Genomic DNA, 115,343 nt, shown 5'->3' on the forward strand with positions numbered 1-115,343 from the left:
AGATTGATTCCTCAACCTTCCTAATTTTAGAACGGAATTATTTGTGGCTTCGCAAAACTACTTTGTGCAACAGCCACTTACAAGGCATCCTTTTTCATCTCTTTATCAATCCAGGGAATATTTTTTTTATCTTGCAGAAAGTAATTCCACCACTCCAGAATTCTCAAATGCAGGTCTATGCTCTCAGCGCTATTTTTTGCCAGATCATGATCCTGATCTTTATAGTAAAGTGCTACCGCCCTTTTTTTATTTCGTAGTAAACCTGTATACAATTCTTCGGTATGAGTATAAGGAACATTTCCGTCTTTTAAACCTGTCCAGAGAAGGATTGGCTTATTAACTTTCTCTACATTAGTAATAGGACTGTTATTGTAGTAAAGCATTTTATTCTCAGAAAATGGAACCTTCATATCAAACTGTCCGTTTTCAAAACGGGGGTAATTGGGAAGTTTCCTTTCCTGACTGAAAGAAAAATAAAACTTCACAAGGTCGGTAACCGGTGCTCCAGATATATAGGCCGCAAAACGACTGGAACGAGATGCTATAAAACTGGTACCAAAACCTCCAAATGAATGCCCCATCAGCCCTATTCTACTGCCGTCAATATTTGTATACTTTTTCAGGGCATCAAGTCCCGAATGTACACAATCCAACGCTGAGAACCCAGGACCACGGCTGTCTAAAACCACATCGGGAAGAAAAACAAAATAGCCGTTATCAATGAGTGACCGAATGTTAACCCCTATACCCGAAAAAAATGGATAGGGATACAACGACGCACTTTTATTCTGAACTTCATAGATTGATAAAACCAGCGGATATTTCTTTCGGGCATCAAAATTAAGGGGATAATACAATACACCCTTGATGGAAACTCCCAAACTATTCTTGTATGAAAGGACTTCCTGTCTAGCCGTAATAATCTGATGATCAAACCTATTGCTTTGATACACTTTTTTCTTATGACCGTTATGATATAGATAAATTGCCTGAGGACTGTTGAAACTCTCTTCTAGACTAAAAACCGTTAGGCTCTGGGGATTTATTTTGAAATCGCTCACTCTGTTTTTCGTGGCCGGAAGCAACACCTTTATTTTATCCTGGAACCATTGAGCATATGATGTTTCGTTGTTGTTTTGATCATATAGCTCAAGGATAACAGGCTTCTTAGCATTAATGCTTCGGATTCTAAAATCTGCGCCTAACGTTCCATAGATCATCTCTTCTTTAACATTGAGAAGAGCTACCTTTTTATTTTCCGTTAAGGCTATTTGTTCCAGATTTTGTGTATGCAGATCAAGCTGATAAAGACCGCTGCTACCTTCAAAAAAAACATATCTGTTATCATCGCTGAATACTGGCCTTTGGATTCCTGCGTTTTCAATAATCATTTCTTTCGATGAAAGAGTATAATGCAGAATCCATCGCTTTTTTTCTTCATTGAATCCTATGATAAACTCACCTCCCCGACTGACTACAAGATTTGAAGTCTGAGTGAGTATCTTTTTTGAAGCTTTAACAAATCGATCATATATATAAATGTCAAACCACGAAACCGAACTGATATAGGCATTCCTCTCCTTTCTATCGAAGCTTAGAAAATATCTGTCATGGTCCATAGCGGCCATAAACCTAAGATCAGGATCTACCTTTTGAGACTCCCCTGATTTTACATCGTACACCCAGTATTCGTGATGCTGCTCTCCCATTCTATACAACCAGAGATCGGTATCGGTGCCATATTTTATTTCCGGCTGAAAAGCAGTATCAGGTTTTGGCCTGCTATTAAAATCCAGAAAAAAGGTACGTCCGTTATTGATCTCACGAACTTCAATATAATCGGATTTAATAAAACCATTGCCAACTCTTGAAACTTTGAGTGAGTTGGTATCAAGTAATACAAGTTGGAACCCATTAGAAGACTTTTCCTGTTCTGTAACCGCCAGATATTTGTGTGAGGGTACGATCATGATTTTTTTGATACCCTGTTCAGAGGTATATATCTTTTTAAATTCTTTGGATTGAAGGGACCAGACAGATAAGACATTATTTTGCTTCACCACAATATACAACTGATTATTTCTATTGCTCACTAACTGGGTCACACCATTAACAGCAGTAATCAATTTGTTTTTGCAGTCAAACATTTGCAGAAGACCGTTTTTGTACAAAATACCATAGTATCCGAGGGAAGGTACAATTTCTATTGTTCTAGCTTCCTTATAATCTCTCTTTTGCCCGGATCGAAGGTTAACAAGCTGTGCACCGCTTTTTCCAAGCCATAGGAAACGGTTATTCTCTAAAAAAAAGCTATTGGAAACTCCAACAAAAGCAGCCGTATGATGATGTTGTCCATCAGTTTTAGTGATGACTGTAGTATCCGTATTTTTTTTGTAAATCTTAGTAAAGGAAATCCACCTGTTTTCATCATCAACTTTCAGATTGGCAATAGTGTAGAATTTACCATACCTCTGCTTGATGGAATCTATATTATACTGTCCCAACAGACTGTTACTAAACATAAATATAATCCCAGCACTTAGAAACAGTTTAAGATTAATAGCCTTCATTTTGGGGTTTTAAATTTGAGTTTAATAAAATGTCCTGTTGGGGTATAGGCCAAAGCTTATGATAAGGTTTCCAATTGGGCTTCCCTTGTAAAGCGGTATCAAGCTTCCCAATTCTTTTCAGATCGAAGAAACGATGTCCCATCTCTGTAAAAAACTCTCTTCGGTTTTCTAGTATAATTTCATTAAGTACCCCTTCTTTTGTCAAAGGAGTAGTTAAAGGTAGTATCCCCGCCCTCTGTCTGGTTCTATTAAGATAAGGCACTGCTTCATCTATTTTATTTTGCTGTACCAAAGCCTCGGCTAAAAGAAGATATACTTCTTCCAACCGTGCAATAATTGAATACTCCGTTGTATTCGCTGTTCTGTTTTTGTATTTCTCAGCCCTGTACCACGTTGTTCCGTTGAATGTTACCGAGGCCATCCAGTACTGCTTTCTGAGATCTGCAGGAGAAAACGTATTGACAAGTCCTTTACTCAGAGCAGTCATCGAAGGTGCTGAATTGTTAAAGTAATAGGTTCCGGATTCTTTGGTCCCATCACCTGAATTTTTAGGTTTCAGCTGCCAGAGAATATGGGAGCCGGATTTAATAAAGACTTTGGTAATATCATTCTGGAACTGGTACAAAGGACTTTGAATGATATCTTTGCATAAAACTTCTGCCTCTGACCACTTTCCCCCCAGCAGATGGACTTTAGCTAATAGTAGTTCCGCCATTTTTCGGTTAGGGAAGATCCTCTCTGTATTTCTGTAATTATCCTGAAGAAGAGCAATTGCTTCTTTGAGATCTTCACTGAGCTGCGAAAGCACCTGGGCGTGATCCGTTTTTGAAATTGACCGATTAACCTGATAATCTGTCGATCTCGGATATGGAATATCTCCATATAACTGCTGGAGATATAACAGCAGCATGGATCTTACCATTAAAGCCTCTCCTTTTATACGTTTGCGGTCTGCCTGGGAAATAGACTTTGAGTTGTCAATCCCTTCCAGTATAGCATTGGCAACATAGATCTGCTTATACGATGTTGACCAGTCCGTATAGATACTGACATTGGAATCGTTCTGAAGGTTGTGGGCGATTTCGGGCAGTCCATTGGTTGCCGTAGTGGAATAAAAATCAAGGTCATCAGTGTAAAGCCCTAATAATCTGCCAGACTGATCCCCTGCAAACGGAGAACTGTCACGTAATCCAGAATATAATCCTGCCAGAACAGCATCTGCTGTCTGGACATCTACAAATACCTGATCGGAAGATATCTGATTGGAAGGCAGTTCTACTTCGATCAGTTTTTCACAGGAACTCATATTGTGTAATAATATAAAACCTGTTATGATATAGAATTGTTTATAAAGTTTCATTGTATCGGTTTTAAAAGTTAATCTGCATGCCAAAAGAATAGGTCTTTAGAGGTGGAAGAAATCCTAAAGATGAAAACTCAGGGTCCAACCCGAAATACCTGGTCCAGGTATAGAGATTCTGCCCTTGAAAATAGATCTTTGCCTCTCTAATGAGCTTCCCTGACACTGGAATCCGGTAGCTAAGCTGAATATTTTTCAAACGGATGAACGATCCATCGGACACGGTTGCATCACTCATCTGAAATAAACTGTGTAGTGGTGACGAAGTAGCATGATACGGCATATATAGTCCACTTGGATTGTCGGGTGACCAGACATTAAGGGCCTCTACAGGAAGATTCTTCATCAGTCCAGGAGAAGACATCTGATAATTAAAATTCCGGCTCTGCTGTTTGACAAACTGAACAAGCAGTGACAACGACCAGTTTTTATAGCTGAAATTATTGCTCCAGCCTCCGAAAAATTCTACTCCTATATTTTTAATAACCTGCCTGTCATCGGGGGAACTGATCTTACCATCATCATTAAAATCGGTAAAGATATACTGACCGTTCTGAGGATTGATACCTTCTAGATGGTACAATTTTATAATATTGACCGACTGTCCAATAGCATAAGAGTTGGCATAGGTTGATCCTTCCAGTCCCGGGAAAGACAGAAGTTTATTCTTTGGAATGCTTAAATTGACTGATGTTTCCCATTTAAAAGCACTGGTAAACGGACGTCCCACGATCTCAAATTCCCATCCCGTATTTTGAATGGTAGCATCCAGATTGGCCAGCACTGAAGTAAACCCTGTTACCGAAGGAAGCTGATAGCCTACCAGCTGATTGGAAGAACGGTTACGATAATGAGATGCCGTAACATTAAGCCTGTCCTTGAAAAATCCCATTTCCAGCGCTGCTTCTAATTTGACAGTTTTTTCCCAGCTGAAATTAGGATTGAACAGTTTGGAAGGAACCAGCCCTGTTACATTATTGTACCCTAAAGTAGAAGTGATAAAAGTATCGTTATATTGGTAGTTCCCAATATTATCAGTTCCTGATGAGCCATAACTTCCCCTCAGCTTTCCAAAGGAGAGCCAGGATAAGTCTTTCAGAAAGCTTTCATTGGAAAATAACCAGGCGGCTCCCACCGCACCGAAATTCGCAAATTTGCGGTTGGTTCCAAAACGGCTGCTTCCGTCTCTTCTACCCGTAATATTAATGATATAGCGATGGTCAAACTGGTAATTAAGTCTTCCGAAAACGGCCATGTATTTATATTCCGTTTTAACCTGGTCTGAAATCAGTTTGGTCGTAGCAGCCGCAATATTTTCAATAAATGCATTGCTGGTAAAACCATATCCCTGTATGGCATCCTGAGTATTAAGATCACTCTGATAGGTCCCTCCAACTAACACATCCATGTGATGAGAACCTTTTTTAAAGCTCCAGTTCAATTGCGGTTCCAACGTGTAGGACAGCCTGCTTTTATTGCTTTGGAGCGCTCTGGAATTGGCAGGACCTATCCCTAATGATGGATTATAGATCGTACTGGGCTGTAATGACAATTCATCAAAGGTTTGGTAACTGCTTCCTCCATTGAGTCTGATCTGTACATTTTTCAGCAATTCATAACCAGCCGTGAAATTATTCATAAACTGTATATTGTTGTTGGAATAGGTACTGTTATAAGCGGCCAAAGGATTATCAAAGGTATTGCTCTGCCAGTTGATATTCCCCTGCGAATCATACAGGGTAGGCGCATTGGGAGGCAGAAATAAAGCGTTACCGGTATTATCCAGACTGATCACATTATGTTCCAGCTTTGAAAACAGGGTTGACATGGTAAAGTTAAGACGGTTGTCTGCTGAACGGTGTGACAGATTACCCAGTAATGTATTGGTTTTATATCGGAAATCTTTGGCAAAGACCGTGGTCTGCTCATTATGTCCGTAACTTACCAGAAAAGAGGTCCTCTCCCCGCCGCCCGATAAAGACAGCTGAACATTGGAAGTTACAGAGGTATTTCCGAGAAGCGTTTTGAACCAATCCGTATAACGGTTCTGGTCCCAAGTTCCATTGACATCATAAGCAGTGGCCGGATATACGGAAATTCCGTCATTCGCATAAGCCTGCCTGCGCATTCCCAGGTATTGCTCCGTATTCATCATGGTAAGATTGGAAAGACTGTTGCTTAGGGCATACGAAGTATTGACGGAAAGACCCAAAGATCCTTTCTTCGCCCGTTTGGTCGTCACCAGTACTACTCCATTGGCTCCTCTGGAACCATAGATAGCGGTGGCATCTGCATCTTTTAAAACCTCAATGCTTTCGATATCATTGGGACTGATATTACTCAATGGATTCAGGTTGGCATCTGATAAAATATTAGCACCGTAAGAAGCAGTCATTCCGCTTCCCACAGGCACACCATCCACTATATATAAGGGTTGGCTGCCATCTATTTCACTGTTGGCATAAGTTCTCAAGCTGTTACGTCCCCGGATCTGGATGCTGTAGCCACCTCCCGGAACTCCTGAATTCTGGGTAATATTAACTCCTGCCATTCTCCCCTGTACGGTTGATAAAACATTGGTGACAGGCTGGTTTTCTATATCTTTTGCTGAAACTTTGGCGATACTACCGGTTCTTTCTTTGTCTTTTACCTTGTAGTAGCCAGCGTTGAGAATAACTTCTTCGATTCCCTTTACTTTTTGTTCTAAGCGGATATTAACGACGGTCTGATTAGTAAGTGTGCATTTCTCTTCTGAATAATCAGGATGTCTGAACAATAGGACGGTATTTTCTGCTGAAACCTGTAATGTATAGGTTCCGTTATTGCCGGTCCTGGTTACCTGATCACTACCCTCCTGGGAGATTATAACTCCCTGTAAAGGCTTACCTGATGAGGTTACGGTACCTGAAATAGTGCGTGTTTGGGCTTTTGTACCAATGCTTACAGCAGCAAACATGAGCCCAAAGAAAATGCCTCCTATATTGTAATAGGAATTTTTCATAGATTTGTAAAGGTTTTTAATTTTTAAAGATTAATTACTGAACTACGCTCTTTCCCGTTGGTCTGCAAACTCTATGGGAAGGGGCTTTTTCCTTCTTCTGATTTTAAGTTGAGTAGTTTTTTGATTCATTTATTAAATAAAGACTTTCCTGATGCCCTTTGGTATGAAAAAGGACTGGTGAGGTTCTGTAAGCAGTGACTGCAAGGCACCGGAAAGAATTTAATATGAATGAAATCTGTGTTCCCGTGTAAGCTTTTTAAAGCCGCAATAGGTTGTACATTCCTATTGTATCGTGTAGTCTGATACTATTTTTGAAAGCGGGCTTAGATTGTAATGTAGAGATAAAGTGAACTGCATTGAAAAAAAACGGCATGGGACTCTACAATATCCGATCTGAGGTACTGGTATACCGTGCAACAGATAAGAGAGCCCACGCCTAGGTCGTGAGCTTTCTGCTTATCGTCTCGTTGCTTTAAATTACCAGTTTTCAGATCGAGATTCTAAGCAATAGCTTCTATTATTCTTTGAAGTATCGCAAAGTTACATTTTCTGTAACCTATTTTACAAATATAATAAAAAAACAATAGACGACATATATATCTTCATGAAAAGAAATTAAAAGATTAAAATTTACTACATGTATAAATGGCAAGTAGAGAATTTAAAGTTTCAAATTGGTAAATTAATTCAAGTCTATAGGTTAAGGAGAGAATTATCACAATTCCAATTAGGATTGGAATTAAATATCTCTAAAGATCATGTGGGTAGAATTGAACGAGGATTAACTAATCCAACAATTGAAAATATTGTGAAACTTTGTAACTTTTTAGACATCAATATTCTATTTCTTTTTACAAAAATGGATATCAAAGAGTTGAAAAAAATAGAAGAGGAAATAGATTATCTACAAAAAGAGTTTAAGAATAAAAATAAGAAAAAATCGTAACGAAAGTCGGCATTTTTTTTAAGGTTTTAGAATCTTACAGAAATTCCGTGAAAATTCTGATTCAAAATCTAAAAATGCTTGTTATTTTTAATGTTTATGGAAAACCGTAATTGCAGTCAAAAATATAGGTGTATTTTGGTAATTGAAAATGATATCATATACTTTTATCAAAAATTTGAGCTTTTGAAATATGAAATTAGTCTAAAGCTAACAATAAGTAAATCTCTCAAATTCAATTAAAAATAAAATCTAGTTTTTTCAAAATTATTTGGCATAAATACTGGTCAAAATTTATTCAAATTTTATGTCAATCAATATTAGATGAACTAAAATTAAGATGAAATTTTAATTATTAGTTACAACAAAACTATACAACCATAAATGATAAAAAAAATTAAAATAATCAATATTAAAGGTATTGGTGAAAACACTGAGAATTCCGAAATAAAATTTGATTTATTACCTAATAAAACTACAATTTTAGTAGCCCCAAATGGATACGGTAAAAGCTCTTTAGCAATAGCATTTAAATCTCTTAATCCAACAAAAATTATTCTTGATGATGGGCATTCTTTTAAAGCAAATAATTCAAACTTACCTAAGATTGAAATCACATATTTAAATGAAGATAATGATGAAATAATATTAAATGCAACTAATTCGTCCAATACTATAAACAGTTCTTTTGATTGTTTTGTCATTAATAATCAAATTTTTGCCAAAGCTAAAAAGAATAAAATTGGGAGCGCCGTGATAGCTTCTGCCTCATTAGAAACGGCTCCTATTATCTTGATCAATAAAATTCCTGAAAACTACTATTTGCTCGGTGTAATTTATAATGGTGGTTTACACTGGAAAGATATTAATGAATTTTCGCTTGGAAATAAGTTGGAAAACCTTGTCATAAAACGGATGATAAGAGAATTATAATAAAATTTTGCACGTTATTATTCAAACAAAAAAAGCTTGGTTTGAATGCAATGCAAATGGAAAGAAAAAAAATAATGTAAACTACATTACCAAGCACTATTAGAATTTAGAGCAAATACTGAATGTTTAGAACTAGGAATTAAATATCATATCTTAAAATACCTTACAAATCAGTTGCCCTAAAATCTAGATTAAAGATGGTAATAATATTTTATAAAGTAATAATAAAACTAATATTAGGCATGACAGCAAACTTAGACGCATTAATATCTAGAGAAGATTTTGAAATAAAAGATTTTAATCAAATTCCCGCTCAGAATTTACCTGCATTACAGGTGAGAGATTTAGAATCCGGATCTTTTCTTTTTCAAACCCTAAGAAAACCTGACTTTCAGAGGGAGACTTCAGAATGGACACCTGACAAAATCTGTGATTTAATACAGAGCTTTTTAGAAGGAGATCTAATTCCAGCAGTTATTTTCTGGAATTCTGCAGGATATAATTTTGTAATTGACGGAGCACATAGATTAAGTGCAATAATTGCCTGGGTGACTGATGATTATGGTGACGGTGTTATTTCACAATCATTTTTCGAGTATAATATCCCACCTGAGCAGTTAGCTATAGCCGAGAAAACAAGAAAGCTAATTAAGAAGAAATTTGGGGCATACAGTGATCACAAGTATGCAATAACAAATACCGACAAAGTCTCCCCAGAAATGCTTGAACGTGCAAAAAAACTTGCGACACTTACTATACAGTTACAGTGGGTCAGGGGCGATTCAAGCAAGGCTGAAGCATCATTCTTTAAAATAAACGAACAAGCTTCACCAATTAATGATACCGAAAAAAAATTATTAAAATCAAGAAAAAAGCCAAATTCGATTGCTGCTCGAGCAATAATACGCTCAGGAACAGGACATAAATATTGGTCTAAGTTCGATAATGAAAATCAATTAGAAATAGAGACACTTGCAAAAGATATAAATAATTTACTTTTCACACCAAAACTTGAAACGCCCATTAAAACGTTAGATGTACCATTAGCTGGTAAAGGATACTCTCCTCAAACATTATCTTTAGTTTTAGATCTTATCAATATAACTAACGAAATTAAAAATGAAACTGATCTCGATGACGATTTAACAGGTTTAGATACCATCAATATATTAAAGAGAACCAAAAAACGATTAAGCCGAATTACCGGTGTTCATCCGTCTTCACTAGGATTACATCCTGCAATTTACTTTTATAGCTCTACAGGAAGGTATCAAGTAACAGCATTTTACACGATACTTAATTTAATGCAACATTTAGAGAAAAAAACTGATGGATTTATAAAGTTCACCAATATTAGAAGTGATTTTGAAAATTTTTTAGTTTCCTATAAAAGTATTGTAAATCAAACAAGTCAAAAATTTGGTAGTGGACTAAAAAGTTATAGAAAACTAACTACACTATTTTCAATTATAATAGAGTCGTTAGAGCAGAAAAAAACTGAAAAAGAGATATTAAAAATTATTAATGATAATACAGAGTTTAATTATATAATTCCGGAAAAATTAGATTATGACAGTTCTCTTCGAAAGGAGTTTACAACTGAAGTCAAATCAGGTGTATTCATTATAAATGCGTTAAAAAACCCAGTAAGATGTAAACTCTGTAATTCGTTAATTCATAAAAATTCCATCTCAATTGACCATATAAACCGAAAAGAGGATGGAGGACTAGGCATAATTGATAACGGACAGTTATCCCATCCTTTTTGCAATACAACCTATAAAAATTAAATTTGATTTTTTTATTTCTAAATGAATATCGAACATTTTGAAGCAATTGGTCACTTCTTAGCTTATTATAGAAGTGACTTATTTTATATTAATGAGTTTAAGAAATACCAAACTGGATATATTTCTGATAAAGATTACATTAGTAGAAACCAAGGGAGTTTTTACACTTTTTTGGTAGAATTCCGTGTTGTAAGGAATTTTGCAGCTGGCCAAGTGCAAAGTCTCTTGGAGGAAACTACACGTTTTATTGAATTAAATAGCCTCCCTAACGTTGATGAATTTGCACTAAAATTGTCGCAAACAGATTTAACAAGAAAAAAAATTGTGACATCCATGGCTTCAAAGATTCTTTTTTTAAACAATCCTTGTTCAATAATACCAATGGACTCACGGGGAAGAAGAACACTTGGTCAAAAGGTAAACATATACAATATTTATAATCAAAATGTTTATGAATACATAACTAAAAATGAAAATAATATCAGAGAAATACTTGATTATGTGAAGCCAATAACCAATATCATTCATCAGGAATTTCCTTTACTAAAAAATATAGATCTGATCGCAAAAAACAGAATAATTGATAAACTTTTATGGACATCCGGCAAATAATTACATGTAAATCTTTTACATAAGATAAATGATAATTTTAAACAAAGCGAGGTCTGATCTCGTTCCATTTTAGTTATCATATAATTTCTTCCAAACCACCTACAACATAAAAAAACAAGAAAATAATATGAATTCCAATTTTTACTGATCTATATATCAGTACATTAAAAAAAAAAAAAAAAAATTCTTGAAATATCAAATTCAATTTATTTTATGACGATCAGTTTCAAATATATTCCATAAAAACTAGGGAATTATTTATTAGAATTGTGGTTGATAAAAGAAAGGAAATATAAGGAAGGTAATTGGTAAAATCCTTATCTTGAAATAAAAATATAAAAACCAGATGAACCGGTTAAACACAAGAACAATGCTTGATTACTTATCAGCAAGTATAAGTAGTATCAATCAAAATAAAATCAATGGTATGCTTGCTGAAATCGATCTTAGAAATACTTTAAATAATCTGGGATTTGGTGGCAGAATATCACAGGGTGGATGGATCATTAGAAATGTTGGCAATGGTGTTTTCGGTCATCAGTCATCAGTCTTATTCCCCATGACAATTGAACCAGATAATGATTACGCACCGAACAGAAATTTAGAAGAACCTCCTATTGCCCTTCATACCATATGCTCGACCATGCATCAAATTGGAGTACATAGTTTTTATTGTGTACCGACCATAATGCGTCAGAATGATCCGTCGTCAATTGTCTGGCATACAAAACAGCTGGGAATACCCAATCCCCAGCCTTATACTCTTCTATTGAATACAATACAGCAGTTTAGTCAACGTAACAGGAATTACAATTTTTTAAGATATCATTCGGATACCAGTATTATTCCAGCTGGTTCTGTACCGGAAGAATTTACAAAGGAGCATTTGCGGGTTTCGTTTCAGAATGCATTTATGTCAGAGATGTCTGATATTGATGGAATAATTTGGGGACAGCAATTTACATATCCCATTGAAATTAAGGAAAAAACGGCTGCTTTTGACAAAAAAGTCGGAGATTATTTTGGTATTGATGTAGGGCCTTTTGTAAAACTGGCATTCTATGCCGCCAAGAAAGGAAATTTACATTCCCTATTCTTTGTAAGGGAAATCAACAATACAACTGACCGCCAATTGATTAATTGGTGGTTTATAACCTTTGACAAGCTGGCGCAGTATGCATCATGGGTAGCACAAGGAGGTGGAAGAAATATGCAGGGAGGAAGCAGTACTGTTGTAAAAATACCAAAATGTGAATTCACTCCTTTAACTGAAGCAGCAATGGCAGCTTTATAACTGAATCAGTAAGATAGAAATGGATTTGTCCGAATTATTAACAGAAAAGCTTATTAAAGTCTATTTAGAAATTGTAAATCTATTAAAGGAGCGTCAGGTGATAAGATCAAAAAAACTTATTGGTAACTTGGAAGAATATCTTGTAATAAGCTATTACAATACAACTCCTGGCTTACCAAATCTTCAGGCAGTACCTACCGGAACACAAAATGTAGATGCACTTAGCCGGCAGGGAGACCGGTACAGTATAAAAGCAACAACAGTAAATCTCACTGGTGTATTTTATGGTCTTCAGCCTCCTGCTTCAGAAAGTCCCTATATTCAAAAATTTGAATTTGCCAATATTGTTTGCATTGACAATACCTACCGTTTGAAAAGAATTATTGAATTAACATGGGAACAGTTTTACAGCATAAAAAATGGTACAAAACCATGAATGCATGGAATATTGCCATTAATAAAAGATTGCTTATTGAAGGAAAATCTGTTTATGATGTAAACATATAAATTGAAAGTATGACCAAAACAGAGCTTATCACCAATATTCACAAACTGGTTTCCAATAATGTAATCGGAGATAAACAGGCAATGAGCCGTTACAAGGGCTTTCGTGGAGAACTTTTTCTTGAAATTTACATGAAAGGTAAATATCCTTTGCGAAAATATTTCGAAGGGGGAATGATTATATCCAGAAACAGCAAAGAAACAAGCCTCGACAACGCAATGTATATTTCAGTTATTAATAAAAATGAATATACTACAGACTACATTGAAATCTTTACCTGTCTTTCTGCTATGGGTTTTGAGAAAATGATTCTAGTCCTATGTGATGAAGAAAATTGGGAAATGAAACCTGTAATGCTCTTTGATTCTGATTCCGTAACCCTTCCGGTTCCTGACATGGAGATCTATGAGTTTTTAGCAGGGGATAATAAATTTATTAATACAACCAGTAATATTGATACCGTTTTAAACTTCTTTGAATCGTATCCTGTCCGGTCACGCAATAGTTTCGAAATTGCAGAGCAAACCTTTCACTGGCTCCGTGAAAATCTTTCTCAGTTTTCAGAATCACAGCTTCTAAAAATTTACATTAACAGACTTTTTCTCGACGGATTTATAGGATTTGGCAAGAAAAAGGGTAAACCATCTGATATTGATATGATCATAAAAAATCAGGCTGGTAAACTCTCACTGATTGAAATTAAGGAAAAAGACTTACCAAAAAAGAATAAAAAAGGTTTCGGGCTTGATGTTCCAAGGCTGAAGGATATGCTCAGTATTTCTGAAGAGACCGGTCTTGATTATTTTCTCTTTATACGCGAAATCAACAATCAGACTGACCGTAAACTGCTTGGATACAAATTTATCTCTATTAAAGATTTTGCTTCCGATGTCTCTGATTCAGAAACAGTTATTGGTGGGACAGGAATGCGGAGTGAATCAACTGTAAATGATACGCTAATTTGCAGCTATCATCTATTCCGCAACCTTTAGCCTTTTATTTTTTTTAATTTTTTTGGCTTCCTCCATGCTTTTTAGCATTTCAGATGCCACAGCCTCCATTAAATTTACAGGAACACTGTTCCCGAACTGCTTATATGCCTGATTATCCGAGGCTACTATTTTAAATGTATCCGGAAATCCTTGTAGGCGTGCAGCTTCACGTGGAGTAAGTTTACGGGGATTTTTATTCTTCTGGCTAATTAAAATCTCACTTCCATCCTTATAGTACCTAGCAGAAATTGTATTTGTATATTCTGAATTTTCATCCACAATTCCAAATCCAAACCCCTTTCCTTTTAATTTATTTTCCTTTTTTCTGCGCTGGTGTCCCTCCCAAAGCCTGTCAGAAATGGTATACTTTTCATCTGGATTCTTTTCAAGAATATCTCCTACCCTTGTTGGTACTCCTAAAGGCTTTGGAAATTCGAACTTTACATTATCATCAAGAAAGCCAACAATCAGAATTCTTTCCCTGTTTTGAGGCAAACCAAAATCTCGTGCACGAAGAACTTCGTACTGTAAGTTGTTGTACCCCGCAGACTTTAGCTGTCTAATAATAATCTCAAGAGTACGGCCGCCATCGTGCGTTCTTAATCTCTTAACATTTTCAAGAAGAAAAGCCTTTGGCCTTTTAGCAAGCAAAATTCTTTCAATATCGAAAAATAAAGTACCACGCGTATCATCAAACCCCTTTTTCAAGCCAGCCTGTGAAAACGGCTGGCAAGGAAATCCGGCAAGCAGTACATCATGGTCCGGAACATCTTCCTCATCAATAAGTGTAATATCACCATGTACTTCCTCTCCGGGGTAATTTGCCTTATAGGTTTCAGCTGCATACTTATCCCATTCACTTGTAAATACACATTTAACACTGTTATTTGAAGCTTGCTCAAATCCTCTTCTAATACCTCCTATTCCAGCAAATAAATCTATAATCTTAATCATTTTTTTTCCAATATTCAATAATTCCAGGTATTTCCTCAAAAAAATATTCCTCAAAGCTTACAATGTTTTTTGCATGTTTAAGCTTATCACTGTCTGCAATCCAAGAATATGCCACAATAACAATATTATGGTTTCCCATCTCCGCAGCTTTACTTACTGAAATATCCTCATCCACAGTCAGTAAATGTATTTCAGGTATTTTTGTTCTCTCAATTTCTTCCGCCACCTCTTGCCATCTTTCTCTGAGGGAAGTTTTCATTGTCCCTATAATTGTTTTATTTCTCCTTTTATTAAACTCATTAATTCCTGGTAATACTGAATCCACTTTTTTCCCAAGTCCTACATCACTGAAAATTTTTCGACCCACTCTGTTTTGTGAATCAAATTTATATCCAAGCAAATCATATATCTTATAGATAATTGCTTCAAATGTTTTTCCTGCTCTCGCTCTTCGTGAGTTAGTATTGCTAAGTGACAGTGCATAAAGATACGGAAACACCCGACCAGCATATTCCCCACAAAGTTCCTTTACTGACTCCCTAAGTTCTTCTCCTGATTTATTTACTATATTTTTTTCAAGCAATACATCTAGCATTAATTTAGGAGTATCAAGGACTTTATATAAATCCTTCATTACAGCAGCATTAAAATTCACCTCATCTTTTAGAAATTCTTCCCAAACTTCTGTTCTCAAAGACTCAATCATATTACTGACTGACTGATTTTCGATAATATATTTTTGCAAATCGGGACGGTTATTAAAAATTTCGTTCACAATCTCCTGTGAAGATCTTATATGCTTAGATCTCTGAGCCTTAATAAACTTTTCAAAAATCCGTTTTTCTTCCTCTGAAATTTGAATGATAATAGGGATGTCTACCAATGCCAATAGTTTTTAATTTGAGAAATTATGAGACAAAAATAATAATAATAAATTTATACTTTTAATTGTTTTCTTCAATAATTTCATTATATAATTTTTCCAAAGTACCGAATTTATTTTCACCCCGAAGTGTACATTCCCAAACAATTATTGTTCTAATTTTTAATGATAATAGTTTTACTTCATTTTGAAAATCCCTCTCTTTTGTTCTTTCTATTTTCGTTTTCCACCATTCAGTTCTTGTTTTTGGCAATACAAAATATTTACAATTTTGATGACCATGCCAAAAACAGCCATGCACTTCAACTACTGTTTTATATTTTGGTAAAAAAATATCAGGCTTACCTGGTAACTCTTTCACATGCAAACGATATCGTAGACCTCTGGAATACAAAAACTGTCGTACTATAATTTCAGGCTTAGTATTCCCTGAATTAATACGGCTCATATTATAGCTCCGAGTTTCCTCATTATGAACATCAGTCATAAATCAAAATTTAATAATTAACAACCATCTAAAAACAAACTTTCTTTTGTCACTTTGAAACTTTGTTTAATTGCTGGTGTTTTTATTTAATATAATTAATATATATTCAAAAGTATTAATAGCATTTTTCACATGCGTTTTTACTAAGTAATTTACAAATTTTCTTTTTATGATATTTTTTTTTGTTTCATAATTAGAAAACAAAGCATTTTAATTATATTATTTAATATTTAAAACAACAAATATTAAATATTTACATTAAAAACACTATACGAGCACAAAATTAACAATGTAATATTTGTACAATTTAGGTCAATATTTACAAGAAAATTTGCCGGATTACTATTGAATGATTGTTGGAAGATAAGAACACTGAAAAATGATTAGAATTAAATAAAAAGTAAAGCAACTTAATGAGCTGCTTTTTTGTTTATGGGAATTCAAATGATGTACTAAAATCTTCATTTAAAACTATATAGGTATCAAACTTCTTCCCGTTTTTGCTTTTCATATTTTTGATTAATGATGTTTTGTTTTGAGTTAATAATAACGTAAGATCTTTAATACTGAGTTGTACTCCGCATATAATTCTGAAGAGAATCCAACCGCATTGTTCATCTGGGCATTTGACAATTTTATCATTGATAATAACATTATGTTGTTGGCATTTGGGGCATTTTAATTGTGGGATATTTTCTTGGGGAATATGGAGTGATAAAAGTTCGCTGGTGATTTCAGTTGTGTAGATTTGGATGTCGTTCATGAATTGGGTTTTATTGAGCTCACCTTTTTCAATTCTATCGAGTGCTATTTCCCATTCTGCAGTCATTTGGACATTGGCTATTTTTTTGTCTTTGATAAGGTTGTAAACCTGTAAGCCTTTCTCTGTGGGATGTAGGGTTTTACTTTTTCTGATGATATAGTTTCTGTTGAGTAGTGTTTCAATAATGGATGCTCTGGTGGCTGGGGTTCCGATGCCAATATTGGATAAAGCTTTCTGCTCTTCTTTATTTTCAACAGATCTGCCTGCATTTTCCATGGCTGATAAAAGATCAGCTTCTGTATAAAGTTTGGGAGGTTGTGTAACTTTTTCCAATAATTCTGTTTTTGAGATCTTCAGCTCATCTCCGATTTTGAGTTCCGGGAGCTCAGTAAGCACTTCATTTTTATTATTGGAATTTTCATTGTCAGATAGAATTCCTTTGATGGCTCGCCAGCCTTTGTTGAGTATTTTTGATCCCTTGATCTGGAATTCATAATGATGTACTTTTGCTATAATGTGACTGACTTGTTTTGTACAAGCATGGGATAGAGATTCCAATAAACGGTAAGCAATCGTATCATAAATGGCTTTTTCCGTGGCAGTAAGTGCGGATGGAACTTTCGTAGTGATGAGTAAACCGTGATGATCCGTTACTTTTACATCATTAACAATTCGCTTATTGAAGTTTCCGAATTTTAAAGTAGATATGGCTGATTTAAATTGATTATTTGTATTGAGGATTCTGACCAGTTCAGGAATCTCTGCCCATAAATCTTCAGGAATATACTTGCTGCCGGTTCTGGGATAGGTAATGAATTTCTTTTCATATAAGCTCTGGGCAATCTGTAAAACCTCATCGGCAGAAAGGCCAAGCTTTCTGTTGGCTTCTTTCTGTAATTCTGTGAGATCGAAAAGTAAAGGAGATTGTTCCTGTACTATTGTAATGGATACATCTTCTACAACAGCCCTTCCCTCCCGTTCTATGAATTTTTGGATGTGTTCAGCTTGTTTTTTTTCTTCCCACTGCAATAGTGAAAGGCTGGTGAAATCTGTATATTCTTTTCTATGACTCAACTGAATCTGAAAGTACTTTTGTTTAGTGAAGTTTTGATGGTGAAAAAAGCGTTGACAGATTAAAGCAAGAGTTGGTGTTTGTACTCTGCCTAATGAATAAACATCTTGATTTACTGTGATGGTTAATGCTTGAGTAGCATTGATTCCTACCAGCCAGTCTGCTTCGCTTCTGGCTTTAGCGGCTTGATACAAACCGTCAAAAGCATCACCTGGCTGAAGGTTTTTAAAACCGTCCTGTATTGCTTTTTCGGTAAGTGAACTGATCCAGAGCCTTTCAAAAGGTTTGTTGCATTGTAGGTAGTGATAGATATAACGGAAGATGAGCTCTCCTTCCCTTCCTGCATCTGTGGCAACAATAATACTGCTGCATTGATTGATGACTTTCTTTATGATGTTGAGCTGTTTTAAAGCGGAAGGATCTGGCTCATAACCATTGGGTTTCTTTAGTTTTTTTGGAGTCAGAATAAATGGTTTAGGAAAGATAGGCAAAGAGGCTTTGTCAAAGCCTCTTATACCATACTCTTCCGGCACTCCTAATGCGATCAGATGTCCTAATGCCCAGGTGACACAATAACCGTTACCGGATAAATACCCCTCTTTTTTTTCATAAGCGCCTAACAACTGTGCAATTTCCCTTGCAACGCTCGGTTTTTCTGCAATGATTGCTTTCATATGACGGATTTAGATGTTGATTATAGTTTTTGTCTTCTTGGTTTTCTAACCTTTTTTTGCTGATCTTCTTGTTGCTTATTGACAGGCTGCTGCTGTTTTGATTCTAAAGGTTCTTTCACATTTTTAGTAGCTTCATTGGTTTTACCTTGAGAATTAACCGCAGTTTGAGTTTTATGATCTTCTGTAGGTTTTGCCCCTTCTTTGAGCTTATTAGGATGAGTGAATGAAAAGTCTGTTTTGGAAGTTTCTTTGTTGAAGGTAATATAACCTTGATAAGCTTTACCTTTAGCATCGGTAAGACCGTCAACGTACACGGTTTGCCCGGCTTTAAATTTTTCATACTGTGAATCGTCCAGTTCTTTTCCTCTGAATACTTTGGGTGCTTCTTGAGCCGGAAGTTGTGATGGCTGTTGGCTTTGTTGTGGCGCTTGGTTATTGCCAAACAGAAATTCTACATACCGCTTATCTGCATTGAATTGTACAGTGGCATCGAAAGACTCTCCTTTTTTGGAAATCATCCCTTCAAGATACAATGGTCCTCCTTCCAGTAAAGTTTGTTTCTGATGTTCATCAAGTTTTATTCCTTTGATTTCATCAGGAATTTTCATATACTCCGCTCGATACGCAACAAGCTCATTGGTAAGCCTGTCTCGGCTGATGACTGATGGAATGATTTCATCGGTTTTTGGATTGACCAGATTTACTACCCTTCCCATATTACCGGTCTCCTTCAGGTTCTTTTTGTCCTGATCACTGAACTCATGCCCGAGAAATTTCATATTGAGATTAGGCTCTTTGCGGATGCCATGCAAATGGACGGCAAGCTGTCCTGTATCTCCTGTTTGAAGGGATAACCGGACATCCATTTTGCTAACTGCCGTTCCCAGATTAATGGTAATAGGAATCAATGTATTGGTTTTAAAACCTCTGAGTAGTGAATCCATAGCATCCATCTTTTCAAGCTTCTCCTGATTAAGTCCGAACTTTTCCATCGTTTTCCAGTCGATCTGTTCCGGCTGAAAACGATATTCCTGATTTTCTGTGTTGTTGTTCATTGTATTTTGATTTTTGGGATTATTGTTGTGTTTAGGTAAAACTTCGTAGTCTTTCAGCCTTTCTTTTTCTTCGGGGGATGCCTGATCAACATATTTTTGAAGATCCTTGGCGGTATTGACAGCATCATATTCTGAAACCTTGAAAAAACTGAAGCGTGTTGGATTTTTGAGTTGTCGGTAAAAGTTGGAAAAGAAATTAGAGAAAATATCTCCATGCTTATCAACTTTGATCAATTGGTCATTTTCATTTTTTTCTAGTGGAGAAACCTTTTGAAGATTGCCTTCCTGATCAACTCCTTTTACCATTTCTACCTGATTGGTATGAGTGTTCAAAACAAGTAATGTATCTTTTGCCGGTTTGATTTCACCGGTTTCCTGAGAGTTTATTATTTCATCTTCCATTATATCTTATTTAATGGAATGAAGGTATTTACTCGATCACAAATTGATAAAATTTGGAATTATAATAACGGATTTGGCTGCTAAAGTCTTGATCATAATGAAGAGCTTAAACTCTCTCTGATCAGTTGATGAACATCTGAAAGCTTATAATACAGCTTTCCGCTGATGGTATAGTAAGGCAGCTTTTTATCCGTTCGGTATCGCTGTAATGATCTGGAGCTTATTTTTAAAAGCTGTAAAACATCCTGGTTGTCCAAAAGCTGCTCCCCGTCTATTTCTATAAATCTGGACTGGTTCTTAATCATCTGTTCTTTTAATAGATCAAATCTTTCCATGATTCTATCCATCCAGGCTATAAATTCTGTTCTCTCAATATTCATAACTGTGATTTTTATGATTTGTTGGTGATGTAAAATTGAACAACAGGAATGATATAAAATCACTACTTTTTCATAGTAACGAAAAAGAAATTTTCATGTATCAATAAAAAATTAAGAGTTTTTGATTATCAGTGGTATGATAAATTACAAGCAGGCAGAAAGAATATTGGCAATCAGCAGAACTTTTTTAGATACTTTTTTGGGAAAAGGAAAAAATAAAACCTCTCATAAATGAGAGGTAGCATGATTAAGTAGGGGGCAATTTTCGCTGACTTTTGATTAAATGTAATAGAAATATCAACAGCAGGATATTCAAAACATTTCTGATTAAAGATACTAATTTTTGAGAAATAATTGTATATTTAATTGTTTTTAGAATGTTTAACAAAGAACATTTTTTGCCTCCTGGTCATGCGGGAGGTTTTTTATTATAATTAGGATTGGTCGTCCTTAAAATGGAAGATTAATAGAACAGCTTTACAGAACCTTTGCCAATATAAAACCTATGATCAAAGCTGCTATAGCTGCAACTGCAATCTTCATATAATCCGTTTTGCTGTTCTTTATTTCAGTATTTAGTCTTGTATTTTCCTGCTGTAAAGATTCCATTCCCGCCTTTAAAGAAGCCGTTTTTTCATTAATAGCTGCCTGTAAATTTTTTTCATGCAATCCAGCAAGTTCCTTATTATAGTTTTCAATCTCCTGTTGTCTCTCTTTCTGCTGGTCGGCAAAGTTCTTCTGCATTTCCTGAACCTGTTTTGCCGAAGACTCCTGAAACTTTTGAAATTCTTCAGTTCTTTTTGAGAGTTGATCTGTTAAGGTTTTTACCTGCTCACCGTGTTTCTCTGAAAGATCTTTCTTTAATTTCTCTACCTCTTCATTACGAACCTTAAGCTGCTCCGTAAAAGCTTTTACCTGATTTTCAGATTGTTGTTTAAAGGTCTTCTGAGCTTCGGTGAATTCATCATTTTTCTTTTTAAGTTGCTTCTCCAGTGTCAGTACCTGCTCTGCAAACTGTTTACCCACATCCTTTTTAACTTCATCAATCAGTAATGCCCGTGAATTTGATTTTTCATGGGATAGTTTTTCCACAATGGAATGAAGACCAGCTCCATAATCATGCGGTAGATGAAATCTTTTATCAGCCAGCTTATCCAGCAGAGTTTCATCTACTGTATGACCTATTGCCGTTACAGTGACAGCTTCCAGAGCAATAAATAATTCTGAAAGAACTATATCATTGAAAACTTCCATGCTTTGCCGGTCGCCTCCTCCCCTTACAAGTGCAATAATGTCATACCCTGATTCAGAAACCTCCTCCAGTTTTTCAGAAATAGATGTTGATGAAGTGATACTGCAGCTATATTCCGAGACCTGGAAGTACTTCTGTGAAATGTCCAATCCCTCTGCAAAGTCTTTTTGTACGATTGCATTATTTCCATAAATATTAGCAATTCTGACTGGCTCATCTTTGAGAAGTTTATTTCTGATTATGGACTCAAGATCTTTGGATCCTTTTTCAAGCTTTTTCTGGATGAGTTCATATCTCTGTAGTTCTTCTTCTGAAATTGCCCGTTCCTCTTGCTGGATAATTTCATCTACAACGAAACGCAATTCTACAGATGAGTTTTTAATGCTTTTCTCAATATACCCTCTAAGCGTATAGATATCATTGTTTTCAATTTTACTTCTCAGTAATGCTGATATTCTCACACCAATAGAAATAGTATCTGATTCTGAAAACAGATGATCATAGTAATAATTCCCATAGGATTTTCCTCCGCCAAAGGAATATCTTCCCTTAAGATAAATTAGATTAACGGTAACATTAAGCTTTAATGCATTGCTAAACAGTCCCAATACTGATCCCGGAGAATAAATCTGATAAGTGGGTTCATTTCCCTGCATACTTCCTCAAAAATTAAATGATGCTAAAGTTATTGCTATTTTATAGAATATAGCATGCCTCATATTATGGTTATTATTACTTTTATTAACAAAGTGATGGTTGACTCTCGTTGCAGTCATTGTATTTAGCTTAATAAAAATTAAAGATTTTGAATTAACCTGAACGTTAGATTAATCCGTTCTTTCATAGGTACGTTTGATTTGGCAATCCTGTGCTCCCACTCTTCCTGAAGATTACCTTTCATGATCAATAAGCAGCCGTGAGGAAGAGGAAGACTGTATTTGCTTTGGTGGTGGTCTTTTTTTCTGAAATCAAAGTTTCTGGTTTGTCCAAGACTGATGGATGCAATGACGGGACGTTTACCATAACGGCTTTCCTTATCCAGATGCCAGGCGACGGAATCATTATGGTCACGATACAGGTTTAGCAGAACACCATTGAACTGACAGCCAAATTCCTTTTCAATTCTTTGTTTTAAAGAGAACAATTCAGGAGTCCATGGATTTGTTGGCTTTTTATTTTCTTCGGAATCGTTGTATTTTGAATCTCCATACCAAGCGGTCAACCGTGGAGTAAGTACCATCTTATCGTACATTTTCTGGGTACGCTGTTCCCAGGGCGCAGTATTTAATAATTTGTTTCTAAGAAGGTCTGCTTCTTCCCGGCTCAGGAAATTCTCTCTGTATTCCAAAAGATCTTTTGGAAATTCATAGAACTCTTCGACATCAAATAAACTCAGCTGGGTCATTTAACTTTAAATTAAAATATTTATCTTAGTAATATCCCGTTACTTCGGGATTTTTTTCATCATTTGTGTTTTTTGCTTCCCTTCGGGGAAGTTTTTTGATTATGCCATGTACTCAAAATGAATTCAATTCTTATCTCCCATTTTTTCTTTGATCTGTTTGATATCGGTTTTAATTTCTGTGATAAAGTTTTGAATATGATGTTCTGAAAATTCATCAGGCTCATATTCTTTGGTATTTATACTACAGGCAAATTCCCAGATTTCTTTAATCTCAGGCAATGGAATTTTATAGGGCTCATAAAATTGATTGTCAGCCTTCACCCATATACCATCGGCTTCATGAAACTGAAACCTTTTATAACTGATACCATCATTGGTGGTAATGAAAACATACGTTCTGTCCGTTTTCAAATCCGAAAGATTTTCTACATATTTTCCCACAATATAGGTTCCATTCTTATAGGGTGGCATGGAATCTCCGTCAGCTGGAAATGCCCTGAACTTGCCTCCTTTTAAAAAAGGTAATGATATGGTCTCCAGATTTTCTATATATTCCGGATCTCCATAGCCATTCAAATAGCCCATAGACGCTTTTTGGGGAATAATCTCTATCTGATTGTTTCCATCCTGATCAACCCTTATAGGCAGAACGATCCTGTTTTCAGGAAGCTCCATGATTTCATCGATAGAAAATTTTCGAACATCTACAGTCAACAGCAGGTCGACGCTGATGTTATAGAATTTTGAAATTCTAAGCAATATTTCAATAGGCGGTTCTGTTCTACCATATTCATAGGCAACATATCTGGATCGGGTAAGAATTAATAGATCTGCCAGCTCTTGCTGAGTCATATTTTTCTTTCCTCTCAAAAACACGATGTTATCAGAGAATTTTGACATTGTTACAATTTTAGACAACAAAAATACAAAATTTGTTTCAAAACGTAACTAATTTTGTAACATGGAAAGAGCAATTGTACATATGGATTTGGATACGTTCTTTGTTTCCTGTGAAAGGCTGAAAAACTCTGAACTGGAGAATAAGCCTGTGATCATAGGAGGTGGAGATCGTGGTGTAGTGGCATCCTGCTCTTATGAAACCCGCTTTTTCGGAGTCAGGAGTGCCATGCCCATCAAAATGGCTTTGCGGCTATGCCCCGAAGCTAAAGTCATTAAGGGAGATATGGAAATGTATTCCAATATGTCTCATATGGTAACGGAGATTATTCAGGAAAAAGTTCCTGTTCTCGAAAAAGCAAGTATTGATGAATTTTATCTGGATTTATCCGGTATGGATCAGTTTTTTGGATGTTATAAATGGACTCATGAAATAGCAGAAAGCGTACAGAAAAACACAGGATTACCCATAAGTTTTGCTTTATCCACCAATAAAACCGTATCCAAAATCGGAACCGGAGAATCCAAGCCAACCGGAAGATTAGAAGTGAAACAATCTGACATACAGCCGTTTTTAAACCCGCTTTCAGTAAAGAAAATTCCTATGGTTGGCGATGTTACTTTTCAGCTGCTCTCCAGACTGGGGATCAGAACGATACAAACGCTTTCAGAAATGCCTGTTGACGTTCTTCAGCAGCTGATTGGTAAAAATGGAAATGAACTTTGGAAAAAAGCACACGGAATTGACGAAAATCCTGTGGTTCCCTATTCGGAACGAAAATCCATTTCTACAGAAGATACTTTTGCTCAGGACAGCATCGATATTCAGGGTATTCAAAGTATACTCTCAGCAATGGTTGAAAAACTCTGTTACCAACTCCGGGCAGAGAAATGGCTGGTATCGGTAGTGGTGGTAAAACTCCGGTATTCCAATTTTGATACTGAAACCAAACAATGCAGGATTCCTTACACCTCAGCTGACCATACCCTGCTCAGGTATGTTTTAGAACTCTTTAAAAAAGTATATACCAGACGTATGAGAATAAGGCTGGTTGGCGTAAAGTTTACCGGACTGGTTCACGGGTGCCATCAAATGGATCTCTTTGAAGATACGGAAGAGTTGATATCTCTGTATCAGACAATGGATAAAATCAAGAACAGGTTTGGAACCTCAAGTGTAGGAAGAGCCTCGGGTTTACTAAAATAATTAATAGATGTTTCTGAATTGTCATTCTTATCACAGCCTAAGGTATGGAACCATTTCTATTAAAGAACTGGTTGAGCAGGCCGTACGGTTTAATATTAAAACTCTGGCTCTTACCGATATCAATACCATTACGGGGATTTATGATTTCTATAAACTTTGTCAGGATCATCATATCAAACCGATCGTAGGAGTGGAAATACGGGTTCAGGATGAACTGTATTATATCTGTCTGGCGAAAAACCAAAAAAGCATTGCAGAAGTCAACAGACTTTTAACCGCATATAACTGTGAAGGGATAGAAATTCCTAAAGCCAATCCTGATTTTACAGATACTCTTGTCATTTATCCATTAGAGAATATTCCTGAAAAATTAGCAGATCATGAATTTATAGGCATCAGGCAGGACCAATTAAACTTTTTGATTCAACCGGGATTGAAAAAGTTAATCTATAAAATGGTCATTCTTCATCCGGTTACCTTTACCACTTCTGAAGAATATGAACTTCATAAGATATTAAGAGCTATTGATCATAATACTTTGATCAGTAAGCTTACAGAAGCTGATTACTGTAAGGACAATGAAATATTTACTGATAAAAAAGAGCTTCTGGCTCAATTTTACCATGAGCCACAGATTATTGAAAATACAAAGTACATTGTCAATAGCTGCTATTTTGATTTTGATTTTTCAACACCCAAAAATAAAAAGCATTTCACAGACAGCAGGGAAAATGATTCTAAGCTTTTAAAAATGTTAGCCTATCAGGGGCTCTCTAAAAGGTATTCCCATGATAATCTGCAGGCAAAAGCAAGAGTGGATAAAGAGTTAGGAGTTATTGACCAGCTTAATTTCTGTGCTTATTTTCTGATCACCTGGGATATTATACAATACAGCAACCGGATGGGATTTATGCATGTAGGAAGAGGCAGCGGTGCCAATTCCATTGTCAGCTACTGCATTGGTATTACTGATATATGTCCTTTGGAACTGGACCTGTATTTTGAGAGGTTTTTAAACCTCAACCGTAAAACACCACCCGATTTTGACATAGATTGGAGCTGGCAGACCAGAGATATCATCTTGGAATATATTTTTGATAAATATGGTAAGGATCATGTTGCCTTCTGCGGAACCAATGTGGAATTTAAATACCGTTCTATTTTCCGCGAAATAGGAAAAGTCTTTGGACTTCCGAAAGAGGAACTGGATATACTGGCAACAAAACCGATTCAGGAACATGATACTAATTCGGTATCCAGACAGGTTCATTACTACGGAAAATTGTTGGAAAAGTTTCCTAATCAGAGAAGCATGCACTCGTGTGGAATCCTTATATCAGAAGAGCCGATAACCAATTATTCTGCACTCGAAATGCCTCCCAAAGGTTTTCCGATCGTACAGTTCGATATGTATACCGCCGAAGAAATTGGTCTTGAAAAATTTGATATTCTTTCACAAAGAGGGTTAGGTACCATTAACGATACGGTAAAGCTGGTTAAAGAAAAAAGAGGAATTGATATCGATATCCGGGATACCTCTCTCTCAAAAGATGAAGCCAGGTGCAATGAATTCTTAAGTTCCGGAAAAACCATTGGCTGTTTTTATATTGAATCTCCTGCTATGAGGGGATTACTTCGAAGACTTAAATGTGATAATTATAAAGTATTGGTCGCCGCCTCTTCCATTATCCGACCTGGAGTGGCTCAAAGCGGAATGATGCGGGAGTATATTTTCAGACATAATAATCCCACAAAATTTGAATACTTTCATGAGGTTTTTGAAAAGGAATTAGGGGAAACATATGGTATTATGGTTTACCAGGAGGATGTTATCAAAATTGCGCTGCATTTCGGAGGATTATCTGCTCCTGATGGTGACGTACTGAGAAGAGCCATGAGTGGTAAAGGCCGGTCTTTATCTGCATTACAGAAAGTAAAAGACAACTTCTTTGAATCCTGTAAAAATCTGGGACATCCTGAACAATTATCCATGGAAGTATACCGGCAGATTGAATCTTTTGCAGGATACTCATTCTGTAAAGCTCATTCTGCTTCTTATGCCGTTGAAAGCTATCAGAGTTTATACCTTAAGATCTACTATCCTATCGAATTTATGGTTTCTGCCATCAATAACGGCGGTGGGTTTTACAGAACAGAAGTTTATATTCATGAAGCAAGAATGTCAGGAGCCTCTATCCATAATCCCTGTGTTAATCTAAGTGAATATCAGACAACGGTGTATGGTTCAGAGGTTTATTTGGGATTGATGCATATTGAAAAACTGGAAACGAGGTTAGCACAGCTGATTCCTGAAGAAAGAGCTCAAAATGGAAATTATACTTCCCTGGAAAATTTTATTAAGAGAATTCCTATCGGTATCGAAACATTGCAAATTTTAATCTTTATCGGAGCATTCCGCTTTACTGGAAAACAAAAACATGAACTGCTGATTGAATCAAGGTTTATTTTGGGAAATAATAAAATTGTATTTAGACATCCCACATTACTGGAGGAGCCACAGAAAGATTATCAGCTTCCTTCTATAGAAAGAAACCGCTTTGAAGATGCATTTGATGAAATAGAAATATTAGGCTTCCCCGTTTCATTCAGTCCCTTTGATTTGTTACAGACCAGATACAGAGGTTCTGTTTTAGTAAAAGATTTATTGAAGTTTCATAAATGTCAGGTTAAGATGCTTGCTTATCTTATTTCACGAAAGCATGTACCAACAAAGAAAGGAACAATGTATTTCGGAACCTGGGTTGATGCTCAAGGAGAATATTTTGATACCGCTCATTTTCCCAACTGCCTTGAAGAATATCCTTTTCAGGGTGGTGGTTGCTATCTCTTATTGGGAACGGTAGAAGTAGATTTTCACTTTCCTACTGTTACTATTCATAAAATGGCTAAAATGCCTTTTATTCCGGATCCAAGATATTCTATGGATAAAGAAAAGTCCTTGGAAGCTCAACGTAATCTGCATGAGGATGTCAGTATGACCTGGCGAAAGCCTTATCCGCAAGAACATGAAATAGGATTACCAAGACAGAAAATTCTATAGGAGAATACATATAATCATTAGTCAATACTCTTATTGCTCTTATCTGCTATGCCGTTTTTTAACGCAATTGTGGCAAAGCCAGTCACAATTCCAATTAATACAGCCACTTTAACGCTTTTAGAAGTATATAAAGGAGATCTACCATATATTTTTTGGGGTCTTGAGAAGGCTTAAGTGTATTCTCAGATACTTCAGTCTATCTTTTGTTTTCATCATTAATCATACAAACTCTGATGCTGTATTGATTACTAATTTAGGAAAAAGCTGACATAGCGATATCAATCTATAATATCATTTCATATTCCGTTGTATAATACAAAATGAATTACCTTCAGGATCCAGAAGTACAACATAGTCTGCATCCTGTTCATAATTCCATCCCTTTACCTTTGAAGCACCAATACTAACAAGCCGTTCCACTTCTTTATTCTGGTTATCGGTTATAAGATCTATATGGTGTCTCTTTGGTTCTTTAGAACTTGTTAATTTTAATGATAACTGTATTCCATCACCATCTTTTGGTATTAAAATGGCAAAGTCTGCCTCTTGTTCATATTTCATTTTATAGTTTAAAGCTTCACTCCAAAAGGCAATTGCTCTATCCATATCTACTACTCCCCAAACGATTGATAATATTTTTAAATCCATATCTGCCATTTTTTAAATAATTGCATAAATATTTCTGTCAAAATATTTTTGACCTGCTACCTTCAATCTTCTTTAAAACAAAATAATTAAGCTTCGTCTTTTGTATTTTTGACAAGACTTATCCCCGAAAAAAAGAATATCAGCCCTAAAACTCCGATCACACCTAATGTTGTATAAGCCGAGCTTTTACTAATCAATTCATATCCTGTATAAATCAAACCTGCGATTCCTAAAACAGTCAGTATTGTTCCAAATGTGCGTTTAACGTTCATAACAATATTTTTTGATGTTAAATATTTTCTTTCGTTATCTTTTCTATTTGTTAACTACCATCATATGATTAATATCCCAGCGGTTAAAAAAATTGCAAAAATTAAGCCGTTTGGATAAAAATATTCTTTAACTGATCGGGAAAATATAAATAAAGTACAGCTCCACTCATAATAGTTTGTCTTCAATTTTTGAGTTCAAAATATTTGATCCATCTAATTTAAGGAGTTCAAAGGAATGGCCGGAAATTTAGCCGTACCATATAGGGATGTCAAGATAACAATACTATTGAGTTCTACTTTACTTTATATATGTAAAAATACCCTCTCATTTTTGGGAGGGTATTGGACAATTTAGTAGAAAATAATTTTAGTTCTGCTTGGAATTATAGTTGTAGATCAATATCACTAAACAATTAATCCCCATTTATTTTTCATATAATCATTCAGTGGAGTATTCCAAAAATAAGGTGGTGAGCAATACTCACTTATTTCTGGAAAGATCGTCTGAATCCTTTCTTCATAGATAGGATTTTCTTCAAATTTTTCTGATATCTCTGAATACTTCTCACTTATAAAACGAGTAAGCTCATTATCATTATGTATTCCCTTCTTCTTTAATTGATCTAGCTGTTTAAAAAATTCAATTACTACTTTTTTATATTGCTCTTCATCAATAGTTGAAAGGGATTCAAAATTCAAATAAATATCTATAATATGATTTACTTCTGTTATTTTACTGGTTTCCATAATGGTGCTGTAGCTTGTATTTGGGTTCTAAACTGATGTAACATGATTCTTCCGACCGGCGTTATATTTGCATGGTTGATTTTATCTACATTAATACCTAATCCGGATCTGTATACATCTGTGGCTTTTATTCTGAATAAAGTTGTCTTAGGACTAGCATACTCCACAAACGGAACAACATTTCCATATCCTGGGGTCACTGACATTCCCATTCCTGAACTGCCGTAAACATAATCTGTATCAGCTTTTATTTCACCAAAGATATTATTAGACATATCCTTATTTCTTATTCCTAGAGTGTTAAGAGAGCTTCCTAATTCGGGAAGTCCTCCAACGCTTCTCATATTCCTATACAAATATAAGTTATTTAAATCTTCAGGTTCATCTGCAGGAGTATCTACTGCTGCATCTCCATGCAGTGTCCAGATTGCTGCAGCTGAAGCAAGTATTGTTAATAAGGAAAGCCCAGCTCCTGTGCCTGCTATAGTACCTGTGCCTGTTCCAACTCCCGTGTTTCCCCAGCCTACAGTAAGTGGAATTGTTGTTCCCAAAGTTGAGCCCTGAGTAACATATTTTGCCTCTCCATTAAATCCTAAGTAAGTATGCCCTGTATTCTGTTCAGAACTGTTGGTAATGACAACATTATCTACAACACTTCCGTCAGGACGGAAATCCGTGAAACCTCGTTTCGTATATTCTTCATCGCCCTGCTGCATTCCCGGCAAAAACACCCATGCTCCATTTCTATAACCCCAGCCAGCTCCTTCTCTTCCGTCCGGGTCAATAAAGTTTACCGGATTATCAAAGGCATAATTGTAAGGATTTAGCCTTGTCATTTTTTCAGCCAATGGATCCAGCACACCCCATCTACCAATTTCAGGCATATACATTCTTGCTCCATAGTCATACATTCCGGATTCTTCCTGAAGTTCCTTTCCATTATATTTGTATTGATATGAAGAATTTCCAACGCCATCATTATAACCGCGGTGCTTTAAACCAAAAGGATAATAGTTGTTTTCTTCAATAATCTGTACTCCGCCTGTCACGTTGCTTGTATAGCTAAGCCTCACATTTCCTAAGTGATCTGAGTAATTATATACATATTTGTTATTTTCAAAATTATAGTATCCTTCAGCCGTGGGAATGAATTTTAAAACCGGAGGAAATAATTGTGCTGTATTCCCCTGCACTTCATACTGAAAACCATCCAGATAATCCGTCACCGTGGAAGACTCCGTACTATTTTTACCTACTCCGTAAGTATATTTTTTGTTTAGCTTTACTCCATCCGATCTATAAAGGTACTGAGTTGAAACATTTTTAATAAGATCTCCTAAAAACAAATCCTTTACAACATAGGTCTGATCGAAAGTAAACTTATCTGCCAGATCGAGATGGTTATAATCGATATCCAGTATTCCTCTATCTTTCTGATCTGTCATATTTCCATTGAGATCATATCCAATTGTATTTCCGGAACTATCAGGATATCCGCTGTAATTACCTGAATTATCTTTGACAGAAGCCAACCTGTTACCTGTGTAAGTGTACGTTAACTTATCTATAAGAACGGGTTGATTATTGTATGATTTCTGATATCTGCTTAAACTTCTGATATTGCCTCCAATATCATAATCTGCCCATTCATTATAAAAATTATTTTCAATGACTGTAGCCCCTGGAGTGGTGAAACGCCCAAATGCAAATCTGTTTAAAGTATCATAAGAAAAATCATATCTTCTTAAAATATTATCACTTTGTGTTTTCCAGTCGATTTCAGAAATATTTCCGTTAAAAATTGCATATGTTTCAGTATCTGCGGGATTCTGATATTTAATGGAGTAGCCAAATAATTTCCCATTTATAAGATTATCGGGGTCATTTATCTTTGTCATCCAGCCCCGGATGTTGTATTGATAATCTATTGTCTGGAGAGGATTAGAAATTCCTACCCCTCCGACTTTTTTACTTGACAGCTGGGAAATTTCGTTATATATATTTTGAGTCAGTACCTCTTCTGTATTATTATCAACCTTATGCTTATGTACAAGTAGTCTGTTTTGCGAATCGTATTCAAACGTTTCTTTAATCATCTTTTCCGTATCAGTATTCAGCCTTTTGTGCTTTACAATGGTTTGTTTTACTGCTCCCGAAAAGTCAAGTACAGACTCTGTTGATGTATAACCTCCTAAATGATTGATAGAATAGGTTCCGATTTCTCTACCTTTCATATCATAATAAGAATAATTTCTTGTCCAGTTATCATTCTCAATATTTTTTAGTAATGTTAATAAACCAAGTCCTTTGGTATTATTAACATCAGCAACATTATCCGTAACCGAGTTCGGTGGAGGTGTCGGATTAAAACTATACGGCGGATAGGAATCATAATAATTTACGCTGAGTAATTTAAAATTAACATTTGGATAGCTAGTATTGGCCGGATAATAGACTTCCATTCCTGCACTACTAAACCCTATAGAAGCCTGTCTTAATGTATTGTTGTTTGTGAAGGTGTTGAGCGTATTTTGTTCAAAAATCCTCCCCTGGCTACCATAGACCTGTGCACTTGTATAAATTCCTTTATAAACAATTCTGCTGAATTGGTCATATTTTGTAAACATCCATTGTTTAGCAACTCCAAGGTTTGCATCCTGAGCCAGTACTAATCTGTTTTGTTTATCATACACCATATACTGCCACCCTTTTCCAGGAAGCTTTTTTTCCACAAGCCTGTTTACTCCATCGTAACGATATTGATAGCAAAGATCATTTAGGATTAATTCCGGAAATTCGACATTATTTCCCGTTCCATATGCATTAAAAAAATCTAAAACTGCTTTAGGTGGAATAATATAAGCCAGCTGATTAAATTCATTATAAACGTAGTACGTATCTGCATTTTCATCATCCTGGGATATCTTACGAAGCAGAATTATGTTTCCGGATCCATTTGTAAATTGCACCGATTTATTTCCGTCCTCATCAGTTATTATGCTTTTATATAACTGATTTACCGCATACTCATTTTCCAAGACAACCTTTGAATAGGTAGTATTGTCTGTTACAGTTGTGGTTGTCACAAACCTGGCCACATGATCGTCCAGAATATTAGCCTGATATTTAAAATTAACGTGATGGTTTTGCCAGGCCAGTCCCGGTTGTACATTTGATAAAGCCCTTTCTATTGGAGAAGCTTCAACATTTTTGTGCGTAAATGGAAAATTATCTCCATAATAATTTGTAGCATTCGAATTAACGCCTGACTGAATGCCTCCATTTAGGGTATTCATTGGTGAGGGAAGCCATGAATCCACTTGTCTTCCAAATTCATCATAATTGATCGGTGTCACCAAATCTTTACCCTGCGGAGTTGCTTTTACATTAATCAGCTGCTTAGGTCTTCCTAATTTATCAAAGTACTGAACTGTTTCAGCAACCTTAGGATCACCAGAAGCAGGATAGTCAAGATAGTTCTTAGTATAAATATAATTTTCGTTGCTGCTGGGTAAAGTTTGTGTTTGTGCATATAATGTACCTACCAAAAGCAGCATACATAATAAAATCAGAGTTTTTTTCATGGTGAGTTAGTTTACTGGAAAGAATAGCTCATAATTATAGGAAGTATTATTGGGTGTGGAAACTCCCAAATGTCTTCGTATTATAACCTCCCCATTGGTTTTAATTGTATAATACACCTGCCCGTTATAAGATGAATAGTCTGATGTTGGCCTGCAGTTGCCTACGATGTCAGCTACTTTTACTCCCGTTGTAGTCCAAGGCAAATTGACCGAGTTTGATCCCGAGGAAAAACCAAAACTTACCTTATACATTCCGTTAGTAGTAACAGAAGCACTTCCTCCCCCTGAAATTCCTATAGATGTATTGAATGAAAGACTACAGTATGTTGTAGAGTTACATAAACCATTGGCATTAGCGTAATATTGACCATTAGCGGCAATATCATCAAGGGCTGTTTGATCTACCACTGCCTGGCTTATTGTGGAAGAGTATTTTCCTGCAGGTACTGTATAAACGATAGGTGCTGGAGTTGCCCCTGACTGGGTACAATTATTTTTCGAAAATGACTGGCTTTTGGAAGTGTTATAATAGTAAACTGTAGGTACATAACCATATTTATACTCTTTTACAGTTTTACCTGATCTGTCTTTTATTTTCTGAAGCCTTAATGCATTATCATAAATATAACTATCTCTCGTTCCAGAGGGCATCGTAATACTTCTAAGCCCTACCAAAGGATCATGGGTATAGGTCGTTACCTGATATGCTGCAAAAGCAGAATTACCCCTAAAATTATCTAAAGCACTTAATAATGCCGTCTCATCATTGTTTGGCAAAGCAAGAGCGTCATTATTTGAAGCACTCACAATGCTATTAATAAGAGAAGGATCAATATCTGATAATTTGGCTCCATCTATTTTAGCGATGGGTTTTGTCTGATTATATCCCCAGATAACAGTAGTCGGTATACCTTCCCTGTTTGTAAATTGTTGTAAATTCCCTTTGCTGTCAAACTTATCATACGTCATTTGAACTACTGGCGAATTAATAAGGATATTGGTAGAAAGATCGGCGTAAGGTAATGGGAGTCCTGCTGTTTTCAAATCTGCATCAGCCTGGCTTGATGGAAAATTCTTATATACTGTTGATATAATTTTTCCCTGGTCCGTTTCATTCTTTTTCTTTATTGAACTTTGAAGTTGTGAATTAGCAACAATATTTAAATTAATTAAGTATTGCATTCCCTGTGTCAAAGGATAAGCAAAAGAGTTTTCTGTAATGCTTCCATCAAAATGAGTTATCTTCTCTTTTGTTGGGAGAAAAAAAGGTTCCTGATAATTGTACGATATTGGTACACCATTATTTAAAACTGGATTAGCTCCAAAATATTCTTTTGTGACCTGCTCTTCATTAAAGTTATTGGTACTTAAATAATTATTCCGGTTAATCTTCTTGTATAAAATAAGATTTTCTGGAGTATTATCAATAATCAGATTCCAGGCTGGTTTAAAAATATATGAGTTAGAAAAGTATACATTAAAATCCGTACTAACATCCTTCCCGATTTTGTAAATATAGGTTTCTGTTTGCATTGGAAAAGTTGCTCCTTCACCGTAAATCTCTTTGTTAATCAACTTTGCTCTTAAATGGCTGCGGTTTTTGAAATAATTTTCAATCGCCATAAGACTACTTCCATAAACACCACCTGTATGATCTTCAGTGTGGGGATAAATATTAGGATAATTATTAAATCCTGTAAAAGAAAACACTTGCTTTCCTTTCCCGGTTTCTTCTTCAGTCACTTTTTCATAAATAACAAAACTTCCGTCATCAGTTTCGGGCATATTCTGTTGTGACAGATATACCGCCGGGTAAGAAGCAACACCTGAATTGCTGACACTGTCATACCATCCCCCAATTCTATTAGTAACCATAGAAGGTATACTTCCAATAGTACCCGATGATGCACCACTATCATTCAGATATTTATACTTAATTGTCCTGGCCGTATAACCATCAAGTATCTTTTGTTCTTTCACTCTGACTCCACCACCCAGCTGCTCCTGGCCATTCAAAAGAAACCTATTCATTTCATACACAAACTGGAAATATCCACCTGTTGGAGTTGTGATCCGATTCAGCATTCCTATAGAGGCTTGATTGTCCGGCGTCATGTCTATATCACCATATAAAAAAGTGGTTCCATTAAAGGGAAGGTTATCAAATTTGAACTTCTGATTTATAATTTGATAATATGTTTTAGGAAATGTTCCGGTCGACTGCTGTTTAAAATTACCGAAAAGATCTCTATAATTTTTTGTAGCCTCAGAAGTTCCTTTGGAAGGCATCGGAACAGCATTATATTCAAGCTTATAATTGTAGAGAAAGGTATCATCTTTATCATAAAATGCAACATCATCTAATCTTAATCTTAAATCCAGATCACTTGAAATTTGTGTATTTTTGAAATAACCATAGTTTAATTTTACCTTTTTAACAATCTGTCCGTTAATATCATAAACAATGATTTGAGAAAGTGCCCGTTTAGGAGCTACATTATTATTATCATCAAAAGCATCAGATCTGGTAAAATCATAGAAAAACTTTACCTTACCCTCACTCCAGTTAATTTCTTCTACATAATGATATACGGTATTTTGAGCATATTTATTGTTAGTATAATCTACCGGTGAAATACCACCTCCGGGATAACTGATAATACTGCTCCCATTTCCGTAGTTAATAATATATGAACTTAAAATTACTTTACCTTTATCAAGATCCTTAAGCTTAGTCTGGGACTGCTGGAACTCTTTATAGGTAAAAGTGACTTTTTTATTGGAAGTAACGTCAAGTATAGAATCGAGATTCCACGTATTAATATCAATATTATAGTTATTTTTTAAGATAAGCTTGCATATTGACATTTGACTTTTGGGACTTTCAGGGGATGAATCTGTAAAACCTGTGAAAGGAAACTCTGTAGTAGAACTTATGTTGACATCGTTTGTTTTAAATGAATATACATTTCCATACGCGTTGATGATCTGAAACTGATCATAATCTTTAGCATTATTTCTTAACAATGAATAATTATTCTGTGTAGCATAATTATCAAGATTACCCAATTTCATACTACATTCTGTAGGAAAAACAGTGTTCCATCCCATCCATCCTTTATTGGGAACATTACTTATGTCAAACTTATCATACTTGTTGACATAAATTCTGTTGCCAAATCCATCTAATTCGTGCCCCCTATAACCGTATGTACTAAATCTTGTATCCCAATTACCATCCTGATTTGATTTTTTATTTAAGTAAAATTTGGAATTTAATCCGGGTGCCACAGCAAAAAAAGTGTCTGCCCCCATATCAGCATATTGCTCGTAATTTGAAGATGACGCAGTAATTTTGGAGTCCGGCATAAATTCAACATCACTATCGTTAACCAGTCGTCCTTTTTTACTTACATATTGCCCCCAATCAGAAGATGCATCATACACTGTGATCCATGTTAATGAAGGTTCATCCCACTCTGCACGGGGATAATTACTTGAATTCTGGTTGACTCTATATTTATTATCATCAATATCATTAACAAACTTTGTCACATTACCGCCTGCTATTAAAACCCAATCTAATCCAACATTTGTGCTTTCCTGATTTACCTTCACTCCATTTGATGAGTATTTTAACATTACCGGTACACTAATATTTCCTTCTTTAACTTCAAAAATAGGAATAGAATATTCTGCTCTGCCGGTAGCATAATTAATCGGAATGAGCTCAGATTTAATTAATTGTGAAACTTCAGGAGTCGTAACAGTAAAAGCTTTCGCCAGATAATCATCTTTATTGGTAGAATTATTTACTGTAGTCGTTGTTTTTGCAAGAACCTTAATGGTATCTGATTCTTTCTTTGCCTTCTCTTTTTGCCCGTAAGTAAAACAGAAAGATAGAATTAAAAATATAAAAAAGTATTTTTTCATGGTTATTTCTTGATCAATTTTGCATTCGCCGTTTTATTCGTATCAGTTTTTATCGTCACCAGATAGGCTCCCTGGACCAAAGTCTGCGTATTGATTTTAGTTACTCTATTTTTGGTTTTTACAATCTGAAGCTGTCTTCCACTCATATCATATAACAGAATATCAGCCTCTTTAAAATCAAAGCCGATTTCTACATATGCATAATCAGATACTGGATTTGGGTAAATCTTGATGTCATATTTTTCAATGAGTTGATCAACCTGTTTATCTCCCAGCTTTACAATCTTCCAGTTTTCTTTACCAAGTTCCTCAGCACTGGTTCCAGCAAGAATAATGGATCCGTCTCTGTTGAGTTTCAAATCGAAAAGTCTCTCTTCCTTCTTTTTGGATTCTCCCTTAACATGTTTCCTCCACTGTTCATTTCCATTATGATCAAGGTATAACATCCAGAAAGTTTCATCATCAGTTTGTATTCTTCCTTCTGCCTGCGTGTAGCCTCCTAATAGAATTCCTTTAGAAGATGTATCATCTGCAGAGTGAAGCACGCTCATCCCCATCAGTACATCTCTATTTTTAAAATTGTAGGATTTCTGCCACTGCTCATCACCTCTTTCATTGAGAGCAATCAGCCACAGATCTGTTCCTTGTTCAATCCCTACTGTTTTGTTTCCTGATCTTTCCGATCTGGATTCTCCACCAATGATGAAACCATTTGAAGTTAAAGCCAATGTCCTGATATGATCATCTCCTTTACCTCCAAAGTTCTTTTCCCATTCTACTTTTCCGGTTTTATCTAACTTGACAACCCAATAGTCACCTTCACCGAAGTTGTCGCTTTGTTTTGATATTGCAGATACCAGACTGCGGGTTTCAGATTTGTTAGTCAGAGTATTAGTATTGGCCGTTGATTGTTGATTACTCGTTTTAAAAGATGAACTTCTTGAGTAGATTCCCAGTAAAGCTCCTCCATCTCTCGTTGGAATCATCTTCTCCACTTCGTCTAAACCTTTGCCACCTAAAATTAATTGGGAAATTTCTTTTCCATTTTTATCAAGTCTGACGATCCATAAATCTTTGGAACCGTAACCTTTAGGGGAGTTTTGAACATTCCCTGCGACAAAGAATCCTAAATCGGTAGTTTGGATAACAGCTCTTGCTTCTTCATCAGAAGAACTTCCCAGAGTTTTCTGCCATAATTCATCACCAAATTCATTGATTCTAATCAGCCAGATATCTGAACCTCCTTTGGCATCATCTTTTTTGTCTAATCCTTTTCCAGAAAAGGAAGTTCCGGTTAACAGAAATCCACCATCCTGTGTGGTAACAGTTGATGATAAATAATCATGGTTTGATCCTGAGAAGTATTTTTCCCATGCCTCTTCTCCTTGTTGGTTCAATTTTACCAGATGAAAATCATAGCCGTTGTTTTGCTTACTGCCTGAAGCTTGTTGATTGTTGATTTGAATAGAGCTTCCAGTGATTAGATACTGCTGATCAATGGTTGTGGTAACTTGACTCAGGAAATCCTGAGTAGAAGATTTGTGGTCTTTCTGCCATACCACTTCCTGAGCAGACATACAAAGACCTGTGTACAATACACATACATTCAAAAAGAGTTTCCGCATTAGTTTTTTTGCGATCGAAAGTATTACAATATCGAAATAAGTAAGGAAACAAAGTGTTATTTATTCTTTAAGTTAATATTAACATTAAAAACTAAATTAAGGTATTAAGTATCCTCCAGAAGCAGAATATGGGAGTATAAAATATCTGAATTCTAATTGAGCTTAATCGAACCCAATCATCGATAAAAGTGTTTGAAGATAAATTTTTCTTGAGATCAAAAGCCAACCAGCGCTAATTGAAAACAGTTAGCACTATTTGTTTTATTCTTTTAGAAAGTGAATAAAAATATTTCAATTTTCTAAAAAACTATTATTATTCATAGAATGTCTCACAAATCATCCCTCCATTTTTCTGCAGGTTTGAACACGAGACAGATAAAACGTATGCATATGCATTTATGATTTCTAATTTAAAAGGAGGAATTTCTGCAATTGTATTCTGCGTTCTTTATGGTTAGAATAGCCAAGAAAAGTAAAATGTTGTTCTTTTAAAAAAGATGTTTTCTGATTTATAATAATTAAATGGATCAGTGAAAAGGCTCTTTACTATAAACAACTTTTCAAAATTGCAACAGCCTTTATCTGTTCTGCAAAATTCAGACTGGCAAAACCAAGACGAAGAGAATCACATGGGTTTCCAACACTGTCATATTTAGAGCCATCGTTGATTTCCAATCCTTTAGAGTGCGCTTCCACTGAAAGCTTTCTCAAGTCAGTATTTTTAAATTTTACCCATACCGACATTCCTCCATTAGGAATTGTAAAACTTATCTTATCTCCTAATTCTCTTTTCAGCAGCTCGCAAAAATGGTCTCTCCTTTCTCTGTATGTTTTTACAGACTTCTTAATATGTCTTGCAATCGTGCCATCACGATAAAGTTCCGCAATGGCAGCTTCTAAAAAACCGTCACCCTGAAAATCAATCAGATTTCTGTAGGAAGCTGCATGTTCAACAAAATCCTCACTGGCCGCTAAAAAACCAATCCTGATCGAAGGAACCAAGGTCTTGGTTAATGTTCCGATATAGATCACTTTACTGCTTGTGTCGATGCTTGCCATAGGCATGATAGGATTTCTTGAGTAATGAAAGTCGTAATCGTAATCATCTTCAATAATCGTAAAATTATATCGATGTGACAATTCTAACAACTTGATTCTTCGGTCAAGGGAAAGAGTAACTGTAGTTGGAAAATGATGATGTGGAACAATATAAACAAACCGGATATTTTTTGTTTTGCAGATCTTTTCAATACATTCGACATCAATCCCATTATGATCAACATTTACCTTATTGATAGTAAGTTCCAGCTGTTCAAATATTTTTCGTGCTAAATGAAAACCTGGCTCACTCATAATGATATCATCTCCAGGCCTGCCAATTATTCTCGCTGTCAGATAGATTCCCATGGTTGCTCCCCGTGTAATCAACAGATTGTTTTCTTCAACCGGAAGTCCTCTGGTATCATTTAGATTTGCCGATAAAACTTTTCTCAATACATCATTTCCTTTTGTTGATCCATAGTTTAGATATTTACTATACCCTGCTCTTTTAAAGATGCTCTTCATGGAGCGTGTTAATTCTTCAATAGGTGCAAGGCGTGTATCAGGGAATCCGTCATCTAATACCAGCTGTCCCCTTTTAATGTCAGTTTCGTGATAGGACTCAACTAAGCTATTATTGAATAATAATGGGGTCTTATTCGAATTTACAGCAATTTCATGATGATCTGAAATTGATTCAGGTTGTACAACCGGCAATTCATTATGTACAAAACTTCCTTTTCTAGGGTGCTGTATAATCCAACCCTGTGCCTGCAGTTCCTCATATGCCGCTACGACAGTCATCCTATTGACAGATAATAATTCAGCTAAATTTCTGGAACTTGGCATTTTTCTTCCCTCCCTCAATCTTCCATGCTTTATTTGCTGAATTATTGCATTGGTAATCTGCAGATAAACTGGTGCATCTGATGATTTATCTATTGTAATAAAATCTTGAAAATCTTCCATCTGGATTAGGCAATTAATTAAAACTGGATTATTTTAATAATCCAACAAAGATATAAATTTACAAAAAATTTAAACCAATGGATTCAAAATCAACCATTGCATCTCTATTATTGAGATTAGGACTTGGATTTACATTCTTATCAGCTGTTGCTGCAAGGCTAGGTTTGTGGCAGGATGGTTCGGGATGGAATGAGTTTCTGGAATATACAGCCTCAGTTAATTCTTTTGCAGCAAAAGAATTAATTCCGTTTTTAGCTGTTGCAGCTACTGTAATTGAAATATTGATTGGTCTGATGCTAATATTAGGATTCAAAACCAGATTCGCTGCCTTTGGAGCTACCGGATTAACTCTCCTATTTGCTCTAACAATGAGTTATTCATTCGGATTAAGAAGTGCATTCGATTATAGTGTATTTGTAGACTGTACAGCTTCTTTTCTATTGGCTACTATTTCGGATTACAAATGGAGCCTGGATCAGGTTATCAATAAAAAAGTCGCTTAAATTAATATTATTTTACTTGTATGATCAATAAGATTTCAACAGAAAATTTCCCATCGCATTTTAATCCTTCTATTTTACATCATGAACAATTTAATGCTTATAAAATAGGAAGAAGTAACTCAGACAATCCTTTCCTTTTAAGCAATGAAATGCATGAATTGTATGCTATTACATTAATTAGCGGTAATGAAGGTATTTTATCGGTATCAGGAAATGAAATTCCTGTCAAAGGAAATGTCCTTGTATTTATGAAACCTGATGTGCAATGGGAGTGGTATTCCGTATCAGAACTTCAAATGGGATATGTGTGTGCCTTTAATCATGAGTTTATTGACCTTTCTCTAAAAACTCAGCGATTGGCATCACAGCCTTTTTTTGACAGTGGTTCAACCAAGATTTTTACGATTTCTGATGAACAGACGTTTTACTTAAAAACTCTATTTGATAATATAATACGTGAAGCCCAATCGGATTATATGAAAAAATATGATATTCTAAGAAACTATATCCATATTATAATTCATGAGGCCTTAAAAGTCAATCCACAGATCCAAAGCTCTAAAATATCTAATTCTACAGAACGTATTTGTTCATTATTCAACGACTTATTGGATCAGCAATACAAAATTGATTTACCCAACCAGACAATATCCTTGAGATGTCCTCAAGATTATGCTGACCAACTAATGATCCATGTCAACCATCTTAATAAGACATTAAAAAAGGCTTTGGGTAAAAATACAACAGCATTAATAGCTGACAGGACGGCAAGAGAAGCAAAATCACTTTTACTGTCGACACATTGGGATATCAGTCAGATAGCCTACTGTTTAGGATTTGAACATCTTTCGAATTTCAATCGCTTCTTTAAAAAGCATTATAGTATACCTCCATGCGAAATGCGTTCGAGAAATTCGTATAGTCACAATTAAAGAAGGGTACTGCTTAAACAGTACCCTTACCTTTTACCCATCAGAAGTGCCCAAGGTTTAAATTATTTACTGAAACCGAAGAATAATTACAGCCTCTCAGACACATCTTTATGAGTGTGAAAATATAAAAGGATAAATATGCGTCCAATTCTTAATAATTGCGAAACCTCTGGTTTATGTATTCTCTACATTATTTACCATCTTAGTAAATATCTCTATATCACCGGTTAGTATTTTATGCACAGGGCATGACTCCGCAATTAAATAAAGTCTCTTAATCTGTTCATCGCTCAACACCCCCTGAAAGCTAATATCTCTTTTGAAAGTCGATCTTTTTGTAAGGGGATAATTTTCAAATTCAACTTCTACATCAATAGTTCCGACATCCCAGGCTTTTCTATCTATATACATTCTCAGAGTTGCTGCGGTACAGCTTGCCAGAGACGTGGCAAGAATTTCCAAAGGATTAAACCCTTTATTTTGTCCGCCCTTATCAAGAGGTTCATCAGTAATTATTTTATTCTCTCCAGCAGTTACTTCAGTATAATATTTTGTTTTTCCTAAACTCGCCTTTATTTTTACTGACATTATATTGTTGAATTGAGTTTATAACTTAAAGCCTTTGTAGGACACCGATCAATCTGTTTTTTAAGTTCTTCGGTAGAAGCATTTTCTATCTTAACCCAAGGTCTGTCACTAGGGTTATAAACTTTGGGAAGCATTTTTACACAAATCGCAGCGTGAATACATTTTTCAGACTGCCAGATAATTGTGATATCCTCATTTGAATATTCATGTGTTTTCATATGATTTTTGATGTATTTAATGTCACTGAATTATTTTTTATCATTACAACTGAATAGAAAAATTTACCACTATAAAAGTAAATTCCTGCAAAAGCGATTCCTTGGCAATAACAAATAAGTCCAGAGTTTTTTCTACCACTCTGAACTTATTGTCTTATCAATGAATGGAATAGTTATTATTTTTGATAGTATGGGTAATCTGTATAACCTTCTTCTCCACCACCGTAGTAAGTTACGCGGTCCGGTGTATTCAATGGCCAGTTATTTTCAAACCTTTGTGTAAGATCGGGATTTGCAATGAATGGTTGCCCAAAAGCTACAAGGTCTACCGTATTTTCGCTTAAAAGATCTTTAGCAATTTGCTCGGTCATTCCTCCCGCTAGAATCAAAGTTCCTGTATATATACTTTTGAACTTGGCAAGAAAATCATGTGGCCAAGGATTTTGACCTTCATTATCTAAGTGGCTCATAAAATGAATATAGCTCACGTTACGATTTTCTATTTCTTTAGCGAGATAAAGATATGCTTCTTCAACTTCTTCGTAATGGCGCATATCATTGAGTCTGCTATAAGGACTTAGACGTACTCCTACTTTTTTTGATCCAATAGCATTTGAGATTCTCTCAATTAATGTCAAAAGAAAATGGCTTCTATTTTCTACACTTCCTCCAAACTCGTCTGTACGGATATTAACATTAGGATTCAGAAACTGCTCAATAAGGTATCCGTTTCCTGCATGAATTTCAATACCATCAAACCCAGCTTCAACTGCATTCTTAGCAGCATCTACATAAGCAGTGATGATTTCCTCAATATCTTCTAAAGTTAATGCTGTTGGCTCCGATGCTGGCATAAAAGTAGCAACTCCGTCTTCGTTGTAGGCATAAGCAAAAGTACTTTCAGCAACAACATTGGAGGAAGATATTGGTGATTTTCCATCAGGATGGTTAGTTGTATGAGCTACCCTACCTACATGCCATAACTGTGAATAAATAATAGATCCTTTATCATGAACCGCTTTTGTAACCAGCTTCCACCCCTCAACTTGCTCTCTTGTGTAAAGTCCAGGAACGTATAAAACTCCTCTGGCTGTTGGCGAAATGCTAATTCCTTCTGTTATAATTAAACCCGCTCCATTTTTACCGGCACGCTGGCTATAATATTTTGCATTAAGTTCATTGGGAATATGATTTTGATTTCTTGCTCTTGTCATAGGAGACATAACAACATGATTAAGTAAAGTGTGTTCTCCTAATTGGTATTGATCGAAAAGTGTCATTTTGTTAATGATTTTAATAATGATTGATTGAATAATTTTGGTTCTTCCCAAGGAATAGCGTGTCCACTGTTCTCAAAAGTGATGAGTTCAGCATTTGAAAAACCTTTCTCCATAGTTTGTGCTAAAACCAATGGGGAGATTATGTCGTGTCTTCCATGGAAAATTGTAACGGGAATTTGTATTTGGGTCATTTCCTTACGAAGATCACTGTCTCTTAAGGCTATCATACTTTGTTCTGTTGCCTGAAATGAAGCCTCCATTCCAAGGCTGAAAAGCCAATGACGGTGTTCATCAGGCATTGATGATAAAGGCGACCATAGTGCACCAATGACTCCTTTAACTAATTCAGGGCGGTCTTCGTTGAGAAAGGCAATATTTTCATTGACTGACTCAACAGTAGGGCCATCAAAAGTAAAATCTTCCTTTTGAGTATAAACTGGTGCAGCCCCACTGATAAGCCAAAGTTGTTTTACAAGCCCCTCACCATAATGAGCAGTATAGTACATAGCTATAGCAGCCCCCATTGAATAACCGCCTATAACAAAATCAGTCAAGCTTAATTTTTTTACAATTTGGTGGATATCCTTTGAAAAGACTTCATAGCTATGCTCCCCATCAGGTTTTGAAGAAGAACCATAACCTCTCAAAGAAGGAGCGATCACTCGGTAACCATTTTCAAAAAGAAACTGTGCTTGAGACTCGAACATCTCATTATTCAAAGGCCACCCATGTATCAGTATTACTACCGGTCCCTCCCCTATATCCATTACTTCAAGCTGCACATTGGAATCTACCTCAATGCTACTTGTAAAGTCTTCCGGATTAAATTTATTTGTATTCATATTGATGATTAATTCGAATACAAAATTCCGAAATACTAAGACTAAAAATTTATCCTATTCAATCAGTTGTTTATCCAAAAAGTTAACTGACCTGTATTCTTTAGGAGAGATATTGAAATGTTTTTTAAAAAAACGGTTGAAATTTGCCACATGCTCAAATCCTAAACAGTAGGCTATCTCACTGATATCCCAGTTTGTAGACAATAGTAAAGATCTAGCTTCAATTGCTGCCCTATTAGCAATTAAAGAAGTTGTATTTTGACCGGATGTTTCTTTTAAAATTTTATTAAGATGATTGACATGAACCATAAGTTGCTTCGCATAATCATTTGCTGTCTTTAAAGCAATTTGCTGATAAGGAAAATCAATTCGGTATTGCTGATTCATCAGTTCATTAAAGAGTAATGTCAAACGTTCTGATGAATTAGATAATTTAAAAAATGATTTTGGAGGAGCCATTTTCAGCGCTTCATGTAATATAATCTGAACATAGCTTCTTAACAGATCATATTTGTGTGAATACTCACTGTTGGTTTCATGAAGCATGTTTTCAAAAATACTTGTAAGATAACAAGTCTGTTCCTCTGTTAATTGGAAGATCTGATTAGAACCCACCTCAAAAAGAGGATTATGAACCAATGTTTTATTGGTCAACAAGCCATTTATAAATTCATCTGTAAAAAGACAGAAATATCCTGTTTGCTCCTCAGAAATGGGTTCCCAGGAATAAGGAATCATTGGATTCATAAATGTTAAGACGTTTCCTTTTATATGAATGCCTGTGCTTGCCGTGGACAGAATCCCCTCGCCCCTAATAATCAACGTTATTTTGTAAAAATCACGTCTGTTATTCTTAAGAAATGTTGTATGACAAGCAAATTCTTCTCTTCGATAAACATTGAATTGTTCTTTTTGAAAGTCTGGAATCCCATGTTGATCGAAAAAATTTTCTATTGAAACTTTATTTTTCATTGATAAAAATACGGTTTAAGTATGCTTGTATAATACACACTTAAATTACAAAATTTTGACAATTCTACCTAGGCTATTTCATTTTTTTTATATAGTCAAGAATCTTCTTTTTCTGATCTCCTGAAATCATATTTTTGCCCATATTTTCTGTATACCATAAACCCTCTACAATTAGAAAAATGACCGTTTCTCTAATATTCTCCGAGTTTTTATCTTTAGGAGAAATCTGCTGGTTGTACCATTCCATCCATTTTTCACGGTATTTATTATTAGCCATAATACCTTGAAGAACAATTTTCATATTTTTCTGGTACTTTTCATCATCACCTTTCTCCAGAACGAAATGAAGATAGCCTAAAGCTCCTTCTGTATCTCCATTTTCTTGTTTATAATTTTCCACCCATTTAGAAATTTCTGAAAGGTTCTGATTCATAACCTCATCCAGTAGTTCTTCTTTGTTTCGAAAATGATGTATTATTCCACCTTTACTTAAACCCGTTCTATCAGCAATTGCCTGAAAGGTAACATGATGCCAGTCTGTTTCTGCACCAATTTCTGTAGCTGTATCAATAATAAGCTGCTTATTTACTTCAGGATCTTTTTTTCTGCCATATGAATTTTCCATATTCCTAAAACTTCATTATTAACAAACACTTATGAATTGCAACTTAATATCGTGCTTTTTCAATAAAATAGATGTTTTGTATTTATACTTGATAATGCGGCAAGCGCCATAATAATTAATTTTTCTTTCTAATGCATCGTAGAAGAAAAATGTATTTACGTTGTAATTCAATACATTAAAAATATATTCAAATAAGAAAAATGTATTCAATTTTGATTTGCAATAATATGACTTTTATAGTATCAAAATAGATTCTTAAACAAAATTTAACAAACCGAACGTTTGGTTTGTTTGAAAAAAATAATTTAAATTTGCAAAAAAATAAGAAGTTCAAATGCTGGTAACAGATGTTCTTTTGAAAAATAGCTCGAATTGTAGATGACTAGATAATGATTCTGACAGCATTACCGTAATAATTATATAACCAATTAATTCACCTTCTCAATGCCACAATTTGCAATCATGGTTCCCTTCTGGTTTGTTCTTTTTTAAAGACAATGCATAAACATTTTACCGAAAAGAGAAAAAGCATATACAATTATTTGTATTATCCTGATCTCTTATACTCTAACATTATATAAAAGATTATGCAAAATATTTTTAAATTATCAGTATTAAATACAACAAAAAATCAATCGAAACCAAATAAAAGTGTAGCACTTTTGTTTTATCCTACTTTTTTGGCATCTGTAATTTGCCTCCAGAGCTGTAACGGTGGTAATTACAATTCACAAGGTTGGAATGCAGGCCCTGCAGAAGTTCCAATCGCTACAGCTCAGAAGGGCTATGCATCTGTTTCCAAAGAATATGCAGCCAGTATTGAAGGCGTTCAAAATGTAGAAATTCAATCACAGGTAACAGGATATTTAAGTAAGATTTTCATGGACGAAGGGGATTATGTATCGGCTGGACAACCTCTTTTTAAAATTGAAGACAAGCCTTATTTGGAACAACTTCACAGTGCACAGGCTGCACTTACCACTGCACATGCTAATTTGGCTAATGCTAAAATAGAACTTGACAGGAAAAAAGAACTTGTAAAGAATAAAGTTGTTTCTGATCTGCAGGTACAGCAAGCCGAAACAACTTATAATGCAATGAAAGGTGCTGTTTCACAAGCCGTATCACAGGTACAGGCTGCCAGGATTAATTTGGATTTCTGCATTATTAAAGCACCTGTAAGTGGTTATCTAAGCCGTTTTAATTACCGCTTGGGAAGCTATATTTCTCCTGCAAATGCAACTCCCATAGCGCTGTTATCTGATATACATCAAGTCAATGCCTATTTCAGCATGAGTGAAAATGATTTTGCAAATTTCCAGGAGCAATATGGTAATGAAGTAAAAAATGCACCGGCAGTAACACTTATTACTTCAAATAAAAAACAATATGAACTTCCCGGAAAAATTGATGCTGTTGAAGGACAATTCAATAAAGGAACAGGAGCAATAAACCTCCGTGCTAAATTTGACAATCCAAAATCGCAGCTTAGGAGTGGGAATACTGGGAAAATAACAATTGTGCAAAACTATACAGATGTTATGCTCATTCCGATCGCTTCAACAACAATGATGCAAGACAAGGTATTTGTTTTCTCGGTTGATAAAAATAACAAAGCAATCCAGCTTCCTATAGAAATTTCAGGAAAGTCTGATGATAAATTTATTGTTTCAAAAGGGTTAAAACCCGGTGACCGATATATTGTTAGTGGCTTTGACAGATTGCAGTCAGGAAGTGATGTTGTTGAACAAAAGGCGAATAAAAAACAAGCAAAACAATCACAAAATAATTGGTAAAACAGAAGAAAATTATGTTGAATTTTATTATAAAAAGGCCAATCTTAGCCACTGTTATATCGGTTATCCTGGTGATATTGGGAATTGTCGGAATATTAAATTTACCGCTAACTAAATTCCCGGACATTGCTCCACCTACAGTAACTGTTAATGCAGTATATCCAGGTGCCAATTCTGAAACAATAGCTCGTTCAGTTGCCCCGCCGCTTGAGAATGCCATCAACGGTGTAGAGAATATGGACTATATTTCTTCAGTGGCCAGTAACGACGGGACACTTGCTATAACTGTCATTTTTAAATTGGGGACTGATCCTGATCAAGCTGCAATTAATGTTCAGAACCGCGTTGCACAGGTTACCAATCAGCTTCCTGCCGAGGTTTTACAAGCAGGAATTACCACCTTAAAGAGGCAGAACAGTATGATTGCTATGATTACTCTTTCGAGCGAAGATAATTCAATGGATGATCTTTTTTTAGAAAACTATGCCAAGATAAATGTCCTGCCTGAATTGAAACGTATCAAGGGAGTTGGTGATGCTATAGCTTATGGAAATAAAGATTATTCAATGCGTGTATGGCTTGATCCTGTAAAATTAAATGCCTATAATCTAACTCCTTATGATGTCTCCAAAGCTATTCAATCACAAAACATTGAAGCTGCACCAGGTCGTTTTGGTGAGAGAACAGACGAAGCTAAGGAATATGTTATGCGCTACAGGGGCAAGTTTACAGAACCTTCGCAATATGAAAACATTGTCGTAAAAAGTGAATCTGACGGCTCTCTTCTTCGCCTGAAAGATGTTGCAAAAATAGAGTTCGGATCATACAGCTATGGTATTACCAGTAAATCCAATGGAAAACCGGCTGTAACCATGGCTATATTTCAGATGGCGGGTTCCAATGCCAATGAAGTACAAATTGCTTTACAGCAGAGAATGAAAGAACTATCAAAATCATTCCCCGCAAAAATGAAATACAATGTTCCCTATACAACAAAAGAATCTTTAGACCAATCCATCAGTCAGGTGATACAAACCCTTATAGAAGCTTTTATATTAGTATTTATTGTTGTTTTTATTTTTCTTCAGGATTTACGCTCGACACTGATACCAGCCATAGCGGTTCCAGTTTCAATAGTAGGAACATTTTTCTTCATGTATTTGTTTGGATTTTCAATCAATATACTTACTCTTTTTGCACTCATCCTAGCAATAGGTATCGTTGTTGATGATGCGATTGTTGTTGTAGAGGCAGTCCACGCTAAAATGGAACAGAAAAGAATTAATGCTCAACTTGCAACAATCTCTGCGATGAGCGAGATCTCGGGAGCGATTATAGCGATTACTCTTGTCATGTCAGCTGTATTTATTCCTGTTGCTTTTATGAAAGGTTCAACCGGACTTTTTTATAAACAATTTGCATTAACACTAGCCATTGCCATTATTATTTCTGCAATCAATGCCCTGACTTTAAGTCCGGCCTTATGTGCCATGTTTTTAAAGGAATTAAAACATAATGATGGAAGTCCAATGAAGTTTAAAGATCGTTTCTTTACTGTTTTCAACGCCTCATTCAACAGACTAACTTTTCGTTATGGAAAATCTGTTTCATTCTTAATAAGAAAAAAATGGATTGCTTTTGCTACAATAGGATTATTCGGAGGCTTATTTATTTGGTTTGCTTTTACAACTCCAAAAGGATTTATTCCCGACGAAGATCAAAGTTTTATTATTGTGAAAGTAGATTTGACTCCCGGCGCATCAAAACACAGAACTGGCGAAGTCATTAAAGATGTTGAAAAAACTTTAATGAATTATCCCGCTATAGAAAAAGTAATGTCTGTTGAAGGACTTAATTTATTCAGCGGTGCCATGTCTTCTTCTTCTGGAACCCTCTTTGTAAAACTAAAAAGAAAACGTGATCGAGGTGATGTGCAGGACATAAATGACATTATAGGACAGCTCACCTGGACATTATCTCAGGATAAACGCGCTAACTTTTTGGTTATTAATACGCCAACTGTAGAAGGCTTTGGCAATACCAGCGGTATTGAACTGGTTTTACAGGACAGAAATAATGGAGAATTACAGCAATTAGGTAATGTTTCATATGGGATGATTGGTACATTAATGAAGCGACCGGAAATTGCCGTTGCTTATAGTACTTTTGATGTTTCTTTTCCTCAATATGAAGTTTTGGTTGATGAAGCTAAATCAGCACAAATGGGCGTAAATGTCTCAGATGTAATGAGCGTAATTCAGGGATATTATGGAAGTATTGAGGTTTCAAACTTTAATCGTTTTGGGAAATATTATCGGGTATTGGTACAAGCTATTCCTGAATCCCGAAGAGAAAAAGAGTCCTTAAATGGAGTTTTTGTTAAAAACAAGAATAATGAAATGGTTCCTGTAAATTCATTGGTTGAACTAAAATCAATTACTGGGCCTGAAGTGGTTGACAGGTTTAATCTTTTCACAGCTTCTAACATTACTGTTATTCCAAAACAGGGATACAGCACGGGACAGGCAATGAATGCAATTAAAGAGGTAAGCCAGCAAGTTTTACCTCCAGGATATACCTATGATTATAAAGGAATGAGTCATGAAGAGAACTCTTCCAGCACACAATCGGTCTTAATATTTATATTGTGTATTGTTTTCGTCTATTTCCTATTGACAGCTCAATACGAAAGCTATATTCTTCCATTGTCAGTTCTACTAGCTATTCCCGCAGGACTTTCAGGAGTTTTTGTAGGGATTAGTTTTGCACATATTGCAAATAATATCTACGTTCAGATTGCTCTGGTGATGTTAATCGGACTACTTGCTAAAAACGGAATTCTTATTGTTCAGTTTGCTCTGCAGCGCAGACATTCCGGGAAAAGCTTGGTACAATCGGCCGTGGAAGGTGCTAAAGCGCGTTTACGACCGATATTGATGACCTCCTTTGCTTTTGTTACAGGGTTAATTCCTTTAGTATTTGTAGTAGGTCCATCTGCACTGGGAAATCATTCAATTGGTTATGCAGCTATTTTCGGAATGCTTTTCGGAACTGTATTGGGTATTTTAGCAACCCCTGTTCTATTTGTAGTGTTCCAACATTTACATGAAAAAATAAGCGGTTATAAAATAGCTGATGTCGAAAGATAATTTTAAAATAAAAAAATGACTTCAATCAAACATACTATAAAAAGTACATTAATATTGGTTTCAGCGGGTATTATAATTTCTTGTACAGCTGAAAAATATAGAAAGCCTGAACTTTCTCTTCCACAGAAATTCAGAAATGATGAAAGTGGAGAAATAAAAACTAGTTTAGGAGAAACGCACTATAAAGAGTTTTTTAAAGACCCTGTCTTAATCAGTCTTTTAGATAAGGCAATGAAAAAAAACTATGATGTTCAGGTTGCTTTAAAACAAATTGAATTTGCCTCGTTGGCCTATAATCAGTCAAAATGGGGAAACGTCCCAAAAATTAACGCTACTATTGCCGGCGCTACTATAACCCGTCCTTCTGATAACAGTATGAATGGAATGATGGCCGGACAATTCATGGGTAAACGGTATATGGGAGATTATATGACTTCTGCAAGTTTCTCTTGGGAAGCAGATATATGGGGGAAGATTAAAGGAGCTAAAGATCAGTCCCTTGCTGAATATCTTCAAACACAGGAGGCATCAAAAGCTGTAAAAATAAGATTGGTTTCAGATATCGCTGATGGTTACTATAATCTATTGATGTTAGATAAACAGTTAGAAATCACAAAATCTAATTTATCAGTTGCAGACAGCACTCTTGTTATATTAAAAAAACAGTATGAATTGGGATTAACAACTTCCCTTGCCATTGAACAACAGGAAATCAACAGAAACCAAATATTGAAAAGTATTTCTCCATTGGAGAGTTCTATTAATATTCAAGAAAATGCGTTAAGTATTCTCTCTGGAGAAATGCCATCTAAAATCGATCGCAGCCAAAGTATTGATCAAATACTTTATCCGGAAGTTCTGCCTGATGTTGGAGTTCCTTCCGAGCTATTATCTTACAGACCTGATGTAAAAAATAGCGAACTCGAACTTAGGAAAAGTTATACAGCAATACATTTAGCCACGGTTAACATGTATCCCTCTTTGAATATTACCGGGCAAGGTGGTCTAAATTCTTTTAAAATTAGTGATTGGTTTAATATTCCAGGTTCTTTATTTGGAATTATCGGAGGGAGCATTGCTGCCCCTCTATTAAACGGCAAAGAGCTAAAAACCAAATATGAGCAATCTAAAATTAAAATGGATCAGTCTGAGCTTAACTTTAAGCAAACTGTTTTAAAAGCTGTTGGTGAAGTGTCTGATGCTCTTGCTGAGCTAAATAAACTAGAAGAACAGCAAAAGATCGCCGAACACTTGGTTTTGCAGGCAAAATCCAATGTAAATAACTCTTTGATGCTTTACAAATATAATGAGGCAACTTATCTTGATGTCTTGCTCTCACAAACCAACAAACTACAAATAGAGTTAGATCTGGTGTTTATTAGAAACCAGAGGCTACATGCTATTACTTCATTATACCGATCGCTTGGCGGGGGATGGCAATAATATCATAACTCAAACTTAAGCCTGCCGGTTGTCACATATCTGTGACAACCGGTTTTTATAAAGCTCATATGATAATTACAACAACCTTACATAATATATCTAATATTCATTTATATAATGAATTAAAACTAATTAATGGAAAATATAGTCACTCATTCAGGTAAAACATTTCTTAGTGTCAACTATAGTGGTAAAACCTTAAGAAACAGAGAATTTATAAAATGTAACTTTAACAACTGTGATTTCAGTAATAGCGATCTTCGTGGAATCCTATTTAATCAGTGCACTTTTAATCAATGTAATTTTTCCATGGTTGAAATAGAAGCAGCTGGATTTCGGAACGTTGAATTTAAAGAAAGTAAAATACTAGGTGTAAATTTCACAAGATGCAGCAAATTTGCATTTTCTTTTACTTTTATTTCCTCAATATTAGATTACAGTAATTTCTTCGGCACTAAATTAAAAAAGACAACATTTAAAGATTGCAGCATAAAAGACGCCGTATTTACAGAGACTGATCTTACAGCTTCATCATTTTCAGGATGCGATTTATCCAATACAATCTTTTTTAATACCAACTTGGAAAAAGTTGATTTTACAACCGCATTAAATTACATCATTGATCTTGATCTTAACAGAATGAGAAAGGCTAAATTCAATGCTTTAAACTTAAGCGGATTGCTGTTAAAATATAATTTGGATATTGAATAATCAATCAACAACAATGGTTTAAATTTTTTAACCAGTTTTATAACAACTTCAATATTACATTAAATGACCATTCAAACATTATAATCACATTTATATATGGCTTTCCACACTACAAAACATATTGTTATCCTTGTACCACCTATGACATCTATTTTGGACGTAGCTGGACCTATGGAAGTGTTTTCTAAAACTTCTGATTATTTAGATGACCAAATACATAATGAATACCGATACTATACAATTCACTTAGTATCAATGAATGATTCTCTAATATTACCAACCACATCGGGCATGCCAATCATTTGCGAGGGAAATTTAACCAGCATAAACTACCCTATTGATAGTATATTGATTGCAGGTCGTGGAATTTATCAAAAAGGTGCGCCTGAAAACATATTAAATCTATTGCGAACGTACCATTCAAAGACGCCTAAAATTAGGATCGGTTCTATATGTGCTGGTGCATTTATACTTGCAGAAGCAGGTTTACTGGATGGAAAAATGGCAACAACACATTGGCAACTATGGGATAGTTTGGCACAAAAATATCCCAATGTAGAAGTCCAAAAAGATCCTATTTATGTGAAACAGGGAAATATTTATACTTCTGCCGGAATATCAACTGGTATTGATCTTTCTCTAGCATTGGTAGAAGAAGATCTTGGAAAAAAAATTTCTATTGAAATATCGAAAATTCTTGTACTTTATTTAAAGCGTCCAGGTGGTCAATCACAGATCAGCAATATTCTTCAAATACAAAAAACTGATTATAAACCTGTCGCGGAAACAATCATATGGATACAGGAAAACCTTAATAAAGATCTTTCGATCGAACGACTGGCGGACAGAACAGCTATGAGTTCTCGTAATTTTTCGCGAATGTTTTTTAGGGAAACGGGAGAAACACCTGCTAAATTTATAGAGAAAACTAGAGTTGAGGCTGCAAAAAGGCGTTTGGAGGAAACTTATTTAAGTTTAGAAGAAATTGCGAGAGAATGTGGCTTTGGTAATGTAAATGGTTTGAGGCGACTTTTTAATCGTCACCTTCAAACCACTCCAAGCGTTTATCGAAAAAATTTTAGCTAATATTATTATAGTTTTGCAAAGTACAATAATGTCCGAATCATTTGTGATACAAAAGACATCTCATTATCATACCATGCAACTGTTTTCACCAACTGCAGATCTCCAATACCAACAATTTTTGTCTGTGTGGCATCAAAGAGTGAACCATAGCTGCTACCTATAACATCACTAGACACAATTTCCTCATCAATAAATCCATACGATTCATTTGCATTCTTCTTCATCAGTTCATTGATTTCTTTTTCAGTGGTAATCTTAGACAATACAGTATATAACTCCACTACTGAACCGGAATGAACCGGCACACGTTGGGAAGAACCGTCAAGCCTTCCATTAAGTTCAGGAATTACCAAACCAATTGCTTTGGCTGCACCGGTTGTATAAGGTACAATACTATCTGGTGCAGATCTTGATCTACGAAAACCATTCTTTTTATCCGCGGTATCCATAAGTGGCTGAGAATTGGTATACGCATGAATTGTACTCATCTGACCAGATTTAATTCCTAGATTATCATGTAATACTTTAGCCATGGGGGCTAAGCAATTTGTAGTGCAGGAAGCGGCACTAATTAACAAATCCCCTTGGTCTAAAGATGTATGATTAACATTATAGACAATAGTTTTCACATCTTTGTCAGATGGCGCAGAAATCAGAACTTTCTTTGCTCCAGCCTTTAAATGAAGACCGGCCTTTTCTTTAGATTCAAAAATGCCTGTTGATTCTAATACAATATCTACATCAAGCTTTGCCCAAGGAAGATCCTCAGGGTTTTTCTCAGCGTATACACGTATTTCTGAATTATTGACCAATAAGGAGGTTTCAGTGCTGCTAATCTTTTGGTCAAAAGTTCCTTGAACAGAATCGTATTTTAATAAATACGCCAATAGCGACGGGGTACTGAGATCATTAACGGCAACTACTTCCACTCCTTCTTCCGCATATAATTTTCTAAATGCCATTCGCCCTATTCTTCCGAATCCATTAATTGCTACTCTTATCATAATTGTATATTTTGTACAATCAAAGTTAGTCTTAATAGACATCTATTATGAGACAAATTTCATTCATTTTAGGACAAAGAAGAACAGTAAAGAGCTTACAGTAAATGGAAGAATAAAATTAATTTAAATAGAAATGGCGACAATTTATGTCGCCATTTCTGTTCTAAATTCCTTGTTTATTGTAAAACAATCATATTGCCATTCTAGATAATACTTTTATTACCAAGCAACTGATTAACCATGGGAATTACCTTTGTCCCAATAAGTTCAATAGAATGGTAAACTTGTTTGTCTGTTAAACCTGGATTATCCATTTGAAAAGTGAATCTAGAGATTCCCCCTAAAGATTCACTATGTCTCACGATCTTTTCTGCAACTTCTTCAGGATCACCAATAACATACGCTCCAAATGTACCGGTTTGGGCTTCGAAATCTCTACGGTTAGGTGGTGACCATCCTCTTTCTTTTGCGAGATTACCAATCATCTTCTGGTACCCCGGAAAATACTCATCCCTTGCTCGCTGCTTGTTGTCTGCAACATATCCAAAAGAATGCAATCCAATCTTAAGCTGATCTTTTGAATAACCGGCTTTATCTCCGGCCTCGTAATACAAATCAATCATCCCTCTAAATCTGTGAGTTTCGCCGCCGATAACAGCCACCATTAAAGGTACTCCTAGTGATCCTGCTCTTATAAAAGATTGAGGGGTTCCTCCTGCTCCTATCCAAATAGGGAATTTTTCCTGCACCGGCCTTGGAAAAACCGGCTGGTTTACCAAGGCTGGTCTAAACTTTCCTTTCCAAGTAACAACTTCATTATCCCGTATTTTAAGCAATAAACCTATTTTTTCAGTAAATAGAGCATCATAATCACTGAGATCAAGTCCAAAAAGAGGATAAGCATCGATAAATGATCCACGCCCGGCTACAATTTCTGCCCTACCTTTAGAGATAATATCTAACGTTGCATATTCTTGAAATACACGTACAGGATCAGCTGCACTCAAAACAGTAACCGCACTGGTTAATTTTATCTTTTTTGTGAGTGCTGCTGCTGCAGATAAAATTACTGCAGGAGCTTCATCAAGGTATTCTTTACGATGATGTTCTCCCAAACCGAAAACATGAAGTCCATGTTGTTCGGCAAATACAATTCTGTTGATTAACGAATCCATTGCCGTCATATTTCCAGCTGTATTTAAAGGACCTTCGTATGCTCCTGTTGTTATAAAACTATCAATTCCTATTTCCATATTGTTATTTAATATACTTTTAAGTAAATTCGACTCTTTGATAAAATTTTATCATTCTAATAATCATTCAGAAAGATAAAATATTATCAATCAAGAATAGCCACAACACGGGCAGGGGCTGCAGATCCTCCTACTATCTTTAGAGGAAAAACATACACTTTAAATCCTGAGGGTGGTAATGCTGCTAAGTTAGTCAGCTGCTCCATATGCAGATATTCCTTCCTAATTCCAACCCTGTGAGCAGACCAGAAATACTCCGGATCATTTTGTTCCTTAGCCTTTTTGGCCATGTATTTTAATGGCAGATCCCAACCCCATTGGTCTATACCCATAACTTTAATTCCTTGGTCAATAAGCCATTCAGTAGCCTCACTACTCATCCCTGTCCCTATATCAGCGAATTCACGACTGCCCATTAATCCATCACGATCAGTTCTGATAAGTACGATATTTCCTTTATTCAAGATGATCTTATTCAGCTCAAGATCTTTTATCAAATCTTGCACAGTAATGGCCTCAAAATCTTTTTTATGACTACAGTTAATAACGATTCCATCACCATAGCACCATTCAAGAGGTATTTCATCAATAGTTTTAGCTGGTTTACCTTCAACAACAGGACCATAATGCCAAGGAGCATCAATATGTGTTGTGGCGTGAAGTCCCATATGCTTAATTGTATCGTCCGCCCATCCTATCCAATTCTTAGGAAATAACCGAGATGGTAGTTGTAATGCGAGACGTATAAGCCAATGAGATTTTTTATGAGATTTATGCTTTATTTTGACCCTCATAAACCATGGATCATCAATATTATACTGAATAGGTTTAGAAAGATCTATTATCTTTGACATATTAATATTTTTTTCTATAAAAAGTTATTGTGCTTTGCTGCATATTATTCTGCTCCTGGAATGCAGTGCAACACAAGAATAGAATAAGTAATTCCCAGGATAATTTGTATTAGATTTTAGTTTCAAATATTTTTGTTACAAGTATGTTCAGAGAATAGCATATGTACTTATTTTCTGATGAGAAGAAGCCTCCTTTTTCATATTTAATTACTTTGATTCTTCTCCTGAGGGAACCTATGATTTTTTTTACTTCGTTTTCAAATTTGGGTCCAATATCAGAGCTCAAAAGAAGAATATCGACAGGATATTCAAATAGGTGTTTTCTTGTAAGATCTTCATTATTATATATTACAGCCTTCCACCCATCATTACTTTTAATTAAATTAATAAGAAAATCCAGGTTTATGTTGTTTTCACCTATTATTAAAAAATTAATCATTTTCATTCTTACATGCAATTTGAATCAATACTATACTGCTTTATTATTAAATGCCGAGGCATATTTTGCCCCGGCATTCTAACTATTGGAAACAACAAAACAACATCATTACCTGCCATATTCTTGAAACCCCCATTTCAAGATACAGGCAATTTCACAGGCCAATACTGATTATGATAAATAAAATCCTTGATGAAGATTTTTTGCTACATGAATACACAAAAAAACATGTCAAAAATCTAATATTGTATATCTCAAAATTTTATTCAGATATCATGATCAATACAATCTATCGTGTAAACAATTTATTTTTTTCGTTGATTAAAAGCTAATATTAGGACAGGTGTGCTCTTAACATCCAAGCCATAGTTTCATGCTTTTCCAGTAAACCGGTAATGAAATCACTTGTACCGGCATCTTTTAGAGATTCAAAGCTATGAATGTTCTCTCTGAGCTGTATAGATATACTTTCATGGTCAGCTAAGAGAATCTTGATATAGTTTTGAGCATCATTGCCGCCTCTATGATCCTCCATTAAATGCGTCAGCGCTAGGAACTGATTTAAAGTTGCAGGAGCATAATGACCCAATTTACGAATGCGCTCAGCTACTTCATCAATAATCCCATCAAGTTGCGTATATTGCTCCTCAAAGAATTTATGTTTGCTGTAAAAATCCATTCCCTCTACATTCCAATGAGCATTTCTTGTTTTTGTATATAAAATATATTCGTCAGCCAGTAATTGACACAACGAATGGGCAACCTCAGCAAGGTGGTTCGGATTTATTCCAATTTTTGCTTCCATATTATTTTTAGCGATCTTAAATAGTTGATTTTTATTATTTACAAGCAACGATCTTAATTTCTATAAGTTGACCGGGTATAGCTAAACCATTTACGACAATCATTGTACTGGCTACAGACATTGGATCAGGATAAAATTCTGTTTTAAAGTTTTTCCTTGCTTCAAATGCACTAGCCATATCCATAACATAAACCACCTCTTCTACAACATCATCAATAGTCATTTGAAACCTGCCTAAAAGCTCTTTTATATTGGCGTAAGACTGTTTCATTTGGGCTTCCATTCCCTCAGCCAGCTCACCCTTATCATTATGGCCAAGCTGTCCGGAAATCCAAACCGTATTACCTTTTTGTACTGCTTGGGCATATCCGTAGGCTTCTTCCCAGGGCATTCCCCACCCTTCTGTTTTTTTGTTTTCTTTTGACATATCTAGATTTTAAAAATGTTAATAGCATTGCTATATTTTATTAAAGGTTCAATAAAATATTGTTTCATCAGTTTTTATCACCTTTTAATATGTACAAAATTCAGAAAGAGTTGGATATTATAAATTATCCAAATCAATCTATTACTTATCATAAAAATCTGTTGAATAAAAATTACTAGAAACATACTTTTTATCTATCTAATCATTAATGAATATCGACAATAAAAAAGATATATATTAAGGATTAAACAACCCTAATGTCGAGGAACGATAAACAAGTTCAGCATCTAGAGAAATGGTCTTACTGGAATCTGAAGGGTTTTTTATTTTCTCTACAATCAATCTTGCCGCCAACTGACCCATTTGAAATAACGGCTGCTGTACACTTGATACTTGAGGATAAACCATCGTAGCAAGTTCTGTACCGGAAAAACTTGCGATAGAAACTGTTTCAGGAATCTTAATATTATTTTCGAGAAGATAATTCATTGCACCGATTGCCAATGTATCAGTAAATGCAAAGATGCTGTCAAATTCAATTTTTTTATCCAATAATTCTTTTGCTGCTTTTCGTCCATCCCCAAATAAGAGTCCATTAGATTTTATCAGTAACTGAGAATCGGATATTCCATATTTAATCATAATTCTCTGATAGCCTAGCGCTCTTTCCTTTGAATTACGGATGTTTTCAGGTCCCATAAGGTGTACTATTCTTCTTTTACCGGTAGTAAATAGATGCTCTACCATTAAAGCCGATTTGATATTATCGTTAATGATAACTTTAGAAACATCCAGAGAATCACTTGGTATTCTATCAAAGAAAACAAGTGGAACGTTCTGATTGATAATTTTTTGAAAAATTGCATTGTTTTCGGTCTGATGGCAAAGATTTACAATAATTCCGTCAACATTAAATTCTTCAAGCAGGGACAGATTTTTTCTTTCAACAGCCGGATCCTCGTCAGACTGCATAATAATAATCCGGTAACCAAGTGGATCTAAAAAGTCTCTAGCACCTTTCAAAACATTTGTTGAAAAGGGTGTAGTCATTTCAGGAACAATAAATCCTATATTCATTGAGCGTCCGTACTTCAGATTTAATGCTGTAGGATTAGGTTTATATCCAAACTTTTCAGCAGCTTCCAGAATAATTTTCTTTGTTTCTGGATGAATGTTTTTATCATTAACGAACGCCCTCGAAATAGTAGAAGTCGACAACCTGAGGTGTTTTGCCAGGTCTTTAATAGTAATTCGCTTCATAGGGCTTATAAAACTTCAATTATAGATCAAATTTAGTAAATGGAAATCTACGTGGAATCGTTTCCTAAAATTTGGCAAGAATTTCAGAAAATTAAAACAATAATGTACTTATAAATAGTCCGAAATTATTCTCTTCCTGTTTACTAGGACCATATCGATCAAAATTAGTAGCCAGTCCCAATGTAAATTCTTTATAAATTATACCTGTTCTTAACATCAAATAACTTCTATTATGTGCCCCTGAATGTGGCACAAAACCATATAAAGCTTGTATCCTACTATAAAAATTAAATTTGTCATTAATTTTAGGTTTATATTCAACCATTACCATATTTTCACTTGCAAAATCAGAAGCAATATCAATTTTGGGATTTAATATAAACAATAAATCCGGTTTCGAGTATGTATACATTAAACTGGTAACAGGGCGAAATCCATAATTTGGATAATACTGCATACCAGCGGTAACATTTAATCTTTTAGATAAACTGTACGTAATGTGAGCCTGCGTCATAATGTCTGCAGGGCTTTCTTTTGTCCAAGCTCCGGTTCCGTTTGTGACACTGAAAAATCCAAGCTTGGGTATACTTTTGAATTTTTTATTAACGATCAACTGATACATAACCCCTCGACTTCCTATCAAAACTTCCATATTGATAGGTGGATTTGAAGGTTCTCGCAGTTCTAAATTATTTTTGGTTTGGGCATAAAGACGGCTGATCGAAAAAACTGCCATTAAAGTAATCGATTGTAAAAATTTCATTAGAATCTGTATAAATTTTTATTGAATAAATTATAGAGTGTAAAATTGAATACTTTTTATTTGCATAACCTTACCAGTAGAAGATAGGATCAACAATTATTAAATGCAGAGCTACAATAACCATTATATCTTTAATTTCAGCAGTGATAAGATAAATTATTTTTATCTTGCAAAGGTCATTATTATATTTCATGTCCAATTATCCATTCCAATCCGATGTTTATCGTTAGCAAACATTGCATTATAGTGTTGGATTTAAATTTTATTTCTCCTGATCAGAAACTGAAAACATGTAATACCTGTATTAAAAGTACTGGAAATAATATTATTGTGCGAGAAAAATTTAACTTACACTGCTTTGCAGTCCTGTTTAAATTGGTGGTAGTTTGTATTGTCCAACATACTTTGCAATTACTTAATAGAAAAATTTGTACAATAAAGCACTCATATCAACTTTTTTATTGACGGACTGAAAAATGATAGCACTCCAATCAAGAATATAATCAAGCCAAATAAGACAAAAATAATGTTAATGCCAACATGATCTGCGATGAAGCCAGTTCCAATCAGAGTTAGGATCGTCGGAAATACGTCGATACTGGAATACATGGCAAAAACTCGACCGAGCATTTTAGGATTTACTCTTGTCTGAATTGTTGCGGTAAATCCCGAGTTATAAAATGAACCTGAAACACCACTAAGTACTGTCAAAAGAACAAAAAGGTAAAAGTAATTAGCATTCAACAGACCTGAAAAGAAAAAAGACATACCTATAAGAAGATGGGCTATAGTAATAATTTTGACTTTTGGTAGCTTTGGTTTCCAAACCAGCAATAATCCACCCCCAAAAACTGATCCTGAAGCCCAGACGCTTTCTATAATTCCTAATTCAATTTTACCACCATGGAAATTGCTAATAGTCATAAGGGGTATCAATGTAGATAAAGTAACGATGCATATTCCTACTATGCTACCATATAACACTATTAAAAATAAGCCTCTGTTTTTCAGGACTTCTTGATAGGCCATTTTCATATCATTGAAAAAAACAGATACTTTTATAGTTTTGTCAGTAGTATTCTTTTCGTTTGGTATTGTTATAAAAAATAAAAATAATACCGCAATAAAAGCACCTAAAATATCCAATAGCAGAACATTACCGATCGGTAAAATAGTAATCAATAAAACTCCAACGGCTGGTCCTGCAATATTTGATGCAGATCTTATGATCTGATTGGCACCGGCTATTCTTAATAGTTCCGATTTTGGAGCAATCAATGGTATTGTTGATTGCATAGCGGGCATATGAAATGTCGAACCCAGCGATCTTAGTGCAAGTATCATGTAGATCACATTTAAGTTATTGCCTCCCCAATAAAAGTAGAAGGCTAAAAATATTGTTGCGAGTGCTACAAAGCCATCCGATAGTATCATGGTCAATTTTTTGTTCCATCGGTCTACAAAAACACCTGCAAACGGACCTAAAATCCCCTGAACTAAAAGTCCTGAGATAGCGGCATATGTTAATACTTCAGCCGATCCGGTTTTTAAGCTTAACCAGGCAATGATTGCAAAATTAACAATAGAACTGGTCAGCAAAGAAATGAATTGGCCCGACCACAATAATATGAAGTTTTTTTTCCAACAATTTTCCATTGAAAGTCTAATAATATAATATTTGGGATATTTTCAGCATTAAGCGAAACGATCATTAAGAACATGACTAACAAGATAACGTCAATTAACTGAAATTTTTAGTGCGGCTAAATTACCTCTATTTTTCTCAGAAAAAGGTTTTTGTAAGATCAATATAGAAAAAGGTTTGAAATTGATAATTTTTTGATTGATTGGGCTTCAAGGTTTTAGTCTCAGATGACATACTTTTGAAAAGTAGAAAACTGAAACAACACATTCTCACTATGAAAGGAAATCTTACTATTTTGTTTATATTATTATTCACAAATATTGCTCTTGCACAAGTAGGAATCAATACTCCTAATCCAACTCAGACATTAGATGTTGATGGCACTGCAAGAATAAGACAAACACCACTAGCGCCATCTATTGGAACGTCTAACCTGTTAATTTCTCAGACCAACGGAGATGTCTATCAGATCGATCCGTCTGTTTTAACAAAAAATCTTAAAATTCCCACCACAGTCTTAAGTACAAGACTGGTTAATCCAGTTACTACTCCATTTGCCGGAGGAAATGTAATAAATCAAGTAAGGTTTGATACAACAGATATTATTCCTAACACCGCCATCGGCAATTGGAATTCAGCTAATAATACTTTTACTGTGAATATGGCAGGTGTTTATCAGATTTCTGCCAGTATTCTTCTTGCGAATTTCACTAATGCCGATGCCAACTTTACCATTCAAACCACCCCTTATAATCAAAATTCTGGTGGACTACTGCTAGCCGGAAACAAATATACTGTGAACCAGGTTCTTGCCTTGAAATTAAACCCAGGTGATACGGTTAGATGTAATATAATTACAGGCGGAGCCAATTCTTTTAATGAACAAACAGCAATTATGTCAATAATTTATACCCCTTTATAAATATTACAGCTTCATATTTTATAACATTGGTTTTTAAGGCATCATTCCAGCCTCGAAAAGTGACCTTATAGAATTATGGAGTGTCATAAAAAATGTAGCCTGAAAATGATTTAAGAAGTAATTTCTTTATTATTTACCTATTCAGCTATTTTTACTCCTATTTTATACTTCGTTTGGTCATCAGAATTGTTTGGATTCTGATGGCTTTATTTTTAACTGTTTATTCACTAAAGCTATTTGTTGATTTAATCTTTGGAACCAATGTGTACCTTTTTAGAGCTAGTTCCAAAAATAGTTATTATTCGAATGGGATCCCAAATTTTAAAGCTGTAAAGCAATTTTCAAATCATTAAAACCTGAAATATAATGTGATTCGATAACAAACAATTATGATAAACTACGAAACTATCTTTTTCTATTGCTAATGCATTATAAAAAAATTAACTACATAAATATATATATCATTATTTTGAAAAGTTTGATTTTCATAAATACGTGTTTGAAATTCACCGATCAAGTAGCTTACCAAGGGAGTACTTTTGCTAAAGTTTATAACATCATTTCTACGGTCTAAACAATTAGCATTAACTAATTGAAATGATTCTTTCAACAAATATTTCATACATTATGACAAATTTTTTTAGAGCACTTGCAATTGGGCTAATAAGTGCGATTGCTGTTTACTTTACCATTTTATTCAATATGCCTACCTGGGTTTTATTTATTACATGGGTCAGCTTTCATGTTTTCGGACAAACCTTCAGATCAATTTTACATACCTGTATTCAAATCTTTTTAGGTATAGGAATAGCCGTCCTAATAAGTATTACCGGTCAATCCTTAAGTATGTCCTTTGGTACACTCTCCCTGCCTATTTCTGTTATGCTTGTAATAACGTTTTTTGTCTCGGGGGTTCATAAATTAAAACCGTTGACAGCCATTCCTGCCTATTTCAAAGGAATTATAATATTTTTCGGCATCAATCAGCCTGCGACAGTTAATAACCTTTTCCTTATGGCTGTAACAGTAATTAGTGGATTCTTTTTCGCCTGGCTTGCTGAATTTCTTTGCAAAATTATAACCGATAAAATGGAACCCAAAGATGTCGTCAATTTTGATAATTATTAGCCAGTCAATTACTCCGCAAATCAAATTCTAAAGTTGGATGAATAGATATTTAGTTATTTAAGTATTGACAATATTCAGATATAATCCATGGATTTCAAAATCGTCACAAACATTTATTTTTTAACTCAAAACTTCTAGTATTGATATACAGGTTTACTAAAAAATGAAAAAGATAACAAAAGATCCACAGACCATTGAGCTATTAAGAAACATACCGAACCTTATCCCTGTTTATGGAGATTATAAAGACGACTGGCTGATTAAAATTTTTGACCGTAAGATTTATACATGTATAAATAAGTTATCCCCTAACAGACGTGAATTTTACAAAGTTTTATTTATCTCCGGTAAAGGTACCTCTATCTATACAATTGGTACAAATTCATACTATATTGACCAACCAAGTTTATTATTTGTTCATCCGAACGATATAATTTCCTGGAAAAACCTCTCAGAAGATAACGAAGGTTTTTACTGTCTTTTTAAGAAGGAAATTTTTAAAGATTATCCTGAATTGAAGCAGTTTATTGAAAAGTTTAATGTTTTCACCAATAAAGATTGCAACGTTATCGGTATTGCCGACGATGATATCGATCTAATCAACAGCTGTTTCGCCAATATGAAGCATGAAATGGACTCAGTTCAGGCATTAAATATTGATGTAATCCTCGCATGGCTTCGGATAATAATACTGGAAGCAATACGTTCTTCAGTTTTTATCCAGCCATATGCTACATCAAAAGAATTTCAATATTTACATCAATTTTTTAATTTATTAGAACAAGAAACTGCAAATATCAACTATGATGTGCCTATACGCATAAAAACAGTTAAAGAATTTGCAGCAAATTTAGGAATACACCCCAATTATCTCAACCGTCTGGTAAAAAAAGAGACAGGAAAAAGTGTAAGTTTGCATATCACCCACAGATTGCTTGAAGAGGCAAAAACACTGCTGTTAAGAACAAAATGGAGTTTTCATCAAATTGCGTACAGTTTGGGGTTTGATGACCAGTCAAACTTCACAGCGTTTTTTAAAAGGAATACTCATATCACTCCAAGTCAATTTAGAAATAACAAATAAATCGACAGAATGCAATAGCATAATAAAAACAAACGGTTTCAGTAGTTCAGAAACCGTTTGTTTTCACTATTTCATAACTAAGAAAAATCTTAGAAAATTCATAGTTATCAAAAATTAAATCATAATCGTGTTAAATGATCAAGCATTTAACTCATTATTTTTACTATCGTTCTAATTATTTTATTCTCTTGGCAAGTTTTACAATATTTTCCCACCCAAAAAATAAAACTAAAATGATCACCCCGACCCACCAGTATGATGGCTTATTTACTTCACCGGTATTAGCAAACTTGAACATCCGCTCCCACCTGATTTTAAATGGAGCCTGATAAGAATACCCATCATTTTTAAAAAGTCCCTGAACACTCAGCCAGGTCAATATAGGCTTTCCTATAATATTTTCTTCAGGAACGAATCCAAAAAACCGGCTGTCAAGCGATGCATCTCGATTGTCACCAATCATCATATAATAATCCTGTTTGATCCTGTAGGTTGTTGACAATTTTCCATTAATATAGATTTTCCCTCCTCTATGCATTAATGTATTATGCTCATAATCTTTGATAATCCATTCATATAACGGTAAAGAGTCTTCATTAAGTACCACCAAATCATTCTTTTTAGGAATTCTTACTGGACCATACCAATGGGGATTCCATTTTTTATTAATTGGAAAGATAGACTGAGTGGTATCTATACTTTTCGTATAAGCAGAACGGTCAGCGTTTAATTTATAAGCAACAGCAGCAGAATCTTTTGGCCAGGAAAACTGTGAAATGCTCTGCACTTCGTTATCATTTTTGAGTTCTGATGCTATTTTGTCAGTTAAACCTTGGAAAGAATATGCAAAACCATTATTGGTCTGAACTTCGTTTACAGGTAAATAACCGTAGGCCTTGTACAGAAATGGAATATTCATCTGACCGGAAGTCCTGACATTAAATGAATGCTGAAGGAATTGATCCCCCATTATATGCTCGGGCTTACCGTTAATAAAAAATTTACCATTCCTGATTTCAAATGTATCTCCTGCCACCGCAACATTCCGTTTTACATAGGGATCCATCCTATCAATAGCTTTATGAACAGAATCCCTTGGATAGTTTATCACTACAAGTTCATTTCTTTTAGGCTTCTCAAATTGAAAAATTCGCTCATAAGGAAGCTGTACAGATTCAATATATGATTTGGGGTCATCTTTTGGATTTCCTTTTTCCCCCATATCGAAAATAGTACCTTGTAAAAATGGTATTGACACAGGACGCATTGGTAGACGGTATCCATAACTCCATTTGTTTACGAATAGAAAATCTCCAACCAGCATTGTATTTTCCATAGAACCGGTTGGGATCCCAAAAGGTTGGGCTACAAAAACATGAATTATCGTAGCAAATACAACAGCAAAAGTTACAGATCCTACAACCGAATCTTGTTTTTTATTATCTTCAGCGAATAAGAGTTCGTACGCATTCTCTTCTTTAAGTACGGTTTCCTTAGAGTAATTAATGACTCCAATATAAATAAAGGGCAGTAAAACAGTTAAAAACTGATCTTTTATCAAGTACTTCCCAAATTTTTTCATAAGAAAGAGATGGAATACTGACAGCATAATAGGTCCTACCACTGGCAGGTACGAAAGAAATACCCACCATCTCGGATGTTTTGTTTCCTTTTGGATGATATAATAATTATAAAAAGGAATAAAGCTGATCAATGGATGATAGCCCATCATACGATACAATTTCCAGGTGGATGCACCCATTAATAATGATAAAATCATTACATAACCACTATAAATTAGAAAGTAATACATACCGGTATATTTGTTAAATTAAGATCAGTTGAAATCTATTTTGCTTTACTCAAATACTATTCTAAAAAGAAGAGAAACTACTACACTTATAGCAAGATATATGTCGTTGAAGCAAATTGCAGTATAATAAGTTTCTCTTCAAAGCATAAGATAAAGAAAGATTATTCGTAATTATGATTGTTAAATGTAAAACCGCTTATCAGAGATCAATACCTTAGTCATACTTAGTTTTTGAAGTAAGCGCATACTTTCCACCACCGGTGATTATCAATGTAATTGCTCCTAAAAAATAAAGGAGAATAAGCTCTATCTGCCATCCACCGCTTGTTGGATTTGTTAAAAAGAAGTCGGAAAGATGCATTAATAAAAAGGCATTAAACAATGTCGCCGCTAAAATTGCCGATACTATGCGCGTTTTGACCCCAAGAATGATCATGATCGGTGCTACAATTTCACCTATATAAGATCCATATGCAATGAAACCAGGCAGTCCTTTAGCAACTAACATTTCTGCAATCCAGTTTACACCATGTGAGAGTTTATAAAAACCATGAAATAACATGAGACCACCTATTGATAGACGCTGGATTAAGATAGCCAAACTATGATTGTTTATACTATTTAAGGAATTAATTTTATTCATTATTAACGAAATTTATTATTATATACTTATTATTTACACCTGTTTTCTTAAAATTACCAACAGTAATTCTTTTCAAATTTGTTATGACAAAGGTATAGCAGAGAATTCCTGCTGGTGTTATCTCGATCAATCCAAGATTTAGTAAATCCAATCTATTTTTTACTTCTCAATAAATTGTCGTAGTATTTTGGGACTAGCTCAGATTTTAGGAAGTCTAATTTGTAGAGAAGAAAAATTTCCCTGAGTTTCTGTCGTGCCTTAACAGCGCATTTATCTAACTATCTTTTTAATAAATATTTAAATAATTATTTCTTATTAAATAAAGTTTCTAAATAAAAATACTTGGATTGCTGATAAAATTTTAACATCCTAAACGAATTAATTGACATTCCTTTCCACCTCTTCTGAAAATAACTTTGTAAAAAAAACAATTCAATATAGCATATCGAACTGTATTGATTTTAAACAATAATTCAATTCAATAAATAATTTAAATTTATGGCTAATAATAAATTAACCAACAGAACAGGTGCACCTGTCGTAGACAATCAGAATATATTAACGGCAGGAAAAAATGGTCCAGCATTACTTCAAGACGTCTGGTTCTTGGAGAAGCTTGCTCACTTTGACAGAGAGGTTATTCCGGAACGTAGAATGCATGCCAAAGGATCTGGGGCATACGGTGTTTTTAGGGTAACTCACGATATAACAAAATATACAAAGGCAGACCTGTTCTCAGAAATCGGCAAAGAGACAGAAATGTTTGTACGCTTTTCAACTGTTGCAGGAGAGCGTGGAGCAGCAGATGCAGAAAGGGATATTAGAGGTTTTGCAATGAAATTCTACACACAAGAAGGAATATGGGACCTTGTAGGAAACAATACACCGGTATTTTTTTTACGTGACCCTTTAAAATTCCCCGACTTGAATCACGCTGTAAAAAGAGATCCTCGGACTAATATGCGTAGTGCTAACAATAATTGGGATTTTTGGACATTGTTACCTGAATCTCTACATCAGGTAACCATTACAATGAGTGACAGAGGTATTCCTAAATCATTCCGTCACATGGATGGATTTGGCAGTCACACTTTCAGTTTTATAAACAGTGACCAAGAGCGATACTGGGTAAAATTTCATTTTAAAACACAACAGGGAATAGAAAATTTAACCAATGAAGAGGCCTCTGTTATTATTGGTTCAGACAGAGAAAGTAACCAGAAAGACTTATACGAAAATATAGAGGCTGGCAACTTTCCTAAATGGAAATTATTTATCCAGGTTATGAAAGAAGAAGATGCTGACTCTTACCATATAAATCCTTTTGATTTAACTAAAGTCTGGCCACATGGGGATTATCCATTAATTCCAGTTGGTGAATTTATTCTTAACAGAAATCCATCAAACTATTTTGCCGAAGTAGAACAGGCTGCATTTAATCCCGCAGCAATAGTGCCTGGAATTGGATTCTCTCCAGATAAAATGTTACAAGGAAGATTATTTTCGTATGGTGATGCTCAAAGATATCGACTGGGTGTAAATCACCATCAAATACCTGTAAATTCGCCAAAATGTCCTTATCATTCGTATCACCGTGACGGTGCTATGCGTATTGATGGTAATTATCAAGATACAACTTCATATGAGCCTAACAGCTTTAATCAATGGAAGGACCAGCCCGATTTTAGTGAACCTCCTCTTAAAATCACAGGAGATGCAGGACATTGGAACCATCGTGAGGACGATGATTATTATAGCCAGCCAGGTAACCTCTTTAAATTAATGACGGATAAACAAAAACAAGCATTATTCCACAATACCGCTGCCTCCATTGGACAAGCTGATCAATTTATTCAGATCCGTCATATCAGAAATTGTTATAAAGCTGATCCAGAATATGGGAAAGGCGTAGCATCTGCTCTTAATCTGCCAATGAAAATTGTTCAGGAATACGAAGGATATGAAATGAAAAAATTACCAGATCTTCTCTAATGTCAATATTGCTCAGCATCATTGGAACCTTATATCATCGTTTATATTAATTATATTGAAGAATCTATTACTAAGGGTTGTTTGCATAAACGACCCCTAGTAAAGATTTTATGAATAATAGACCGTATTAAATATTTTATTTTAAACCCGGTAAAAATAATGCAGCTCTAAAATCATATAAATTTAGTCTTTATCTATTGTTAATGATCTGAGACAGGAATAACTGTTTTTACACTTCTTCTCTTTTTTAAAAAAATAAGTAAAAGAGGTAAAGCCAATGTAAAGATCATTCCAATAAAAATATATGCATCTATATAACTCAAAAGAAAAGATTGTTTTACAACGCTTTTTTCTAACACGGCTAAAGCCCTTTGCTGTGCATCATGAAACTCAAAACCTTTATTCTCAAATAATTTTGTGTAAGCGCTTAATCTTTCTGTAACTCCTAAATTATCAAGTGTAAGATGTGAAATTAAATCTGTTCTATGCTGCATCATTTGTCTAGCAATGTAGGTGTTGATGATTGAGATTCCAAAAGAACCACCAAGCTGTCTCATCATATTGTTTATAGCTGTACCTTGGGGCATATCTTTTGCTTCTAAAGAAGATACTGCAAGTGTTGATAAAGGAACCGTCAATAATGCCATTCCGATTGCCCTGTAAATCAAATTAAGAGAAATTGATTCAAAAGAAACGTCCAGATCAATGAGCGACATATTGTAATTGAATAATATAAAACTCGCAAATCCTAATAAAACAATTAGTGCTGGAGAAATTCCTTTTTGCAATAACTTACCCGTAATGATAAGAGCAAATACAGCAATGATAGAACCTGGCAATAACATTTGCCCAGCTAGTGAAGGCGTAAACCCCAGCAAACGCTGTACAAAAACCGGGGTAAGATATATTGAAGTAAACATTCCAATACCTGTTATAAATGTCAACACAGCAGAAATGCTTAATGATGTATTCTTTAGTAGCGCAAGTTTGACAACAGGATATGGTGTGATAAGCTCGCGATAAACAAATAATACAAGTGAAACAGCAGCTAAGACTGCGAGTACAATGATATATCTTGTTGCAAACCAATCTTCTGTTTCACCACGTTCCAGTACTGTTTGTAAAGATCCTACTCCAATAACCAACAATATGATCCCTGGCCAGTCAATTTGTTTTACGACCTGCCTTACTGGGGATTCTGGTAGTAACCGAAAACAGGATATTGCTGAAAGAATACCTACTGGTATATTAATATAAAAAATCCAATTCCACGAATAATTATCGGTAATATAGCCTCCGAGCGTAGGACCAATTGTTGGTCCTATAAAGACACCTATACCAAATAGAGCACTCGCAATATTTTGTTTCTCTTTTGGAAAACATTCATAGACTACCATCGCAGAAACTGATAATAACGCCCCGCCACCTATCCCCTGTAAGAATCGAAAAGCAACAAGTTCCCAGATATTAGTTGCGTTTCCACACATAAAAGAACAAAAAGTAAACAGGATTATTGATCCAATATAATAATTCCTTCTTCCTAGATTATTTGAAAGAAAACTTGTCATGGGAATGATAATCACATTTGCTATTCCATAAGATGTAATTACCCAAGAGGTATCTTCCAACGTTGCACCAAGATTACCACTCATATGGTTTAAGGCAACATTCACAATTGAAGTATCTATCAACTCCATAATAGCAGCAGAAATGACCGTAAAAATAAGAACGATCCTGGTAAAGTTACTTTTCATTTTATATTTATAAGAAAAGCACTCATAATATACCGATCGGTATATTATGAACGCAAAAAAAAATCTAAAAAAAACTAAATTAATCTACAATTGCCAGGAACCCCTTAATATAATAAGCTACCAATGCAGGGCTTTGGTGATGTGGGCCATGGCCAGACTCTGGAAGAATTATCAGTTGTAAAGTAGGTGCATTTTGTAATAATGGATACCAGTTTTCAACTGCGAAAGAAATATCATGATCTCCCATAATAACCATTATAGGATGTGTTAAGGTCCTGTATTTCTCTCGAAAGTTTTCTTTATCGTCTTTAACTTCAGCTGAAGCATTCAGATATTTCTGGAAGATCTCCTGAGTTGAGGGTATTCTACTGACATCTAACCTTTCTGAAATTCTTTTATGTGATACAAAAGCTGCTTCACGGCTTTTTAATGACTTAGGTTCAAAAAACAAAACTATTTCATCCTCTAAGTCATTAACAGGCTTTAATGCCCTTTTAAAAAATTCCGGATCAAATGGAACTTTATTTTCACCAGGAGGATTACTGCCAATAACTATCGATTTTAAAATTCGATTAGGATAATAAAAGGTAATATATTGTGCCACTAAACCACCAAAAGACCAACCCAAAACATTGAAGCGTTCAATTTTTAAATAATCAGCAAGTTCAATAATCAATGAAGATATTTCTTTCATATCTTTTGGAAATGTCCCTTCAAAAGATTCTGCTATTTCGGGATAATCAAATAATATTACCTGATGATCTTTCGATACAAGTTCAAGAAACAACGGATCCCACGTATCCATAGTTCCCCTAAACCTATTGATAAAAAATATAGGAGAGCCGTTACCAAAACTCCGGAATGCCAATTTTTGTCCGTTCAGAGCGGCGAACTGAGTGTCACCATTTTTTGATACTATACTCATAATGTTATAGTTTACTTAGTCAATTTTGATATTGCTTCTTGAAAAATAGAATAGACTACTTTGCTTTTTCCAACAGGCACATCAAGCTGGTTCTTTTCAAATGCAATCCATAATTCATCTGCCACTTCTTTAGGGTCAATTCCGTTTTCACCTCCGCTTCCTGCGGAAAACTCTGTATTGACCAGCGGTGGAATCAGTTCGAATACTCTCACATTTGTCTGGGCTAATGATTTGCGCAACAATTGTGTGTATGCTTTAAGTGCAGCTTTACTTGTGGAATATGTGGGAATTGTTAACGTAGGAATAAAACTGAGAATAGAAGTAACATTAACAATTGCTGCATCACTCTTTTCTCTTAAATTCGGTAATAACAATTCATTAAAATGGATTATCGAAAGATAATTTGTATTGATCTCCTTTCTTGCATTTTCATAAGTTTCATCACTTTCAGCGAGCGAATAAGCATATGCTAATCCGGCATTATTAATTACGACATTCAGATCAGGATGATTTTGCTTTAATTCTTCAGAAATTCTAATACGTTCACTCTCAATGGATAAATCGCCTTGGATTCCAACCGCATTATTAAGCAAATTTAAAGCATTATCTAATCGTGTTTGATCACGTCCATTAATAATAACTTTGTTACCACTCGCAGAGAATTTTTTTGCTATTTCCAAACCTATTCCTGCTGATCCTCCAGAGATAAAAACAGTGTTGTTAGTTAAGTTCATTTTATTTTTTTAGGGTTATAAATTATATCATTAAAAATTCTAATGTTTGTATGTTTTAATTTAAATCGTGTGTAGTTTACAACAATTCTAACAGCATGTAAGTGGATGTTCCGTAAGCGTATAATTTACCTTCGTCATCCTTTAGATGAGATTCTACAAGTGCTGTACTTTTACCTAAATGGATCAGCTTACCTTCAGCAGTAATTCTACCGCTTCTGAGCGAAACAGGTTTTGTAAAATTCACTTTTAGCTCCAAAGTTGTGTAACCTTTGCCTTTAGGTAAGTGTGCATGAACTGCACATCCCATTACAGTGTCCAAAACGGTAGAAATAACACCGCCATGAATACTGCCTATTGGATTGTAATGAAATTCCTGAGGTAGGAATTCAAAAATGACTTTTTCATTATCAAATCCAACAGGATGAAAATCTAAAGTTTTCGCAATAGGTGGAGGCGATAATTCTCCGTTGATAATTCCATTGAGAAATTCACTTCCTGAAATAGTGCTTGCTTTTTTAAAAAGTTCGATGGGATCAGTCCAATCGTAGACTCTTGTTCTAGTGTTTGTATTCATATAACAATATTGCTTTGTTTAAAATTATACCGATCGGTATATAAAATGGTAAAAAAATTTTATTAGATAATACTTAATATGTTTTTAATAAAGATTTTATGTTTATTTATATGTCGATTTTCCATTAATGATTAAATATTAAAATTATAATGAATACAAAAGTATAAAAAATATACCGATCGGTATATTTTTTTATTGTTTTTTTCTTGAAAGAAATTTCAGGATTTTAATTGATTGATTCGAGTAAATTTCGATTTGATAAAGATAACCTTGGAGCGACCCATGCTATGTACTTTTGATGTACAAAATACTTGAGTAGTTTTTCTAACATAAAAGTACAATAGATTAAAAAAGTCATCAAGCAGTAAGGTTATGGATACAATATTTAAGATATTTAAAATAAATACTTCAGACTCTGAAAAAGCGGTTGAACAATATAATCAACTGCATAAGAATGAATTTGAAGAACTACTCATTGGAAAATGTCAAAATTTGGAACATTTTATCGATTTTAAAACACATTTAATTGAAGGACCATTTGTTAGCTTTATCTCCCAGGGAAAATCACATAAAATCAAACCGCTATTAAGCGAAGAAAAATGTGAAATTTGGGGCATACGTTTTAAAAGTGATTTTATTCCAGCCTCTATTTTCCAATTGTACTCGCTCTATCACGACAACGCAAACATAAATTTAAAAAACAACGAAAATTTTAACCGATTACTTATCATCTGTGAATTAATGTATCAAGAGTCTATACAAATGTCACCAGATTTTTCAGTCATCCGTCAACTCTTGATATGCCTCTTTACTATAATAGAATCAGAAAGAAAAAAAATGAATCTAAACAGTACAGAATCAAAAAAAATCCAGAATAATTCATTCAAAAACTTTCTCAGTTTGATAGAAGGAAATTATCGCAAATCAAAAGACATCAACTTTTACGCAGAAAACTTATTTATGACAACAAGAAATCTAAATTTAATTTGTCAGGAAATATTTCATCATAGCGCGTCAGAAATTATTGAGATCAGAAAGCTTACAGAAGCAAAAAACTTATTAGTCACAAGCGAAATGACTATTAGTGATATAGCTTACAGCCTGGGCTTTAATGAAAAAACATACTTCACTCATATTTTTAAGAAAAAGACAGGCTTCACTCCTACTGAATACAGAAAAGAAATGGCAAAATTAATTTCCTAAAATCACAAAATTTCTTCCGATATGTGTTATTCTTTAATCACATTTTTGAGGAAGTTTGTAATATAATTTAAAACAAAAAAAAATGAAAAAGTCAATTATCAAAAGAGTAGTATTTCTCGGTATGCTACTTTTCAGCATCACCTATTATGCACAAAACATTAAAAAACACGAAGCCGAAAAAGCCCTGAGAAAAATTAAAGAACTAACGGCCGCCGACCAAATCGTTTCAAAGAACTTAGAAACTTTTCAAACTTTAGATTTTGTAGTATTCAGCAACGAGGAATGGTCCAGACTACATGAAAGCCACGCAAAAGATATTATTGTTCATTTTCCGGATGGTCATATTGAAAAAGGTATTGAGCAACACATAAACACTTTAAAAGCAATGTTTGTTTATGCTCCGGACACTAAAATAAAAGAACAGCCATTCAGATTAGGAAAAGATAATCTAACTGCTGTTATGGGATATATGGAAGGAACATTTACAAAACCAATGCCTCTACCAGATGGAACATTCATGCAACCTACAGGCAAAAAATTTAAATTGCCAATGGCAACAATCGCTGTTTGGAATGCAGAAGGAACAATGAGCGAAGAATATTTGTTTTGGGATAACAAGGCATTTATGGACCAGATAAAGGATACAAAAAGTTAAGTTCCCTATACTAGCGCTTTTTGTACTCTACATTTTTATCAAAAAAATACAATAGTATTCTAATATTTAAATATAAATTATTTCAATACTTTGTAGTTTTCTTCATAGCTATTTTTTAATCTTAAATCGAAGCACCAATTAACTTGGTGCTTTTTATTGTAGATATCACGATTATTTTTTGCAGTTGAGATTGAAAGACAATCGTAAGTAATATGTTTACAATCCTTTGAGATTATTGTTTTTAAATACCAGATGGTTAAAATGACTCTTATTCCAGGTTCGCAGTACCTACTAATTGAAGATAAATATCAGAATATTAAAAGAAATATTGTCTTGGAATAAGTGAATAGGTATTACATGAATTACTCAATACTTAATCTGACATAATTATACCGATAGATTTAAACAAAAAGAAAACCTTATTATTCAAGATTTTCTTTTTTAAAACATTGGTAATAATTAAATTAAATAATCCAATTTCTTAGCAATAGTTTTTATTCACCCAGTCTAAAACTTTCTACATAATCTTTAATTCCCTTGCAATATCTCTCGTCAATTTTGACAATGGTCTCTTTGAAAAATCGGTTTCATGCAGATAATTCCCTAAAACCATTCTTCTAACATCATCTTCGCTACTAAAAAGTGTTCCTTCATATTTTTTAAATAGATCTTTAATATAATCATCATTATAAATTTGGGACTTCTGAATAATTTCGTTAATGTAATCTTTGTGCATATTATATAAACCAGATAGTTTGAAAGTTGAAATATTTCTAATTGCTGCTTTTATTTTTTTATTATCCCACGTACTCAATTCGTTTTTTTTAAACTTAACCCTATAAGCACTGCTTTTACCATTAACAAAATCGATGTTTTTTGGAGCAATAGAAAAAAGTATGTCTTCTGAAAATCCTTCAATAAAGGGATGAATGTTATCTCCCAGATTGAATATACTTGATCCTTTTAGATTTGAATTACATACATGGCAACTAGGCACTAAATTATAAAGACTTAAGGCCAGATAAGGATATGTAGCTTTATCAAAAAAATGATCGAACTCAAATCGGGTTCCTTTTTTCAAATCATTCCCCAATAAAAATGTGTAGCTTCGATTACAATAGGGACATACATTAATGGCAATTTTCTTAGCTAGTTCATAAGGATTCCATTTATCATAACTTGAATAATAGAAGACTTTTAATAGGTCGTCTCTATAGGTATAGTCAGGATCCTCAGTTTTGCCATAGGACAGATCTAATAAAGCACCATAATCCTCTTCAAATTTTTCTTTGAAAAGCTGAAGTTCTTTTGGTAATGCAGTCAGTATCGAATATCCTTGTTTATTTTTTTTAACTTTGGTTTTAAGATACTCATACATATCTTCCAAATCTTTATTGCCAGAGACATATTCTATTCTTTTATTAAGGAAATCAATTATTGTCCATTTTCTACCTTTTTTTTCGGTAAGGTTTTTATAATGCATTTCTAAAATAACTTTAGAATTTTGTAATTCAACTTTTATCATAATTTTAGAATTTTTTCAATTTTTTCTAATCTTTCATGTATATCCAAATTGAATCTGTCATTGTACATTTGCATCAACTTGTTCTTAATAATTGGCTCCCCGACTTGATGTATTAATTTTCTCATATTTTCTCTCTCATCATAAGTCAGGTAAATTCTTTTGCTAAGTTGTTCAATGATTATATTTATTTTCAAACTTGCAAAATCCCCTACTAAACCATTATCGACAAAAAATGAATCTGATAACAATGTATGGATATTGGCTGCAAATGTTTCTTTTTGTTCATTCAAACTGTCTTTGACTATTGTAAAAATGTTTCCTGAAGAATCTAAATATCTTTCTAAAAAAATGGTATTATAACTTAGAAGATCAGATGCTGGTATAGGGGAATTTGTTGTAAATATTAATTGTATTGTTCTATTGGGAAAAATGGTGGGAAGAAAATCCAGTAAAATTTTCACAAAACTTTTTTGCCATTGAGGATGCAGATACAAATCGCCTTCATCAATTAAAATTATCAAATGTTTGTTCAACTTCTCTGCTAAAATATCACTATCTGAAAGAGAATTAAATCGCGAATAAAGATTTAAAAGCGCTCTTTCTCCACTGCTAATATTTCTCCATCTAAAATTTAAGAAAGGCCTTATAAAAATAGATCCGGTGTATAATTTCATAAATTGATCAAATGATGAATCATCTCCTTTTTGAATATTCACTCTTATACCTTCAACTGAAAAACCAATCGAACTGATCTCATCTTCATTAATTGAATCTACGAGAATAATTAATTTGCGAATATTATCAAAATGATCATTTTCGTACCTATTACTAAAATGGCTTTGAAATTTGTCATAGAGCGAGGAGATATTTTCCAACAATTCAGAAACTTCTATATTATTCTTGTTTTCACTATGAAAAATTTCATCAATTAAAATGTAATCATCAATATTTTGATGTGATAAAAAAAAGTCAACAACAAAACTTAAATAAATGTTGATTATTAAACGAAACTTGATCTTTTTTTCTGTGTTTTCTATATAGTCTAATAAGCTTAATTGCGCTCTCGTAATTACATTTCCTATGTAAGTATATAAATTACTATTGTTCAGAAAATTATTATCAGTTAGTTTGAAATAATCATTTTTGATAGTAAATATCAATTCAGTAGGAATTTCAAATGGAAGCTTATTCGATTCATGAAATTTATGGATGAAATTAATCTGCCGATGAAGTTCGTTGTTTGCATAACTAGCCAGAACGTTATGGTTAGTAGCAACAGTAATAATTTTACTTTTAATATCTCGATCATAATCTAATAAAACTAAATTATTTGTAGAAATATCATAAATTCCTTTCAAATCAAAGCTGCCACCGGAGGTATCATAAACGTTTGAAAAATAGATTAAATCAGTAAAATCAAAACCTCGAAAATCATAACCTAGTGTTATTTCAAATGGATTTCTAACACCTTGTCCTTTAATCTGTTCTTTTTTCTGCTTAATTCTATCGATAGAAAAATTAGGGAGATCGATTTTGTTTTCTATTGACAAGTCTTCTGTATGATAAATAACAAATTTATTATCAATTTTAGTTATAAATATACAAGGACTTTCTAAAGGTAGACCTTGAGCAAAATTGTTTCTGATGAAATTTAAAATCGAGGTTTTTCCAGTTCCGTTTTGACCTATTATTGAGGTAATATTTAATAGCTGAGTATTTGCGTTTAACTGATAATGATTATTTATATATAAATCATTTTCTATAATATTAAGATTTTTAAATTCTTCCGAATAATTAAATATATATTCACATCCGAAATTCAGGTTTTGATTTTTAAGCTTTGTGTGATCCTTGATGAAAAGGTATACTATTTCCATGTATTATTAGTTTTTGATTGATCCTTTTTTTATTATATTAGTTTCTTAAATATAATAAAATTGATTACCGATAGAGAAGAATATTTAAAAGTACGTGAATTTATTAAAAATAAGTCTTTAAATTTAATGAATCATGAGCAAAAAAATAATGCAAAGACAGGAATTGCTATAGGTAATTATGAGCGGTTTTCTTCAAACGGAAAACATTATTATTTGATTCCGACAAATATTTATAAAGCTATCATAGAAAAAAATCTGCTAATTGCAAGAATAAACCATCCTGAATTATTTGGAACCGGACACGCAATGGACGTTTTAAAAGCAATACAAATTGTAGAACCTTGGTATGATCTAGAACGATTTGCTGATGTTTTAAGGTCCGAACAGTTCTGTTACATTGTGGAAGTTGATAATGGTAAAATAAATGAAAAAATTTTACGTCTGGATCTCTACCGTCACTTAAAAGCAAACGAGGATGGAAAGTCCGATTTTGTAGGCGGGATTTTTCATGCTTTTAAACACTTTAGTTGCGAAAACAGGTATCTATCGACAAGTAAAGAAATCAACAACATTGATAATCCAAAAGAATTAACTCACTTAATTCTGGAAGCTTTTTTTTCAAGTAGCTTGATTAGAATTGATGAAAACACTTATAAAGTGGAATTGAAGATCAATAATAAAAACTTTAGATTTATATTCTATCATGAAATAAAAACAGGTGTTTATTTTTTAAAAACCGTTTATAGAATTTAGATCGATTTTATACTTAATTTTCTCATTTTGATAATATGCTTATATAAACAAATTTTCATCTCAAAATTATAATTTTTTAACTTCATCTCTAATACTGTTTACAATTATTATTTTACACGACACCTATATATCGCTAACAATCAAAACCTTGCACTTAATAAAAACAACTACTTATTAGTCATTTTTTACCCATAAACACATATTATCAAACTTTTACAATCTAACATTTTGTATTCTACCTTTTAAGTCTATCTAGAAAATTTTTATTTGACTTAGAGTAACTCTATTACAAATCAATTTTGATAACAACCACATCCCCTTCTGCTTCCAGGATAGAGCTTTATTTAAATATCAATAAATTAAAAAATTGTAAATATTTCAATTTCAAAATATTATTATTAATTTTATAGCTATGAGCAATACCATTCACATTACCAGAAGTCAGTTGGAAAGCCCGCTGGAAGAAATCTTTATCCAGCAATTTGAAAAATTTGTAATGACCGTTTTGAAATAATTCCACAATATGAAATTCTGAACTCTGCGGGTCTTTTCCGTCTTGATTTTTTACTTAAATCCAACGACTACCGTGTTGCTATTGAACTTGATGGTAAAGAATTTCATGACCAGTGGATAGACGAATGGAGCGATGCAGTTATGCTGGGAAATGGACAGATTGATTGCATCTATCGTTTTAGAGGAAAAGATGTAACAACGTATATTCACGAATGCCTTTTTGCCCTATTTATAAATGACCGAAAACTTTTTGACAACCGTTATGCTCAAGTGTCTAAGTCCCTTGTTTACAGAGAGATATTCACAAATCCACACGCACAGTTTCGTCATTTGGCTGACTGTATGGTTTATTCCATCCCCACAACTGATGAATTTGGAGAGAATACTGGCAGGTACCACGATATTCGAATGATCAGAAGATCAAAGGGGGACCTTTCCCAACATTGGAAAACTCTTTTTGAATTTTCTCAAAATTATCCCGAAAAAAGTATCGATGAACTTATCATATGCCAAAATAATTATAATAAGTCAAGAAAATAGTAATTTTTAATTTATTTGTTTTCAAGCTCAATACAAATAAAAAGAGTTATTTTTTATTTGTATTGTATAAAGGATTCAATAATAAATATTGGTCTAAGCCCCAATCAAAATAGGCTACCTCATCTGCAGTAAACAAATTGTGTTCCTGCAGAAACTTTTTTCTTTCTTTCAGATAATTCAGGACTTTTTGCGCTCTATCAAAATTCTCGGCCTCAACAATTAATTGCTCCATGGCTTTTTTTTCTTTTTCTAATTGTTCTTTCTTTTCCTGTTCAGCCTGTTTGATCAATTCCTGTTTTCGCCAGTTTTCCTCAAGCTGTAAATGATATTCTTCTGAATACTCTGCAAAAAGTTCAAGATATGCTACAACACGAATCAGTTTTTCTTCAATTGGAGAATAAGGTGTATCCTTCCATTCTTTCCTATTCCAAGTATTCTCGTACATCTGTATGCAAAGTATATCTGTAAATACAAAATCTCTGGACGAATATTTACTTTGCTCATTACTGACATACTTCCCAAAATTACGAATACTTACATGAAGATCTCGACCCGATATTCTAACAATATTTTCGTTCCTGCCATTAAGATCAAAGCCATGGCCTCTATATTCTAAAAGTTTTACCAGAAAGTCAACAATCAGCAAAGCACGGGAAAGATGTTTTTTTTCCACGGATATCGGCAGGATAAGATTTTTTTTGAATCTTTTTTCCCAGTATTTTTCTGCAGACTCAAACCACTCTTTAGTATTCACTGTGATTTGATGTGGTGAGCTTAATCTTTTTGAAATCTTATTAGGCGATTTTTTATCAATTTCAATTGCCTTAATTCGATCATCAATTTCTTGACGGGGTATTGTTTTCATCGTTATGGTGAGCTGTTGTTATTTTAAAATAATTCTGTCATGGATGCTGTGAATATACGAATAGTATACATATGTCAGCGTTCAGGCAAGATCGGTGCACATACGCTGGATAGAGCTCTTTTGACATATATGATTGCTTCTTTTTCTCTTATGGTTCAGCCCATGTGCAGCCCATTCCCAGAAGGATATTGATTCATTAACAAAAGTAATTGGTAAGTTCATATATTGAAAAATTTACTTTTTACAGTAAACATATAATTCAAAATTATAGATTTAATAAAATTATTTATTGAGAAATGCTTACAGTGGTTATAGTTATCAAAACAATATAACTTAGCTTTTATTGTCCATAATTGATGAAGAGAAGTGTAAAGAAATGGAACGAAGTCTTCGAGAAGCTTTAAGTATGATGTACCAAAATCCTTACCCTCACAAACACGAAATCGAATTACTACAAAAAAATGAGTTAAAGTAATTTCTCCATTTAAATTACTGATTCAACACAAAACTATATTTATATTTGTTAGTAAATAATAACCTGATATCTGATGAAACAAGAATTTATAGATCAATTCAATACGCTAAAAAAAGTTCCGAACGAAAGACAGCTTTTACAGCAACGGGGAAGGGACTTTGAAGAATTAATCAATAATGTATTTCAAGAAGAAGGAATTTTAATTACGAGAGGATTTCATACTTCAGATAACAAGTCTGAACAAATAGATGGCGCCATAGAGATCGACAGCAGAATATTTTTAATCGAAAGCAAATGGGTAGACTCAAATTTAGCAGCATCAGAATTGTTCTCCTTTATTGGAAAAATCGAAAACAAATTCTTTGGGACACTTGGTATTTTTATATCAAAGGCAAAATTATCAGACAATTTTATTAATGCTCTTAATAAAGGAAGAAGACAAACGGTACTTGTTATACACGGGGAAGATGTTGACCTGTTATTTGATCCTGAAAATAATTTAGAAATCGGCAAATATATTTCCCATACCCTTAGCTATGCTCTTACGATAATACTCTCCATTTTCCAGTTAAAGCATATCTAAACATCTTAAAGAAGAAAGATTCGGTAGAAAAAATTGATAATCGCAGTGAGGATTCGATTGCCTTTATTAAAACCAATTTATGGAATACACCAATCTCTGAAGCTGATTTATTAATAAAAATAGAGGAAAATGGTAGCGCTTTAAATAATAAAATATTCGAAAAGATTATTTCAATGTATTATAAAGCTTATAACACCATATTTCAGGGTCTTAGTTTCGATTACACAATTATTGATAATTTTGATAAATTTTTAAGACAGTTTAGTCCTGATCAACACACTTTAAAAATTATTTCAAAAGAATATTATCAACATTTAATTTTTAAAGATTTTAATGTTTATCACCGTCCTTTTTTCTCCGATACATTCTCTAAATACTATGATCAAATTTCAGAAGATGAAAGAAATGAAATTGAAAAAAAGCTAGTCGAAAAATTCATTAAGGCTTTTAAAGATTCTAACTGGAATTTAGAGAATCAAATAACAGATATAATTAAACCAATCTGGGAAAAGATTAGTATAAAGGAAGATTTGAAAAAGTATTACCTATCAATCTTTTTAAGAGATACTTTAGATAAATTTTCACAGAAGAAATTTGCTAATGATCTCGTAAAGAATAATGAATTCAGTATAGAATTTACAGAAGACTGGCTTATGGAAAGGATTAGAAACATATATAACGACTACAAAAGAAATGTGGAAGAAAGTGATATTAGATTTGTTGCATTAACTTATATATCTCTAAATAAGATTTTAAATGTAGAAAACTGGATAGATTATATTAATTCATTATTTAAAATAGTTGAAAGAGAAAATACCTAAGAAAAAAAGACTGAAATTGTTGTAAAAATTATATACATTTCTAATATTATACAAGTAAATCGATTTTAAATTAAAGAAATTTGATGTCATATGAAACAGTAAACAGACTTGAACTATAAGTATGATAGACATAAAATATGGCAACAATATACTTGAATATAACAAAACTAATATCTTATTATTCATTGATTAAAGTCTTCATTCAACTTTAAAAAGACAATTGAAGCCAACTATAGACTAATAATATATATTTTGCTTGTTACGTGAATGAAAAACTATAATTGCAAAAAACTTTGCAACTACAAAAAATTTAATGCTAGATTTGGAATTACCAATTCCTGTTTAATTTGGCTCAAACGAACCAAATCATCAATAAAAGTGTTTGAAGATACGCTCGTCTTGTCACTGAAGGAGACAACTATTTTATAGTTGTCTCTATTTTTTTATGCATAAAAACCTATATATCAAACCTTTACAGTCTGACATTTTATGGTTTGATTTTTTCCGTATGAAAACCTGAGTCTATCTGAAATTGACAGTCTAAAAGTGCTCTATCAGAGATTTCATCGGCATTTAAGCTTGGTTTGAAATCCCATTAAGGTTATAATATTTCTTTCTTTTTTGGCTTATTGTAATTTTTGGATATTAAATATAGTAATTCCAATATAGTTTTAGCCTCCTTCTCATTTACCTGAATTCCATTCTTGGCCAAAAGAATAATTGCTTGCTCAATTGAAACATTTTTATCAATGAAATTCATTTTTCTTATTATTTTTTCGGTTACTTTTCTTTGATAAAATTTTTGAAAACGCTTGATTCAACCCTAAAGAAAGACTTCCTGTTTGGTAGTCAATATCAACCGGCGGAATAAGATTAACAAGATATCTTTTGTCTGAAGTATCAAACTCGGAAAATTTTTGAAAAATTTCAACTAGCGCTTTATCCTCTATTTGATTCTTTCTGTCGATAGCTTTTAATTTAAGAACAATATCACGCATTTCCTTGCTAAGATTTCTAGTATTAATTTGATGTTCTTTTTTTAATTCATTATAGTCATCAATTTTCAATATTCCTGCAATAAATAGTTTTCTACCTCTAGAAAGGGTTAACTCCTCTCTTTTATTTTTCTTTCCAATAATTTTTGGGTGTATAGATAACTAGCTTTCTGTATCTTTATATTCTGGTCTTCCAAAATATTCCTAAATAGTTCAACTGCATTATTTGATAGTATCAGCTGTTGAAGCTTATTTTGATAACATTCATTCAGAAAAACTGCATTTATCCTTGTCTTACATCCATCATGACAATGATAATATGGATATTTTTTTGATCGACCTTGTGAAATACTTGCACTAAGTTTTCGATCACAAACAGGACAAGTCAAAAAACCTTTAAGAAAAAACAGCTCTCTCAAATCATTTTTTTTAGAAGTAGTTTTTCTTTTTGTATTAATAACAGACTGAACCTGGTAAAATAACGACTCTGATATTAAAGGTTCATGCAAACCTTTTATCATTTGCTCTTCATTGGGTTCAAGTCTGACTGATATAAGCCCACAATAAACTGGATTCCGTAAAATTCTAAAAAAGTGTGACCGTGAGCATATCAATCCTTTTTCATTAGCTATTTTCATGATTTCAGAAATCTTATGATCGTTCTGGGCAACTTGATGAAAAGACCATTTTATAACATCCGCTTCAGGTTCTTTGGGAGCAATAGTTTTTTTACCATCCATTAATGTCAGATTAATGAATCCAATAGGTGCTTTATTAGGATATCTACCCATCAACTTTGCTCGACGAATGCCATTTGCTGTATTTTGAGCCCTCCGAGTATTTTCCGCTTCCGGAACGGCTAAATATACAGCCAGCATAACTGTACTTTCCGGCACAGAAAAATCAATTGGCTGATCAATAGCCATTGCTGTCGTTTTATATTTTCGCAGCTTTCCAATCATTTCGTAAGCATATTCAACGTTACGACTGAATCTGTCCCATTTTATAAATAGTATGTTTTTATCTTCTCCTGATGATTTCTTTTTAATTTCTGAAAACAATTCTTTCCACTCAGGTCGGTTGAAATTTTTGGCAGAATAGTCTTCACGATAGATTCCTTTGACTTCGATATTGTTATATTTACAATATTTCAATAATCTATCCTCTTGCTCGGGAAGGGAATAACCTTTTCTTTTTTGTTCGTCTGTACTTACACGGACATATAAATAGGCTGACTTCATATAATTAATGTATTTATTTGATTTACAAATTAATAATTAAAAAACATAAAATGAGAAATCATACACACTACTAGTTTTATATTGATATTAATTGAAAATTCTAAATATCTGCAAAGACAAGAAATTTATATTCAACAAAAAATCTGATTCTTTCAGAAGAAGAAACATTAAAAAGTAATTCAATGGCTAATCCAGCTGATAATATTAGGAAACACTTTTAGACTTTGGATAAGCAAATTCGTATATTTGATAGGTGTCAAACTATTACGAAACATCTATCAAAAGATGGGCTATTTTTATGAAAGAAATTATAAACACATTTGTTGATTTTGCATTGGAACAGAAAAAGCTGCAATTTTCCCCTAATGATCTTGATGCCATATTAATAAAAGAGAATATAGTTAAGCAGGAAAATAATTTGCTCTCCATATCAAATTATGAGATATTTATTCCTTATCTTTTTGGAAAATATCAAGATAAATATGGTTTTCAGATGAATGACTCTTTTGAAAAAAACATAGAATTTATCACCAATATCTTACAGCACTTTGATCACACTGAAAATTTCCATAATTTTCTGATCTTTGAAAAAGAAGTTTGGAAATTCATAATAAGAAAGGCTAATTCAAATCAAAATGAATCCTTCAATACATTCCTAGAAGCTATTGATTCCGAAAACATTCCTGAATATATAAATAACTTCTCTGAGGCTTATTCAAGTTTACTTCCGGAGCTAAATTTGACGGTCGACCAGATTTTAGCAAACACCATTTGTCTAGTGGAAATTACTAAAAGTGACACTGAGTACAACTTTAATCTAGGTCTAATTTTAAGCGGAATTCGAGAGAAAAGTTATTCAGATTATGATTTTGGCATAGAGCTTCTAAAAAAATCAGTCGATTTAGAAGACATTAATGACAATATTTTATCTGCGATTGTTACAGGTCTCTACGAAAGTAAAAATATAGTTTTTTATAACGACATTCTAAACGAGTTAATAGAAAAGGATCTAAAATTAAATGTCATCTTTTTTGGGCTATCAAAAATTTCAAACATACAAAATAGGGATTGTGATATATTCATTCAAATTGTAGAAAAGTATATTGGAAGCTATTTGTACAAAACCTCTGTGTTAGCACTTGTCTTTACAATATTGAGATCGAATGAAGAAAAATATCATGCATATTGTTTTCAAAAATTTCTTCCTGAAATTGATAATGAAAATACAGCGCAGTACATTTTAGTAAATTTGATGCTGGTCAAAGAATTCTATCCACAAAAAATTGAAGTTGTAATCAAATTTATAAGACAACCGTATTTTTGTATTGAAAAACATATTCGTTTACTGAATGGTTTCTTGTGGCATGTAAGAAAAATATGCTTTTTTAAAAATGTAGTTCTTAATATAACTGATAAAAAGCCATTTAAAAGTTTTATAAAAAGTTTCCAATCATACCTATTTACCTTAGATAAATCTGATCTGGATAGCTTTTTAATTGATCTTTTAACCAACAATACAGCAAGTAAACGTTTTTTAGGCGTTGAAATCTTCCATTTCCTTTCTGATAGAGTTCCATACATATTTACTTTAAATATTTTGGAACTATCTCCGCTTTCACAATACAAGCTTTGGATGTCTCTAACCGATGATTTTAATGATCCATCTCAAAGAATTGTTCCCCTACTCCCATTGTTAGATTCCAGCAGTGAGCTAATCAGGGAAAGTTTTATATGTAAATTAGAAGAAATATCAGAAGACTATGGAGGGCACGTACCACAGGCTTTAGAAAATAATTTAGATCTACAAAATCCATTTTATAAAAATACACTTGAAAGGATTAAAGTTTATATTTCAGAATATCATAAAAAGAATACTGAATTAAAAAACTCTATTAAAGAATTCAATCCTTATAATACGAATTACAAGTTGATCAGGAGTTTTAATGACTCTTTTCACAAAAGCATGGGGAAATCAATTAACAAAGATCTTGAAAATGATAGTCTTCTCTCAATCTTAGGAGGAAATACTATACAACTTGCAAAAGGTGGAGGCTTCAGAATGGGAGCAGACCAGCCTATCTCCGAACTCAGTACTTTTGGTTCCAGTTTTACAATGCCAAGAAGTTATTTCATTAATTATAATAAATATGAAATAGAAAAAGGGTTATATCGAAAAAAAGATTGGTCAGATGAGGATTTTGCACAGATAATAAAAACACTTGAAAATGAATAGTAATGCCATTATAGTACAGGAATATTTAGCATCCTTAAAGGAAGATTCAGAATTAGATTATTTGTTTCCCTTACTACTCAACGTAATGGGATTTAGAATCATACAAACAGCTAAAGAATCAAAGGGACAATCGCAATATGGTAAAGATATCATTGCAGTGGGCAAAGACAAGAATGGAATTGATCACAAATGGTATTTCGAACTAAAAGGACATGCTGATAGAGATATCACCCAAGCTACATACTTCAAGACTGACGGTATTAGAGAATCAATAATGGAAGCTAAAGACACCATTTTCAAGGATTCGAGTATTTCAGATTTTAATCAGCTACCCGTAAAGATTGTTATTGTTCATAATGGAGTTTTGAAAACAAACATCCGGAACACCTTTGAAGGTCTAATTACACGAGAATTTAAGGAAGGAGAATTTGAACGTTGGGATATTTACTATTTAACCGAATTATTTGGAAAATATTTATTCAACGAATATCTACTTTCCGACAGCGACAGCGCTAGATTATTGAAAAAAACCTTAGCATTCTTAGATGCTCCTGACAATGAATTTTTAGAATTTAAAGAACTGGTAAATATACAGTTCAAAAGATTTGAAAGCATTAGAAGCAGAGCTTTCAGGAAGTTATTTGCTACATTAAATCTATTAAACTCACTAATATATCATTATAGTAGTGAAAACAACTACTTATTACCAGCAAAAGAATGTTCTAAATTTTTAATTTTGAAAACTTGGCATTGGATTTTAGAGAATAATTTACAATCCAAAAAAGCAGTTGTCCTTGAATTTAGAAAACTCCTTAAGAACCAAACTTTAATTTTAGGAAAATATTTCCAAAAAACCTTTCTAGCAGCAAAGATTGAAAATGGGTTATTTTCCGAAATGGGTGGATTTTATGAGAAAATTGGTTATCCAATAAGATGTTTTGAGTATTTGGATGACATCATTTATTATTGTAGATTAAGAAACACCGTATATGAATCGAAAAATATAGAGAAGATTAAAAACAAACAAAAAGACTTAATCATAGAATTGGTAGAAAATAATAGTGGTTTCAATAGACCAATTTTTGATAACCATTCAATACCTATAGTCCAATTGTTTCTATTTTTTAGTGATAAAAAAACATTGAGACAAAAGGATGTTAATTTCTTATATAATTACTGTGATCAGGTTATTTCAAATATAAGAATTGAAAAGATTAGACACAATAGATTACCAGAACTCTACAATAATATTGACTCAGTTGTCGAGTTTTACTCTACGAATATAAAACCAGAAAACTATAGTGATAAATCCTCTGTCTTACTAGCAATCATGCTGGAGTTTAGCATCATTTTTAATTCTGAATATCTATTTAAACAAATACTATCCTTTATAGATGAAAACCTCAGTTTACAGATTGTATCAATTGACCCGACAAAACATACGGTCGAAAAACTTTTATTTGAAAGAAATTTACACAATGAGTATTTTGTAGAAACAATTGACAGGGTTAAAGATGATTTAGAATTTTTAAAAAACAGTGGCATACTAAGTGAATTTAAAAGTACTGTTTTAGAAAAAGTAGAATCACCTCAGCAATACAATACGGACTTATTGGGGCTATCTTGTATCAGATATCTTGCACATAGTTATTTTAAAAATGAAATTTTACCAGAGGAATGGAGAGCTTTGATAAAAAAGATATAGCTTTTTTATTATATACTATATTTCAGTTTATTTTTCATTAAATTTGATAGACCAACAAATTTAAAACTTATCGCTTTAAAAACAAGACCTAAGAGATTTCAAAGTCGACAGGAGAACCTCATAGACGCCAACGTGATAATAAAAAACTCCCGGAAATACACCTTCACTTACCACCCAAGAAGAAGCAAGAAAAATAAATATGTAATATGACAGTTACAATAAATTAACAACTGAAAAATTAGAGTTAGGACTATTCCAGTTATTATTAACAATGATGGAATTAATTTCCGACATACTATAATTTGGTATATTTAGTCTATCGACTGCACTACTCCCATAGTTTTCTTTAAAAATTCTTCCACATCCACTTGTTGCGTCATTCTCCCACGGATGATATAGATGTGTTTTACAAAGGCACCCCCATTCTTTTCAATAATTGCTTTAAAATCATCAATATATTTCTGTTCAAATTTACTGTTCATGGAGTTGAAGAGAATGACTTTCTTGCCTGTAAAGTTGTTGTTACGGGCAAATTCAAAAATTTGAGGAGCCGGGCTGTACAACCAGATTGGAGAACCGATGTAGATGGTGTCATATTTCAGCAGATCAATTTTACCAGGAGTAATCTCAGAGGCTGTATTTCTTGCGTCCTGTAATGCTTCAATCCATCCGGTGAATCCGATATGATCTCTGTCTGATTGGATAGGTATTACTGCTGCATGCTTTATTTCAGCAATCTTTCGGGCCATTAATTCTGTGTTTCCTGAACGTGAAAAGAAGACAACCAGATGCTTATGATGATCTCCATTTTGGCTCAGCGACTTAATGATATTTTTATTTCGGTGATATTGGTAGCTGTCAATGCTCACAATGGTTATGGAAAATATAAAAACACCTGTGATGATGGCTCCTAAAGCTATCCAAAACATTTTTTTTAGATTTTGTTTTTTCATCCATTACTTTCCTTTATTACTGAAAAAAAGACCTGCAAAATATCACAGGCCTTTCAAAAAAACACTTATACAATTACCTCAGCAATCTGAAATGTTTCTGCCAGATATTCCGGATAGTTTTCCAGATCGGATTCTATTTTCTGATCTCTGAAAATATCAAATGTCCCATAATCCGGCATAATTTCGTAGCCTACAAAACGGTAGGAACTGGTTAGGTTTAAGAATAAATCAGCAGTCGTCTTTCCCTGCATTAAAACCTGATCCGGATTACCAAATGCTTCCCTCGGAGCGTTCCATGTTGCAGACACCATAAATTTTTTGCCATACATTTTTCCTCCTGTACCATATTGTTTGCCTGGATCTTCTTCGCTTCTGCCGTCTGCTTCCTGAAATTTCTTTGAAAACAAACCTGCATTGAATACTTCATCTACATATTTCTTATAGATCCATGGTGCCCCAAACCAATTGACAGGGGTTTGTAGAATAACGATCTCAGCGGCAAGATGTTTTTCAACTTCTTCAGTAGGATCATAGCCATTTTCAATGTATGTTTCTAGTACCTGATAGCCATTGGAAATAAAAAACTCTTTTGCTTTATCCTGAAATGCTCTATTCAATCCTCCTTCAGACCAGTTGGGGTAAGTTAAATGGGTATTGACTAAAAGCACTGTTTTTTGATTGCTCATTTTTTCTTTTTTTCTTACATGTTAAATATTGAAATCGATAAAAGATGGTTTATCACCATACACTCCCGGTTTATTCACCCCTACACTTGCTTTTACGTCTTTTCCTGACTCAATAATATCTCTGATGTAAACAGCAACCGCTTTTCTGGAAACTTCTGTTCCGATAAATGGTTCTCCTTTCTGCGTTGTTTCAAAATCTACCTCATCATTATCCGTTAACCAGCTTGGGCGTACAACGGTATAATCAAGGTCTGAAGCTTCAATGATATCAGCAGCTTCTCTATAGCGAACGAGATCCTGACCAATGATTGCCTCATTCCATTCTCCGAACTTGCCAGGAATTTCTTTGTAGATTCCCAGGGAAGTTGTGAAGATTAATCGTTTTACATTAGTCGATTAAGTGCTTAGAAATTCTTCCGTTAGCACCAATAATTATAATTTTCTTTGTCATTTTTTATTGATATTTTAATTTTAATAGAAAGATGGTTTATCGCCTTGTGATCCTGGTTTTTGAACTCCAACACTGGCATGATTATCTTTTTCCTGATTTTTCAGAAGGCTAACAATATATGCTGCCACTGCCTTACGGGATACTTCTGTACCGGTAAAAGGCTCTCCCTTCTGGGTAGTCTCAAAATCTGTTTCATTTTTATCGGTAAGCCATGATGGACGAATTACCGTATAATTTAAAGCCGATCCTTCAATAATATCTGCTGCATGACGGTAACGCACCAGGTCTGAGCCAATCATCCTGTCATTCCACTGTCCGAATTTTCCGGGAATTTCATGATAGATCCCAAGAGAGGTAATGAAGATTAACCGTTGAACTTTTTCTGCTTCCATTGTTTTCACAATTTCACCGGCCATTTTATCTACCTGGCCTATAAGATTGGCATAAACGATATCCTGCCCTTTTACAGCTTTCTGTAAATCTTCCTTGTTCAATACATCTCCTTTAATAATTACAGCATTGGGAGCCTGTTCTTGCAGACCATTGATATTTCTTGCAAACAGAGTAAGTGCAATATTTTCATCATCTTTAAGATCTTCTATAACGTGCTGTGCAATTGCTCCACTTGCACCCAGCACTAAAACTTTTGTTGCCATTGTTTTCAATTTTATACTACAAATTTACGCTATGTCTTTACCGTCAATGGGAAACAGATTACCTAATTAAGGATACTTTTTACGGTTTTTTATCTTATCAATCCTTGCAACTGTTCCTTCATAAAAAAGTAAAAACCCCTCCACAGCGTGAAGAGATTCTTACCATCAACTTAAATCATATTTAAAATAAAATACTTAATACATATAGGCCCCATTATCTACCGTAAGAACCCTTCCGGTTACCGCTTTACTCATATCACTTGCCAGATATAAAATTGCGTTGGCCTGATCTTCAGGCTGTGTTGGCGGCACTTCGGTATTTACGTACAGAGAGTTATACTTCAACATTTTATCTCCTCCTGCTAAATCTCCTGCCGCCCATGCTCTTGCCATAGGAGTGTCTGTATGACCGGGAGCCACTGCATTACAACGGATTCCTGTTCCAGAAAAACGAATCGCTATATTTTTTGTCATGATATTAACGGCTCCTTTGGTAGAAGTATAAGCTACTCCACAAACAGGAAGTGAACCGTTAACGGATGTTACATTAACAATCACTCCTTCATTTCTTGGCATAAAATGCTGCACTGCTTCACGGCAATACCTGAAAATCCCAAAGTAATTGATCTGGGCTACCATTTCGAAATGCTCATCGGTGGTTTCTTCAATGGAATACATATCGCCATATCCGGCATTATTGACCAATATATCTACCTGTCCAAAGGTTTCTATTGCCTTCGTGAAAACTTCTTTAGGTGCTTTTGGATCTGCTGAATCAGCCACCAATCCGATTGCCTTCCCTCCTGCTCCTGTTATCTCACCCACTACTTTATCAAGTTCTTCTTTGTTGATGCTTGTCAATACTAAATTAGCTCCTTCCTGAGCGAATAGTTTTGCGGTTGCTAACCCTATCCCACTGCTTCCTCCTGTAATGACAGCTGTTTTATTTTCCAGTAATAATTTCATTTTTATTTCATTTTTACATTAGAATACTACTTAGGTTAAGCTCCCATGTAGGCTCCGTTGTCTACTACAAGAACAAGTCCTGTTACTGCTTTACTTAAGTCACTAGCAAAATACAGGATTGCATTCGCCTGATCTATCGGCTGGGTATAAGGTAATTCCTGATCGGCATATTTTGCAGCGAACTCCACCATTTTCATACCTCCTGAAAGTTCACCGGCTGCCCAGGCCTTTGCCATAGGTGTTTCTGTATTTCCGGGAGCTACAGCATTACAACGGATACCTGTTCCAGAGAAACGGATTGCTATATTTTTAGACATCATATTTACCGCTCCTTTTGTAGAGGTATAAGCGACTCCTCCTACAGGAAGAGACCCGTTGATGGATGTTACATTGACAATCACGCCTTCATTTCTTAGCATAAAATGCTGTACTGCCTCTCTACAGAAACGGAATACTCCAAAATAATTAATCTGTGCTACCATCTCGAAATGCTCATCGGTGCATTCATCAATAGCTACCATATCACCATATCCGGCATTGTTGACCAATATGTCTACTTGTCCGTACTTTTCAATGGCTTTTGAAAACACTTCTTTTGGTGCTTTCGGATCACCTGAATCTGCCAGAATGCCAATCGCATTTCCACCCAGATCAGTGATACCTTTTACAGCCTCGTTTAATTCATTTTCATTACGTGCTGTAAGGATTACATTGGCTCCTTCTTGTGCAAACAACTGTGCCGTAGCCAAACCTATTCCTTTGCTTGCTCCGGTAACAATTGCCGTTTTATTTTCTAATAATAATTTCATTTTGATATTGAATATTTTAATTGGTTTTTATTTATTCTGAACTCTATTTCAGCAACTCTACTTTAATGGTTGCCGTCTTATTGCTACTCATTGCAGATACATCATCTTCCGTTTTCCCGATATAAAACAGCTCATTATCAGCAAAAGTTCCATCTGCAAAGAATATCCCTAACCCCTTATATTCTGCGGAATATACAAGATGTCCTTTTTTAGCCTCCTTGACAGGTTTTAAACCATTGGTCGTAATTGCTTTTGTTGTAGGCAGATAATAATGATTATCATGATAAATGCCAGCGGAACCTTCAAACGGTAATGTTTTCAGCAGTTCTTCTGTTGTTTTATTGTTTTCCAGCGTAAATACATAAGATTTACCATCCACACTAATCTTTATGACAGGGGCTTCTTTTTTGGCAAGCTGTGACAGCTCCGGTTTTAAGATTCCTTTGTTCTCTGTTGTGGTATTGCTACATGAAATGATTGCAGTTACTACAACAATTGGGATTACAGAAAAAAATTTGTTCATATCAGTATTCTTTTATTTTGATTAATTTGGACTGGAAGATGGAAGAGAGAGGCTGGAAGTTACTTTTAGTTATAAGTATAAATAGTCACCTGCCTAAGTGTGGAACTTATTCTTTCTTATTCTGAGTCGTATACTTTTATAAAGTCTACCATAAAATCGTCAAGCTTAGTCTCGCTCAATACAGGTTTATTTAAATAATAATCGCTATAGATTGTTCCATCAGCCCTGCCTTTATTCATTTCTAAAAATAATTTTGCTGTCTGTTGAGACATTCTATTTTGTAAAAGGGAGGCTGCTAACTGTCCCTCTGTAATCTCGAGCCATTTCAATCCGGGATTTTGTATGGTATTCCCTATTGTTTGCACCAGATCATTTCCACTGAGTTCTTCACTGGCTACATAGCGAACTTTTTTACCATCAGAGACACCTGTTAATTCTTCTGCTATAACAGCCGCAATATCTTTCGGAGCTACCCATGGTTCAATCACCTCTGCGCCATAATTGGAAAAAATGCTATTTTGGGACTTTATAGTGGGAATGAATCCATAAATATTACTGAAGAAACTCGGTGGACGAACAAAGGTAACTGCAACATCATCCGGTAATGTTCTTACGATATTTTCAGCAATGTGATGTGATGTCAACAACCCTGCTCCGCTTTCCAGATGTGCTCCCATACTACTGAGATGAACAACCTTCTTTACTCCCGATTTTAGTATAGCTTCTGTATATATTGTTACTATTTTCCTATAAAAATCAAGAACATCATTTTCCGGATCAAAAAAATTAACAGACGGTATCATTAAGTACACTGCATCTGCTCCTCTAAATGTTTCTGTCAGAAAATTAACATCTTCTACAGATCCTATAGCAGGTTTGGCTCCAATAGCTTCAATACTCGTTTTATTCTGCTCACTGCGACTAACAACCGTTACTGTATTTTCGTTCACCAATTGCTTTGCCAATGGTAATCCAATATTTCCAAGAGAGCCTGTTATTACAATATTCATTGTCTTGATTGTTTTAAATTAACATGGAAACTTTTTACTTTTCCTGAATTTCAGGATTAAATGCTCTCAGATAATCTATATATCCTTGTCTCCCCAGCTTTAGATAATGTTCATAATGCTTTTGTGCATCTTCACCGGCAACGTAATTCAACTTTTTTTTACCATCTGTAACAGCTTCATAAACAATGTCAGCTATTTCCTCTGATGTGGAAGAGTACGTATCAAAAGCCATTGCCTGCATCCCTCTTTGAAATACAGAGGTATATTCTTCTTTCATCCCTATCTTCACGTTGTCGATGAATGCTGATTTAATAACTCCAGGTGAAACTGTTTTAGTAACAATATTGAAAGCATTCAATTCAAATGCAAGAGTTTCGTAAAATGCTTCTACTCCTGTTTTGGCGGTATTATAGATAGAGTTTACCGGAACCGGAATAAGTCCTGCCAATGAAGTAACGGCAACGAATAAACCTTCATTCTTCTCTCTGAAATAGGGAATAAACGCATTGGTTACCCTGATTACTCCTAAAAGATTGGTATTAAGCTGTTCTACAATCTGTTCATCTGTAAGACTTTCCGCCGGACCAGCTAAGCCATAACCAGCGTTGTTCAGAATAACATCAACTCCCGTATCCGCAATGACTTCTGCTGCGACCTGATTAATCTGCTGTGGATTTGTGACATCGAGTTCCAACACTTTTATGTTTTCCAACGTTGCCAGATCTTTCCCTTTTTCGGTATTACGCATGGTAGCCAACACTCTCCATCCTTTGGATTGAAATAGTAATGCTGCTGCTCTTCCCAGACCGGTTGATGCGCCTGTAATTAATATTGTTTTCATTATTTTTTATTCTTTTTATATGAATCAAATTTAGATAGAAACTCTACAAGCATTAGGAAACAGATTACGTTTAAAAGGATACATTTTACGGTTTCTTCAAGCATATACTTTGATATAAAAAAAGACCATCTCAAAAATATGAGAATGGTCTTTTTTCTAACCTGTTTAACAATTATACCTGAATCAGATACCTTGTTTTTCACTACAAAACAGGATTGTTATTTCCCGTTATAATCTTCATCTGAAACCGGATCCATCCAATTCACCAGTCCTTTTTCGGCATTGATTCCAATCGCTGTATGGATCATTACGCTATCGGGAGAAGCTCCGTGCCAATGCTTAATTCCAGGCATAATGTTTACAAAACCTCCTGCTTCTATTTGTTGTACGGGACCTCCTTCTTCCTGATAATAACAAACTCCTTCCCGAATCAAAAGAATCTGATTACTGCCGTGTGTATGCCAGTTGTTGCGTGTACCCGGAGCAAACATCACTTCTCCTACGTAAGCATCTGTTTGAGCATCCGGAAACACATAATTTTTCAGCCATGCTTTTCCTGTAAAATATTCTGCAGGTGCAGGCAAAAATCCCATGATTTCAATTTCTTGGTCTGAATACATGATTCTATTTTTTGACTTTAACAAAACTGTTCTTGCACAAAATATACAAGAACAATGATTAAAACTTTATTTTATTTTTATACCAGGGTTTCTTTAAAGAAAGGGATTGCTTTTTCCAAAGCTTGTCTTACGGGTTCCGGCTGATCGTATAAATCATAATGGGAATATCCTTTTACCACAACCAGTTCTTTCTTTTCAGAGGCTGCACGGCGAACAATTTCATACCCGTCTCTGAATGCTCCGAAGCCTCCCGGCTTATCACCGATAACAACAAGAATAGGCTGTGTTAATAGTGTTTCAGCTAAATAGAAAGCATCCCAACCCATTCCAACGCCCATACGGGAATATACTGCACTGGTGGCTCCGCCTACGGTTTGACCTCTTGATGTTTTGTAATAATCTGTTGCTTCCAACACATCAATATCTTCAATGCCTGCAGATTTACCTGCTTCAACAGATTCAGGAAGCATATTAATGGTTAGCAGATCTCCGCCCTTTGCTTCAGCGCTTCTCTGTGCTGCCACCTGGCTTAATACTTCCATTGGGCTTCCGCCAGCAAATCCGTCTCTTAATAATCTTCCAAAGTTTACTCCGGTAATAGAAACTACGGCTTTGATACGACGCTCCGTCATAGCGATATTCAATGAATAGGCTCCTCCACCGCAAACGCCAAGGATTCCAATATTATTAGCATCTACGTAAGGTAATGTTTCCAGATAGTCGATTGCATAACGTACATCATCCGTACGCTGGTAAGGGTTTTCAATATATCTTGGGGTACCGCCGCTTTCTCCCTGGAAAGAGGCATCAAATGTTAATACAACGAAACCTGCTTCTGCTAATGCTTTACCATAAACATTTCCCGCAGTTTGTTCTTTACAGCTCCCAATTGGGTGCATGGTTACAACGGTTGGATATTGTTTATTTTCATCAAAATCATTTGGAAATTGTAAAATACCTGCATTCTCCCATGCTACGTTTTTGAATGTTATTTTTTGTGTGCTCATTTTGTTCTTTTTTATATATTCAAATTTACCTCTTATCCCCTGCTTAAATAGGAGACATTTTACTTTAAAGCGGAGACATTTTACAGTTATGATTATATATTTACCAGCATGTTAGTTGCTAGACATATGACTTAAACCTCTTTAGAAACAAATCGTATCTGCTGCAAGTACTAATCATCCTATTTCTCCCATTTCCAATAACAATTATATCCTTGCAAAGCCTGTTTATTAGTTGTACTTTAAAATAAAAACTCCCTCATAGATTTTATGAAGGAGTTTATTATTTAAACTAATTTTTCTTTAAAGAAAGGAACTAACTGTGAAACAGCTTCGTTAACATAGTTTTCTCTGTCATATAAAGACATGTGATTCGCTCCTTCTACAATGTATTTCTTTTTATCCGTAGTGGCTGCAATATTCAACAGGTCATCACTCATCCATGCGCTTCCTGCTACGCTTCCTACAATGGCAAGAAGTGGTTGAGTAAAGAATGCTTCTGCTTTGTTATAGGCATCATAAGAGATAATTTGAGTTAAGCTTCTTGCTGTAGCAAACCCTGGAGCTGTAGGATACTGGCAACGATCAGTGTGATAGTATTCCCATGCTTCTCTTAGTTCTTCATTAGGAGCATCTTCTTCTTTCATTGGTGCTAAAGGAAGCGTTTGAGTTCCTTCTTTTGCATCAGCTGTTCTTGCATTTGATCCAGCGATTAAATAAGGAAGTGCATCTGCATCTTTTACATTATTTTCCCATCCGTTACGGAACATGGAACCGATATTGACAGCACTTACCATTCCCACCGCTTTGATTCTATGATCGTTGATGGCTGCATTGGCAGTATAACCAGCTCCTGCACAGATTCCCATAGCTCCGATATTTTCTGTGTCTATATAAGGAAGCGTTGTTAAATAATCAATCACCGCACTTACATCTTCTGTTCTTATATAAGGGTTTTCCAACTGACGTGGCTCTCCTGTACTTTCTCCTTGATAAGAAGCATCATACGCGATCGTAATCAATCCGTTTTCAGATAGTTTTTTCGCATACAAACCTGCAGTCTGTTCTTTTACTCCTCCACCTGGGTGAGATACTACTACTGATGGATATTTTTTGTTCTGGTCAAATCCTTCAGGAAAATATATTACTGCTGATAGGGTAATTCCTTGACCGTTTCCGTTTTTAATACTGATTTTTTCTTGTGACATGATTTTAAATTTATATTTGTTAATTATTATTTTTCTTTTTTGATAGATCAAAGTTACGAACATATATTGCTCTGGAACGGAGACATTTTACTCAATAAAAGATACATTTTACAGATTGAAAATTTTTAGTACTTATATTATCTTTAGATGAATTCTGATTCTTCAAGCCATACTTTAATCCTGGGTAATTCAGATGCTATTTCATTTTCACTTATGGACAATACTTCTAAGACTGTCGCTCCCTCAGCAAACTCTCTGATCTCATTTACACTTTTCCCGGTACCATACCCTTTGTGTGTATTGAAGGGAGCTATTGTAATCCCACGAAAGTCATTTTCTCTGAGAAAGGATCTGACTACGGGAGGAAGACGACTATCCCAAACCGGGTAACCCAAAAATACGGTATCATAACTTTGCATATTTAAGTTAACCTTTTTGAAATCAGGAAGTATCTTTCCTTTATTTTGTCTTGACATCTCTTCTATAGCTGCCTGAAATCCTTTTGGATAAGGCACAACCGCTTCTATATTCACAACCTCAGCAGCGATATATTCATTCATCAGTTCTGCAATCTTTTTGGTATTTCCTGAGTGCGAAAAAAGAATGATTAAGTTTTTATCTGTTTTCATTGATATCGGATTGGTTTCTGAATGTTTTAGGTGATAAACCTGTTTTCTTACGGAAAAAACGGGCAAAATAGTTAGGATAATCGAACCCTAGACTATAGGATATTTCACTTATGGATAGGTCTGTATTTTTTAACCTGTCTTTTGCCTGTACCACAACATAATCGTGAATATGATCAATAGGAGCTTTTCCCGTAAAATGCTTAATCAGGTCTCCAAAGTAATTGGGGGAAAGAAAGCTTTTCTGAGCAAAAAAAGCTACAGAAGGTAATCCTTTGAGACTTTCATTCTCCACGAAATACTCCGTCAAATTTTTATGGAACTCATCGATTACTTTGTGATAAATATCTTTTCTGGTGTCAAACTGTCTGTCATAAAAATGTCTTACATAGGTCATGATCAGGCTTACATAGGAAATAATGATGTTTTTCGAGTAATATTTCTTTTGAAACTCAACATCAGCTTTTTTAAACAGATCCCATAAAATGGCAACTTCGTCTTCTGTAAGGAATAGGGCTTCGTGGTTGTTGTAATGCACAAAATTATAATCCTTTGAAAATTTTTCCAGATAGCTGGCGCTTATCATGATGGCATATCCACCCATTGGAGATTTTATATCCCATTCCAACGAATTCTGTGGACAGTCTACGTACATATAAGCAGAGTCTGACATATCCTCCAAATGCGGATTGTTTGCTCTTACCGCATCACTTAAATGAGGTTTAATAGAAAGCAGGTAGAAATCAATCGCTACTGTTTCAGATTTCAGTCTTATATTTTCTTTACCTTCAAAATTGACAATATGAAGATCGTCACTTTTCAGATCCCCGACATTGAGGTATTCATTAAATTCTTTGATCCCAAATATTTTCATTGCTCCTTTGTATTTCTTTTCTGAAACAAAATTATAAACAAAGGGTTTCACAGACCGGATACAAAATACTTTAATACGGATACATTTTACTGATGCGAAGAAAAGGGGCTTAATTTCGTATCCAAATTGGATGAATTACGATTCATTATTTAATCTTTTTCTTCGGCTGGCAATCAGATTTCGCCCTTGGATAACTCTCAGATACCGTTTGTAGGAGATAAATTTTTCCTTACCAAAACCATGCTGTAACACATACATAAGACTTCCAAAGCCTATTATGATAATATACCCAAGCAGTTTTTTATCGGATACCAGAATGGCATTGATCTGAATATTTTTAAGCCCTTGCAGCGCTGCTGTCTCATTAAGAATCATCCCATCCAGATAAACAGCCATATCTCCGATGCTGATCACCTGAAATCTATATTGAAGCCATGAAAAGAGTGCTCCAAAGAATGCCGTTGAAAGAAAGGATCTCCATACCAATGCCAGTCCTATAGCAGCCATCATTTCACCCATATCCATTTTATCCATCATATAGAACCAGATTCCGATATATAAAACTGTCATTCCATATCCTTTTAAAAACATAGGCAGATACCATCTTTCGTAATTCATTTCAGCAACCATAGAAAGATAGAGGATGATACAATATCCCAACAATGCTGCAAAACCTGTTAAGACAAAAAGTTTTATTTCCAGATTATTCCTGAACCAGAAGCTTCCTAAAATCCCTGCTGCCAACATCCCCGGAATCATAAGAAGACTAAGCTTTGCATTAGTCATAAGATCATACCCCAACACCGTGATGGCATACGTATTCTGCATGCTTGAAACTGCCATAAACATTCCTGTTAAGAGAAACATCACCAGTCCACTATAAACATTTTTCTTTTTGAATATTTTGAATGACATATAAGGCCTTTTCAAAATGGTCTGTCGGTGTACCAGAAGTAAAAAGGAAACTAAAGCAAATATGACAGCATATGTAATCCGTTCTGAATTTAACCAGTCCTGTTGCTTTCCAAAAGACAGCACATAGGATGAAAACATAAATGCTGAAGAAAAGAGCAATACACTGACCCAATCGATGTAATACAGTGGTAATTTGAACGAAAAATACTGATTGTGCAGAAAAATCCAGCACAACATTGCCATAATCAATGCAGCAGCAGAGATTAGGATATAGAAAAACTCCCAATTGTATAGGTGAGAAATATCTGTAGCCAGATAATTCACAAGCTGACCTGAGCCTAATGCTATCGGATACAGGATTGAGTAAAACTTTCCTCTGTGCCCATCGGGACTGAGCATGATCATCAATGGGCCCAACAGTTCTATTAAAATGAATATTTTCAGTGCTCCGATGATGAAGGCTGTTGCAATAATAATCTCGGGCTGATCGATTGTTCCACTGATGAAACTCAATACTGCAATTCCTACAAATATTAAGGTAAGTTTATTTCTTACTTTAAATCTTGCCTTAAATCTTAATAATAATGGCATTACGGCACCCATTCCGATAGTGCTGGCATAACTTGCCATGGTAAAATACTCTGCCATGGTTCCCATACTGCTGTTCATGAATGGAATGTTTCCTGTATTGACTCCGGTAAGGGAAAAGCTAAATACTGCCAGTGTTAAAATCAAAAACTGCTGAACAGGTTTAGGAACCCAACCGGCAAATAATCCTTGGTTGTACATTTTTTATTGGCGATATAAAGAAAGCTTTAATCAATCTCTAAAAGATAAATTTTGCTTCCTGTTTTCAGATGCGTACCCAGACTGTACTAAGCCCAGGGAAGAACAGAAGTAATGCATCTGTTCTTCCTACATCTATATAAGAAATTTAAGAGAAGTTATCTACTTTTTCTATTTACAGGTAGATTCTATGAATATTGTTTCTGTGAGAGCTGAGATATGTCTTTTACCTCCAGAATACGTTTTGAAAAACCACCGAGTGATGCATTAATCATCGCTTTTCCTACTTCTTCCAGCGTCAGGAAGTAAGTTGTACTGAACAATCTCAAAAAGGGATAAATAGCATTAATGAATTTATAGAAACCTTTTACATTCTTTGCTCCAGCTGTTGGCTTCATAAAAGCAGGTCGGAAGTTGTACGCGTCTAGTGACAGCTTCATCAAGTCATTTTCGGTCTTTCCTTTTATTCTTGCCCACATTTGCTTTCCTTTTTCGCTGCTATCCGTTCCCCCTCCTGAAACGTAACAGAAAGTCATTCCCGGATTAACCAGTGCAAGTGTTTTAGCAAATCCCAAGGTGAGATCATAAGTCACTTTCTTATAGTCTTCTTCTTTCATTCCCACCGATGAAACCCCAAGACAAAAATAGCAGGCATCATATCCTTTTATTTTCTCGCTTACAACTGAGATATCACTTAAGTCTGCCTGTACAATTTCTTCAATTTTAGGATGGGTATAACCACTGGACTTGCGGTTGATCAGCAGGATCTTTTCTACTTTTTGATTGGTAATGCATTCCTGCAGTACTCCTTCACCTACCATTCCGGTAGCCCCTGTTATGATTACTTTTATTTTTGACTTCATCTGTATAGTATTTTTTGCGTTAATATTAAACACGTCAGGGATTTCAACTTATAATATAGAATCATTCCCATTTGCTATGTCAAATGTACAAATGGATTGCTCTTTGAAACGGAGACATTTCACTCAATAAAAGATACATTTTACTGATTGTTTGTTTTTAGTTTTTCAAAGATTTCATATCAATCACGAAACGGTAGCGAACATCCCCTTTTTCCATTCTTTCAAAGGCTTCATTTACATTTTGGATATCGATCATCTCAATGTCTGATACAATTCCTGTTTTGCCACAGAAATCTAACAATTCCTGAGTTTCTGCAATGCCTCCGATGACAGATCCCACTACAGAACGTCTCATATATAATGGAAGAGTGCTGAATTTCTTTTCAAAATCACCAAAATATCCTACCAATACCAATGTTCCATCAGTTGCCAGCGTGTGCATATAGGGTGTGATATCATGATCATAAGGAACGGTATCAATAATCAGATCAAATTTTCCAGCAACAGATTTCATATCCGTGTCACTGGTTGATATCACCACATGATCTGCTCCAAGTCTTGTGGCATCAGCAGCCTTCTCAGCGCTTCTTGAGAACAGGGTAACTTCTGCTCCAAGCCCTTTTGCCAGCTTAATTCCCATGTGTCCCAATCCTCCAAGACCAATGATAGCTACTTTTGAGCCTTCTCCTACTTTCCAGTGTCTTAGCGGTGACCAGACAGTGATTCCTGCACAAAGAACAGGCGCAATAGCAGCTGCATCTACATTTTCGGGTACCTTTAGAACAAAATCTTCATCTACCACAATCTTTTCTGCATATCCACCATAGGTTGAACCTCCTAAATGTTTATCAGTTCCACCATAAGTTACGGTAAAACCGTTCAGGCAATATTGCTCCAAATCTTTCTGGCAATTTGGACATGTTCTGCATGAATCCACCAGACAACCTACGGCAACCAGATCACCAATACGATATTTAAGAGCTTCCTTACCTACTTTTGTTACTCTTCCGACAATTTCATGCCCCGGAACAACCGGATAGGTAGAACCTCCCCAATCATTTCTTGATTTATGCAGATCTGTATGACAAACTCCACAATATAAGATCTCAATTTCTACATCTTTGGGCAAAACTTCACGACGCTGAATATGCATTTCCTCTAAAGGAATATCCTGTGCTACCGTACCATATGCTTTTACTGTAAATGAATCCATATTTTTGTTTTTTTTAATTATTTTGATGTCGAAGACATCTTGATTTATACGGATACAAAGCTAAAAGCATTGACGCCCTGAATTAGAGTACAAATTACTTTTTTATAGAAACATTTTACTGATGCAAAACAAGCCTGTGTGGTTTATTTTCATTACGAACCTGTAAATTGTTTCATTCTTACTGTAATAAGTTTCATTACCTCATGAAGTATTTGCTTATTTTTGAATAAATAATACAATGGCGAAATCCTATAACATACCATCCTTTTTAAAGTACATTAATGTGCAAGGCTCTAATAGTGATGCTATTCAGGTAATTCATTATGATGAGCATGAGAATTTACTTTTAAAATCTCCTTCTGTAGAACTGGAGTTCTATGTGATTGCCATTAAAAATAATATTGCAGTACAGCCACCTGTTGAAGAAATGTCAAGCTCCTGTCTTTTTCTGGATAAGCCCGGAAATAATATGGAATGGGACCTAGAACACACTTTTATAGGATATGGGATTTTTGTCAATCCGAAACTGCTGGATAAATTTGCCAAAGATTATACATTTACAGGGTATACACGTCATGAAGCCTTGTTTCTCACAGACCGTGAGAGTAAAGTTCTGTATGATCTTTTTATAAAAGCTTATGAAGAATATCAGCGTGAAGATTTTTCTCAGGATGTTTTGGTTTCGTATGCTGTTCTTATTCTTTCCTATACCCAAAACTTTTACGAACGTCAGTTTGAATCAAGAAGTAAAGTATACAATAAAGTAGTTGCTGATTTTTATAAGGATCTGGACTGGTATTTTGGAAAAGATAATGATATAGATGCCTTTCCTACTGTTGCTTATTTTGCAGACAGAGCGCATCTTTCTGTCAATTATTTTGGAGACGTTATTAAACATTTTACAGGACAGTCGCCAATAGAACATATTCATCAGTATATTATACAGTCCGCAAAGGCTAAACTTAGAGATACAAAGCTTAGTATTAATGAAATAGCGTATAGTTTAGGTTTTGAATATCCTACCTATTTTACCCGGTTCTTCCGGAAAAAAACAGGAATCTCACCCAAGGTATTCAGAAATCAGTAAAATGTTTCCGTTTTAAAGTAATTTGTTTTCAAATAGAGCATCAATCTCAACATAACTTTGTCTTATCAAAATGAACAAACATTTAATAAGACAAAATATGAAACCAGAATCAAGATACTTTAAGAATAATGAATTGAGTACAGCCGCTAATATCTATATTCCGGAAAATTTTGATACCACAAAAAAATATCCTGCCATTGTGGTAGGTCACCCTGCCGGAGGTGTAAAAGAACAAACCGCAGGAATCTATGCCGAAAAAATGGCTGCGAAAGGATTTATCACCCTTGCTTTTGATGCTTCTTACCAAGGAGATAGCGAAGGAACACCACGTCATCAGGAAAACCCAAACTTCAGAATAGCAGATATAAGTGCAGCAGTGGATTATTTAACCACCTTACCTTATGTAAATGCTGATCAAATAGCAGGAATTGGAATCTGCGCCAGTGGTGGATACTTTGTTGCCGCAACAAAACAAGATCATCGCATTAAAGCTTTAGCAACTGTGAGTGCGGTTGATATCGGTGAGATGTATCACAAAGGATGGAATGGACAGGGAGGAACAGTAAATATTTCTGAAACATTAACTTCTGCCAATAATCAAAGAACAGCAGAAGCCAATGGAACTGATCCCATTTATTTAAATTGGGTGGGAGAAAGAAATGAAGCCTGGGGAAAAGAAGCCACAGATGGATACGACTATTACAAAACTCCAAGAGCACAACATCCTAATTCTACAGGAGAATATCTGTTAACAGATTTACCGGGTCTTATTGCGTTCCATGCTTTTGATCGTGTAGATACTCTTCTTACACAACCTTTACTTATTATAGCCGGCAGCCATGCCCTTTCAAAATGGAACAGTGATTTTCTGTATGAAAGAGCTGCCAGCAAAACAAAAGAACTTTTTATAGTAGATGGAGCCAATCATTTTGATCTGTATGATATTCCAATTTATGTGGATCAAGCAGTTGATAGAATCAACACCTTTTTTGAAACTACTCTAAAAAGCAATTCATAAAACAAATTTTATAACAATAAAAATATTAAAAAATGAAAAAGTCAGTAAAATTCAAAGCATTGTATTGGGATATAGCAGCAGACCTATTATTCCCGCCAGATTTCGATGAAAATAAAAAATACCCTACCATCATCAGTACGCACCCTATCGGAAGCTGTAAAGAACAGACTTCAGGAAATGTCTATGGACAGGCATTTGCTGATGCAGGATTTGTAGTTTTAGTTCCAGACGCTTCTTTTCAGGGAGAAAGTGGTGGTGAACCGAGATTTTTAGAAGATCCGTCATTCCGTGTAGAAGATTACAGCTATGCCTGTGATTATCTGGTAACTCTTCCATTCGTGGATGAAAAGAGAATCGGTGTTTTAGGAATCTGTGGTGCTGGAGGTTATTCTATCAATGCCACAATGAAAGAACGTCGTATCAAAGCTGTTGCAACGGTAACCGGAGCTAATTATGGCCGTGTAATGCGTGAATTCGGTGATCCGATTGCAAATCTTGAAGCCATTGCAGAGCAAAGAACAGCAGAGGCAAGAGGAGCTACTTTAAGAGTAGATCAAGGTCTTTATCCTACTTATGAAATGGCTAAAGCTGATCATAATGCAGACATTGATCTTCTGGAAGCAACTGAATATTACCGTACTTCCCGTGGTGAGAGTGCCAATGGAGTAAACAAAACATTATTCTCCCATAATGCTGCTGCCCTAACCTGGGATGCCTATAACCTTGCTGAAAAATTATTAACACAACCATTACTAGTGATTGTGGGACGTAAACCAGGAGCATTCGGAGCCTATAGAGATGGATTTGAGATCATTCGTCGTGCTGCTTCTCAGAAGAAAGAATTAGTAGTGGTTGATGGCTGGTCACATTATGATCTTTATGACAAACCGGAACCAGTAAAAATTGCATTGGATAAGCTTATCCCTTTTTACAAAGAAAATTTATAATTAAATAACAAATGGGGTCAGATGAGTTCTGACCTCATTGTTTAAAACAACATAAAAAATGGAAACAACAAAAGTTTTGGTATTGGGTGCAGGAGGAGCTATTGCTCGACATGTCATTGAATTCCTTATTCCCAATAAAGATATTTCATTAACATTATTGGCCAGAAATGCAGATCACGTGAAGGAGTATGCCTCATCTTCAAGCATCATTCTTGGTGATGTCCTGAATCAGGATGATCTTACAGCAGCCATAAAGGAAAGTGACATTGTATATGCCAACCTTGCAGGACAAGTAGATAAAATGGCTTCAGCAATTGTCAATATGATGGAAGCCAATGCTAAAAAAAGACTCATTTTCGTAACCTCCCTTGGGATCTATGATGAGGTTGCTGGTAAGTTTGGAGAATGGAATAACCGGATTATTGGTTCTGAGCTGGTGAGATACAGTAAAGCGGCTCAAATCATTGAAAAATCCGATCTTGATTACACCATTGTCCGTCCTTCCTGGTTAACGGATAAAAATGAGACCGATTATGAAACAACACAAAAGGGAGAACCTTTTATTGGAACTGAAGTAGCCCGAAAAGCAGTTGCAGCTTATATTGCCAATATTATAGAGCATCCTGAAAAAGATGTAAGAGCCAGTGTAGGTGTCAATAAGCCTGGTATTTATGGTGACAAACCATCATTTTATTAAAACAAAAATCTCCGTTCTTACTATTAAGGATTGAGATTTTTGTTTTAATTATACCAATAACAAGCACTATCATTCAAAATGACTTTATGTATTCTTACTATTTCATGTTAATTAAAATTAAGAACTAAACTTAACAAGATTCAAACCAAAACAATCAATTCTCAATATCATTATTATCAACCACATACATCTAAAACATATTCCAGATCTTTTAAAAATTGGTTCGATGTTCCAACCAGCAAGTTCACAAATAGTCAAAAAGGCGCCAACTAAAAATAGTTGGCGCCGTTTATTTTATTTTCAGAGCACCAAACAAAGCTTCTTTGAGGGATAAGATCTTACACTAAAATATAGGTTCAGGCGATAAACTTGGGGGCCATGCAAAAAGTTTGGTTAATCTGAAGAGAAAAAATGTACGATCTTTGACTCCTCTAAGTTGTAATCTGAAGTTTTTTATTTTAGCATTGAAAGATTCAGCAGCATTAGTGCTTCTTTTGTCAAAATAATTCAGGATATCTCTGTAATGAATCATAACAGTCTTTCTTAAAGTGAAAAATGATCTAAATCCTGCTTCTTCAACCTCTCTGAACCAATGGGCTAATTTAGTCATGGCCACAGATTTTACAATATTCTGATTATAAATCTTTCTAAGACCATCGGTCAGTGCATACGCTTTTTCCAAATCAGGGTATTCTCTAAAAAGTATTTCAGCCCTTTGTTTCTGAGACTCCTTCCATTTTTCCCTGCTTATGTACAACAAATACCTACTTCTTGCCAAAAGCTGTTTCCGGCTGTCATCGTTTCCAAAAACTTCTATGATGATAGGCTTATTATCTTTGGAATGATTTTCAATGAGTTCATTTTCTCTTTCAATAGCTTCCCACCTGTACTTTATTCTCATTTCCTGAAGAGCTTCTGTAGCGAGTTTTTGAACATCAAAACGATCAATAACCTGAGAAGCATTGGGAAAACATCTTTTAGCAATACGTTTCATAGAACCTGCCATATCCAAAGTAATCTCCTTTACTTTTTTGCGAAGCTTTCTGATGATTCTTAAAAGATGTTCGATAACAATATCACTTTTAGTCCCTTTCACAATGGCTACAATGCTCCCTTTTCTCCCCTTTGCTTTTTTGGAAGTAAGGACACTGTAAAGTTCACCATCAGAAAGAGCAACCTCATCTAATGATAAAGAATCTGAGAGATTGCAGAAATAAAGAATCCAATCTCCGGCATGGGGCTTCTGTTCCCAATTCAAATAATCACTGAGTTTGTTTTTGGAAAGTTTTTGGAAAGTTTTTCCATTGATACCAAAAAGATCAGCAATAACCTGTAAAGGAAGGGCTTTAGTATCGGCTAATTTTTTTTAAGAATGTCGCAAAGTCTTTGGTCATTCGGGTTCCTTTAGAAATAAGCTCCCAGTCTCTTTGAAGTATTTCGCCTGATGATTTATCAGTCCATCTTCTTCTTTTTATATGAAGTTTCACGATTTTTTCCCTCAAAGGATAATCATCTACGGTAATTTCAGGTACAAAGCCTTTGGACTCTATTAAACGATCTGAATATTCATGGGAAATGATATTCTTTTCTTCAAAATAAATATGAAGTTCTGTATTATGCTGTTCCGCTTTAGTAATATCAAAGTGTTCTACCAAAAATTCTGGCAGTAGTAATTTAAGAAGTTCATGATCGCTTATCATATTACAAAGATACTCCAACTAAAAATGCCCCCAACTTTTGCGCATGATCCAAAAGCACTCGATTTAGTTCCTTAACAGAAATTTTGGGTACAATAATTTTCCACAACTTAGTTGAAGTTCATGAAATTATAAGATAAGAGATTCAATTAAATACCATATGAAAATTTAGTAACCATTCTATAATACATTACTTCATAATTCAGTAGTAATACTGAATTATTTTCACCAGAATTACATTAATATTGTTTTGTTGATAAAGTATTAACTATTAAATCTAATTATTGGTTGCTAAAAGCAAAAGAAGATTACACAATGTTTAAAAATTTAAAAAAAACAATTTGGAAAGGAAAGATGCTCAGCAAATTAATTAGATAAATCTAGATATTTTATCTGATTTAAAATCAATTTAAAAACCATATAACAAGATAAAAACATGGATTACATTAGAAAAAATGGATGGATACAAAATATCGATCCTTCAGATCAATCAAAAGGAAATTTTAGAAATGAAGAAACCTATTGGTACGCTGTAGGAGTTTACTTCCTTCAGCAAATACCAATTTCAGAACCAACTAGCTGGTGGTTTTATGCAGCTATTCATGGTCAATATGTAACTGAATCAGCTAAAATAAAAAACAAGAATAAATATCTCAATTGGGATAATATTGCCTACATTAATCAAGACATGATTAAAGATTTTCCCGATAAATCTATTCAAGAAAAATATTGGGATCAATGTCAACACGGAACATGGTATTTCTCGGCTTGGCATAGAGGATATTTGGTGTCTTTAGAAAAACTATTAAGAGATGTTATTGTTTCGAAAGGAGGGCCAGAAGATTGGGCTTTACCATATTGGGATATTGTAAATGAAAAATCAATTCCGTTTGAATTTACCGCTGAAGCTAAATTTATTTTTGATGGAAGCGAATTAAAAAATCCATTATATGTTAAGGAACGTTATGGTACAGGAATTGACAATCGTGTTAATAATAATTGTCAAAATACTAATTTTTTTACATCCATAAAAAATATAATAGTTGGATATGGTGGCGGTAAGACTAATTTTCCTCATAATGGTAATTTTACTGGTAAACTAGAAAGTAATCCGCATAATATTGGTCATGTTGAAATTGGCTCAGAAAATACAGATAACCAAAGTGGTCTAATGTCTGTACCCAATACGGCAGCTTTAGATCCTATATTTTATTATCATCATTCAAATATTGATAGATTATGGAACTTATGGAATAAAATGAGAAATAAGAATCCTGTAGTTCCAAATTGGCTTAATGGTCCTGCATCAATGGGTGATCGAATTTTTATTATGCCATATCCAAACAATTGGGAATACGCTCCAAAAGATGTTAATGATGTAAATCAAATCAATGTACAGGGTGAAAATTACAGCTATAATTATGATAATCTTTTAGAAATTTTAAAAAATATGGAAGGTATTGATAATCAATTATCGGAAAACGAAAATAACCAACCTGAGCTTCTTATAGCTACAGAAAATGTTAATATTTTTAATACCAAGGTTTTTCAACCGGAATTTTCTTCAATTAATAATTTACAATTAAGCAAATCGAATAATATTGATTCAAATAGTAAATACTTTTTATTATTAGAAGGTGTAAAAGGGACTCGTGATTCAAATATTATCGATGTTTTTATTGAGGATAAATTGGTTGAATCTATTGGTCTATTTGGCTTGTCCTCAGCGAGTAACGAAAATTCTCATCATGCTGGAAACGGACTAAATTTTAGCATAGAGATTACCAACATATTAAAGACTGTCAACAATTTAAACAATATAATTCAGTCGGTACGTCTTCAATTAGAAAATGATTTAAACAAAGATTCATTAACTATCGACAGAATTAGTATTTATAAATTATAATATCAAGCCATTTATGATAAAAAAAATACTATGGACGGTGAGTATTATTACCTGGATTATACTTTTGTTTAATCCAGGTAATATCATGACCATTGAACACTGTCATGTATCATCAGCGGGTTCGTCTATGCAATCTTTCGAAATGTTATTAGAAATGAACCCTATATCTAATCAACTTTTAGGATGGACATTAATGGTGATCGCAATGATGTTACCTAAATTGATTTCACATCTTGAATTATTGAGTTTTCAGACTTTATCAAAATATCGTTTCACTAATTGTTTAAACTTTATTGTAGGATATTTAGCGACATGGTCTGTTGTAGGGTTTGGAATGGTGTGGATTATTATAGGGCTTAATTTAAAATTTCCAAACTCATTTGTCCCTGCAATTATAGTTGGAGTTTTAACATTAATATGGCAATTCTCACCTTGGAAACAGATTTTTTTAAATAAATGCCATAAACAAACGATAGTAAGTTCAAGATTTTTAAAGGGTATTTATGAGTCTTTTAAATATGGGGCCATACATGGATTATATTGTGTTGGTGCAGGTTGGGGATTGATGTTATTCCCTATGCTTTTACCTGTGGGGCATAATTTAGCCATGATTTTAGTAACTATTATTATGCTAACAGAGCATATGGAACATCCTCGAGTTCCTAAATGGGAAATTAATTTCAGACTAAAATTTTACAAATTTATATGGTATAAAGTTGGATTTGTAAAATAGTGTAATAATTTTTTTTAGTTATCACTAAAGAATCTTATTGCAATTAAAAAAAATAATCAATTAAAAAATAATTAACTAAATAACCATGAAATTAAAATTTAAAAAACTGATGCTTTTGAGCATTACAACAGCTACTTTACTGGGGCTTACATCTTGTAAAAAAAAGACTTACTCTACAACTAAAACAAGCTTAGTAAGTATTTTTGAAGATTACAATAAGAATAACGAAATTAAAAATACGGTTGATACCATAGTTCTTGACAATGATCAAATGTTTGTTGACTGGTCTTGGCAAAAATTTTTATGGTTAACGTCAAATACCGAAGATAATGTTCCTTTATTTATGAAAGAATTAAAACAGGTTAATGATTTTGGTGAAGAAATAAAAATAGATTCTTTAAAAAAGAAAGGATTACCATCTTCATACATAAAAGATGGTAGATTACCATTAATCTTAGATTTGTATCAACAAGCAGACGGAACAAAATTGAGCAGCAAGAGCAACTCTCTTGTAAGATATTCGATACATGCTAATGACGGAATATTAGAGATGTTTAATTCAGCCGATGCATCATCAATTATTAGCCAAGCAGCTGAAATACTAAAAAATGACAGCTTAAAGCGTTCTATTCGTGAGAGTAAAAATCAATATCCAGTTGGTGCTACCGAAATTAAAATAGCTTGGATAGAAACATCTCAAGTGGTAGATTCTAGTAAAACTTTTAATATAACTGCAATTGTTAATCAACCTAATAAAAATTTTTACGAAAATTATAATAACGCTGAGCTAAAAAG

Annotated in this window: 97 protein-coding genes and 2 pseudogenes (1 of these 99 running past the window's edge); 34 read left to right on the top strand and 65 right to left on the bottom strand. The window is 34.4% G+C overall.

Annotated features, from left to right (window positions below; translation table 11 throughout):
• Positions 1–77 precede the first annotated feature (77 nt).
• Genes ACMA47_RS00005 through ACMA47_RS00015 form a run of 3 tightly spaced genes read right to left on the bottom strand, consistent with a single transcriptional unit; the run spans position 78 to position 6,931 of the window.
• Positions 78–2,570, bottom strand: coding sequence for an alpha/beta hydrolase family protein (locus tag ACMA47_RS00005; RefSeq protein WP_413928126.1), 2,493 nt, complete (start codon positions 2,568–2,570; stop codon positions 78–80).
• Complete coding sequence (locus ACMA47_RS00010) at positions 2,557–3,930, bottom strand: RagB/SusD family nutrient uptake outer membrane protein (RefSeq protein ID WP_413928127.1); 1,374 nt, start codon at positions 3,928–3,930, stop codon at positions 2,557–2,559. The genes ACMA47_RS00005 and ACMA47_RS00010 overlap by 14 nt, the downstream gene beginning before the upstream one ends.
• Before the next feature lie 10 nt (positions 3,931–3,940).
• Positions 3,941–6,931: a SusC/RagA family TonB-linked outer membrane protein gene (locus ACMA47_RS00015; RefSeq protein ID WP_413928128.1), complete on the bottom strand. Its 2,991-nt coding sequence runs from the start codon at positions 6,929–6,931 to the stop codon at positions 3,941–3,943.
• Positions 6,932–7,568: 637 nt separating this feature from the next.
• Between ACMA47_RS00015 and ACMA47_RS00020 the strand changes: the two genes are divergently transcribed.
• The 7 genes from ACMA47_RS00020 (at position 7,569) to ACMA47_RS00050 (ending at position 14,000) form a co-directional block, all read left to right on the top strand.
• Positions 7,569–7,877 (top strand): helix-turn-helix domain-containing protein, encoded by a 309-nt coding sequence (locus ACMA47_RS00020; protein WP_413928129.1) that lies wholly within the window; start codon positions 7,569–7,571, stop codon positions 7,875–7,877.
• Positions 7,878–8,258: 381 nt separating this feature from the next.
• The gene (locus tag ACMA47_RS00025; RefSeq protein ID WP_413928130.1) at positions 8,259–8,807 is read left to right on the top strand and encodes a hypothetical protein; all 549 of its coding nucleotides are present in this window, start codon (positions 8,259–8,261) and stop codon (positions 8,805–8,807) included.
• A 242-nt stretch (positions 8,808–9,049) separates the two neighbouring features.
• Positions 9,050–10,597, top strand: coding sequence for an HNH endonuclease (locus tag ACMA47_RS00030; RefSeq protein WP_413928131.1), 1,548 nt, complete (start codon positions 9,050–9,052; stop codon positions 10,595–10,597).
• Positions 10,598–10,618: 21 nt separating this feature from the next.
• On the top strand, positions 10,619–11,209 hold the full coding sequence (locus ACMA47_RS00035) for a hypothetical protein (RefSeq protein WP_413928132.1): 591 nt from the start codon (positions 10,619–10,621) through the stop codon (positions 11,207–11,209).
• 370 nt (positions 11,210–11,579) lie between these two features.
• Complete coding sequence (locus tag ACMA47_RS00040; protein WP_413928133.1) at positions 11,580–12,503, top strand: hypothetical protein; 924 nt, start codon at positions 11,580–11,582, stop codon at positions 12,501–12,503.
• Between the two features lie 19 nt (positions 12,504–12,522).
• Positions 12,523–12,939: a hypothetical protein gene (locus ACMA47_RS00045; protein WP_413928134.1), complete on the top strand. Its 417-nt coding sequence runs from the start codon at positions 12,523–12,525 to the stop codon at positions 12,937–12,939.
• Between the two features lie 80 nt (positions 12,940–13,019).
• Positions 13,020–14,000, top strand: coding sequence for a hypothetical protein (locus tag ACMA47_RS00050; RefSeq protein ID WP_413928135.1), 981 nt, complete (start codon positions 13,020–13,022; stop codon positions 13,998–14,000).
• On the opposite strand, the gene ACMA47_RS00055 is transcribed toward ACMA47_RS00050, so the two are convergent.
• The 9 genes from ACMA47_RS00055 to ACMA47_RS00095 form a co-directional block, all read right to left on the bottom strand.
• Entirely contained in the window at positions 13,983–14,954 is a 972-nt protein-coding gene (locus ACMA47_RS00055; RefSeq protein WP_413928136.1) for a DNA cytosine methyltransferase, read from the bottom strand. The two genes, ACMA47_RS00050 and ACMA47_RS00055, sit on opposite strands and share 18 nt — an antisense overlap.
• A complete protein-coding gene (locus tag ACMA47_RS00060; RefSeq protein ID WP_413928137.1) occupies positions 14,947–15,843 on the bottom strand; it encodes a type II restriction endonuclease in 897 nt (298 codons plus the stop codon). The genes ACMA47_RS00055 and ACMA47_RS00060 overlap by 8 nt, the downstream gene beginning before the upstream one ends.
• A 55-nt stretch (positions 15,844–15,898) precedes the next feature.
• Positions 15,899–16,324, bottom strand: a complete 426-nt coding sequence (locus ACMA47_RS00065) for a very short patch repair endonuclease (protein ID WP_413928138.1) — start codon at positions 16,322–16,324, stop codon at positions 15,899–15,901.
• Between the two features lie 430 nt (positions 16,325–16,754).
• Positions 16,755–18,833 carry a DNA topoisomerase 3 gene (locus tag ACMA47_RS00070; protein ID WP_413928139.1) on the bottom strand — a complete coding sequence of 693 codons (2,079 nt, stop codon included), beginning with the start codon at positions 18,831–18,833 and terminating at the stop codon, positions 16,755–16,757.
• Positions 18,834–18,853: 20 nt separating this feature from the next.
• Entirely contained in the window at positions 18,854–20,290 is a 1,437-nt protein-coding gene (locus ACMA47_RS00075; protein ID WP_413928140.1) for a DUF3945 domain-containing protein, read from the bottom strand.
• A gap of 92 nt (positions 20,291–20,382) precedes the next feature.
• Positions 20,383–20,670: a helix-turn-helix domain-containing protein gene (locus ACMA47_RS00080; RefSeq protein WP_062672350.1), complete on the bottom strand. Its 288-nt coding sequence runs from the start codon at positions 20,668–20,670 to the stop codon at positions 20,383–20,385.
• Between the two features lie 477 nt (positions 20,671–21,147).
• Positions 21,148–22,578: an exodeoxyribonuclease VII large subunit gene (locus tag ACMA47_RS00085; protein ID WP_413928141.1), complete on the bottom strand. Its 1,431-nt coding sequence runs from the start codon at positions 22,576–22,578 to the stop codon at positions 21,148–21,150.
• 140 nt (positions 22,579–22,718) lie between these two features.
• A complete protein-coding gene (locus tag ACMA47_RS00090; RefSeq protein WP_413928142.1) occupies positions 22,719–23,327 on the bottom strand; it encodes an alpha-ketoglutarate-dependent dioxygenase AlkB family protein in 609 nt (202 codons plus the stop codon).
• A gap of 123 nt (positions 23,328–23,450) precedes the next feature.
• Entirely contained in the window at positions 23,451–24,227 is a 777-nt protein-coding gene (locus tag ACMA47_RS00095; protein WP_413928143.1) for an XRE family transcriptional regulator, read from the bottom strand.
• A gap of 61 nt (positions 24,228–24,288) precedes the next feature.
• Between ACMA47_RS00095 and dinB the strand changes: the two genes are divergently transcribed.
• Both dinB and ACMA47_RS00105 read left to right on the top strand, forming a co-directional pair.
• Complete coding sequence (gene dinB / locus ACMA47_RS00100; RefSeq protein ID WP_413928144.1) at positions 24,289–25,431, top strand: DNA polymerase IV; 1,143 nt, start codon at positions 24,289–24,291, stop codon at positions 25,429–25,431.
• Between the two features lie 7 nt (positions 25,432–25,438).
• Positions 25,439–28,492 carry a DNA polymerase III subunit alpha gene (locus ACMA47_RS00105; RefSeq protein ID WP_413928145.1) on the top strand — a complete coding sequence of 1,018 codons (3,054 nt, stop codon included), beginning with the start codon at positions 25,439–25,441 and terminating at the stop codon, positions 28,490–28,492.
• A 291-nt stretch (positions 28,493–28,783) separates the two neighbouring features.
• Here ACMA47_RS00105 and ACMA47_RS00110 read toward each other — a convergent pair whose 3' ends face one another.
• From ACMA47_RS00110 to ACMA47_RS00140, 7 genes are all read right to left on the bottom strand, one after another.
• The gene (locus ACMA47_RS00110; protein ID WP_413928146.1) at positions 28,784–29,149 is read right to left on the bottom strand and encodes a VOC family protein; all 366 of its coding nucleotides are present in this window, start codon (positions 29,147–29,149) and stop codon (positions 28,784–28,786) included.
• A 77-nt stretch (positions 29,150–29,226) separates the two neighbouring features.
• Positions 29,227–29,412 carry a hypothetical protein gene (locus ACMA47_RS00115; protein WP_413928147.1) on the bottom strand — a complete coding sequence of 62 codons (186 nt, stop codon included), beginning with the start codon at positions 29,410–29,412 and terminating at the stop codon, positions 29,227–29,229.
• A 405-nt stretch (positions 29,413–29,817) separates the two neighbouring features.
• Complete coding sequence (locus tag ACMA47_RS00120) at positions 29,818–30,159, bottom strand: hypothetical protein (protein WP_413928148.1); 342 nt, start codon at positions 30,157–30,159, stop codon at positions 29,818–29,820.
• Positions 30,141–33,743 (bottom strand): DUF6443 domain-containing protein, encoded by a 3,603-nt coding sequence (locus ACMA47_RS00125; protein ID WP_413928149.1) that lies wholly within the window; start codon positions 33,741–33,743, stop codon positions 30,141–30,143. The genes ACMA47_RS00120 and ACMA47_RS00125 overlap by 19 nt, the downstream gene beginning before the upstream one ends.
• A gap of 6 nt (positions 33,744–33,749) precedes the next feature.
• Entirely contained in the window at positions 33,750–37,676 is a 3,927-nt protein-coding gene (locus ACMA47_RS00130) for a DUF5977 domain-containing protein (RefSeq protein WP_413928150.1), read from the bottom strand.
• Positions 37,677–37,678: 2 nt separating this feature from the next.
• Positions 37,679–39,301, bottom strand: a complete 1,623-nt coding sequence (locus tag ACMA47_RS00135; RefSeq protein ID WP_413928151.1) for a T9SS type A sorting domain-containing protein — start codon at positions 39,299–39,301, stop codon at positions 37,679–37,681.
• Positions 39,302–39,847: 546 nt separating this feature from the next.
• Complete coding sequence (locus ACMA47_RS00140) at positions 39,848–41,311, bottom strand: PLP-dependent aminotransferase family protein (RefSeq protein ID WP_413928152.1); 1,464 nt, start codon at positions 41,309–41,311, stop codon at positions 39,848–39,850.
• Between the two features lie 77 nt (positions 41,312–41,388).
• Between ACMA47_RS00140 and ACMA47_RS00145 the strand changes: the two genes are divergently transcribed.
• Together ACMA47_RS00145 and ACMA47_RS00150 are read left to right on the top strand one after the other, a co-directional pair.
• The gene (locus ACMA47_RS00145; RefSeq protein WP_413928153.1) at positions 41,389–41,814 is read left to right on the top strand and encodes a DoxX family protein; all 426 of its coding nucleotides are present in this window, start codon (positions 41,389–41,391) and stop codon (positions 41,812–41,814) included.
• 20 nt (positions 41,815–41,834) lie between these two features.
• Entirely contained in the window at positions 41,835–42,746 is a 912-nt protein-coding gene (locus ACMA47_RS00150; protein WP_413928154.1) for a helix-turn-helix domain-containing protein, read from the top strand.
• A gap of 174 nt (positions 42,747–42,920) precedes the next feature.
• Here ACMA47_RS00150 and ACMA47_RS00155 read toward each other — a convergent pair whose 3' ends face one another.
• The 6 genes from ACMA47_RS00155 to ACMA47_RS00180 form a co-directional block, all read right to left on the bottom strand.
• Complete coding sequence (locus tag ACMA47_RS00155) at positions 42,921–43,334, bottom strand: OsmC family protein (RefSeq protein ID WP_313001616.1); 414 nt, start codon at positions 43,332–43,334, stop codon at positions 42,921–42,923.
• Positions 43,334–43,552, bottom strand: coding sequence for a (4Fe-4S)-binding protein (locus tag ACMA47_RS00160; protein WP_413928155.1), 219 nt, complete (start codon positions 43,550–43,552; stop codon positions 43,334–43,336). Before ACMA47_RS00160 ends, ACMA47_RS00155 begins: the two co-directional genes overlap by 1 nt.
• Positions 43,553–43,728: 176 nt before the next feature.
• Entirely contained in the window at positions 43,729–44,832 is a 1,104-nt protein-coding gene (locus ACMA47_RS00165) for an alkene reductase (RefSeq protein ID WP_413928156.1), read from the bottom strand.
• Entirely contained in the window at positions 44,829–45,674 is an 846-nt protein-coding gene (locus ACMA47_RS00170) for an alpha/beta fold hydrolase (RefSeq protein ID WP_413928157.1), read from the bottom strand. Before ACMA47_RS00170 ends, ACMA47_RS00165 begins: the two co-directional genes overlap by 4 nt.
• A 54-nt stretch (positions 45,675–45,728) precedes the next feature.
• The gene (locus tag ACMA47_RS00175) at positions 45,729–46,646 is read right to left on the bottom strand and encodes an AraC family transcriptional regulator (RefSeq protein WP_413928158.1); all 918 of its coding nucleotides are present in this window, start codon (positions 46,644–46,646) and stop codon (positions 45,729–45,731) included.
• A gap of 73 nt (positions 46,647–46,719) precedes the next feature.
• Positions 46,720–47,271, bottom strand: coding sequence for a TetR/AcrR family transcriptional regulator (locus tag ACMA47_RS00180; RefSeq protein WP_413928159.1), 552 nt, complete (start codon positions 47,269–47,271; stop codon positions 46,720–46,722).
• 587 nt (positions 47,272–47,858) lie between these two features.
• Here ACMA47_RS00180 and ACMA47_RS00185 point away from each other — a divergent pair.
• The 5 genes from ACMA47_RS00185 (at position 47,859) to ACMA47_RS00205 (ending at position 55,456) form a co-directional block, all read left to right on the top strand.
• Complete coding sequence (locus ACMA47_RS00185; RefSeq protein ID WP_413928160.1) at positions 47,859–49,067, top strand: efflux RND transporter periplasmic adaptor subunit; 1,209 nt, start codon at positions 47,859–47,861, stop codon at positions 49,065–49,067.
• Between the two features lie 14 nt (positions 49,068–49,081).
• The gene (locus ACMA47_RS00190) at positions 49,082–52,216 is read left to right on the top strand and encodes an efflux RND transporter permease subunit (protein WP_413928161.1); all 3,135 of its coding nucleotides are present in this window, start codon (positions 49,082–49,084) and stop codon (positions 52,214–52,216) included.
• Between the two features lie 15 nt (positions 52,217–52,231).
• Complete coding sequence (locus tag ACMA47_RS00195; protein ID WP_413928162.1) at positions 52,232–53,659, top strand: TolC family protein; 1,428 nt, start codon at positions 52,232–52,234, stop codon at positions 53,657–53,659.
• Between the two features lie 135 nt (positions 53,660–53,794).
• Positions 53,795–54,370, top strand: a complete 576-nt coding sequence (locus ACMA47_RS00200) for a pentapeptide repeat-containing protein (RefSeq protein WP_413928163.1) — start codon at positions 53,795–53,797, stop codon at positions 54,368–54,370.
• Between the two features lie 96 nt (positions 54,371–54,466).
• Positions 54,467–55,456, top strand: coding sequence for a GlxA family transcriptional regulator (locus ACMA47_RS00205; protein ID WP_413928164.1), 990 nt, complete (start codon positions 54,467–54,469; stop codon positions 55,454–55,456).
• Positions 55,457–55,461: 5 nt separating this feature from the next.
• Here the strand turns inward: ACMA47_RS00205 and gap are convergent, their stop codons facing one another.
• The 9 genes from gap to ACMA47_RS00250 all read right to left on the bottom strand — a co-directional run bounded on the left by gap (position 55,462) and on the right by ACMA47_RS00250 (position 63,917).
• Entirely contained in the window at positions 55,462–56,463 is a 1,002-nt protein-coding gene (gene gap, locus ACMA47_RS00210) for a type I glyceraldehyde-3-phosphate dehydrogenase (protein WP_413928967.1), read from the bottom strand.
• 200 nt (positions 56,464–56,663) lie between these two features.
• Complete coding sequence (locus ACMA47_RS00215) at positions 56,664–57,713, bottom strand: LLM class flavin-dependent oxidoreductase (RefSeq protein WP_413928165.1); 1,050 nt, start codon at positions 57,711–57,713, stop codon at positions 56,664–56,666.
• An 86-nt stretch (positions 57,714–57,799) separates the two neighbouring features.
• Positions 57,800–58,567: a cyclase family protein gene (locus tag ACMA47_RS00220; RefSeq protein ID WP_413928166.1), complete on the bottom strand. Its 768-nt coding sequence runs from the start codon at positions 58,565–58,567 to the stop codon at positions 57,800–57,802.
• 109 nt (positions 58,568–58,676) lie between these two features.
• A complete protein-coding gene (locus tag ACMA47_RS00225; protein ID WP_413928167.1) occupies positions 58,677–59,012 on the bottom strand; it encodes a hypothetical protein in 336 nt (111 codons plus the stop codon).
• 328 nt (positions 59,013–59,340) lie between these two features.
• Positions 59,341–59,811: a Dps family protein gene (locus tag ACMA47_RS00230; protein WP_413928168.1), complete on the bottom strand. Its 471-nt coding sequence runs from the start codon at positions 59,809–59,811 to the stop codon at positions 59,341–59,343.
• A 34-nt stretch (positions 59,812–59,845) separates the two neighbouring features.
• Positions 59,846–60,238 carry a Rid family hydrolase gene (locus tag ACMA47_RS00235; RefSeq protein WP_413928169.1) on the bottom strand — a complete coding sequence of 131 codons (393 nt, stop codon included), beginning with the start codon at positions 60,236–60,238 and terminating at the stop codon, positions 59,846–59,848.
• Positions 60,239–60,475: 237 nt separating this feature from the next.
• Positions 60,476–61,498 carry a LacI family DNA-binding transcriptional regulator gene (locus ACMA47_RS00240; protein ID WP_413928170.1) on the bottom strand — a complete coding sequence of 341 codons (1,023 nt, stop codon included), beginning with the start codon at positions 61,496–61,498 and terminating at the stop codon, positions 60,476–60,478.
• A 91-nt stretch (positions 61,499–61,589) separates the two neighbouring features.
• Positions 61,590–62,261 carry a hypothetical protein gene (locus tag ACMA47_RS00245; protein ID WP_413928171.1) on the bottom strand — a complete coding sequence of 224 codons (672 nt, stop codon included), beginning with the start codon at positions 62,259–62,261 and terminating at the stop codon, positions 61,590–61,592.
• A 444-nt stretch (positions 62,262–62,705) separates the two neighbouring features.
• The gene (locus ACMA47_RS00250; protein ID WP_413928172.1) at positions 62,706–63,917 is read right to left on the bottom strand and encodes an MFS transporter; all 1,212 of its coding nucleotides are present in this window, start codon (positions 63,915–63,917) and stop codon (positions 62,706–62,708) included.
• Positions 63,918–64,180: 263 nt separating this feature from the next.
• Here ACMA47_RS00250 and ACMA47_RS00255 point away from each other — a divergent pair, with 263 nt between their 5' ends.
• The 3 genes from ACMA47_RS00255 (at position 64,181) to ACMA47_RS00265 (ending at position 67,040) form a co-directional block, all read left to right on the top strand.
• Entirely contained in the window at positions 64,181–64,828 is a 648-nt protein-coding gene (locus tag ACMA47_RS00255) for a hypothetical protein (RefSeq protein ID WP_313001656.1), read from the top strand.
• Positions 64,829–65,455: 627 nt separating this feature from the next.
• Positions 65,456–65,956 carry a DUF1097 domain-containing protein gene (locus ACMA47_RS00260; RefSeq protein WP_313001658.1) on the top strand — a complete coding sequence of 167 codons (501 nt, stop codon included), beginning with the start codon at positions 65,456–65,458 and terminating at the stop codon, positions 65,954–65,956.
• 163 nt (positions 65,957–66,119) lie between these two features.
• Positions 66,120–67,040, top strand: a complete 921-nt coding sequence (locus tag ACMA47_RS00265) for a helix-turn-helix domain-containing protein (RefSeq protein WP_413928173.1) — start codon at positions 66,120–66,122, stop codon at positions 67,038–67,040.
• Between the two features lie 175 nt (positions 67,041–67,215).
• On the opposite strand, the gene lepB is transcribed toward ACMA47_RS00265, so the two are convergent.
• On the bottom strand, positions 67,216–68,853 hold the full coding sequence (gene lepB / locus ACMA47_RS00270) for a signal peptidase I (protein WP_413928174.1): 1,638 nt from the start codon (positions 68,851–68,853) through the stop codon (positions 67,216–67,218).
• A 214-nt stretch (positions 68,854–69,067) separates the two neighbouring features.
• Positions 69,068–69,496, bottom strand: a complete 429-nt coding sequence (locus ACMA47_RS00275; protein WP_313001663.1) for a DoxX family protein — start codon at positions 69,494–69,496, stop codon at positions 69,068–69,070.
• A gap of 498 nt (positions 69,497–69,994) precedes the next feature.
• On the opposite strand from ACMA47_RS00275, the gene ACMA47_RS00280 reads away from it, so the two are divergent.
• Complete coding sequence (locus ACMA47_RS00280; RefSeq protein WP_413928175.1) at positions 69,995–71,488, top strand: catalase; 1,494 nt, start codon at positions 69,995–69,997, stop codon at positions 71,486–71,488.
• A 200-nt stretch (positions 71,489–71,688) separates the two neighbouring features.
• On the opposite strand, the gene ACMA47_RS00285 is transcribed toward ACMA47_RS00280, so the two are convergent.
• The 4 genes from ACMA47_RS00285 to ACMA47_RS00300 all read right to left on the bottom strand — a co-directional run bounded on the left by ACMA47_RS00285 (position 71,689) and on the right by ACMA47_RS00300 (position 75,475).
• Positions 71,689–73,242 (bottom strand): DHA2 family efflux MFS transporter permease subunit, encoded by a 1,554-nt coding sequence (locus tag ACMA47_RS00285; protein ID WP_413928176.1) that lies wholly within the window; start codon positions 73,240–73,242, stop codon positions 71,689–71,691.
• A 79-nt stretch (positions 73,243–73,321) separates the two neighbouring features.
• Positions 73,322–74,167, bottom strand: coding sequence for an alpha/beta fold hydrolase (locus ACMA47_RS00290; RefSeq protein ID WP_413928177.1), 846 nt, complete (start codon positions 74,165–74,167; stop codon positions 73,322–73,324).
• 11 nt (positions 74,168–74,178) lie between these two features.
• Complete coding sequence (locus ACMA47_RS00295) at positions 74,179–74,901, bottom strand: SDR family oxidoreductase (RefSeq protein WP_413928178.1); 723 nt, start codon at positions 74,899–74,901, stop codon at positions 74,179–74,181.
• Positions 74,902–74,977: 76 nt separating this feature from the next.
• Positions 74,978–75,475 (bottom strand): PaaI family thioesterase, encoded by a 498-nt coding sequence (locus ACMA47_RS00300; RefSeq protein WP_413928179.1) that lies wholly within the window; start codon positions 75,473–75,475, stop codon positions 74,978–74,980.
• A gap of 372 nt (positions 75,476–75,847) precedes the next feature.
• Here ACMA47_RS00300 and ACMA47_RS00305 point away from each other — a divergent pair, with 372 nt between their 5' ends.
• Together ACMA47_RS00305 and ACMA47_RS00310 are read left to right on the top strand one after the other, a co-directional pair.
• Complete coding sequence (locus ACMA47_RS00305) at positions 75,848–76,678, top strand: helix-turn-helix domain-containing protein (RefSeq protein WP_413928180.1); 831 nt, start codon at positions 75,848–75,850, stop codon at positions 76,676–76,678.
• A gap of 82 nt (positions 76,679–76,760) precedes the next feature.
• Positions 76,761–77,333 (top strand): ester cyclase, encoded by a 573-nt coding sequence (locus ACMA47_RS00310; protein ID WP_413928181.1) that lies wholly within the window; start codon positions 76,761–76,763, stop codon positions 77,331–77,333.
• A gap of 517 nt (positions 77,334–77,850) precedes the next feature.
• Here ACMA47_RS00310 and ACMA47_RS00315 read toward each other — a convergent pair.
• Together ACMA47_RS00315 and ACMA47_RS00320 are read right to left on the bottom strand one after the other, a co-directional pair.
• On the bottom strand, positions 77,851–78,858 hold the full coding sequence (locus ACMA47_RS00315; RefSeq protein ID WP_413928182.1) for a hypothetical protein: 1,008 nt from the start codon (positions 78,856–78,858) through the stop codon (positions 77,851–77,853).
• Complete coding sequence (locus ACMA47_RS00320; protein WP_413928183.1) at positions 78,855–80,735, bottom strand: AAA family ATPase; 1,881 nt, start codon at positions 80,733–80,735, stop codon at positions 78,855–78,857. Before ACMA47_RS00320 ends, ACMA47_RS00315 begins: the two co-directional genes overlap by 4 nt.
• Positions 80,736–80,795: 60 nt before the next feature.
• Between ACMA47_RS00320 and ACMA47_RS00325 the strand changes: the two genes are divergently transcribed.
• Positions 80,796–81,488 (top strand): hypothetical protein, encoded by a 693-nt coding sequence (locus ACMA47_RS00325; RefSeq protein WP_413928184.1) that lies wholly within the window; start codon positions 80,796–80,798, stop codon positions 81,486–81,488.
• Between the two features lie 1,099 nt (positions 81,489–82,587).
• Here ACMA47_RS00325 and ACMA47_RS00330 read toward each other — a convergent pair.
• Entirely contained in the window at positions 82,588–83,406 is an 819-nt protein-coding gene (locus ACMA47_RS00330; RefSeq protein WP_413928185.1) for a hypothetical protein, read from the bottom strand.
• Positions 83,407–83,954: 548 nt separating this feature from the next.
• Between ACMA47_RS00330 and ACMA47_RS00335 the strand changes: the two genes are divergently transcribed.
• Together ACMA47_RS00335 and ACMA47_RS00340 are read left to right on the top strand one after the other, a co-directional pair.
• A complete protein-coding gene (locus tag ACMA47_RS00335; RefSeq protein ID WP_413928186.1) occupies positions 83,955–84,464 on the top strand; it encodes a restriction endonuclease in 510 nt (169 codons plus the stop codon).
• Between the two features lie 173 nt (positions 84,465–84,637).
• Positions 84,638–85,285: a hypothetical protein gene (locus ACMA47_RS00340; RefSeq protein ID WP_413928187.1), complete on the top strand. Its 648-nt coding sequence runs from the start codon at positions 84,638–84,640 to the stop codon at positions 85,283–85,285.
• Positions 85,286–85,886: 601 nt separating this feature from the next.
• Here the strand turns inward: ACMA47_RS00340 and ACMA47_RS00345 are convergent.
• From ACMA47_RS00345 to ACMA47_RS00355, 3 genes are read right to left on the bottom strand one after another with little or no spacing between them, the layout of a single operon-like run.
• Positions 85,887–86,045, bottom strand: a complete 159-nt coding sequence (locus tag ACMA47_RS00345) for a PTS sugar transporter subunit IIBC (RefSeq protein WP_413928188.1) — start codon at positions 86,043–86,045, stop codon at positions 85,887–85,889.
• Positions 86,032–86,352 carry a hypothetical protein gene (locus ACMA47_RS00350; protein WP_413928189.1) on the bottom strand — a complete coding sequence of 107 codons (321 nt, stop codon included), beginning with the start codon at positions 86,350–86,352 and terminating at the stop codon, positions 86,032–86,034. The genes ACMA47_RS00345 and ACMA47_RS00350 overlap by 14 nt, the downstream gene beginning before the upstream one ends.
• Before the next feature lie 38 nt (positions 86,353–86,390).
• Entirely contained in the window at positions 86,391–87,521 is a 1,131-nt protein-coding gene (locus ACMA47_RS00355) for a recombinase family protein (RefSeq protein ID WP_413928190.1), read from the bottom strand.
• 298 nt (positions 87,522–87,819) lie between these two features.
• Between ACMA47_RS00355 and ACMA47_RS00360 the strand changes: the two genes are divergently transcribed.
• Positions 87,820–89,754: a hypothetical protein gene (locus ACMA47_RS00360; protein WP_413928191.1), complete on the top strand. Its 1,935-nt coding sequence runs from the start codon at positions 87,820–87,822 to the stop codon at positions 89,752–89,754.
• On the top strand, positions 89,747–91,459 hold the full coding sequence (locus ACMA47_RS00365; RefSeq protein ID WP_413928192.1) for a hypothetical protein: 1,713 nt from the start codon (positions 89,747–89,749) through the stop codon (positions 91,457–91,459). The genes ACMA47_RS00360 and ACMA47_RS00365 overlap by 8 nt, the downstream gene beginning before the upstream one ends.
• A gap of 311 nt (positions 91,460–91,770) precedes the next feature.
• Here ACMA47_RS00365 and ACMA47_RS00370 read toward each other — a convergent pair whose 3' ends face one another.
• From ACMA47_RS00370 to ACMA47_RS00450, 17 genes and pseudogenes are all read right to left on the bottom strand, one after another.
• Positions 91,771–92,388 carry a flavodoxin family protein gene (locus tag ACMA47_RS00370; RefSeq protein WP_413928193.1) on the bottom strand — a complete coding sequence of 206 codons (618 nt, stop codon included), beginning with the start codon at positions 92,386–92,388 and terminating at the stop codon, positions 91,771–91,773.
• A gap of 197 nt (positions 92,389–92,585) precedes the next feature.
• Positions 92,586–93,098, bottom strand: a pseudogene (locus tag ACMA47_RS00375) (NAD(P)H-dependent oxidoreductase); the annotation flags it as partial.
• Positions 93,099–93,119: 21 nt separating this feature from the next.
• Positions 93,120–93,479 (bottom strand): annotated as a pseudogene (locus tag ACMA47_RS00380) (NAD(P)H-binding protein); the annotation flags it as partial.
• 90 nt (positions 93,480–93,569) lie between these two features.
• The gene (locus ACMA47_RS00385; protein WP_413928194.1) at positions 93,570–94,205 is read right to left on the bottom strand and encodes an NAD(P)H-binding protein; all 636 of its coding nucleotides are present in this window, start codon (positions 94,203–94,205) and stop codon (positions 93,570–93,572) included.
• Between the two features lie 195 nt (positions 94,206–94,400).
• A complete protein-coding gene (locus ACMA47_RS00390) occupies positions 94,401–95,171 on the bottom strand; it encodes an SDR family NAD(P)-dependent oxidoreductase (protein ID WP_413928195.1) in 771 nt (256 codons plus the stop codon).
• Between the two features lie 35 nt (positions 95,172–95,206).
• Positions 95,207–95,980, bottom strand: coding sequence for an SDR family NAD(P)-dependent oxidoreductase (locus ACMA47_RS00395; protein ID WP_413928196.1), 774 nt, complete (start codon positions 95,978–95,980; stop codon positions 95,207–95,209).
• Positions 95,981–96,023: 43 nt separating this feature from the next.
• Complete coding sequence (locus ACMA47_RS00400) at positions 96,024–96,503, bottom strand: cyclophilin-like fold protein (protein WP_413928197.1); 480 nt, start codon at positions 96,501–96,503, stop codon at positions 96,024–96,026.
• Between the two features lie 116 nt (positions 96,504–96,619).
• Complete coding sequence (locus ACMA47_RS00405; protein WP_413928198.1) at positions 96,620–97,513, bottom strand: NAD(P)H-binding protein; 894 nt, start codon at positions 97,511–97,513, stop codon at positions 96,620–96,622.
• A 34-nt stretch (positions 97,514–97,547) separates the two neighbouring features.
• Entirely contained in the window at positions 97,548–98,354 is an 807-nt protein-coding gene (locus ACMA47_RS00410; protein WP_413928199.1) for an SDR family oxidoreductase, read from the bottom strand.
• Between the two features lie 218 nt (positions 98,355–98,572).
• Positions 98,573–98,974 (bottom strand): cupin domain-containing protein, encoded by a 402-nt coding sequence (locus ACMA47_RS00415; RefSeq protein ID WP_413928200.1) that lies wholly within the window; start codon positions 98,972–98,974, stop codon positions 98,573–98,575.
• A gap of 77 nt (positions 98,975–99,051) precedes the next feature.
• Positions 99,052–99,981, bottom strand: a complete 930-nt coding sequence (locus tag ACMA47_RS00420; protein ID WP_413928201.1) for an alpha/beta hydrolase — start codon at positions 99,979–99,981, stop codon at positions 99,052–99,054.
• 284 nt (positions 99,982–100,265) lie between these two features.
• Positions 100,266–101,186 (bottom strand): alpha/beta hydrolase, encoded by a 921-nt coding sequence (locus tag ACMA47_RS00425; protein WP_027374036.1) that lies wholly within the window; start codon positions 101,184–101,186, stop codon positions 100,266–100,268.
• 143 nt (positions 101,187–101,329) lie between these two features.
• A complete protein-coding gene (locus ACMA47_RS00430) occupies positions 101,330–101,815 on the bottom strand; it encodes a flavodoxin family protein (protein ID WP_413928202.1) in 486 nt (161 codons plus the stop codon).
• On the bottom strand, positions 101,802–102,686 hold the full coding sequence (locus ACMA47_RS00435) for a helix-turn-helix domain-containing protein (protein WP_061085624.1): 885 nt from the start codon (positions 102,684–102,686) through the stop codon (positions 101,802–101,804). Before ACMA47_RS00435 ends, ACMA47_RS00430 begins: the two co-directional genes overlap by 14 nt.
• A gap of 135 nt (positions 102,687–102,821) precedes the next feature.
• Complete coding sequence (locus ACMA47_RS00440; protein WP_413928203.1) at positions 102,822–104,390, bottom strand: MFS transporter; 1,569 nt, start codon at positions 104,388–104,390, stop codon at positions 102,822–102,824.
• A gap of 185 nt (positions 104,391–104,575) precedes the next feature.
• On the bottom strand, positions 104,576–105,250 hold the full coding sequence (locus tag ACMA47_RS00445) for an NAD-dependent epimerase/dehydratase family protein (protein WP_413928204.1): 675 nt from the start codon (positions 105,248–105,250) through the stop codon (positions 104,576–104,578).
• Positions 105,251–105,407: 157 nt separating this feature from the next.
• Positions 105,408–106,463: an NAD(P)-dependent alcohol dehydrogenase gene (locus ACMA47_RS00450; RefSeq protein ID WP_413928205.1), complete on the bottom strand. Its 1,056-nt coding sequence runs from the start codon at positions 106,461–106,463 to the stop codon at positions 105,408–105,410.
• Positions 106,464–106,701: 238 nt separating this feature from the next.
• Here ACMA47_RS00450 and ACMA47_RS00455 point away from each other — a divergent pair, with 238 nt between their 5' ends.
• The 4 genes from ACMA47_RS00455 to ACMA47_RS00470 all read left to right on the top strand — a co-directional run bounded on the left by ACMA47_RS00455 (position 106,702) and on the right by ACMA47_RS00470 (position 110,212).
• On the top strand, positions 106,702–107,550 hold the full coding sequence (locus tag ACMA47_RS00455) for a helix-turn-helix domain-containing protein (RefSeq protein ID WP_413928206.1): 849 nt from the start codon (positions 106,702–106,704) through the stop codon (positions 107,548–107,550).
• Between the two features lie 97 nt (positions 107,551–107,647).
• Complete coding sequence (locus ACMA47_RS00460; protein ID WP_413928207.1) at positions 107,648–108,568, top strand: alpha/beta hydrolase; 921 nt, start codon at positions 107,648–107,650, stop codon at positions 108,566–108,568.
• A 32-nt stretch (positions 108,569–108,600) separates the two neighbouring features.
• A complete protein-coding gene (locus tag ACMA47_RS00465) occupies positions 108,601–109,515 on the top strand; it encodes an alpha/beta hydrolase (protein ID WP_413928208.1) in 915 nt (304 codons plus the stop codon).
• Positions 109,516–109,573: 58 nt separating this feature from the next.
• The gene (locus ACMA47_RS00470; RefSeq protein ID WP_413928209.1) at positions 109,574–110,212 is read left to right on the top strand and encodes an NAD(P)H-binding protein; all 639 of its coding nucleotides are present in this window, start codon (positions 109,574–109,576) and stop codon (positions 110,210–110,212) included.
• 343 nt (positions 110,213–110,555) lie between these two features.
• Here the strand turns inward: ACMA47_RS00470 and ACMA47_RS00475 are convergent, their stop codons facing one another.
• Both ACMA47_RS00475 and ACMA47_RS00480 read right to left on the bottom strand, forming a co-directional pair.
• Positions 110,556–111,539, bottom strand: a complete 984-nt coding sequence (locus tag ACMA47_RS00475; RefSeq protein WP_413928968.1) for an ISL3 family transposase — start codon at positions 111,537–111,539, stop codon at positions 110,556–110,558.
• 19 nt (positions 111,540–111,558) lie between these two features.
• Entirely contained in the window at positions 111,559–111,912 is a 354-nt protein-coding gene (locus ACMA47_RS00480; RefSeq protein WP_413928210.1) for a transposase, read from the bottom strand.
• Positions 111,913–112,345: 433 nt separating this feature from the next.
• On the opposite strand from ACMA47_RS00480, the gene ACMA47_RS00485 reads away from it, so the two are divergent.
• The 3 genes from ACMA47_RS00485 to ACMA47_RS00495 form a co-directional block, all read left to right on the top strand.
• Positions 112,346–113,815: a tyrosinase family protein gene (locus ACMA47_RS00485; protein WP_413928211.1), complete on the top strand. Its 1,470-nt coding sequence runs from the start codon at positions 112,346–112,348 to the stop codon at positions 113,813–113,815.
• Positions 113,816–113,828: 13 nt separating this feature from the next.
• Positions 113,829–114,548: a DUF2182 domain-containing protein gene (locus ACMA47_RS00490; RefSeq protein WP_413928212.1), complete on the top strand. Its 720-nt coding sequence runs from the start codon at positions 113,829–113,831 to the stop codon at positions 114,546–114,548.
• 85 nt (positions 114,549–114,633) lie between these two features.
• Positions 114,634–115,343: the 5' end (the start) of a hypothetical protein gene (locus ACMA47_RS00495; RefSeq protein ID WP_413928213.1), read on the top strand. It continues 829 nt past the right edge of the window; the window shows 710 of its 1,539 coding nt (coding positions 1–710); its start codon is at positions 114,634–114,636; the stop codon falls past the right edge of the window.

The sequence above is a fragment of the Chryseobacterium sp. T20 genome (genome assembly GCF_047345655.1).
In the GTDB taxonomy this organism is placed as follows: Bacteria; Bacteroidota; Bacteroidia; order Flavobacteriales; family Weeksellaceae; genus Chryseobacterium.

Coding starts and splice junctions, on each gene's coding strand:
- ACMA47_RS00480 (WP_413928210.1), bottom strand. CDS start 111,912: ATGATAAGCGATCATGAACTTCTTAAATTACTACTGCCAGAATTTTTG.
- ACMA47_RS00130 (WP_413928150.1), bottom strand. CDS start 37,676: ATGAAAAAATACTTTTTTATATTTTTAATTCTATCTTTCTGTTTTACT.
- ACMA47_RS00020 (WP_413928129.1), top strand. CDS start 7,569: ATGTATAAATGGCAAGTAGAGAATTTAAAGTTTCAAATTGGTAAATTA.
- ACMA47_RS00255 (WP_313001656.1), top strand. CDS start 64,181: ATGAAAGGAAATCTTACTATTTTGTTTATATTATTATTCACAAATATT.
- ACMA47_RS00445 (WP_413928204.1), bottom strand. CDS start 105,250: ATGAAGTCAAAAATAAAAGTAATCATAACAGGGGCTACCGGAATGGTA.
- ACMA47_RS00085 (WP_413928141.1), bottom strand. CDS start 22,578: ATGCAGGGAAATGAACCCACTTATCAGATTTATTCTCCGGGATCAGTA.
- ACMA47_RS00115 (WP_413928147.1), bottom strand. CDS start 29,412: ATGAACGTTAAACGCACATTTGGAACAATACTGACTGTTTTAGGAATC.
- ACMA47_RS00275 (WP_313001663.1), bottom strand. CDS start 69,496: ATGAATAAAATTAATTCCTTAAATAGTATAAACAATCATAGTTTGGCT.
- ACMA47_RS00015 (WP_413928128.1), bottom strand. CDS start 6,931: ATGAAAAATTCCTATTACAATATAGGAGGCATTTTCTTTGGGCTCATG.
- ACMA47_RS00105 (WP_413928145.1), top strand. CDS start 25,439: ATGTTTCTGAATTGTCATTCTTATCACAGCCTAAGGTATGGAACCATT.
- ACMA47_RS00045 (WP_413928134.1), top strand. CDS start 12,523: ATGGATTTGTCCGAATTATTAACAGAAAAGCTTATTAAAGTCTATTTA.
- ACMA47_RS00120 (WP_413928148.1), bottom strand. CDS start 30,159: ATGGAAACCAGTAAAATAACAGAAGTAAATCATATTATAGATATTTAT.
- ACMA47_RS00165 (WP_413928156.1), bottom strand. CDS start 44,832: ATGACACTTTTCGATCAATACCAATTAGGAGAACACACTTTACTTAAT.
- ACMA47_RS00180 (WP_413928159.1), bottom strand. CDS start 47,271: ATGGAAAATTCATATGGCAGAAAAAAAGATCCTGAAGTAAATAAGCAG.
- ACMA47_RS00025 (WP_413928130.1), top strand. CDS start 8,259: ATGATAAAAAAAATTAAAATAATCAATATTAAAGGTATTGGTGAAAAC.
- ACMA47_RS00355 (WP_413928190.1), bottom strand. CDS start 87,521: ATGAAGTCAGCCTATTTATATGTCCGTGTAAGTACAGACGAACAAAAA.
- ACMA47_RS00235 (WP_413928169.1), bottom strand. CDS start 60,238: ATGTCAAAAGAAAACAAAAAAACAGAAGGGTGGGGAATGCCCTGGGAA.
- ACMA47_RS00200 (WP_413928163.1), top strand. CDS start 53,795: ATGGAAAATATAGTCACTCATTCAGGTAAAACATTTCTTAGTGTCAAC.
- ACMA47_RS00465 (WP_413928208.1), top strand. CDS start 108,601: ATGAAAAAGTCAGTAAAATTCAAAGCATTGTATTGGGATATAGCAGCA.
- ACMA47_RS00405 (WP_413928198.1), bottom strand. CDS start 97,513: ATGAATATTGTAATAACAGGCTCTCTTGGAAATATTGGATTACCATTG.
- ACMA47_RS00095 (WP_413928143.1), bottom strand. CDS start 24,227: ATGTCAAAATTCTCTGATAACATCGTGTTTTTGAGAGGAAAGAAAAAT.
- ACMA47_RS00035 (WP_413928132.1), top strand. CDS start 10,619: ATGAATATCGAACATTTTGAAGCAATTGGTCACTTCTTAGCTTATTAT.
- ACMA47_RS00410 (WP_413928199.1), bottom strand. CDS start 98,354: ATGAAAACAATATTAATTACAGGCGCATCAACCGGTCTGGGAAGAGCA.
- ACMA47_RS00370 (WP_413928193.1), bottom strand. CDS start 92,388: ATGTTTTGGATAGCTTTAGGAGCCATCATCACAGGTGTTTTTATATTT.
- ACMA47_RS00055 (WP_413928136.1), bottom strand. CDS start 14,954: ATGATTAAGATTATAGATTTATTTGCTGGAATAGGAGGTATTAGAAGA.
- ACMA47_RS00135 (WP_413928151.1), bottom strand. CDS start 39,301: ATGCGGAAACTCTTTTTGAATGTATGTGTATTGTACACAGGTCTTTGT.
- ACMA47_RS00080 (WP_062672350.1), bottom strand. CDS start 20,670: ATGAATATTGAGAGAACAGAATTTATAGCCTGGATGGATAGAATCATG.
- ACMA47_RS00320 (WP_413928183.1), bottom strand. CDS start 80,735: ATGGAAATAGTATACCTTTTCATCAAGGATCACACAAAGCTTAAAAAT.
- ACMA47_RS00360 (WP_413928191.1), top strand. CDS start 87,820: ATGAAAGAAATTATAAACACATTTGTTGATTTTGCATTGGAACAGAAA.
- ACMA47_RS00365 (WP_413928192.1), top strand. CDS start 89,747: ATGAATAGTAATGCCATTATAGTACAGGAATATTTAGCATCCTTAAAG.
- ACMA47_RS00215 (WP_413928165.1), bottom strand. CDS start 57,713: ATGGAAATAGGAATTGATAGTTTTATAACAACAGGAGCATACGAAGGT.
- ACMA47_RS00230 (WP_413928168.1), bottom strand. CDS start 59,811: ATGGAAGCAAAAATTGGAATAAATCCGAACCACCTTGCTGAGGTTGCC.
- ACMA47_RS00310 (WP_413928181.1), top strand. CDS start 76,761: ATGAAAAAGTCAATTATCAAAAGAGTAGTATTTCTCGGTATGCTACTT.
- ACMA47_RS00440 (WP_413928203.1), bottom strand. CDS start 104,390: ATGTACAACCAAGGATTATTTGCCGGTTGGGTTCCTAAACCTGTTCAG.
- ACMA47_RS00335 (WP_413928186.1), top strand. CDS start 83,955: ATGAAACAAGAATTTATAGATCAATTCAATACGCTAAAAAAAGTTCCG.
- ACMA47_RS00295 (WP_413928178.1), bottom strand. CDS start 74,901: ATGAACTTAACTAACAACACTGTTTTTATCTCTGGAGGATCAGCAGGA.
- ACMA47_RS00415 (WP_413928200.1), bottom strand. CDS start 98,974: ATGTATTCAGACCAAGAAATTGAAATCATGGGATTTTTGCCTGCACCT.
- ACMA47_RS00185 (WP_413928160.1), top strand. CDS start 47,859: ATGCAAAATATTTTTAAATTATCAGTATTAAATACAACAAAAAATCAA.
- ACMA47_RS00125 (WP_413928149.1), bottom strand. CDS start 33,743: ATGAAAAAAACTCTGATTTTATTATGTATGCTGCTTTTGGTAGGTACA.
- ACMA47_RS00155 (WP_313001616.1), bottom strand. CDS start 43,334: ATGTCAGTAAAAATAAAGGCGAGTTTAGGAAAAACAAAATATTATACT.
- ACMA47_RS00265 (WP_413928173.1), top strand. CDS start 66,120: ATGAAAAAGATAACAAAAGATCCACAGACCATTGAGCTATTAAGAAAC.
- ACMA47_RS00485 (WP_413928211.1), top strand. CDS start 112,346: ATGGATTACATTAGAAAAAATGGATGGATACAAAATATCGATCCTTCA.
- ACMA47_RS00470 (WP_413928209.1), top strand. CDS start 109,574: ATGGAAACAACAAAAGTTTTGGTATTGGGTGCAGGAGGAGCTATTGCT.
- ACMA47_RS00050 (WP_413928135.1), top strand. CDS start 13,020: ATGACCAAAACAGAGCTTATCACCAATATTCACAAACTGGTTTCCAAT.
- ACMA47_RS00150 (WP_413928154.1), top strand. CDS start 41,835: ATGATCAATAAGATTTCAACAGAAAATTTCCCATCGCATTTTAATCCT.
- ACMA47_RS00005 (WP_413928126.1), bottom strand. CDS start 2,570: ATGAAGGCTATTAATCTTAAACTGTTTCTAAGTGCTGGGATTATATTT.
- ACMA47_RS00490 (WP_413928212.1), top strand. CDS start 113,829: ATGATAAAAAAAATACTATGGACGGTGAGTATTATTACCTGGATTATA.
- ACMA47_RS00145 (WP_413928153.1), top strand. CDS start 41,389: ATGGATTCAAAATCAACCATTGCATCTCTATTATTGAGATTAGGACTT.
- ACMA47_RS00300 (WP_413928179.1), bottom strand. CDS start 75,475: ATGAATACAAACACTAGAACAAGAGTCTACGATTGGACTGATCCCATC.
- ACMA47_RS00195 (WP_413928162.1), top strand. CDS start 52,232: ATGACTTCAATCAAACATACTATAAAAAGTACATTAATATTGGTTTCA.
- ACMA47_RS00090 (WP_413928142.1), bottom strand. CDS start 23,327: ATGACCCAGCTGAGTTTATTTGATGTCGAAGAGTTCTATGAATTTCCA.
- ACMA47_RS00010 (WP_413928127.1), bottom strand. CDS start 3,930: ATGAAACTTTATAAACAATTCTATATCATAACAGGTTTTATATTATTA.
- ACMA47_RS00315 (WP_413928182.1), bottom strand. CDS start 78,858: ATGATAAAAGTTGAATTACAAAATTCTAAAGTTATTTTAGAAATGCAT.
- ACMA47_RS00285 (WP_413928176.1), bottom strand. CDS start 73,242: ATGAAAAGTAACTTTACCAGGATCGTTCTTATTTTTACGGTCATTTCT.
- ACMA47_RS00340 (WP_413928187.1), top strand. CDS start 84,638: ATGTATTATAAAGCTTATAACACCATATTTCAGGGTCTTAGTTTCGAT.
- ACMA47_RS00065 (WP_413928138.1), bottom strand. CDS start 16,324: ATGACTGATGTTCATAATGAGGAAACTCGGAGCTATAATATGAGCCGT.
- ACMA47_RS00435 (WP_061085624.1), bottom strand. CDS start 102,686: ATGAAAATATTTGGGATCAAAGAATTTAATGAATACCTCAATGTCGGG.
- ACMA47_RS00220 (WP_413928166.1), bottom strand. CDS start 58,567: ATGTCAAAGATAATAGATCTTTCTAAACCTATTCAGTATAATATTGAT.
- ACMA47_RS00305 (WP_413928180.1), top strand. CDS start 75,848: ATGGATACAATATTTAAGATATTTAAAATAAATACTTCAGACTCTGAA.
- ACMA47_RS00170 (WP_413928157.1), bottom strand. CDS start 45,674: ATGAATACAAATAAATTTAATCCGGAAGACTTTACAAGTAGCATTGAG.
- ACMA47_RS00160 (WP_413928155.1), bottom strand. CDS start 43,552: ATGAAAACACATGAATATTCAAATGAGGATATCACAATTATCTGGCAG.
- ACMA47_RS00330 (WP_413928185.1), bottom strand. CDS start 83,406: ATGAAAACAATACCCCGTCAAGAAATTGATGATCGAATTAAGGCAATT.
- ACMA47_RS00175 (WP_413928158.1), bottom strand. CDS start 46,646: ATGAAAAATAAAGTTTCAATAGAAAATTTTTTCGATCAACATGGGATT.
- ACMA47_RS00225 (WP_413928167.1), bottom strand. CDS start 59,012: ATGAAAATGATTAATTTTTTAATAATAGGTGAAAACAACATAAACCTG.
- ACMA47_RS00420 (WP_413928201.1), bottom strand. CDS start 99,981: ATGAGCACACAAAAAATAACATTCAAAAACGTAGCATGGGAGAATGCA.
- ACMA47_RS00030 (WP_413928131.1), top strand. CDS start 9,050: ATGACAGCAAACTTAGACGCATTAATATCTAGAGAAGATTTTGAAATA.
- ACMA47_RS00140 (WP_413928152.1), bottom strand. CDS start 41,311: ATGGAAGATTTTCAAGATTTTATTACAATAGATAAATCATCAGATGCA.
- ACMA47_RS00205 (WP_413928164.1), top strand. CDS start 54,467: ATGGCTTTCCACACTACAAAACATATTGTTATCCTTGTACCACCTATG.
- ACMA47_RS00070 (WP_413928139.1), bottom strand. CDS start 18,833: ATGAAAGCAATCATTGCAGAAAAACCGAGCGTTGCAAGGGAAATTGCA.
- ACMA47_RS00250 (WP_413928172.1), bottom strand. CDS start 63,917: ATGGAAAATTGTTGGAAAAAAAACTTCATATTATTGTGGTCGGGCCAA.
- ACMA47_RS00390 (WP_413928195.1), bottom strand. CDS start 95,171: ATGAAATTATTACTGGAAAATAAAACAGCTGTCATTACAGGAGGAAGC.
- ACMA47_RS00290 (WP_413928177.1), bottom strand. CDS start 74,167: ATGAGTATAGTATCAAAAAATGGTGACACTCAGTTCGCCGCTCTGAAC.
- ACMA47_RS00460 (WP_413928207.1), top strand. CDS start 107,648: ATGAAACCAGAATCAAGATACTTTAAGAATAATGAATTGAGTACAGCC.
- ACMA47_RS00455 (WP_413928206.1), top strand. CDS start 106,702: ATGGCGAAATCCTATAACATACCATCCTTTTTAAAGTACATTAATGTG.
- ACMA47_RS00260 (WP_313001658.1), top strand. CDS start 65,456: ATGACAAATTTTTTTAGAGCACTTGCAATTGGGCTAATAAGTGCGATT.
- ACMA47_RS00395 (WP_413928196.1), bottom strand. CDS start 95,980: ATGAAATTATTATTAGAAAATAAAACGGCAATTGTTACCGGAGCAAGC.
- ACMA47_RS00280 (WP_413928175.1), top strand. CDS start 69,995: ATGGCTAATAATAAATTAACCAACAGAACAGGTGCACCTGTCGTAGAC.
- ACMA47_RS00385 (WP_413928194.1), bottom strand. CDS start 94,205: ATGGCAACAAAAGTTTTAGTGCTGGGTGCAAGTGGAGCAATTGCACAG.
- ACMA47_RS00345 (WP_413928188.1), bottom strand. CDS start 86,045: ATGAATTTCATTGATAAAAATGTTTCAATTGAGCAAGCAATTATTCTT.
- dinB (WP_413928144.1), top strand. CDS start 24,289: ATGGAAAGAGCAATTGTACATATGGATTTGGATACGTTCTTTGTTTCC.
- ACMA47_RS00110 (WP_413928146.1), bottom strand. CDS start 29,149: ATGGCAGATATGGATTTAAAAATATTATCAATCGTTTGGGGAGTAGTA.
- ACMA47_RS00430 (WP_413928202.1), bottom strand. CDS start 101,815: ATGAAAACAGATAAAAACTTAATCATTCTTTTTTCGCACTCAGGAAAT.
- ACMA47_RS00450 (WP_413928205.1), bottom strand. CDS start 106,463: ATGGATTCATTTACAGTAAAAGCATATGGTACGGTAGCACAGGATATT.
- ACMA47_RS00075 (WP_413928140.1), bottom strand. CDS start 20,290: ATGGAAGATGAAATAATAAACTCTCAGGAAACCGGTGAAATCAAACCG.
- ACMA47_RS00245 (WP_413928171.1), bottom strand. CDS start 62,261: ATGAAATTTTTACAATCGATTACTTTAATGGCAGTTTTTTCGATCAGC.
- ACMA47_RS00425 (WP_027374036.1), bottom strand. CDS start 101,186: ATGTCACAAGAAAAAATCAGTATTAAAAACGGAAACGGTCAAGGAATT.
- ACMA47_RS00240 (WP_413928170.1), bottom strand. CDS start 61,498: ATGAAGCGAATTACTATTAAAGACCTGGCAAAACACCTCAGGTTGTCG.
- ACMA47_RS00400 (WP_413928197.1), bottom strand. CDS start 96,503: ATGAACAAATTTTTTTCTGTAATCCCAATTGTTGTAGTAACTGCAATC.
- lepB (WP_413928174.1), bottom strand. CDS start 68,853: ATGTATTACTTTCTAATTTATAGTGGTTATGTAATGATTTTATCATTA.
- ACMA47_RS00040 (WP_413928133.1), top strand. CDS start 11,580: ATGCTTGATTACTTATCAGCAAGTATAAGTAGTATCAATCAAAATAAA.
- ACMA47_RS00190 (WP_413928161.1), top strand. CDS start 49,082: ATGTTGAATTTTATTATAAAAAGGCCAATCTTAGCCACTGTTATATCG.